This is a genomic window from Candidatus Methanoplasma termitum (assembly GCF_000800805.1).
Lineage (GTDB): Archaea > Thermoplasmatota > Thermoplasmata > Methanomassiliicoccales > Methanomethylophilaceae > Methanoplasma > Methanoplasma termitum.
This window is the reverse complement of the sequence record NZ_CP010070.1, coordinates 229,794-345,136: the sequence shown is the minus strand read 5'-3', so window position 1 is coordinate 345,136 and position 115,343 is coordinate 229,794. Positions and strand designations below refer to the sequence as shown.

Here is a 115,343-nt window from a genome sequence, read left to right as displayed (position 1 = left end):
CTTCATCGGACATATCTTTCTTTAAGTTCATGTAACACGACGAAAGTATCCCGCGCACGATCGGTAGGAGCTGAGGTACCATCGTCACTTTGACACCGCCCTTTGTGATGTCTCCGATCGTTTGCTCGATCTCCGGCGTGTGGCGGTGAGTTCCTACACTATATGGGATGAGCGACTCACCGCAGAACGGATGGTGAAGGCGTGCGGACGGCACCATTCCCGCGCCGGACGTTCCGCTCTTGGCATCGGCAATGATATCGGTTTCGACAACGCCCGCTTTTACCAGCGGTGTGCATGCAAGGATTATCGATGTTGCATAGCATCCAGGGTTTGCGACCAGGTCCGCATTCTTTATCTTACTGCGGAAGAACTCCGGGAGTCCGTAAACGGAACTCTTCAGATTCTTCGCGTCTGTCTGCTCATGTCCGTACCACTTAGCATATTCGGCCTTGTCGCGCAGACGGTAATCCCCCGACAGGTCGATCACCTTGACGCCTGATTCCATCAGCTGCGGGACTTCGTCCATCGCTACGCCGTGGGGAGTGGCGACAAACACGAGGTCGAGATCCTTGGTGTCGCTTATCTTCTCGGTAAAACGGATATCAGAATAACCCTTCAGGAATGTCTGAAGTTCGGACACCTTCTTTCCGGCATTCTGACGCGAAGTAAGTGCTGCCAGTTCTACTTCCGGATGTGTACAGAGCATGCGTGATAACTCACTCCCCGTATATCCTGTTCCCCCGATTATTCCTACCTTGTCCATTTTGTGAACTTCCTATGTCCAAAGTTAATAATGGTGCAGTATAAAACACTGATATATGTGATGTGTCTTAAACAAAACATGTGTTGTCCAAAAAGTTGCTGACGTAACAGAAATGGCGACATGATAACGCAATGTGGCCACAGTAACAACAGTGTCACTACACGTCCCGATCAATGAAACGACAACTCTTCAAAACAACTGTTTAAATAAAGAAGATTTTTATGGTTAATGGATACAATGGCTAGCAATGCAAAAAAGACCGATCCAAAAAGTAATGCAGAACGGGAAAAGGTTGTTTTGGCGTATTCCGGAGGATTGGACACATCTATCGCAATAAAATGGATCCAAGATAAGTACGATCTTGACGTTATCGCTGTGGCGATCGACGTCGGGCAGCCGCCGAGCAGTGATGATATCATCGCACGTGCCATAAGGAACGGTGCCGAGAAGGCACAGCTCATAGAGGCGAAGGACGAATTTGTCAACGAATATATCTGGCCGGCGCTGAAAGCGAACGCCATGTATCAGAACATCTACCCGCTCAGCACTTCCATCGCAAGACCGCTGATAGCAAAGAAATTGGTCGAGGTCGCAAAGAAAGAGGGTGCAAAATACGTTGCCCACGGATGCACCGGAAAGGGCAACGATCAGGTGAGGTTCGATGTGGGGATAGTTTCGATGGACCCGGACCTCAAGATCATAGCGCCCATCAGAGAATGGGTCATGACCCGTGAGGAAGAGATCGATTACGCTAACAAGAATAAGATCGAGATAATCGTCAAAAAGAACAGCATTTATTCAAGGGATGAGAACCTTTGGGGCGCATCATGCGAAGCGGGCGTGCTGGAGGACGCATGGACAGAGCCTCCCAAGGATGTTTGGGTACACACAGTTGACCCAAAGGACGCTCCGAACGAACCGGAGTATGTCGAGATAGATTTTGAAAAAGGCATACCTGTCGGACTGAACGGAAAACGCATGAAAGGTGTCGAGCTCATCGAATCACTTTACAAGATCGCCGGAAGGAACGGGGTCGGACGCATCGATCACATAGAGGACCGCCTGGTCGGAATAAAGAGCAGGGAGACATACGAATGCCCCGCTTCCATTGTCCTGATAACGGCGCACCGCGCCCTTGAGGCCATGACGCTCACAAAGGATGTCATAGAATACAAGAGAGGCATCGAACAAAAGCTCTCCCAGCTGATCTATGACGGGTTGTGGTTCGGCGGGCTCCGTGAGCCGATATGTGCGTTCGTTGACAAAACGCAAGAATTTGTCACCGGCAAGATAAGGGTCAGACTTCACAAGGGAAGCTGCATGGTCGTAGGCCGCAAGTCCCCATACTCGTTATACGATGTCGGATTGTCCACATACGGAAAGGGTGACAGCTTCGACCACAACGCAGCCGTCGGTTTCATTTACTGCTGGGGACTGCCGGACAGAACGGCCGCAAAGGCACGCAAAAAGAAGTGATGACATGGCAAAACAGGCTCTTTGGTCGGGAAGGTTCGAAAACGAGGCGGACGAGTCCACATTCAGATTCACTTCATCCCTGGATGTCGACTCGGCGCTTGCGTTCTATGATGTCATGGGTTCGCTTGCCCATGTCAGAATGCTGAAGAAACAGAAGATAATCCCCGCCAAAGATGCCGACGAGATCATAAACGGATTGATTAGGATAGTCAAAAAAATGGAAGACGGAGATTTCAACGTGGACGAATCTCTGGAAGATATCCACACCAACATCGAATTCAAGCTCACAGAGATGATAGGTCCGGTCGGAGGCAAACTGCATACCGGACGCAGCAGGAACGACCAGGTTGCCACAGATCTCAAAATGTATCTGAGAGATATCATCCTTGAGGCTGTGATCGACATAGATACGCTTGCAACGAGCTTGCTCAGGATAGCGGAGGAACACGGCGATACTATAATGCCCGGCTTCACCCACATGCAGCATGCCCAGCCCGTGACGCTTGCGCAGCATATGTTGGCGCACGTGTTCAGGCTGTCGAGGGATGCCGACAGATTCATTGACGCTTTCGACAGAATGAACAGGTGTCCGCTCGGTTCGGCGGCATTGGCGGGCACAACATACCCGATAGACAGAAAAATGACATCGGACGCACTTGCTTTCAAATCCCCCACACAGAACTCGATGGACTCGGTGGCTTCAAGGGACAATGTTTCGGAAACGCTGTTCTGCGCCTCCATGACAGCTTTGGACATGTCCTCGATATGCGAAGAATTGATCCTGTGGTCGTCCCAGGAATTCGGATTCATCGAGATGGCCGACGCATATACGACCGGTTCATCCATAATGCCTCAGAAGAAGAACCCCGATGTCGCAGAGCTGATAAGAGGAAGGACCGGTACGGTCGTAGGAAATCTTGTCTCGATGATGATGACCATGAAAGGGCTTCCGCTGTCCTATAACAGGGACCTTCAGGAAGATAAGGAACCTGTCATGAACTCGATGGTGATAATTTCAGACAGCGCAAATATGCTTTCAAAAGTTGTTTCGACGATGAAAGTCAACAAAGAGGCCATGCAAAAGGCAGCGGAAAAAGGTTTCATAAATGCCACGGACCTTGCCGACTATCTTGTTGTAAAAGGAATACCTTTCAGGGAAGCGCACAGCATCGTCGGTGAGAGCGTAAGATACTGCATCGAGAAAGGTAAAACACTGGAAGAACTGACCCTTGAAGAATACAAGAAGTTCTCCGGCTCAATAAAAAAAGATGTTTATGATGTCATATCGCCGAAGGCGTGCGTTGAAAGGCGCATATCATACGGAGGCACGTCTTCCGGGTCCACCGATATGCAGATCACCGAAGCTATAGGTGCGATAATGGAAAGGGACAGCAAGATAAGATTGGAGACCCAGCTGATAGAAAAATGCTGGGATGACCTGCTGAAAGATGTTTGATCAGACCTTTTTTAAGGCCTGCTCCAGATCTGCGATTATATCCTTTATGTTCTCGCATCCTATCGAGAGACGGATCGTATTGCGGTTGATCTTCTGCTCCTCGAGCTCTTTGTCGTTCAACTGACCGTGGGTCGTGGTAGCAGGGTGTATGACCAGCGATTTCATGTCTGCCACGTTTGCGACAAGGGAGAAAAGCTTCAGACTGTCAATGAACTTTATCGCCTCTTTCTCCCCTCCTTTTATGTCGAATGTGAAGATCGAACCTGCCCCGTTGGGGAAGTTCTTCATGTACAACTCATGGCTGGGTTGATCCTCGAGCGATGGGTGGTTGACCTTCATAACCTTGGGGTGGCCGTTCAGATAATTGACCACTTCCAACGCATTCTGCACATGCCTTTCGACACGCAGGGATAATGTCTCAAGCCCCTGGAGGAGAGAGAATGCCGCGATCGGCGATATCACCGCGCCGGTGTCCCTGAGCAGGATCGCCCTTATTCTTGCCGTAAAGGCAGCGGGTCCTGCGGATTCATAAAAGCTCAGCCCGTGGTAGCTTGGATCCGGATCCACGATGTCGGGATACCTTCCGCTGCCTGCCCAATCAAACTTACCGCTCTCGATTATCACTCCGCCGAGGACGACCCCATGCCCTCCGATGAATTTCGTCGCCGATTCCACCACGATGTCTGCACCATGTTCCAGAGGTCTGTAAAGATATGGCGTCGCAAAGGTATTGTCAACGACCAGGATGATCCCTTTTTTGTGGGCTATTTCCGCCACTTTCTCGACATCGATAAAATCCGAATTGGGATTTCCGAACGTCTCAATGAACACCGCTTTGGTGTTCTTTTTTATTGCCTTCTCAAAGTTCTTTAGGTCGATCGGATCGACAAAGGTTGTTTTCACACCTTGTTTCTCGAATGTATGTGCAAGGAAGTTGTAAGTTCCGCCATAAATGTTGTTGGCAGCCACTATGTGGTCTCCCGCGGACGCCACGTTCTGAAGAGTGTAGGTGATGGCTGCGGCCCCCGATGCTGTTGCCAGCGCTGCCGAACCTCCTTCAAGTGCGGCCATGCGGTCTTCCAGGACCGCTTGGGTATCGTTCGTAAGACGGCCGTATATGTTTCCGGGTTTTGAGAGTGCGAATCTTTCTGTTGCGTCCTTGCAATCTTTAAAGACATACGCCGATGTGAGATAGATCGGTGTCGCCCTCGCACCGGAGAGGGGGTCCGGTGTCTCCTGTCCTTTGTGCAGCTGCAGGGTCTCGAACCTTAACTTTTTCTTGTTTGTCGGGCCTGAAGGTATGTTTTCTTTATTCGATCCGCTCAGGGTAAAACCTCTGAATGAGCATTAATAACATTTTATATTAATATATCCAGCACCGGATACCGATCAATCGAAATCCGTTCTGTCATTCTGGACTATATCGAATTTGACGCCTGCGGATGTGAGAAGTCCTCTGATGGTCTCTGTCAGCCTTGACATATCGGTAGTTTTACTGTATGCCTTGAGATAGAATTCTTTGCGGTCCATCGGGAATATGAGCCTCATCTTTCCCTTTCTGTTGTACCCTTCGGGCTTACGGTTCCTCTCAAGATCGACCATGTTCATGTCGACGAACATTTGAAAGATCTCCTCTTCTTCGGGCATCTGTCCGATCTCCTCAAGCAGGGCCCTGAGGATATCCGGGAATACAGGTGCAAGGTTCTTGTAATCCGATTTTCCCTTTAGAACAAAATGAGTACTGAAGATCTTCATCGATCATGTTTAGGATGAAGTTTTATTTATTTTCTTGGTTAATCAAAAATGTCGCTGTTTTTTAGGATCAATACGTACTTTCGGTACTTTCGGTGACCCCCCGCTTAAGCTTATAAGCATAGCCAGACATGAAGTTCTGTCGTAAGGATGGGAAGCCCCGGTACCGGAGTCTTTCCAGGATACGGCACCGGGAACCATCTGGTAGAAGGTGATATTAATGACCGGAGATCAGAGCGGCACCTCAGTCCGCATTAGGATCGGGGACGTGATCATTACGATCCGTCAATGATCCAATGTGGCGTTTGATCCATGATACAAATCAAGTCCCTTCGGGGACTGCAAACCTCTTACCGCTCAGCTATTTGTGTACATGTTTAAATAATATTCATTCAAATAAAAATAGACGGATCCTTACATTCTTGTTGATCAAGACCGTTCCTGCTTTAAATATGATGATGCAATTTGCCAATCATGAAGACGGCACTTACCATCGCAGGATCCGACTCCGTTGGAGGAGCGGGGATTCAGGCCGACATAAAGGCAATGGCCTCGGTGGGGGTTCACGCCGCGACCGTCATAACAGCGGTCACGGTACAGAATACAAGAGAGGTTGGAAGCATCCTGCCCATTCCCGAAGAGATCATAAAAGAGCAGTTGGAAGCTGTTCTCAAAGACTGCAAGATCAATGCGATAAAGACAGGAATGTTGTACAGCGCAGATATAGTAGGTGTGGTCGCAGATGTGCTGGAAGACCATGAGATGCCTCTCATCATAGATCCGGTCATGGTGGCGACGGTCGGCAGTTCACTTTCCAAAGATGATCTGGTAAAGTCGCTGAAAAAGGATCTTCTTCCTATGTGCGAATTGGTCACCCCGAACAAGTTTGAGGCGGAGGCCTTGTCGGGGATGAAAATAAAGAACGAGGACGATGCCATGCTGGCCTGCGAACTTATCGGGAAGCAGGGTTCATCGGTACTCCTCAAAGGCGGGCATATGGACTCGAGAAATGTCGTCGATTACCTTTACCTTTCATCGGAGTTCACAAAGATGAGTAAGCCGCGCCTCAACAAAGCGGGTCACGGGAGCGGGTGCGTCCTTTCTTCATATATCACTGCCAACATGGCAATGGGGCTTGACCTTGTCAATTCGGTCTTGAGATCGAGAGAATTGATACAGCGCTCCATCGAGACGCAGTATGAAATAGGTAAGGGAGAATTGATCGTCAACCCGATGGCTTCATTTTCACCGTCTAACGAGAAGAGTTCGGCCAAATTCGATGTTCTGGATTCGATCGATGCGGCTGCGGAAAAACTTGTTAACGTGCTTCCGAGCAACCTTGTTCCAAAAAAAGGAGTTAACATCGCCTACGCTACAAAAGGAGCTGCGGGCCCCGAGGATGTTGCCGGAATAGATCAGAGAATAACACTTAAGAACGGCAGGCTTGTGAAGAACGGACCCGCGAAGTTCGGTGCCGCAGGACATCTGTCCTTTATTCTGCTCGAGATAATGAAAAAGGATCCTTCGATGAGATGCATCATAAGTATCGCCCCCGCCGGAGATACGTTGGACCTCCTTGAAGAAGTGGGGATGAATACTGTGCTTTCCGGAAGGAAGGGCAACCCGATGTGGGGTGCCGCTACGAAGGAACTCCTCGGAAAGACAAAGGTAGTTCCGGATGCGATCTACGACACGGACCAGAAGAACGGTAAGACCATCAAGATGCTGGGGAAGGATCCGCAGGAAGTATTGTCCAAGTTGAGTTCGATATTGAATTGAAAAATTTTAAAAGGGTTAAAACCGGGTTTACTTGGCCGAAACAAGTGTTATCTCGAAGTACAGATCCTGATTGTATCTCTCCGCAACGACCTGAGTTGTGAAGGATGAACCGCTCAGTGCTGTGATGTAGAACTTCGAGGTACCGAAGTCCACCAAGATCAACTGAATACCGGATCCGTTGGATATTGTGTTTGAGATGACATAGTTGAATGTTATTTGGCCGTTCTGCACGGAAGTAACCTTCAGGGCCACTTTTCCGAAGTCGCTGTCAACTGCCGTATACTCACTGCCAGGCTGAGGCATGTAGTTCATCGTTATCGAATTACCGTTGGTCGAATTGACCGTCGCGGTCGCCGGCCATCCGTAGACACTCTTGTCTAAGGTAGTGATGGTGGATGCGTTCGGTGTGAAGCCATAGAGGGCGCTGAACTGCGCCTGGGTCAGGTTCTCTGTTGTCGGCATTGTGTTGCCGTTCATCTGCACTGTCTGCGGCGTAGAGGGTGCTGTATACCCTTCGCCGGCCGGTATCACGATCCTTTTCGTCTCTCCGACCTTCATGCCTATTACCGCATTGTTGAACCCTGGAAGCAATGTGCCGTCGCCGATCTTGAAATTCAAGGTCGTATAGGCACTTTGGTCTCCCCTGCCGGTGAAGTCATTGCTCTTTGTCACGTTGTCGTCGTTTGCGACTGACCACTTGCTTGTGTCGAAGACAACAGCGTTGTTTTCACCGAACGGAGCATAGAATGTGCCGATGTAATCCACTGACACCGAGCTGCCGTTAACGGCTGCCGTGCTGTCCGTTCGGAAGTTGTCGTTGTAAATCATCGCACCCGTAACGGCGCATACAGCCAATATGAACACTATGAGACATGTCCAGAATATTGGGTCTCTGTCCTTTTTGACCTTTTTCTCATCGTCAGCCATTATACCGATTCTTGCAATGAATATTCCCTATAAAAACATATTTAACAGTTTTAACCTGACCTCAACGTTTCCTGCTTCAGATTCTGTACATTAAATCATTTGACACCTGAGCCATTGCGTGTTTTGCACTGTGCCATAAACGTGCATTCATCCTGAGGAAAATATTACCTCTGCACCTTGTAGAAATATGGTCCGGCATATGGCTCGTGGGTCTTTGAGTATGTCCATTCAAAATTGACGCTTGTCAAGGTTATATCTGTAAGCATATCCAAGTCCTCTGAGGTTATCATTGAAGCGTCATTAATTCGATATGCAGTGGCCTTTTTTGTATTATTATCCAGCAAAATTGCATCCATTTTGCACTGTTCGTCAAAAGCGTCTCTTGCACGATCCCCCTCAACATAGTCGATTATCCCAATTTCTTTATCGAAAGCATTCCAAAGGAATCCCTGCAAGTGCAGGCAAGCTGTATATAGGGAGTCTCCTTGTTTATCGGCAGGAACAAAATTTTTGAACCACTCATCCTTATGATTCCATGACTCATCTGACGAAAGGAAGGATACTTTGATGTCCTTTTTCTGAATTTGATTAATAAAATCAATTACTCTAATACTCATTTTCGAATCAAATACGTGTTGGTTTTATTAACATGTTTGTCGCAACTGCTCGGGGGGTCTTGTTAGACCCATGAAGTCTTTTATATATTACTCTCAACATGCGATAGAACAGAATCGGCTCTCTTTCTGTGGAGAAGCTGAAAAACAAAAAGGAACACTGGTCTCATGAGAGTACTGTACATTCACGCCGACTCAATGGAGTTCGAATCGAAAGAAAAAACGAAGGTTGCCGAGCAGATACCGAACGAGATGCACAACGGGAAGATGGAAGAGGTCCTCGTTGTATTCATCACGGTCGAAAGCGATGATGAGAATAAGATCCTGCAGGTCGCGACCGAAGCCGCCAAGGATATCATAGCAACAAAGGAGAAGGTCGGCGCGGAACGTGTCATGCTCTACCCGTACGCCCATCTGAGCAGCGACCTTGCAAAACCGAAAGCCAGCATCGAAATGCTCGACATGATGAAAAAAATGATCGCCGCTTCCGGAACTGAGGTCTCCCGTGCACCGTTCGGGTGGTACAAGGCGTTCGATATCAAATGCAAAGGCCACCCGCTCTCGGAACTCTCCAGAGATTTCAAAGGCAAGGAGGAGAAATCCGCTCCGAAAGGAAAGGATGTTTACTTCGTGCTGAAAGCCGATGGGAAGGAGATATCGATCGAGAATTACAAGAAAGGCTCCGATTGCATGATGAGCATGATCGACAAAGAAGCGCTTGGAAAAGAAGCGCCTTCCGCCGGAGAACCGGAGTACCTCAGACTCTGCAAGAAGTTCGGCATCCAGTGGGAATCAATGTCGGATGTGGGGCACATGTGCCTTTCCCCTCCCGCAGCCATGATGTTCGACCTGATATCCGATTACTCCACAATGATAGTCAACAACTCAGGTATAGATGTTTACAACGTCAAGGGAACGAACATGTTCTCTCTCAGCGAGCCGGCGGTCAAGGAGCACGCAGACCTTTTCGGCGACAGGCTTTACACAATAAACACCGAGAAAAGGAGCTTCATCATGAGATATGCGGCCTGCCACCAGCAGTTCGCAATGATCAGGAACTGGAACATAAGCCACAAACAGATGCCTTTCGGGGCATTCGAGGTGGCGGACGCGTACAGGCTGGAACAATCCGGAGAGACCATGCTTTGCTTCAGAACAAGGAGGCTCAATATGCCCGACTTCCACGTTATGTGTTCGGACATACCGGAAGCACAGGATTACTTCACCCTGCTCGACAACAAGATCTACGACGAGATAGAGAACATCGGAAGAGATTACGACATGCTTGCCAACTTCTCGTCCAGAAAGGCCTTCGAGGACAACAAGGAAATGATGATGAACCTCTGCAAGATCCACAAGAAGGATGCTTTGATCCATATCTACCCGGAAGGCATCAACTACTATTGGACAGTGAACATCGAATACCACATGCTGGATCAGATGAAGAGACCGAGAGAGATCGGTACCGTTCAGATCGACATAGGGAATGCGAAGAGGTTCGGAATAACATATGTTGACGAGAACGGCGAGAGGCAGCATCCGATAATACTTCACTGCGCTGTGATAGGATCGATAGAGAGATTCATGTATGCCATGCTGGACACCGCGGTGCAGATAGAGAAGACCGGCGTTCCGGGGTACCTCCCTACATGGGTCGTTCCGGAGCAGATACGTCTTATGCCCATGTCCGAGGAATACGTCCCGGCCGCCAAAGAGATGGCCAAGGACCTGAGATCGAAGAACCTCAGGGTATCGCTTGATGATACCGACGCAACCGTCGGAAAGAAGGTCAGAAGGGCAAAACAGGACTGGTGCGCATACAGTGCGGTCATAGGGGAGAACGAGCTTAAGAGCGGTAAACTGAAAGTTTACGTCAGGTCTGAGAACAAAGATGTCGACATGACCGCTGACGAGCTGGTCTCCAGAATAAAGAAAGAGACGGAAGGCTACCCCGTGCGCCAGATGTATCTTCCGACAGATCTCAGCAAGCGCTGCGAATTCTGATCAAAACAAGGTGGTGATCCCACCTTTTTCATATATCCTGCTTGAAGTAGCAAAATATACATGTTTCCGTGAACACACCTTCACGATTCACGTTCAGCTCGGAGAATATTATTAGTGTGTCGATGATTCGGTACCATGTTTGAACTCTGCGTGATAACAGACCGCACCCTGTCCAACGGCCTGTCGGAGGCCGAGGTCGCAAGACTTGCATACGCCGGAGGCGCCGATATAGTGCAGCTGAGGATGAAGAATTCTGATGGGAAAGAGATGCTCGAACAGGCGATAAAGATCAAAGCCATCGCCGATGAGTACGCAAAATTCTTCATTGTCAACGACAGAGTGGATATCGCTCTCTTATCTGACGCGGACGGTGTTCATCTCGGCCAGTCCGATATACCCATAGAGTACGCCAGGGAGCTTCTCGGGGACGATAAGATCATCGGCATATCTGCACATAACGTTAAAGAGGCAAAGGAGGCGGAGTCAAAAGGTGCGGATTATATCGGCGTCGGTTCCGTTTTCACAACATCCACAAAAAAGGATGCACACCAGGGTCAGGGCCTTGACATCGTATTCAAGATAAAACAGGCCGTGGATATCCCCATCATTGCGATAGGCGGGATTAACAGAGGCAACATACAAGATGTCATCAGGGCCGGCGCAGACGGCGTTGCGGTCATTTCCGCTGTGGTCGCACAGAAAGATGTCTCTGCCGCCGCTCACGAGCTCAGGGACATGATCCTGAAAGTAAGACCTAATATCTGAGAATCCTTAAGGTAATTGCATGAAGGTCAACGGAAAATATGTGGAACTGGTCGCACCGATGACGGTGACCGATCTTATTCTGAACACCGGATATAAGCAGGACAGGGTGGCCGTTGAACTTAACGGAAAGATCGTTCCGCGTTCGAAATATTCCGCCACCTTTTTGGAAAAAAGCGACTCCGTTGAGATCGTAGGGTTCGTCGGTGGTGGATGATGCCCCCGAACAAAGAAGAATTGGATAATGCTCTCTGCACCAGGCACTCACCAGACATCCACAATAAAATAAAAAAAGCGAAAATAGGGATCGCCGGACTAGGAGGCCTCGGGTCGAACATCGCCGCTATGCTCGTCAGAGCCGGGATATCCGATCTGACGGTCGCGGACTTCGATGTTGTTGACATTACGAACATAAACAGACAGAATTATTTCCTTGACCAGATAGGAAGACCAAAGGTCGATGCTACCGAAGAACTACTGAAAAGGATCAATCCATACATTTCCGTCGAGAAACACAACATTAAGTTGAGTGCTTCCGACATACCCGTCATCTTCGGCGGATGCGATGTCGTCTGTGAAGCTTTTGACGCTCCGTCTCAAAAAGCAATGCTGATCAACACGCTGATGGAAAAATGTCCAGGCGTTAAGGTGGTGTCGGGATCGGGGATGGCCGGATTCGGAAGATCCAATGAAATAAAAACAGAAAGATTATTCGCTGACCTGTATATCTCGGGTGACGGCGTCGATATGGAAGACGTTAAAGGCGGCATTATGGCGCCGAGGGTCAATATATGCGCCGCACATATGGCGAACACCGTGATATCTTTACTGATGAATGGAGAATTGTGAACAATGACAGATGAGCTCAGGATCGGCAACAAGAAGTTCAATTCCAGATTCATACTCGGTTCGGGAAAGTTCTCTCTCGAAATGACAAAAGCGGTCATGGAGAACGGCGGGGTGGAGATCGCCACGCTTGCTGTGAGAAGGGCGAACGCCGGAGGAGAAGAGAACATCCTCGATTATATCCCGAAGGGCCTTACGTTGCTGCCTAACACATCGGGTGCGAGGAATGCGGAAGAAGCTGTAAGGATAGCCATGCTGGCAAGAGAGCTCGGATGCGGCGATATGATAAAGATAGAGATAATCCGGGACTCGAGATACCTCCTTCCGGATAATTGCGAGACGATCAAGGCCACCGAGATACTTGCCGATGAAGGGTTCATCGTCATGCCGTACATGATGCCGGATCTTTCGGCGGCACGCTCGATGGCGGATGCGGGAGCGGCAGCGATAATGCCGCTGGGTGCGCCTATAGGGAGCAACAAAGGATTGCTTACAAAAGATTTCATTAAAATAATGATAGATGAGCTGGATCTTCCGATAATCGTGGACGCCGGCATCGGAAAGCCGTCCCAGGCGTGCGAGGCGATGGAATTGGGTTGTGCAGCCGTTATGGCGAACACTGCCATAGCCACTGCCGGGAACATACCGATGATGGCAACCGCCTTCAAACTGGCCATCGAAGCGGGACGCATGGCGTTCATTTCTAAACCCGGCAGGGTCCTCCACAAAGGAGGAGAGGCGTCGAGTCCGCTTACCGGATTCCTTGAGGATGTGAAATGACAAAAAAGTTCACCGACGCGGAAGAATACTTCAATCACATGGAAACGATAAGATCCGACATAATGGAGAACACCCTGTCAACTGTCTCCGAGGTCGATCTTTCGACCATCACGCAAAGAGATGTCAGGAATGCACTCAATTCAGAACGACTTGATATCAACGGGTTCGCATCTCTGATATCACCGGCCGCAGAGAGCTTCCTTGAAGAGATGGCTCAAAGAGCCAGACAAGAAAAAGAAAGATATTTTGGCAACTCAGTTAACATATTCACCCCGCTTTACACATCCAACCATTGCGATAACGGCTGCATGTACTGCGGTTTCAACAAGAACAACAAGATACATCGCGCCAGGCTCTCCCCGAAAGATATTGAAGCGGAGATGTCGAACATCGCCGGGTCCGGCCTTACTGAGATATTGATCCTTACCGGCGAGTCAAGGAAAATGTCTGACACAAAATTCATAAACGAATGTGTAAGGACCGCAACGAAATATTTCAGAAATGTGGGCGTTGAAGTATACCCCATGAATGTTCAGGAATACAAGGAATTGCACGAGTCGGGCGCAGACTACGTAACGGTCTTTCAGGAGACCTACGACCCGGTGAGGTACGCCGAGCTTCATCCTTTCGGCCCGAAAAGAGTATACTCATACAGATTCAACTCACAGGAAAGGGCGCTGATAGGAGGGATGAGAGGCGTTGCCTTCGGAGCCCTTCTCGGGCTCGGCGATCACAGAAAGGATGCTCTGGCATGCGGGACCCATGCATACCTTCTGCAGAGGAAATACCCTCACGCCGAGATATCTTTCTCCCTTCCCAGATTAAGGCCTTTCATTAACGGGAACTACTCCGCAGAATTGATATCGGAGAGACACCTTCTGCAGATAGCTCTGGCATATCGTATATTCATGCCGTTCTCCGGACAAACGATATCATCAAGAGAGAGTCCCAGATTCAGGGACAACATCGTCGGGCTGAGCGCAACGAAGATCTCCGCGGGAGTATCGGTCGGGATCGGCGGGCATGCAGAGGAAAAGAAGGGTGATGAGCAGTTCAATATCTCCGACCCGAGGAATGTCGAGGATATCAGAAAGGCGTTGACCGAAAGAGGTTTACAACCGGTATTCAATGATTACGTGAGAGTATGATAATCGCCGTCACGGACAGGAAAATAAGCGTCAGACGAGATTTCTTGGAACAGGTTGAGGAAATAGCCGGCGCATCACCGAACATGATCATACTAAGAGAAAAGGATCTCCCGGAACCGGATTATCGATATCTTGCGGTCGAATGCGCAAGGATATGCAGCTGCTATAATGTAGAGTTCTGCGTCAATACTTTTGTGAAGACCGCCGCTTTGATCGGCAACGGACGCATACAGATCTCGTTCGGGTCTCTTAAAGCCGAAAGGGACAGATTGAACGATTTTAAAGAGATCTGGGTCTCTGTGCATTCTCTTAAGGAAGCAGTCGACGCTGAACGCCTGGGGGCAACCCATCTGATATATGGGAACGTGTTCGAGACCTCATGCAAACCCGGTCTGAAAGGAAAGGGGCTTATGGAGCTCGCCGAGATAAGCGACACCGTGAACATCCCGGTCTTTGCGGTCGGCGGTATAGATATCATCAATTCAAGGAAAGTATTGGAAACGGGTTGCGACGGGTTGTGTGTGAGAAGCCTTCTTATGACGTCGGAGAATCCCAGAGAGAAGATCGGGTTTTTGAAAAGAGACCTCGAAGAAAGGAAAAGGTCAAAGAAATAAGAGAATGAAAATATGCCCGATCTTACTCGGGCTGTTTCGGTGTGTTCCTGTGCAGGATCTTCGGTCCTTTCCAGTTCAGGTCGCCGAGAAGGTGCATCGCCGCCGGTACGATGTACGTACGAACGAGCAGCGCATCGACCAATATCGCAAAACACAGCGCAAATCCGAACTGCTGAAGCATTGATGTGCTCGACAGCATCAGAGTACCGAATGCACCGCCCATGATCAGACCGCATATCGTTATCACCGATCCAGAATGGGTGACAGCGTATGTTATCGCCTCATCGTTGGTCTTTCCCTTGTACAGGCGGTTCTCCTTGATACGTGTGGTCAGCAGGATATCATAATCCATTCCCAGTCCCAGACACACCACGATCAGGATGATGGGGATTATCCACATCACGCCGTCTCCCAATATGGAGCCGAATATTATGTGCGTTATCGCCACTGTCCATACCACACTCATCAAAATAGTGAGTACCGAACGGAACGGCGTCACATAGGATTTCATAACAAAGAACAGCAGGATCAGGATCAGCACTACCGCAAGCACTTCTACCTTCAGGAACTCCTTGTTGACCTGTTCGGATATCTCATACATCACGGCGGCGCTTCCCGTAAGCCACTTCGCTTTGATCATGTCCTGGTGGCTGTTGACGAAACCGTTCAACTTGCCGTCCATGAATTTTATTGTATCCATCGAACGATCAGCCATCGCCTGATCTTTTGTTATCAGCGTGTATTTGACAAATGTTATCGGGGTTGATCCCGTAGCAGCATCCTGTGTTCCGCCGACGGATGACGTAAGCACGCTGTTCACTACATAGTCCATTATGCCTGTCAGGGTCGGATCGTTATAGGCTGCACCGGTCATGGCGGAGTACGTCGCAACTATGTTCTGCATAGGGTCTGTTGATGTCAGGACTATCATCACTTGCTTTCCGAGCGAGTTCGGCAAAATATGCGTCGCAACGAACGAGTATACCGCAATGGTATAGTCAAGGTTGGACATCGTTGCAGTGGGACTTCCGATCGCAGCGGCGGCATATGCAGCCAATTGTGACCATTGATATACTCCCCACACCTCTCCGACATTATCGTCGCCGTGGGTCAACTGAGAATAAAGACTGCCGTCTTCCGAATTAAGCGATGTCGGGCTCACAGTAAGACTATCAAGATAACCTTTCCCCGGCTCCGTATCGGCCCATTTGATCACGGGGAAACCGTTTGATTGTGTAACTTCGCCGATCGAGTCATTAAGCTCGAATACTCCATAGTTGGGGCTGATCGCCCCGCCGTTAGAGTATCCCTCCATCGTCTGCAGTCCATCAATGGCCTCTCCCGAAGACATTGCTCCGACCATGTCATAGGATGACTGGGATGTTGACATTATATACACTGCAGGCACCGTTATAAGCACTGCCGCGAGGATTATTATTTTTGCGCGTTTTATCGAGAACTTGACCGATCTCAGGAAATATCTGTGCCCTATGCGCGCCACCTTTCCGTGCCATCCCCGGTCTGCTTTTCCGCCCTCTCTGAGCGATTCCGATCTTGTCGGCCAGAAAAGCTTCTCTCCCGCCAAAGCGAGTATAGATGATATCAGCGTAAGTGCCGCAAGCAACGCTATTATAATGCCTATTGCAAGCACAACGCCCATTGAGCTCACCATTGAGAATGAGCAAATGGTCATTGCGCCGAAACCGATTATGACCGCTATTCCGGATGTGGTGATGGATTCTCCGGCCCATGTCACCGCACTCTTGAGTGCATGCTCATGGTCCGCTCCATGGCGTACACGCTCCTCTCTATATCTGGCTAAAATGAAGATGCAATAATCGCACCCCGCGCCCAGCATAGAGACGACCAGCATCATTTCGACCATGTACGGAATGTTCATCAGGAAACTTCCGATCAGGAACATCACACACATTGCTATACCGAATGCTGCGCCTATGGTTATCGGCGGCATGGCAGATGTTACGAAGGATCTGAAGAACAGCCCCACGAGTATCAATATCATCAGGATCGAAAATACGTCTATCTTCGAAATGTCTTTGGCCGCTCCTGTCGAAGTATCGAAGGTTATTGCCTGCGACCCGGTTACATATGTGGTCACTCCGGAGATGTTGTTTTCTGATAGTACGTTGCCGATGAAGTCCCTGAGGTTCTGAGTGTCATCACTCACTATCAGTCCGTTATCGATCGCCGTGCTGTTGTATACGATAGCATAAAGGGCGACTCCCTCGTGAGTGCTCGGATCGTCATTGAGATAATAAGTGCCGTATTGCTGGAATGCTATGATCTTGCCGACCGTCTGCTGTTCGCCGTTCTCATCTTTATATGTGTAAGTGAACTTGGAAAGCTCGGCTTTGACCAAATTGCCGATGGCCATCGCACCCATCTCTCCGTCTGTGGCACTGTTCCCCGCGGAGTTGAAACTCACGACCAAAATGGCGGCGGAATCGATACTGGTGCTTGAACTCCCGAAATACTGGTCCATCACATCCATGCCTTCGAGCGATTCAGCATGAGGTCCCGCCATGTTGTCGGTGCTGTAATCCAGTACCTCCCCTACTTTAAGAAGACCCGGAACTGCACAGATCAACAGTATGATCCATATCGCAATTATTAATTTAGAACGTTTCCAAATTATGTCCGCAAGTCTTTCGAATATCATTAAGCCGTGGTCAATACATACGTTATATTTAATCTTCTCAAATCGACCCTCCCATTATTTTTAATATTGTATTTTGATTGTAAGGGCGATAATAATGGTAGACGAAAAAGTGATCAAAGCGGCACAGGAAAAGTACGGCGAACTACTAAGACAGCAGCTCAAACGGGTCGAAGATCTCAAAAAAGAAGGGGATTGGATCGACTACTCCAAATTGGACAAACTCATAATCGGGGTTTGCGGAGGAGACGGTATAGGGCCGTACATTTGTGCATCGGCCCAAAAGGTCATGGAGTTCCTTCTTGCCGATAAGATCAAAGCAAAGAAGGCAGAGGTCAGGATCATTGACGGACTTACCATTGAGAGAAGAGCCGCGGTATTGAAAGCGATACCCGATGACACTCTTGCAGAGCTGAAAAAATGCCACGTTATATTGAAGGGCCCGACCACCACCCCGAGCAAAGGGGACGGATGGCCCAACATCGAGAGCGCTAACGTTGCGATGAGAAAGCAATTGGATCTCTTTGCGAACATCAGGCCTGTATCGGTTCCCGAATTGGGGATCAACTGGACCTTCTTCAGAGAGAACACAGAAGGAAGCTATGCTCTCGGAAGCAACGGGATCGAGGTCACGGACGATCTCGCGATGGACTTCTGCGTAGCAACAAAACAAGGTACCGACAGGATAATAACCGCCGCTTTCGAATTCGCAAAGAACAGCGGGCTGAATTACCTTTCGCTGGTCACAAAAGCCAATATTATCAAGACCACAGACGGAAAATTCCTTTCTACGATGGAAAGGATCGCCAAGGATTATCCGATGGTGAAATGGGACAGCTGGTTCATTGACATAATGACCGCAAAACTGATAGATCCGGCGAGAAGATCCGACTTCAAGGTGTTCGTTCTTCCCAACCTATACGGCGACATCCTTACGGACGAGGCCGCACAGATACAGGGCGGCGTAGGAACTGCGGGAAGCGCCAACGTCGGAAAGAGATATGCCATGTTCGAGGCCATCCACGGATCCGCTCCGAGGATGGTGGACGAGGGAAGAGCCCAGTACGCAGACCCGTGCAGCATGATCAAGGCCGTGGCATTGATGATGGACCACATAGGCGAGGCGGAGAAAGGAAAGAAGCTGAATATGGCACTTGATGTTTGTGTGCAGTTCGAAAGGAAGCTTGTGATGACCGGAAGGAACACCGGCGCCACCGGCGATGAGTTCGCTCAGTACATCATGGACACAATAAAGAGGCCGGATCTTGAGAAGGTCTGGAACGGGTACATCGAGAAAGCAAAAGCTTCCAAAAAGAATAATTAAATAATTCTGATGGGCACCGGCCCATCTTTCTTTTTGTTTATCCCGTTATGTACAGTCCCGCTGCTTCTTTGTCCTTGTATCGGAGCTTTTTGGGCGCAACATTCATGGATATCTTTTTTCCTCTCCACTCCGCCCCCGTCATTGCATTCAGAACGGTGTTGACGCTTCCATGGGACACTTCCACATATGACGAAGACTGCCCGAGCCCGACCCTTCCCAAAGAGTCGTCGTCGAGGGATGCGTTCTTTTTGATGAACATAGATAATTGCGAGCGGCTGAATTTATCCTCTTTCCCGAGATTGATCTGAAGGGGGACCATCTTATTCTGGGATCCGGCATCTGTCTGGGGTACCGCAACCGGTGCAGCTGCCGCCCTTTCAACGACTGTCCTCTCAATGGGCTTTGTTTCTTCTCTTTCACTGAGTACCAGATCATCCGGGACCATGGGAGATATTGTTTTTCCCATCTCGCGCTCGCATATTTTTATGAAGCGTTTCTCCGGCTTGGTCACAAAAGTTATCGCGATGCCTTTGTTCCCCGCCCTTCCCGTCCTGCCTATCCTGTGCAGATATGTTTCCGCATCGTTGGGGATGTCGTAATTGATCACGCAGTCGATGTTGTTCACATCTATTCCTCTGGCGGCGACATCGGTTGCGATGAGGATCGCGGTTTGATCATCTCTGAATTTCTTTATCGCACGTTCCCTTTTGTTCTGCTCGATGTCCCCGTGTATAATCCCCACTCTGAAATCATCTGAAAGATCATTGTACAGAACATCGACCATCCTTTTTGTCTGGCAAAAAACGATCGCTTTACATCCTTTCCTGAGTATCGCCTTCAGGGCGTGCTCCTTCTTGTCCCTCGGCATCTGGATGTAGTATTGTTCGGTAAGGTCCGAGCATATCTCATCCTTGGATACTGAGATATCCACTCTGTCTTTCATGTACTTGAGTGCAAGGTGTTTCACTTCTTCCGCCATCGTGGCGGATAACAGGAGCGTCTGCCTCTGTTTGGGAACCTCGTCCATTATGAAATTAAGTTCGTCGGCGAATCCCATATCAAGCATCCTGTCGGCTTCGTCGATCACCACAACTGATACCTGTGAAAGGTCCAGAACATCTCTGGTAATGAGGTCTTTAAGTCTTCCGGGAGTTCCGACAACGATGTCCCTTCCTTTGCGGATGTCCTTTATCTGAGCTTCGATGCTCGCTCCGCCGTACACGACCGTACTGCTGTGGCCGGAATATTTTGACAGTTTGTACATCTCATTCTCGATCTGACAGGCCAGTTCCCTCGTGGGCGCGAGTATGAGTGCCGACGGTCTGCGTGACTTTGCCGCCGTGCGCGTCAGAACCACCGAAGCGTAAGCGCCGGTCTTTCCGGTACCGGTCTGCGCTTGTGCTAAAATATCTTTTCCTTCGATACCTGCGGGTATTGCTTCAGTCTGTATCGGGGTCGGCTCGATCCAACCGATCTCCCTCATTGCCTTTACGACGTGTTTGTTTATGCCCAGATCTTCGAATTTTTCCATGTGATCCTTCCAGAAATATTAATCCAAAAACCAGAATGGAAGGATCTCTATGTTCTGACCCCTTGTATTCATTTCAGTATTTAAATGTGACCTTTACTTTAATAATATTTGAACGCTTATAACCTATTTGATTTGGTACAAATGACAGCGCCGACGAGTAAGGACATCCTGGGATTGATAGGCAACACGCCTCTAGTAAGAATAAACAATATGGTCGATAAAAAGGGCGTGGAGATCTGGGCAAAGCTGGAAGGCTTCAACCCCACGGGCAGCATAAAGGATCGGACCGCAATGTCCATGATCAATGCCGCGATACGCGACGGCAGATTGACCAAAGGCAAAACCATCATCGAAGCAACAAGCGGCAACACCGGCATCAGTCTTGCAATGATAGGTCGCGTCTTGGGGTTTGAGGTCGTTATCGTAATGAGCGAGGCCGTAAGCATCGAAAGGCAAAAAATGATAAAAGCTTTCGGCGGACAGATCATTCTCACTCCCGCCGCGGAAGGAACGGACGGTGCCATACGAAAAACGCGCCAGCTGGTCAAAGGTGATCCTGACAAGTATTTCAATCCCGACCAATTCAGCAACGATTTCAATCCCATTGCGCACTATGAAGGCACTGCGGAAGAGATCTGGCAGCAGACCAAGGGCAAGATAACACACATCGTCTGCGCTCTGGGAACAAGCGGCACCATTATGGGCGTCGGAGAGTCATTGAGGAGGAAGAATCCCAACATAAAGATCATCGAAGCACAGCCTATAAAGGGACATTATATTCAGGGTCTGAAGAATATGCAGGAAGCGATAGTGCCTGCCATCTATTACCCCGAGCTGATAGATGAGCATGTCATGATCGAAAGCGAGGAAGCATTCGAGATAAGCCGCCAGATAGCGTTGAAAGAGGGCATCTTGGTCGGGATGTCGGCAGGCGCAGCGATGCTGGCCGCTATGAAGGTAAGTGAAAAGATAGACAAGGGCCTTATCGTGGCAATATTCGCCGACAGGGGAGAGAAATACCTTTCAACGGACCTGTTCAAGGTTTGAGATTGTCCGATCAAAAGACCTGGTGTTCACAATGCATTGCTGCATTAACAGACCTTACGCTCTTCCACTTCTGCAACATACAGTGTCGTGTCGGACCCCCGGGCCTTTTCCCATGAATCGTGCGCATTATTGCCGCGCCGTCCGCTCCCGGATATGCTTTCGGCAACGGCCGGCATACTTTACGGAAGGATCAACTGACTTTTGTCGTCAGGAAGATCGGCAGGGTCATCTGTTCTATCTGATTCTGCAATTCCTCGATCTCGTCCATGTGGCGGTCCTCGTCGTTCAGAATGCAGACGAGAATGTCGCGCGTGGCGTAGTCCATAACTTCGCCCGCAAGCACAATAGCCTTGCTATAGGCCTTGATGGCACCTTGCTCCAACAAACGATCGTTCTCCACTTGGCTGGGAACATCGTGTCCGATCGAGGTCTTGTTCAGATTGGTCACGACCGGAGTGCCTTATAAGAAGAGGAACCTTCCTATCAGCTTCTCGGCGTGTTTCATTTCTTCTATTGCGCGTTTTTCAAAGTCTTTATGCAGCTTTCCGTAACCCCACCCAATCCTCACACATTTCCCCATGCACAATGTACTGGTTTATTGCGGTCAGCTCGTCTGCGAGCAATGAATTCAAAGCTTCTATTAGTTTGGGGGCTCCTTCTTGTAGCCGTATTTCAGTTTTTATAACCTTTCACTTAACAACGGCTCGACGTATCCTTTGCGCCCTTAAATCCTACATCTGAAAGAGTGGATCATGCCTTTGTGTGCTTCTTTAAGAATTTCACAAGGACTTCCTTTGCCTTTGCGCTTTCCTCGTTATGGTTGTAGAAGAAGTCGTGATCTGAATTTTTGGAGTCGAATACCTCCACATCGACGCCCGCCTCTTTGAGTTTAGCAGCATAGTCTATATACTGAGGATAGAGCGGATCCCGACCTGCCGCTATCAATAACATCGGCGGCTGTCCCCTCAACATCTCCTTCGGTGCTATCCTCGGGGACGCATACGGCTCTTTGCCGTACTTCGGTTCCGGCAGATAACAAAGATATATTGCCTCAAGGGTTTGACCGGTAAGGATCTTGTCGCTTCCCGGTTTATCATACGGATCCCCCGATATGTCCACTCCGGGAACGCATATCATATGATACTTTATTTTAAAGTCCCCTCTTTCTCTGGCTTTTATGGGTATGACGGTAGCGAAATTCCCTCCTGAGCTGTAACCTCCCGTGCCGATGTTCTCTTTGTCTATCTTATATTTCTTGGCATTGTCGGCATAGTGTTTGACGACCTGATAAGTCGCTTCCAGCCCTATCGGATATGGGTTTTCCGGAGCTTTCGGCCAATCGATGCTTATTATCTTTACATCGACCTTACTTTTGATGAAAAGGTTGATCTCTTCATCCATCTCGGGGAATCCGACACAGTATCCTCCACCGTGTATGTCCACATACAGCGGCTTTACTTTATCAGAGTCGAAACCGTATTCCAACACCCTGATCTTACCGTATGACGTGTCCACATACCGTTCCTTGGCAACAGTGCTTACAAATCGGGACTTGTTGAACTCGTCTCTCATCTTCTTCATTAACTGTGCTGCCTGCTCCTTGTCCATACAAATAGTATCTCATTCTGATAGATAAATGCCACTTTATTGAGTTTGGAATGAATCTATATTTCCGAATACCCTTCCACAACATTTATCTTAGTTTGTCTCTTTGATATATATGTTCGATAGGGATGACTCCTTGAACTGGATAAAGTGAAAAAATGGTTAAAGTCAAGATGGAAGTAAACCCGGGCGTATGCAGCCTGAAAACAACGATCGAAGCAGAGTCGGAGGACATGATGACCGTCGTGTTCAATATAAAAAGCGACTGCCCGCATGTGATGGAGCTTGCCGCGGCCTTATAGCAAAAAGAGACGACGGTGTTCGATGCGATCGCAAAGCCGATCACAGAGAATCCGCTGTTCGTGGATTGCGCAAAGTACCTCGAGCATGCTGCCTGCCCGATCCCGGTGGCACTCGTAAAAGTGTGCGAACCCTGCGGCGGGCTGGCCCTGAAGAGGAATGTAGAGTTCCGTTTCGTTTGAAACAGTTTCAAAAAATACTGGCGGCATCGAATATGCCGCCAGAAAAACACCACGTTATGATGGACCGCATAAGTGTCATTCAACAGAAAGACGATCTTTGAGTCGGCACACAAAACTTCTGAATTCTATTCGTTTCAAAGAAAACCCCGAATGGGGAAGATGTTTTGTTTTCGGCCGAACGAGCGGCAGATCGGGGATTATCTGCCGCCCGTCAGACCGGAAGAAGCTTCCCTATCATAGGGGGATACGGAAGCTTCTTCTTTTGTCCGCCGATTTACGGCAGACCCAGATCTTTGCGTTTTTGTAGGATTATCTTCTCGAACATGTCAGCCGTTTCGACGGCGTCATCGTTGATGAACACATATCCTCCCGTCAGGGTCTTCATGTCTTCGGTGAGTACCTTTACGATCAGATCACTGCCGGTGACGAACGGCGGGATCCCCAGGTGCAGAGGGAGACCGAGCGCTAGACCGAACGCACCGTCTGCCAGTGCCTGCTCCTCGAGCCACTGCGCCGCGGACAACACGAGCGGAAGCTGCGGAAGGTCCACACCGAGTGCTTCGGCTACCTCTGTGGCAACTATCTCCAAACGTCCGATGGCGAGACACGGGCCGAAGTTCAGCACAGGAGGTATTCCGAGCTGCTTACATACCGCTTTAAGATTCGGTCCGGCCAATTCCGCCGCTTCCGGCATCATCAGGCCGCAGTTCTCGATACCGCCGGACGAACATCCCGCGGTCAGGACCAATATGTCCTTTGCGATCAGTTGTTTGGTCAGTTCGACCGTCAACACGTCATGGCCGCCGCACTGAAGGTTGGAGCAGCCGACAACTCCGGCCAGTCCTTTTATCTTTCCCGCTGCGATCAGATCGATCAACGGCTTCCACGAGTCACCCAGGAAGGCCTTCAACGATACCTCGCTGACCCCGGTCAGAGAATTCTTGTTCCCGTGGTCCGGGAGCAGTTTCATCGGCACGACCTTGCGCCTTGCCTTGTAAGCGGCTATGACCTCGTCAATGATCTCATTGACGGCTTTCTCGCGTGTCTCATATGTGAATTCTTTCAGTTCGGCATTTGCTTTCTTTGCCACTGCGTCCACACATATCTGTTTTATCTTGAGCTCATCGCAGATCGGTTCGATGCCCGGAAGGGTGCAGTTGAATTCCGATATGACGGCATCTATGGCACCTGTGGCCAGGATCGGCTCGCTGGTGAAGTTGTTGCCTGCGTGTCCGTTGAATATCTTTGTGCAATGCGCACCGCGGAGCTGCATATCCTGACCTACGCAGGTGCAGCCGACGATCTTGAAGCCTTTCGCCCCGGCGGCCTTGGCCTTTTTTACAACGTCATCCTGGATCAGGCGGTCCTGTATGTATGAGAACCTCGAGTGCTGGTGCCCGGTGATCATTATGTTGATGTAATCCGGGTCGATCACATTGAGACCCACCGGCGCCATGCGGAGCTCGGGCTCGCCTATCACAACATCATTCAGCAGGTTGGTCAGTGTGAGACCGTATAGACCTGTCGAAATGCCGAGTCTGAGTGTATGGAACAGCATGTGTACGGGATCGGAGTTCAGGTTCGTCGATGTTTTCACGACGCCAGAGAACACCTCGGCCTTGGCCCCTCCGGGCATTATGCCGATCTCTTTCCAGCGTTTAACGCGCGGTGCGTACGCCATCTTTTCCGTCAGCACCATTTTTTCATAGTCGGGTTTATAGAGGTCGTTAAGGACCGCATCCGCTACTTTGAGGGCTTTTTCATGATCGTTCTTACCTTTTATGCCGAACTTGACACAAAGGCTGTTCAGTGCCTTTTTACCTCTCAGCTCGCCTTTGGCAAGAGCGATGCTTCTGAGATTCAGGGCCGCGTTCTCGACGATGTGTATGTAACATCCGGAACCTGCTGCTATAGCACGCAGGAAATTTCGAGCCGCGATCACATCGGCGGTCGCACCGCATACTCCTTTCGGAGCGTCCTGAGTTATGCGGCAGGGGCCGTTCGCGCAAAGTTTGCAGCAGATGCCGCGCAGACCGAACTCACATTTCATGTTCTGGGTATCTACGCGGTGGAAGGCGGTGTTCTGTGGCAGATTCACAATAAAGTTCTCAAGTGGCTTGTCCGCACTCTTGCATATTTTTTGATTAGACCATTTTGTCATTGTATATCATCTCTTTTTTTGTATTACTCTTAAAGTTTGACCGGCGTGATGTGCGCATCCAAGCCGAGGTTCTTTGCATTCATCCCCATTGCCAAGCCGTATAGCTGCGACAGATGGAGCACAGGGAATGAGTATCCGCTGTCTTTCTGGCCCGAATCGAATTGCAGGTGACAGAAGGGGCACACGTCGACTATCATTTCGGCACCGCCGTTCTTCATTATCTCCAAGTTCGTTCTGGTGAACTTCAATGCCGTGTCACCGAACTGCGATCTGAGACCTCCTCCGGCACCGCAGCATATGGGTTTGGCCTTCTGTTTTCTGAGCACGCTTTTAGCGCCTACCGCCTCGATAAGCTCGTCCAGGATGACGGGGTTCTCCGAATCATCTAGTTGTTTCAATTTACTCGGTTTCAGGAAGTGGCATCCGTAGAACGCCGCCACGTTGTAGTCGGCCGGCTTTTTCACCGCTTTTTTGATCTTCTCGATGCCGACATCCTTGTACAGAACTTCGGCGAAATGTCTCACTTTTGTTTCGCCGCTGTATTTCAATCCTATTTCAGCGAGGATCTTGTTCACTTCATCCAACATATCTTTGTCCTCGTGCAGCTCGTGTGCGGCGTCGAATAATGAACCGTAGCAGCCGTTGCACACGGTGATTATATCCAATCCTTCTTTCTCGGCGAGTGCGAGGTTCCTTGCGGCCGCGGCCAGCCACGTTGCCCTGCTGAACGATTTTATCACGCCTGGGGCAGGGCAGCAGTTCGCGCCCTTCATATCCACCAGTTCGACCCCGAGCGCCTTGAACACCTCTCGAGTCGACTTCTCGATGCCGGGGTATCTGAGAGGTGCGATGCATCCTAGGAAAAACGCATATTTTTTCATCAGTCCACCAACTTAGCGAATTTTGTTAATTTGATCACTTTGTCGAAGTCTGCTTTCGCCGCCTTGTCGTCCATCACCGTCTCCGGGTTCTCCGGGAGCCCGAGATTCTTCCTGAGCGCCCTGATCTTATCGTTGTTCTCGACAGTATGGCCGTTCTTTATCAGGCTCTGAGCAACTTTTTTGTGATTTTCGTACATGTCCCCATTGGCAACCACCATGTTCCTCAGCGCAGTGATGACATCGACTACCTGAACGTTACACGGGCACCACTCCACGCATGTGTAACACGTGGTGCACTGCCACAGAGCATCGCATATCGCTTCGTCTTTCAGTCCGAGCTGAGATGCTCTCATGATATTTCCGGGTCGTAACGGGGTCATCATCTTTGCAGACGGACATTTAAGTGTACACGTTCCGCACTGGAAGCACGACGTGACGCTAGATCCGCCATTGGCTGCTAGTTCCTCTGTGAATTCCGATACAATTTTTTTCATAAACAACACTTAACAATACAATATGGATAGTAGCTATATAACAGTATCTAAAAGATACTACGATGCTATGAACAAAATTTGCGCCGGAATTTGCAGAACACTCTGTGTTCTTCAAAAAAACCGATTGCGCCCCATATGATCTTTAGCTTTTCCTGTGATGACTCCGAAAGGGGCGACCGTGACAACATTTCGGACGATGTAAAAATTCCGGAAAACGGTTGACGGTTGTCAATATAGGTTTGAGTAAGCCTGCCGGATCTGAACCCGGTCGATTGTCTGCTGACCGATCATGCCTGCGAATGTTTCTTTATAAAGTTGGCTATGGCCTCGCGTGCTTTCATACTGTCCTCGGTCTGTCCGAAAAAGAAGTCGTGGTCGGCATTCTTGAAATCATGTATCTCCACTTCGACACCCGCATCTTTGAGCCTTGCGGCATAGTCGATATACTGTGGGTAGAGAGGGTCCAGACCCGCTGCTATCAAAAGTGCCGGAGGCTGTCCTATCAGCATTTCTTTCGGCGCGATCCTCGGTGAAGCATACGGTTCTTTGCCATACTTCGGTTCCGGCAGATAACAGAGATATATTGCCTCCAGGAACTCGCCGCTGAGTACCTTTGCGCTTCCGGGTTTACCGTAAGGGTTTCCCGATATGTCCACTCCGGGGACGCAGAGCATCTGGTACTTTATCCTGAAGTCCCCTCTTTCTCTGGCTTTGATGGGAATGACAGTAGCGAAATTCCCTCCTGAACTGTAACCCCCTGTGCCGATGTTATCTTTGTTGATCTTGTATTTCTTGGCGTTGTCCGAATAGTGCTTGATCACCTGATAAGTTGCTTCCTGCCCTATCGGATACGGGTTTTCCGGAGCTTTCGGCCAATCGATGCTGATGATCTTCACATCTGCCCTGCTTCTGATGAAAAGGTTCATCGCCTCATCCATCTCGGGGGAACCGATACAGTATCCTCCTCCGTGAATGTCCACATAAAGCGGCTTAACGGCGTCTGAGTCGAATCCGTATTCCAACACTCGGATCTTGCCGTAGGATGTATCCACAAACCGTACATTGGCCTTGGTTTCGAGTTTGTACTTTGAATATCCCTCTCGTGCCTTGATCATCATCTGTGCGGCTTGCGCTTTGTCCATGCTGCAAGTATTTCCTTCAGATAGATAAATGCCACTTCCATAATGACATGTCTAAATCGTCATTTGCCGTGCGGTACCACACTTTCAAACCATTACAGTTTGTAACGGTTTCATTCGCTTGGTTCAAAAGACACTCTATTTTCAGTTTCGAATTCTCAGAATATCAGAGACCCGAAAAAGATGGCGGGAATTATTCCTTTATAGTGTGTACGCATTCTGTGTACTCTGACTTCCCCTTCATACTTTTCATCTTTTGAAGGAAGAACCTCATAGACAAGTCTGTGTTCTGCATTTATTCTTCGAGAGAACTTTCCCTTCATGTCACCACTTAATTTTTTATATTTTGGAGGGTTTCTTAATGGTTCCTCTTCTAGAACTGTCAGCAACTCCCTTGCCTTCCGACCATACCCGCTTCTCTCAAGCTCACATAAGTCTTCAATCGCCGGAGGTGCCAGCCGGACATCATAGGCCACTGCCGTTCCACCTTGTCCACTCAGAATCCGGCATCTTATTGTTTCTTTCAATGTCCTCCAGAAGCCCCGGGACTCCCATCAGATAAAGGGTCTCAACAATGCTTTCCCACTCTTCCTCCGATACCATTACAACCGTGCCTCTTTTAGATGTTATTCTGACAGGTTCGGACAGAGCACTCTCGATTAAGTTGTAAAAATCTGCTCTTGCTTCGGTTGCATTTATCGTGGTCATAGTAACACATATGCTCAGAGATATATAAGCGTACGTTTTATCGTACAGTGAGTGGGCCCGCCCGGATTTGAACCGGAGTCAATAGCTCCCGAAGCTACAAGGATACCAAGCTACCCCACGGGCCCTTTTCGATGGATGATTTCCATCATTCTATTAAATGTTGTGTTAGGAAGAGATCATATTCCTCAGAACATACTGAAGTATCCCGCCGTTCGCGATGTACTCCGCTTCGATCGGTACGTCCACTCTGCAAATGGTATCGAACACCAGTTTCTTGCCGTCCCTGTATGCCGTCACTCTTACGGTGCCTTTGGGTTCGAGATCTTCGAGATCGATATCGAATATCTCCGAGCCGTTCAGTTTCAATGTGCCGGCATTCTGGCCTTCGAGGTACTGCAGCGGGACTATCCCCATTCCGACGAGGTTCGACCGGTGGATCCTTTCGAATGATTCGGCGATCACAGCTCTTATTCCAAGAAGGTTCGGACCCTTTGCCGCCCAGTCCCTTGAGCTTCCCGTTCCGTATTCTTTTCCCGCAAGAACAATCAGCGGCGTCATATCGTCGTAGTACAGCCGCGACACTTCGAAGATAGTATCGTCCTTCTTCTCGGGGAAATATCTGGACGAGCTTCCCTCGACGCCGGGCGTGAGCTGGTTCTTCAATCTTATGTTTGCGAACGTTCCCCTTACCATCACTTCATGGTTCGCCCTTCTCGATCCGTACGAGTTGAAGTCCTCTTCTTCGACCCCCAGTGATATCAGGTATCTTCCCGCATCCGATCCCGCATCGAATGAGCCGGCGGGCGAGATATGGTCGGTGGTGATGGAATCGCCGAGCATGGCGAGGCATCTTGCTCCTTTGATGCTCTTTATCTCCGGATCGTCGAACAATTCGTCAAAGAACGGAGGATTCCTGATATAAGTGGAGTCCTCTTTCCATTTGAATAACGGCGAATCCTTGCTCTCGATCCTGTCCCATCTCTTCGATCCTTTGAATATATCCTTGTATTGTGAAGTGAACGCTTTCGTCGTTACGTATTTGTCGTTGATCCTTTGGATCTCTTCGTCAGCCGGCCAGATGTCCTTGAGATAGACCTTCTTTCCTTTTATTTCGGCGAGAGGTTCTTTTTCGAGATCGATATCTACGCGGCCTGCGATGGCGAATGCCACAACTAACGGGGGGGATGCAAGATAATTTGCTTTTACGAGCGGGTGTATCCTTCCTTCGAAGTTCCTGTTGCTCGAGGCAATTGCCGCCGTGACAAGGTCCTTTGATATTATCTCCTTTGATACCTCATCGGAGAGCGGCCCGCTGTTGCCTATGCAGGTCATGCATCCGTATCCGCAGTTCTGGAATCCAAGCGCATCCAAATGCTCCTGCAGACCGGATCTCTCCAGATATTCTGTTACAACTTTGGAACCGGGGGCAAGGGATGTCTTAACGAATTCCTTTGGTCTCAGACCGAGCTCGTTCGCCTTCTTTGCAACGAGTCCCGCGGCGATCATCACAGATGGATTGGCAGTGTTCGTGCATGATGTTATTGATGCGATCACCAAAGAGCCGTCGCCCATTTTATCTCCCGAAGGCATCCTCTGCTTCTCGATCTTGAACGCTTTGAGGGCTTCCGAGAACTCTTTCTTCATATTGCCAAGGTCAATGCGGTCCTGAGGCCTCTTGTATCCTGCGAGGCACGGCCTGACAGTTGAAAGATCCAGTTCCAGAGTGTCTGTGTATTCCGGTTCTACGTTGTACCAAAGGCCCTGTTCTTTCGCATATTTTTCGACCGCATCGATATGCTTGGGGTCTCTTCCTGTGAGCTTCATGTATTCTATTGTTTTTTCATCTATCGGGCAATATCCCATCGTCGCTCCGTATTCTGGTGCCATGTTAGCAATTGTTGAACGGTCTGCAAGACAAAGGTTCTGATATCCCGGGCCGAAGAATTCCACGAACTTCCCGACGACATTCTTCTTCCTTAGCATCTGCACAACGGTAAGAACAAGATCTGTCGCATTCACTCCCGGAGAGAGCTTACCTGTAAGCCTGAATCCGATCACTTGGGGAATGTCCATATAGCTGGGCTGTCCGACCATGACCGCTTCGGCCTCGATGCCGCCGACCCCCCAGCCGACCACTCCCAGACCGTTGATCTGTGTGGTGTGTGAATCTGTTCCGAAACAAGAGTCTGGGTATGCGGTCAGGATCCCTTTTTCTTCTTTCACATGTACCAGCGGGGACAGATATTCCAAGTTCACTTGGTGACATATACCGTTCCCGGGAGGGACCGCCCTGAAGTTCCTGAACGCCTTCTGCGCCCATTTGAACAGAGCGTATCTTTCGCTGTTCCTCCTGAACTCCAGTTCTTCGTTCTTATCCTGAGCGTCGGCACAGCCTGCAAAGTCTGTCTGTATGGAGTGGTCGATAACAAGGTCCACCGGAACAAGAGGGTTGATGGACTCTGGATCCTTCCCCATGACGGAGACGGCTTCCCTCATGGAGGCGAGGTCGGTAACTGCCGCGCCGCCTGTGAGATCCTGCAGCAACACTCGGGCAGGCATCCACGGAATATCGTGCTCGACATTACTTTTTGGATCCCAGGACGCTATCGCTTTGACATCCTCGTCGGTGATTACCTCGCCATCCCTGTTCCTAAGCATCGATTCGACTATCACCCTGATCGAGTACGGCATCTTTCCGAGTTCCTTTATCACGCCTTTCTTTTCCAGTTCTTTCAAACTGTATATGGTGACCTCGCCTTGTTCCGTCCTGAGCTTCTTTGTGCAGCTTCCGATGTCCGTCATTATCTTTTCACTGCTCTTTGCTAATAAAAATTAGATATATCAATTTGACCAGCGAAAGCTATAAGCGGACATTCTCACAATACGATGAAAGTCGCATTTTTTAGTGAAGGAAATGGAAATAAAAGGTTTAAAGGAGATTTAATCTCCTTTTAAGTGACATCATGTTGTTTTTTCCTGCGCAGATAGAGCCATATCAGTGTGCCTGCGATGATAAGCAGAATTATTAATACGAGCAGCCACCACAAGATGCCGCTGCCGCCGGTCGCAGCGACATTACCATCGTTCGTATCGGCAGTTACACCATTATCTTGGTCGGTGATCTTATCTGTGTCATCATCAGCATCTTTATTTGTGTCATTGTTTGTGTCATTGTTTGTGTCTTTACTTCCGCCCCCGGCTTCCTGTGCGCTCTTCACTTCGATTGTATGATCCTTCACCACATTTACGAAAGTATATGTTCCTAGGTTGATCTGCTCCTGGGTAAGAGGCGTTCCGTCGACCGTTACGGATGAGATATAATATCCGCTTTTTGCTATGAAGATGAATGTTCTTTCACCTCCATTCTGCACTGCGGACACCCCGCCCGGTGCGAGGATCGTCTTGCCATCCGATATTGCCGTGATGTAATGTGGATCTGTTATAAGCGGGCCGGCTGTTTCAAATACCGCCTTCAGGTCATAGTCTTCCATCATCCAGATGGTCTGACCCGCTCCGCTTCCAAGGAAGAACCCCGCAGGCTCCGGGGATGCAATCCAGTACAGGAAGTCAGTGGCCGTTCCGGAGATCGACAAAGTTACATTATCGCCCCTATAGAAGTTACCTGAGTATGCTGTACCTTTGTCCACGGTAAAGGCAGAATACGGATCACCTTTTACAATGACCGTTATCTTCCCTTGTGATACCGCAGGACCTACTACTTCCAGATCCAAAGTCGTGCTTTCAGCGGGGTCAATGAAGTAGGCATAGATATTCTGGTTGCCTCCGGAAACGTCATATGTAGGCGAAGGATTGTATGTGACGGGGTGCGCCATTCCTGAGTTGTAGAACTGATAGAAAACATCGGATCCATTTGTCGGTGTTAACTTAAGCTCTGTGACATCGACAGCAAATGAGATTATGTTGGTACCTTCATGTGCTGTCTCGTTTATCGGACCGTATTTCGGACTGTTGCCGGTAACATTAACGGTTCCGTTCCCGACTATTTCAAGTGTCAGTATGTACCCTTCGAACTTCAAGGGAAGTGCTCCGTTCCATCCGTCATGAGCATCATACCCTGTATTTGATTTTACAGAGTATATTTCCGGACTTTCGTCTGCGAGTCTCACGAGGTTCTTCTTTGTTCCGGACTCGACCGCAACAAGTTTGTATGTCTTTGAAACAGCTGCATCGCTTGGAAGTTGGAATGCGAATCCGTAACAGCCCGCAGGAATGTCGATCGTTAATATCGGCGTCAGTCCTCCGTCCGCATATACTTCGACCGGACCCGAGAATTCTCTTCCGTATTCCATTATTGCATTCACATAGTATCCGGTGCTTCCGGTGCCTGCGCCTCTTATCGGGACCGCATTGTAATAATCGTTGTAAGCCGGTCTGCTGAAGGCCAGTATTTTTGCCGCGCTGGATATTGTAACATTTGTCGAAGTTCCGTATCCGCCCGAACCTATGCCGTCCCCGCCTGAAGTGCTTGTTGCGATTATATTGCCGCCCGTAATGATTATTGCGTCAATGTCGCCGTATAGTGTTCCTCCGATCCCTGCGCATCCCGTGCTGCCGGTCGCAGTCACGGTACCGCCGTTGATCGTTATTGTACCGCCGTTGTTGACATTACCGTTCAATGGTGCCGAGCTCCCGATCCCTGCGCCGTTGGCGCCTGTCGCAGTCACGGTACCGCCGTTGATCGTAATAACGCCGGGTGTGCCGTTCTTTGTGAAGTATCCGCCTCCGCCGCCTATTCCGGCACCGCCGGTACCGTATGCATTCACAACGGCAGTGCCTCCGATCGTTATGACTCCTCCGTTGCCGCCGCTCTGACCGTTTCCGTTGCCGCCTCCGCCGCCTATACCTGCGCCGTAACGGCCGCCTGTAGCATTCACTGTGCCGCCGACGATCGCAATGGTGCCTCCATCGGATGCACCGCCTGTGGTGAGACCACCGCCGCCTATACCTGCGCCGTAAAATCCGCCCGTAGCAGTGATCGTGCCGCCTTTAATGGTCGAGTTGCCGGTACTGCAGTTCGATGATCCGATGCCCGCAGCATAACTGTTCGCAGAGGTAACGGTCAATGAGCCGTCGGATGACCCGGGATTTGTACTGTCGATCAGTATCGATGAGCCTAATGGCACAAGGATGTTACCGTTTATCGTGTTTGTGCTGCCTGCCGATATCCAAAGAGCCAGTTCGGCACCGTTCAGATTGATCTCGCCGGCGATATTGATCCCGGCGAAGATCACTGCTGTGCTGACGCCGGAGTTAAAAACCATTGTTCTGCTCAGAGTTCCCACAGTTGTCTGTTCTATCTGATATGTGTGACCGTTCGCATTCGTGTCGAAGGCGATGATGGTGCCTGAGTATGTCCATCCTGTGCCCGATGCTGGAGAAGTCAGATCTATAGTATAATCCGGTGTTGTCGCTGCTGCCGAAGACCTGTCTGAAGAACCCGATAAAAACACTGATACTGCTATCATCAGTATCAACGCCACTGCCAAAAATCCGTATTTGAGTACTGTATTTTTTTTATTGATTTTCAATTTATAAGCCCCCACTCTTTAATTGACTTTACGGCATATCTTAAAACTTCTATATTAATACATCATATTCACAACAATTGACACTCAGGTATTCGTGCACGGCGCACGTACCGGCGGTGGTTAATTGATACCAAATTTAACGATACGATCGTGTGCAAGCGTCATAAATAAGAGTCTTTTTAATGATCTGACATAGATCCGTCATATCTCCCGCTTTAGGATGTTCCGAACATGTTCTTCGGGCTTCTGTCGGCAGGATGCATCAGTATTTTTTCATACGGAGTCGTAACTGTTCCGCATAGATTCTCAGAGAACCATAAAAATCAGATATATCAATTTGACCGGCGGAAACTGCCGGTCTTTTATAATGTTAAAGTGGGCTGTTCAGTCCCATTCTTTGAAAAGCCTTGTGATGCCATCCTTCGCGATGGACCAGCATGGGACCCCGCCGGTAAGCACCGCTACCTGGATAGCCTCCAGTATCTCCTCTTTGGTCGCCCCGTAGTTCTTGGCGACCTTCGCCTGCGCATATACGCAGTCCTCGCACATCCTCACCGCAATGCATGCAAGCGCCATCAGCCTCTTCGTCTTCTTGTCGAGCGCTCTGTCCTCCGTCATGAACTTGTCCATTGCGTGAAGCGTTTCCATGAAATCGGGGTTCAGTTCTTTTATGCTCTTAAGCGTCCTCGGCGAGTATCCGCCCATTTCATCGCACATCGCACAATAATGTTCTTCGGGATCTTTGCAAGACATGAACACCCCAATCGCTTTTTGAGTTAATAGAATGTCGCTGTTACAAGCTTTGGTATCTGTTTAATATTTTATTTGACGATGACCCCACATGCAAGCGCTCATACCGGACAGTCTCTTGAACGACCTCAACCAAATGCAGCAGAGGATGCTTGAAAAGGGGCTGCCTGTCCTGGTGGTCTTCGAAGGAAGCAGCGGAAGAGTGAACGGACGGGTGAACAGCGAGTTGATAAGATGCCTTGAACCGAGAGGCGTGCTGTACCGCCACTTCGATCCAACGACCATCGGCAGCCCCGCAGAGATACTGGACTTCGTTCAGCATACTCCTGCCAAAGGCCAGCTCGGCCTCTTCGACAGATCTTGGTACTCTGCTGCGATAGAGAGATACGGCGACGGCGATGACTGGAAAGGTCTCGATAATATGCTCAAAGTGAGCAACGACCTTGAAAGATATCTGACCTTGAACGGTATCCTTCTGATCAAGATCATCCTAAAGTCGAACGTTTCGATATTGAAGGAATATGGATCGCAATACGGCCCCAAGATGCCGAGAAGGTCATTCCTCTCTTTGGATAATATCGACCCTCAAAAGTTCAAAGGGAGCGTGCTGGACCACGTCTACGAAAGAACCGACACAGAGTACGCCCCGTGGAATCTGATAAAGATTGGCGATATCGGTAAGACCGTCATTGAAACGGCGGAGGTCATAATTAAGACAGTAAACAAAAGGCTGGACTCCGAACCCCCGCCGCTTGCTATGCCTGAGATAGAGCGCACATTTGAGAATCCGCGCAATTGTCTTGACCTGAACAAGAGATACAACATGCCGTATGACGAGATGATCAATGACCTTTCCGATGAGATCGGAGAGTTGCAGATGGAACTGTCCCTCAGCGACCGCTCGCTTGTTGTGTGTTTTGAAGGATGGGATGCGGCAGGCAAAGGATCGTGCATTAAACATCTGTGTCATGCGTTAAACCCGAGAGGTTATGACGTATATCAGACCAAAGCCCCTACCGAAGAGGAGCTCAAGCATACCTATCTGTGGAGGTTCCTGAAAGGCATTCCCGAGAAAGGCCATATAACGGTCTATGACCGGACATGGTACGGGAGGATGATGGTGGAACATATAGAGGGACTCTGCACGGAAGAAGAGTACAGAAGATCCCCATTCGAGATCAACGCCTTTGAGAAGATGATGAAGGACAGCGGCATCATCCTGTTGAAGTTCTGGCTGGATATAACTCCCGAAGAGCAGCTGTCGAGGTTTGAAAAACGGGCGGACGATCCGCTGAAGGCATGGAAGATAACGGACGAGGATTGGCGCAACCGCTCAAAGTGGGACGCATACAACGAACATGTCAATATCATGATTGAATCCACAAACACAAAACATGCTCCCTGGACGGTCGTCGGATCTAATGACAAGAAGTACGCCAGGGTCATGGTTCTGAAGTCGGTCGCGGATGCTATGAAAAAAGAACTGAGTTAACGGTCTTGTTCGTCAATTGACGTTATAGATATTCGACATGATTAAATAATACCAATCAATCGTCTAACAATGGCAGACGAGTTCAAGGAGAAGATCGCAGGGGAGATTACCCTGTCGTCCGACCCGGGAAAAACTATCCGCAAGTGGAGGGAAGAATTCAAATTGTCCCAGCACCAGCTTGCGGACGAGATGGGCGTGTCGCATTCTGTTATAAGTGATTACGAATCGGGGAGAAGGAAATCTCCCGGCGTTAACGTAATAAAAAAGATGGTGGACTCTTTCATCAAACTGGATGCGGAGAACGGTTCTCCGATCGCTTCGCGTTATCTGCCCAACATGAAGCTCGAATGCATCATCGCAATGGATGAATTCTCCGAAGGGATCGATGAGCAGAGGTTCATCGATGCTATCGGGGGAAAGAATCTTAACACAGATAAATTGCAGGCGAAGAGGTTATACGGATACACAATAGTGGATTCGGTCAAGACCATTCTCAGTCTCGGCTCCGAAGATTATCTGAAGATATACGGATGGAGCATAGAAAGGGCTCTTGTTTTCACAAATGTACGTTTCGGACGCTCGCCGATGATCGCAATAAGGGCGCACCCCCTGACGCCGGCGATGGTGGTCTACCAAAACCCCGAGAAGACCGACCCCCTTGCTATCAAATTAGCACAACTGGAGGGGATCCCGCTGGTCACAACGAAACTCAGCGTCGAGGATCTTGTGAAAAAAATGAACGAACTGAAAGAAGGGAAATGAATGGACATAGGAATAGTAAGCTACGGTGCGTACATCCCCCGCTACAGGATAAAACCTGAAGAGATAGGAAGGATCTGGGGGGTGGACGGAAAAGGAATGGGTAAGGGACTGATGGTCACTCAGAAGTCCGTACCGGGAGTGGACGAGGATGTGGTGACGATATCGGCCGAAGCAGCCAGATACATGATGGCTCGGGCCCCCGGTGTGGATCCGCACGATATCGGCGCATTATATGTAGGTTCCGAGTCCCACCCATATGCCGTAAAGCCCACAGCCACCATCGTTGCGGAGGCGATTGAGGCGACCCCAGTGATGACGGCGGCGGACCTCGAATTCGCATGCAAGGCCGGAACGGCAGGCATACAGGCCTGCATGGGACTGGTTGCATCGGGCATGATAAAGTACGGCGTAGCCATAGGTGCCGACACATCGCAGGGAGCACCGGGCGATGTGCTGGAATATTCCGCTTCCGCGGGAGGAGCTGCCTTCCTGATAGGAAGTAAGAACATCATCGCCAAGATCAACAAGACCCTCAGTTTCACAACCGACACGCCCGATTTCTGGAGAAGGGAAGGTCAGCCGTACCCCCTTCACGGCGGGAGATTCACCGGTGACCCCGCATATTTCAAACATGTGACATCCGCAGCGAAAATGATGCTCAAAGAAATGGGGACAGAACCGAAGGATTACAAATATGCGGTATTCCACCAACCGAACGGAAAATTCCCAACGAGGGTCGCCGGAATGCTCGGTTTCGAGGACGCTCAGATAAAGACGGGCCTGCTGACCCCGGTCATTGGCAACACGTACAGCGGTGCGGTGCCCATAGGCCTCTCGGCCGTTCTGGACAAAGCAGAACCCGATGACAGGATATTCGTCACATCATACGGTTCAGGTGCGGGAAGCGATTCTTTCGACCTGACCGTCACTGATGAAATAAAAAAATATCAAAAAAAGAACGCACCGACCGTAGAAAAAATGATCGAGAACCCCGTCTACATAGACTACGGCATGTACGTTAAATTCAAAAAAATGATCATAATGCCGGGTGGTTAAATGAGAGATGTAGCAATAATCGGTGTCGGAGCAACAAAGTTCGGAGATCTTTGGGAGAACTCATTCAGAAGCATCGGCATAGAAGCAGGAATGAAAGCGATCGCAGATGCCAACCTCTCCGGAAGAGAGATTGACGGCCTCTACATCGGGAACATGAGCGCGGGTCGTTTCATCAACCAAAAGCATATCGATGCATTGATCGCCGATTATTCCGGAATGGCAACAAACCACATTTCCGCAGTGAGGGTGGAGGCGGGCGGGGCATCCGGCGGGGTCGCATTCGGACAGGCAGTAATGGCGGTCGCGTCCGGATTGCACAACACAGTTCTTGTGGGAGGTGCGGAGAAGATGACCGATCAGGACGATGTCTCCATCAACACAGCGATGGATGAGACCGCTGATTCGGAGTGGGAAGCGGGGATGGGGCTCACTTTAGTATCCCTTTACGCAATGATCGCAAGAAGGATGATCTATGAAGGCACTGCGACCCGTGAAGAGATCGCATCGGTAGCGGTGAACAGCCATTTTCACGGAGCACTAAACGAGGGTGCACAGTTCAGGAAAGAGGTCCCGCTGGAGACCGTTCTGAGATCGGGTCCTGTTGCCGATCCGCTGGGAATGTTCGACTGCGCACCTATCTCGGACGGCGCGGCAGCTGTTGTGTTGTGCCCTCTGAAAGAGGCAAAGAAACACACCGACAGTTACGTAAAAGTGTCAGCGTTTGCACAGGGAAGCGACACACTTGCATTGTCCCAGCGGCCGGATATTACCAGATTCGGAGCGACCGTTGCAGCATCTAAGAGAGCATACGAGATGGCGGGGATCACACCTGCAGACATATCGGTCGCAGAGATACACGATGACTTCAGCGTCGCAGGCATAATGGCGCTTCAGGATCTTGGGTTCTGCAAAAAAGGAGAAGCGGGGAAAGTATTCCTCAGCGGCCAGACAAAGGTCGGAGCAGGTAAGCTTGCTGTCAACACATCCGGAGGCCTCAAAGCCAGAGGCTACCCCATCGGCGCGGCGGGTGTGGCACAGATCGTCGAGATCGCAACACAGCTCAGAGGAAAAGCCGACAAAAGACAAGTTGCAAACGCAAGATACGGTCTGGCGCAAAGCGTTGGCGGGACCGGTTCGGCCGTCACCGTGAGCATATTGGAGGCGGTCTGATGTCATCGGTAGCGAGAGCATGGAGGGAATTCCCGGGCAAGTACAATCTTGAAGGGACGAAATGCGGGAACTGCAACACAGTGTTCTTCCCAAGGCGCGACTTCTGTCCCAAATGCCGCAGAGAAGGTCTGGGAAAGATGCAGAAGTACAAGGTCCAGAGAGAAGGGGAAGTGTTCAGCTTCTCTGTCATCTATGATGCGCCCAGCTGCAACAGCGGGTCAAAGCCATACGCCGTTGCGATGGTCAGGACCAAGGACGGCGTCCTTGTCTCCGGACAACTGGTGGACGTTGAGCTGGATAAGATCGCGATCGGCATGCCTGTGCGCGCCGTACTCAGAAAACTCGAAGAAGACGGGGTGGCGGGCATCATACGTTACGGTTTCAAGTTCGTACCTGCCATTTGATCCGATAAAACTCTTACCCGCTTCGGCGGGCCCTCTTTTCCAATGTTACAGCTCCAATTTTCACTGTTTTAAAAGATCTGCCATCGCGACATGTTCCAACGCAGCGTCTTCGCTTGATATGCCGCCGAACATATCCGCACCCAATTTCTCTGCCTTGCTGTAAGAAGACTCCATGATCTCATCGCATCTCTTCATGCCGATCATATCCAGCTTCGGATCGTCTATGTCGAAAAGAACCGCGACCATTCCTTTATTTCCGTCCTTTGGCCTCATTTTTTCAATGGCACGGCCGATCTGCCTGTCACCGGCCGCATAAAGTATGGTCTCGGTCAGCAGTGTCTTCGATCTATTGGTACCTTCGATCATGGCCCTTTCAGCATGCATAACTGCGGAAAGAATATGGTCCCTGCCACACACCACGTCATGGTCGAAAAGGATAACATCTCCCCCAAGCCGGGTGAAGTGTTTTATGATATCATCAAACCCGAGTTCCCCTTTGATGCCGATGACCTGGACGTTCATTGCTCCGTAATCTCATCATCTCCTTTAATTCTAACTGAAAAATTGTCTGACAAACATTTATCTTATGGACGGTTGTACAGGCAGTGGGAACGCATAGTATGTCAGGTAATTGGGTAAAAATCGCTGCACCGGCCACCACGTCAAACATCGGTCCGGGATTCGACACATTCGGGCTCGCATTAAGCAACCCGTTCGATATTATTGAGGGAAGAAAGATAGATTCCGGCTTCAGGATAGTCAGCGTCTCCGGTCCGGGATCTGAGAACATACCCCTTGATCCTAAGATCAATTCCGTCAGTATCGCCGCTGAGCAGGTCTTAAAAAGATGCAATGCGGATTTTGGCATTGAATTGAAAATAACTAAGGGGATCAGACCATGCAGCGGTATGGGCTCTTCCGGTGCCAGCGCTGCAGGGGGAGCTTTTCTTGCGAACATACTTTGCGGAGAGAAACTCAGCACCACCGAAGTGATACTCTGCGCTGCGCATGCCGAGGATGTTACCTCCGGGGGGTTCCATGCCGATAACGTTTCCCCGTGCATCCTCGGAGGGTTCACCGTGATAAGGTCATACGAACCCTTTGAGGTCATCAGGATAGAACCTCCGAAAGACTTGGGCATGGTCGTGGCCCTCCCAGATATAATGGTGGCGACGTGCGATGCCAGGAAAGTACTTCCGAGAGAGGTCTCGATCAAAGATCTGGTCTTCCATGTAGGCAATGCATCCACGCTGGTATACGGCATGATGACGGGCGATCTCAAGATCATCGGCAGATCCGTAAAGGACGCTGTGTTCGAACCGGCGAGGACAAAACTCGTCCCATTCCTCAAAGAGGCCGAGAAAGAAGCGATGTCAAACGGTGCACTGGTCTCATTCCTGGGAGGGTCGGGGCCGTGCATCATGTCCTTTTACGACCTGAAACACGACATCGGCGACAGGATCGCCGAAAGCGTCAAAGCAGTATATACAAACAACAGGATCAAATGCGACACTTGGATCACAACGCCCGGTGCCGGCTGCAAGAGGGTTTAAAATGGCAGATCACAAGGTAGTATGCTGGGACTGCAGTTCGGTTGTTGATGATCCGTATGTGAACAACTGCCCGAAGTGCGGCGGTCTTCTGACGGTAAAGATGGATCTTAGACCGGTAAAAGAAATGAGACCGGAGGATCTTAGGAAGGAGAACATCGGAGTGTGGAGGTATGCTCCCTTCATGCCTGTGGACCCTTCGAATAAGGTCTCGATCCAAGAAGGCGGAACGCCGCTGTATAAGACAGACAGATTGTCAAAGGAACTAGGAGTTTCTCAGGCATATGTTAAATTCGAGGGACTGAACCCGACCGGCTCCTTTAAGGATAGGGGCATGACGATCGGCGTGTCCCATGCAAAGGAATTGGGAGCCAAGGTCGTCGGTTGCGCTTCCACCGGCAACACTTCAGCATCGTTGGCGGCATATGCGGCCAAAGCTGACATGAAATGCGCAGTATTCCTTCCTTCGGGGAAGGTCGCCGCGGGAAAGCTCGCACAGGCACTGTTCTACGGAGCAAAGGTACTCTCCATCGACGGCAACTTCGACGATGCGTTGGACCTCGCACTGAAGATGGCGGAAGAGAGGAAGATATACCTTCTGAACTCGATCAACCCATACAGACCCGAAGGTCAAAAATCCGTACTTTTCGAGATAATGGACCAACTCCGATACAATGTTCCGGACAGAATAATACTTCCGGTAGGGAATGCGGCAAATATCTGGGCCGTATACAAAGCGATACAGGAGCTGAAGGAGGTCGGATGGATCTCCAAAGTTCCGAAGCTCACCGGTATACAAGCGGAAGGATCCGCACCGGTCGCAAAAGCGTTCGCCGCAGGGAAGAAGGATTTCATTGCCGAGGAGCATCCGGAGACGATAGCCACCGCCATACGCATCGGAAATCCCGTAAGCGGAAGGAAGGCGCTCCATGCGATATATGATACCAAAGGATTCTCGACTACGGTGACCGATAAAGAGATCATCAGCGCACAGCAGCTTCTCGGAAAGAAGGAAGGAGTATGCGTCGAACCGGCATCGGCGGCATCCATCGCAGGCCTGAAGAAACTCTTGTCAATGGGAATAATCGACAAGAATGAAAAAGTGGTCTGTATATGCACAGGGAACGGATTGAAGGACCCGGATACCATAATGGATAACTCTCCGCCGGTGATACCGTGCAAGAACTCTGTGAAAGACGTTGAGAGGATCCTCAATCAATAATCGAACAGCTTCGATTGCTTTTGGGCATCCGACTGATCCGTCTTCCCGCCGGAGTATTCTTCCGCCATCTTGTCCAGCAAATACTCTTCCTCTTCGCTCGTCGGGGGCGGTTCGATCTTGTTCATTGTGCCTCCCGCCTGAGCTTTCATACTCTTTGCCAACGCGGGGCCGATCTTAGGCAATTTGGACAATCGGTCAATGTCGTACGAGATAACGTCGGATCTCGAGCGTATCCCGTTCTCGAAAAGCACCCTTGCCCTTGCTCTTCCCACCCCTCTGAATGACACAAGGGGGATCAACTCTTCCTTTACGCCGTAGCGGACGCGGGTAAGCAGCGGCCTGATCAGCTTTGTTGCTTCCGGTCTGAAGATATACGCGACCTCGTTCATCGAATAAAGAAGCCAATCTACCATATCCACTCTGGACCTGATATCTCCCGGCCCGATGCCCATCGAAAGCGTGATATCCTCTTCGGAGACCTCGTTTATCCAGTCCTCCAGCAGAGCGGCGACCTTGAGGTTGCTCATGAACTCCTCATACATGAACTCGTCATCATCGTCTTCCGGTTCAATCAGGAAATTATATTCCGCTTCGAGTCTGGCCAGCCTGTCCTGGTCCCCTTTCTTAGGATACAGGCCGAGCACGTCCGGAGTTGTCGCCGCTGCGTGCAGGATCACCAGATCCTCGGTGTTATCCTTCATTCTTCTTACAGCATTCCTTAATATGACGGCAGATTTGGGATCGATATACAGGTCGGATATCCTTTTTCCGAACGGAAGTATGCGGAGCAACCCTCCTTCCCTCTTGACCATCTCTTCTTTCTCAAGAAAATCGACCACGTTCTCGACCACACTTTCGATCCCGTACATTTGAGATGTATTACCAAAGAAAGTATCCTCCATGAAACCGACTATACCGTCCTCTGTGTCGGCGTCGCCTGTTGCTATAAGACCCAATATGTGGCTTCTCAGGGTCGTTTCGTTCCCGAGTTTGGATGTCAGCCTTTCAGTATCGTGCATTATGTAGTCTTCCATCAGGTGCTCATAGTCGCTGTAGCTCTTGCTTACGAGCACGGCTTCACCATACGGGTCGTAACCCGGCCTCCCGGCCCTTCCGCACATTTGTTTCACTTCCATAACTGAGATCGGAACATTTCCGGCATTCGACTCAAATCTGTATGTGTCCCTGACGATCACTCTTCTGGCAGGCAGATTGATCCCCGCCGCAAGCGTCGGTGTCGCAACGATACACTTGATCGAACCGTTGCGGAAGTTATCTTCGACGAATTTCCTTTGTTTGTACGTTAATCCCGCATTGTGAAAGGCCATGCCGCATTTGACGCAGGCGGACAACTTCTTCCCGACTGAGGTCGCCTCGGTGTCCCCCTCCAAAATATCCCTCTCTTTATCGGAAAGGTCGTTCCCTGCGAACGCTTTCATCTTGTCGGAATATTTCACGGCAAGGGATTCGGACGATCTTCTTGTGTTCACGAATACCATACATTGTCCGCCGCCCCTGACGGTCTGCTCCATCATGTCCCAGATGTTATCTTTTGATTGAGGCACTTCCACGGAAGAATTGTCATCGAAGGTTATCTCTCCATTGAAATAAACGCCTTCCCTGAGTGCGATCGGACGCCAATCGCTTGTGACGAGTTCTGCATCTAACCATCGTGCAAGGTCTTCAGCATTCGAGATCGTGGCCGACAGGGCGATTATCTGCATACCTTTGTTCTTACGCAGCATCTTCGTCAGGATGACCTCCAGCGTCGGTCCCCTGCCCGGATCGTGTATCAGATGTATCTCGTCCGCGATGACCAATCTCACTTCGTCCATCCACTTGCTTCCGTGCCGCATCATCGAATCGGCTTTCTCAGAGGTCGCAACGATTATGTCCGCATCGGCAAGCCTTCCGTCGTCCGAATCCAGATCCCCTGTGCTCATCATCACTTTTATCCCCAGCTCCGAGAATTTGTCCAGTTCTTCCTTTTTCTCGGATGCCAGAGCTTTCAGGGGGACGATGTAAAGCACCTTTCCTCCTTTCCTCATCACTGTGTTCACTGCCGGTATGAAACCTATTATCGACTTTCCGCTGGCCGTAGGCATTGCGGCTATGAGGTTCCTTCCCGAGAGAGCTGCCGGCAGGGCATCTGCCTGCGGCGGATAAAGATCTACAAAACCATTCCTGACCAGGATCTTTCCGACTTTTTCGTCGATATCCAACTCTGTGAACTTCATGGACGGTTCTTTAACGAGAATGGTTTATTTATTCATTCGTTGTCAATACACTCAGTTTAAATATGCAGGCATCATGGAGTAAATAGACTGATATGAAGGGATCAGTGAGATTGATGGGGGTTTTCCTGGTTTTCGCGGTTTTTGTTGTTCCAGCGATAGCGATTGCCACTGCCGCCCCATCCGATGGTGCGGTAGAGTTCACCTCGTATGAAGACCAGCTCAACATCAATGAGAGGGCGGCATATGACGCCATAAACTTGGCTAGACCCGATGTCAGGACCATCACCGTGGTCCTCCCGCTTGCACTGACTGTAACTTCAGATAATCTCGTCGCAGCTCATGATTATATGCTAAATGAGATCAGAACACTCCATAATAATGTATTTAGAGCTCTGCGGCTGAGCTCGCCGCTGGCGTATTGGGGGTGGGATGCTAATTCGATAAATAGAGACATTCCGGACGGACTGCCGGTCTCCGATCTCACACAGAATGGGAATCAATACACAGTCACCACATTGACATGGAAGATCGACCCCGCACCGCCCCCGGGAACTCAGAGTAAAGAGAATACCGATGTGGAGAAGATGATCGACGATCTGAAGGCAGCGGTGGATAAGTTCCATACCGACAGCACTACAACACGCGATAAAATATGGGACATTAACAACTACCTTGTGAACCTCATCACCTATGATCCGTACGGCGGCGTAAATGTTCCGGGCGCAGACGGGAAAACAGAGGGCGTATTCTCTCATGACGCCTACGGCGCCTTAGTGTCGCCGAACGTAGCTGTCTGCGACGGCTACTCAGAAGCGTTCCTGCTTCTTTGCCAGAAGGAAAATATCGAGTGCGTCATTGTGTACGGGTCCACTGTATCCGCCGTTTCCGGCTACACGAACCATGCGTGGAACTATGTTAAACTGGATAATGATAAATGGTATGCCATTGATGTTACATGGAACGATAACGGAAAGGGCGACAATCCATATTTCCTGAAGGGGGGAGATACCTTCTTTACCACACACAATCAGGGAGTGTTCCTCGGTGACGGTTTGAAGCCGTACCAGTTCAACAGCCCGGTGATAAGCACTGACGATTATGACAAAGCCTCTGTCGAACCGAATTACGACCTGTTCGGATGGATCGCCGCGGCAGTGATAGTCATTATTATTGCCGTCTCGCTATATGTATACTCAAAAGAAAACAAGTGAAAAAGGAAGTTCTATATACAAGAACAAACTAATGAAGGATAAGGGATTATAAGAAATGGAAGCTTTTGTAAACAAGAAACCGACACTTGTCCCCCTCGAGGATTGGATAGAACGGCAGACGTTCCGCTCGACCAGGGACATCAACGTCCCGGAAAAGATGTCGGATCGCGTCATAGGCCAAGATCAGGCCGTGGAAGTTATGAAAAAAGCGGCTTCCCAGAAAAGGCACGTGATGCTGATCGGGGAACCCGGTACGGGTAAGTCCATGCTTGCCAATTCCATGGTGGAGTATCTTCCAAAAGAAGAGCTTCAAGACATTGTCTCATATCACAATCCCGAGGATGTGAACGAGCCGAGGATCAGAGTATTCCCTGCCGGAAAAGGCAAAGAGATCGTAAGAGAGCAGAAAGCTCATGCGACAGCTATGAAGACGCAGAAGAACTCTTCCTACATCTACGCAAGCATCCTGATCGTCATGATCGGGTTCATCGCCGCCTTCATGTTCAACAACTGGATGTTGCTCTTTGTGGCCTTATTCGGAGTAATGATAATATTGATGTTCACAAGAACACCCATCCAAAAACAGGAAACGGCAATTGTCCCCAAAGTATTGGTTGGGCACGATCCGAACGATATGCCGCCCTTCATAGATGCGACCGGCTCACATGCGGGCTCGCTTCTTGGAGATGTGAGGCACGATCCGTTCCAGAGCGGCGGTCTGGAGACGCCCTCTCATGACAGACTGGAGTCGGGAGCTATACACAAAGCGAACAAAGGGGTCCTCTACATTGACGAGATCAACCTGCTCAGGATCGAATCGCAGCAGGCCATACTCACTGCGATGCAGGAAAAAAAGATGTCAATTACCGGACAATCCGAAAGATCGTCCGGTGCTTTGGTGAAATCAGAGCCTGTTCCGTGCGACTTCATATTGGTGTGCGCAGGAAACCTCGATGCCATAAACGGCATGCACCCGGCGCTCAGATCGAGGATAAGGGGTTACGGTTACGAAGTATACATGCGCAGCACCATGCCTGACACAGAAGAGAACCGCTATAACATAGCCAGATTCGTTGCGCAGGAAGTCAAGAAGGATGAGAAGATCCCCCACTTCGATAAGTACGCCGTGGGAGAGATTATCAAAGAAGCTCAGCGCCGTGCGGGAAGGAAGGGAGAGCTCACACTCAGAATGAGGGAGCTCGGAGGCCTCATCCGCGTATCAGGAGATGTAGCTGTCGGAAGAAGGTCGGATATTGTCACGGTTGACGATGTGCTTGCCGCAAAGGCCACCGCACGCAGCCTTGAGCAACAGATAGCCGATCGCCAGATAGAGCACATCAAAAAGTACTCTTTGATCGAGACAGACGGTGCCGAGGTCGGAATGGTCAACGGCCTTGCCGTATACGGAGCAGACTCCGGAATGTCGGAATTCTCGGGGATAGTGCTTCCGATCGTGGCAGAGATGACCCCTCCTCAGACTAAAAAAGGCGGGAAGCTGGTAACCACGGGAGGCCTCGGCGATATAGCAAAGGAAGCTGTCGACAACATATCTGCGATCATCAAGAAGTACACTTCAAGGTCGATATCCGAGTATGATATCCACTTACAATACGTAGGTACCCACGGAGTAGAAGGCGACAGCGCATCTATAGCGATGGCGACCGTGATATTGTCTGCGATGGAAGGGATACCGATAAGACAGGATCTCGCAATGACGGGAAGCCTCAGCGTCAGAGGCAGGGTCCTTCCGGTCGGCGGTGTCACCGCAAAACTGGAAGCCGCTGCGGCAACGGGGATGAAAATAGCACTGGTGCCGGCTGCCAATGCGAACGATGTGATGATGGAGAACAAGTATTACCGCAACATGGAGGTCTACAGCGTAGAGAACTTCTATGATGTGATCGAATACGCATTCGTCGACTGCACAAAGAAGAGGAATCTGATGGAAAAACTTCTGCCGATCACAGAGGGCGGTGTGTCCACCGCGAAGAAATTAGAGTCTCCGAAGGAGTATGTATCGGCCGAACCGAGGGAGAAAGGATCTCCGGCCTCGACCGAACAGTCCGTCATAAAAGAGACAGAGGACACGACCACCGTCACTGAAAAGAGCAAGACAAAGGGCGGCAAACCCTGTCCGCAATAAACGCCTTATTCTTCAACTTTCTTGTCCGAAAGAAAAGAATCTTTTATCTGTTAATGCCGATAGGGTATCATGGTCTCCAAACGCTATTTCGGCGAACATTCGTTGATGATCGGAAGATTCCAGCCCCTCCATAACGGTCACATGGAGGTCATACGTAAATGCGCGGCGGAATCCGAGAACCTTACGATAGGAATAGGCAGTGCCCAATATTCACATGAATGCAACAACCCCTTTACGGCGGGGGAAAGATACCTTATGATCAATGAGGTCCTGAAAGATGAGGGCATAAGGAATTACTGTATAGTTCCTATCGAAGACATCAACCGATATTCCCTATGGGTCGCACAGGTGGAATCTCTTTCTCCGCCTTTCTCGATCGTCTACAGCAACAATCCTTTGACAAGGCGTTTGTTCAGCGAGGCCGGATATAAGTTAAGGGCCTCCCCGCTATACAACCGCGAGGTATACTCCGGAACAGTTGTCAGAAAAAAGATGATAGAAGGAGACGAGTGGCGTCAACTTGTCCCCAAGAAGGTTGTGGATATCATCGATTCCATCGACGGAGTGAGAAGGCTGAGGGACATATCGGGAGGGGAACAAACTGGCCTCTGAGGAGGATCTTTCACAGTTGATCTCAAAGAAAAAGATAACAATATCAGTTGCTGAGTCATGTACGGGAGGATTGCTCGGTGCGGCAATAACATCTGTTCCGGGCTCGTCTGAATATTTTTTTGGGGGAGTGGTCACATACAGCAACGATTCGAAAGAGAATATCCTCAAAGTTCAGAAGTCCTCGATGATGATGAACGGAGCGGTCAGCAAAGAGACCGCCGAGAGTATGGCCTCCGGCGTGAGAGAACTTTTCGGAACTGACATCGCCATCTCGATCACCGGCATAGCCGGCCCCGGAGGGGGCACCGATGTCAAGCCTGTAGGGCTTGTGTGGATGGGAGTATCGACAAAGGATGGAAATTTTGCAAAGAAATTCAATTTTAAAGGCAACAGAGATAAGATCCGTTCAAGTGCCGTCGATTCTGCGTTGAGGCTGCTGATAGAAACAATAAACGACCTCGGCTGAACTTCATAACAACGTCACGAGTACAAGATCGCCGTATATCGGGCATTCTGCGCTTCCTTTTACATTGGTGATCTTATACTTTTTACCGTTCTCCAGAGCATATGGGTGGCATACTCTATAGTTCTTACAGTCCAGTTTCTTACACTCCGGCTCTTTCAAAGTTATTATCCCGCCTTCGATCGCTGACCTCTTGGGAACAGCGGACATCTGAACGGTTTTATTCACTTCTACCACCTTTACTTTGTCCTCATTCAGAACACAGTCGTGTGTCTGTTCTCTCACTGAGATTATCTCATACAAATGGCCCTGCTCAAGGTTGACGCACACCTTTTTAAGTTTACATTCATCGCACTCCGGCTGAGGTCCAAGGTAATAGAATCTGCCCCCCTCCTTTGCCTGAGGGATGCTTATCAAAGTGATGGAGACCATGTTTCAGATCACTCCGGTGCTTCTTGCCACCCTTTCGGCCGCAGCTTTCGTGAGTCCCCTATCCCCAAGTATGGTGAATCTTTCCTTACGCATTTCCCTCGCCATGACAAGTGCCCTGATTATCTCTTCGTCCGTGAATCCCAGTTGCTTCCCGGTCGTCGGAGCGCCTATTGTTTTTAACGTATCTCTTATTCTCTCCCAATTCCCGCCCTGGAGCTTCATCATCATTATCGCCCCGACGCCGCATTGCTCGCCATGGAGGGCCGTATCCGGTCTGATCACGTCCAAAGCGTGGGAGAACATGTGCTCAGAGCCGCTGGTAGGTCTTGAGCTGCCGGCGATCAGCATAGAAACTCCCGATGCGACGATCGTCTTTAAGACGAGCCATACACTCTCCTCGATCCCGGGTTTTATGTAGTTGCAGTTGGAGATTATCTCTTCCGCCGCATGTCTTGCTATTATCTCCGCCGAACTGCTTATCTTTTCATCCGATATTCTGCTTGAGAATTCCCAGTCGTTAAGTGCGGTGAGGTTGCAGAGAACATCTGCGCATCCTGCCGCAAGATATCTGTACGGCGCCTCATTTATCACTTTCGAGTCGGCTATTATTCCGATAGGGGAGACTGCGCTGACGGAGAATGATTCTTTTTCCGATTTTATCGATGCACGGTCAGAGGCTATCCCGTCGTGTGCGGCTGATGTGGGTATGCTAAGGAAAGGTATGTCGATCTTCTTCGCGACCATTTTAGCGATATCGATCTTGCTGCCTCCTCCGACAGCAAGCAGGAATGCCGCATTCTGTTCTCTCGCTGCTTTCTCCGCTTTTTCTATGTTATCGAATGTTGCGTTGGTCGTTTGGAAGGTGGAGATGCTGCGTCTCTCCGAGACCATGTCCTCGATCCTTTTTGCCGCCGCTCTGTATGTTTCTGTGCCGGTTATGATCATGCCGCTGTTCCCGAATTTAAGTTTATCACAGACGTCTGCGACATTCTCTATCGCATCATGCCCAATGTCTACTATCCTCGGGAATTCCATTGCTTTATTCTTGGTAAAATCCGACACGCTACCAACTCGACAAACATCTTAATCACTCAGAACATATAAAAAATAATACACGGCTACGGTTTAATGTATGAGGGCCTTGATCGTTTGCGGAAGCATGGACGGGGGATTCACATCAGAGATGTGCAGGTCTTTTTCAGAGGGCATTTCGACTTACGGAATAACTTCCGACATCATTTTCCCTATTGAAATGAGAATAGAACATTGCACAGGCTGCGACGAATGTTCGAAGGACGGAAAGTGCATCATCACAGACGACATGGAAAAGATATACAAGGCCTTCAGGGAGAGCGATCTGCTCGTTCTTTCCACCCCTATCCACTTCAGCGGGCCGTCCTCTGTCATTAAAGCTGTGATCGACAGATTCCAGCCGCTGTGGTTCGGAGTCGATGAACATCCCACATATGTTGCGGCATTGTTGTCCGGAGGAGGGCGATCGCCTAATTTCAAGAATGCGCAATCCATTTTCAAAGCATTCTCCATAACGGCCGGAATTAATTGGCTCGGACAGCTGGAAATACCCGATACCGACAGTAAAGAGATATCAGACGTGAAGAGAACATCCTTTGATTACGGGAAAGAGATCGGAAAGACCGTCACAGATAGTCGGAAATGATCATTTCGAATCCGATCTCTCTGATACCGGATTCCTTGCTCCTTACGAAAGGGATGATATTCCGGAACCGATCCTTCAAACTAACCCAGTCTTCATTCATCAATGACGAATCAGTATCGAATACCGCGATCTCCCGGAATCCTATTCTTGCGATCTCGTCGACGGATGTCCGGATATCTTTTGTGTTCCCGCCTCTGCAGGCGACCCTCCCCTTTACAACAAAAAGAACGGGGATGCAGTTCTCCGACACGTCGTGGATCTCTACCATCACATAGTCTGTACGGGTGGTATGATAGGGGACCATCGCCTTTGCGATATCTCCCATGAAACAATCGAAAACGTCCTCTACATTGTAAATATGCGTGAGGAACCAAACGTCGCTTCCGCGGAATTTTATCTTCGACAGAAGCTTATCGTCGAGATTCTCTTTTCCCAACCCTTTAACGTCAACGACCACGAGAGGCATCCTTTCGCTGAGCTCGTCGACAGAGTACTCGTGGACGACCGGCTCAGCCCTGAAGGAAATATCTGTTCCGTTGATCGTCACAGGTGCAGCCCTTACCTCGCCGCCTTTCAGTACCGAATAGATCGCCGATATCTCCACAACCGTAGATGTGCAAAGCAATATAAACCGTTTATAGTGGCAACGAATGCATAATATACTCTGAAAAGTGATTCGGTCGCGGTGATTAAACTGGCAAAAGTAGAGAAGAGAGCCATTTATATGTGCGACACATGCAAGAATGTGGTTGAGGGGATCTATTCCGCAGGAGGACCTATACCCGAATGCTGCGGCGATACCATGACGGAGCTGAAAGCCCAGACCGCAGACGTGACAAAAGAGAAACACGTCCCATACATCGAGAAAAAGAGCGGAGGCGTACTTGTAAAGGTCGGAAAAGAGACCGCTCACCCGATGACTGCTGAGCACTATATCGTTTTCATCGAGATCGAAGCCGACGGCATCCTGATGAGGAAGTACCTCAACCCCGGAGATGCGCCGGAAGCATTCTTCAAGACCGATGCAAAGCATATCGTCGCTTGGGAGTACTGCAACTTACACAAATACTGGAAGTCCCCGTGAACACCAAGGCCGTTGTGAAACGGCCGCAACCTATTTTATGTCCTGTCCTTTTCTTTCCATACAGGTCTTATGTTAGTTTTAAATCAGATGATGAAAATACCTGCATTCATTCAGCATTATCGATTGCGAGGATATGACTATGGCTTCTAACAAAAAAAATACTTCAGATGACACGAAAAAAGGATACGAACCAAAGGCAACGGCAAGACACGCAAAGATCACAAGGACCAGAAAGGATGAGATCGAGAACCTTAAAAGCAAGATAGAGACCGACAAATACCTCGCAAAGAAGTATGAATCCAACCGAAAAACTGAGATCAGAGCCCTTCCAAAAGAGGATCGTCCCGCCGCCAAAGCCGAACTGAAAGAATCCAGACAGAAGAGAAAAGAAGCCGAAAGAAAGGACAGAGAAAAACTCCAGACCTTGATGAACGAAGAGAAGGCGGAAAAAGGAAAGGTCGAGAAAGAATCGTTCGATGAAGAGAGTTGGATCAAAGGCGGAAGGAAGAAGGGAAAAGAGAAAGAAACACCTGCGGCACAGCCCGTAGCTGAACCTCCGGCGGAGGCAAAGCCGGCTGACGATGTGGCACAGGCCCAGCCGGAAGCCGTTCCGGAGATCAAACAGACCGAAGCGGCAAAGCCTCAACCTGATACCCCCGCCGGAGAACCGAAACCAGAGCAGAAGAAGGCTCAGAAAAAACAAAAGTGATATTCGGAGTAGCTTAGTTAGGGTTTTAAACCCAACCAGGTTATTGGTAGCCAGGAAGCGGGTGATGGGCCCCCTTCGACGCTCAAAAAACGTTAGGTGGGGAATACCATTAACAAGAAATCAACCGCCATTATCATAATCGTAGTCGCATCCGTTGCGGCGGTCGCAGTTTTAGGAGCATTTGTTCTTAACGGCGATGATGACAATAGCACGTACAAAGTAACATATTACAAGAACGGGAACAAGATCTCCGAACGAACAGTATCGGCCGGGACATTAGAAACAATATCCGAATTTGCGTCTGCCAAAGACGCCTCGGATAGATTCGTCGGATGGAACACGCAGGCAGACCTGTCCGGTGAGACATTGAAGCCCGGAACGCGGCTTACGGTGAACCGAGACATATCTCTTCACGCAATGGTCGTTAGTTCGGGAGTATATGCGATCATACTGCCGGCGGAACAGGAGGGTTATACCATTACAGCCGAGCCGTCGACGGTCGTCAGCGGCGGCGAATCGGTACTCACATACAGACTCATGCCGAGCCACATGGAAGAAGATCTTGTGATATCGGTGAACGACAACCCGATGAAACTGGATGCCATGGGGAAGATCTACCTGGAAAAAATAAACTCGGACCAGATAGTTACCGTCACCGGCGTTTACGACAAGACAGAACACAGCATCACCCTGCCGAAAGAGCAGACCGGATATGTCCTGACCGCTTCTGCGGAGAAGGTGCACGACAAGCAGTCGTACGCTCTTGAGTTCAGGCTGCTTAAGGGATACAAAGAAACATCTGATTTCGGGATCCACATCAACGGAGGAGATGCAAAGATACCGACAGACGGAGTGATCCTTATCGAAGACGTCAGAGACAACCACCTGATAACGGTAACGGGGGTCGAACCCATCTTATACAGCGTTTCATCCGGAAAGAACGTGACTGTCCTGGTCAACGGAACGGCCGCCTCCAAAGCCACTGTCGAAGACGATCTGACGGTTGTTCCTGCGGATGGATACACAATACCCGCAACGTTCGATTCACAGATCAGAGGTGAACACACCGTTTCCGGAGGAATATACCGCATAACTGACAATATTTCATTCCCGTCGTTACTGAAGATAACCGCGGGCGACAACGTAAAGATCGGGAATTCAACGTCGAAGACAGTGTTTGTTTGTCCGGGAGACCTGGTCAAGATCGGCCCCGCTTCGGGCTATTCCGCCCCCGATAACTATGCAAATAAAGTGGGAGGATTGAGCGGCGTCAGAAGTGCTTCTGGAGGATTCTATTTCAGTGAGGACGCGATCCTTCCCTCCATCTATAGGGTTGATTTCTATGGATATACAGGAGTGTTCGAGACATTCTGGGTCATCGGAGGGACAGCGGTTCCTTTCGTCGAGAGTGCCCCAAAAAGAGTTGCATATAACTTTGGCGGATGGGATGTGGAGTCGACTTCTATAGTTAACTCCAATCTATCTATTCATTCGATCTGGAATCCCATCACATATAATGTTTATTTTGGACCAAATTTGGTTGTATCTGTTGGAAAAATGACATACACATTTATTCAAGGCAGTAGCACGCCTCCAAGAACGATACAAATAAGATCTGATGAATCAGTTGTGATAAGAACTTGTTTTGACCTAAGTTTACCCGACGATTATTGTCCACAAGCGGGCATAGCAAATTACATGGGTGGACATTACGAGATAATTGGAGATTGTTCATTCCCCGGAGTGACATACGTTGGATACCTAATGTCAGATGGCAGCGATGGACCATCTTACTCAGTCACAATAGGTAGTTACTACACCCCGCTTTCTGAACCAGTTGACAAAAAAGAAGGATGTTATTTCCTTGGGTGGCTGTATGAGGGCAAACTTATAATTGGTCAAATAAAAATAGAAAATGAAGTCTACTTGCTTTCTGCCTCATGGAGATGATGTTGCTAACTTTTAAATACGCTTTATTCAATGGAGTTCCACCGTCAAGAGGTCTAAAAATGATCTTCAAGCTAACGACTGATGAACTTATTCTTCTTAAGTAATCAGTGGAAGCAATGACGGTTTGGTGATTTTATGAAAAAGCAACAAACCAGTGAAAGCGCTAAGAATTTGGAAAAAATGCTGGCAGTAAGTCCGTACAACCAGCTTGCGCTCTCTGGTGTGGGCCCTATTAAAGATGTGAAGATCTTTGATACCACTCTGAGGGACGGTGAGCAGGCCCCCGGCATCGCATTGAGTCGGGAGGATAAAGTACGCATAGCCATTGCCCTCGACGATCTCGGAGTGGACATACTGGAGGGCGGGTTTGCCGCTTCCGGAGAGGGCGAAAAGGAGATATTGACCAAACTGATGAAATCCGATCTGGATGCTAAAGTGTGCAGTCTGGCACGTTGCGTAATATCGGATATAGATGCGGTGCTGTCAACTGGTGTCGGAATGGTTCACACATTCATCGCCACTTCGGACCTGCACATGCAGTATAAGCTGAAAATGACGCCGGAACAAGTGAAGGAAAAGGCGGTAGAGATCGTCGAGTACGCAAAGGCTCACGGTCTGGAAGTGCAGTTCTCCTGCGAGGATGCGACCAGATCTGACCTGAACTTCATGAAGGATGTGCTGAAAGGAGTACAGGAAGCGGGCGTCGATTCCATCAACATCCCAGATACAGTGGGCGTGATCACGCCGCGTGCGATGGGTTACCTGATCGGCGAACTTAAGAAAACAGTGAAAGTGCCCCTGTCTGTGCATTGCCACAACGACATGGGCCTGGCGGTCGCCAACTCCATCGCAGCGATCGATGCGGGTGCGACCATCTGCCACGTCTGTATGAACGGGATCGGCGAAAGAACCGGTAACGCCGCTTTGGAAGAGGTGGCAGTGAACCTGTTCGCCAACTATGGGATACAGACCGTAGATATGAGCAAGATCGGCCCAACGTCGAAGCTGGTCGAGCGCATAACGGGGTTCAACCTGGCCGGGAACAAACCTATCGTCGGCAGGAACGCCTTCGCTCATGAATCCGGGATACACGTGCACGGTGTGATGGCTAACTCTCTGACGTACGAACCGTTCAAGCCCGAGATGGTGGGGGAGAACAGAGCGATCGTCATAGGAAAGCACTCGGGCGCACATTCCATCCAAGGAAGGCTGGATGCTCTGGGGATCGCATTCCCTGAAGAGCATCTGCCTGATCTGCTGTCCACGATCAAGAAGATCGCTATCGGCGGAAAGATGATCGATGACGCAGAACTGTTGGTCATAGTCGACAACCTGCTGTGGAAGAGGAACACTAAGGGCACGATGGTCACTCTGGACGAGCTGACCGTTCTGACCGGAAAGAACACCACATCCACGGCGGTCGTTACCGTTACCATCGCGGGAAGCGGCAAGAGAACAGCTGCCGAGACCGGCGTAGGGCCGGTCGATGCGGCGATCAACGCAATAAAGAAGGCCATAAACGACAAGCTGACCATGGAAGAATACAAACTGAGCGCAATAACGGGAAAGAGCGATTCGATATGTGAGGTAACAGTGATGGTCAAGAATGTGCAGAACGACGGTGCTTTGGCTGTCGGAAAAGCGGTTGGTTTAGATATAGTGGAAACATCCGTGGACGCAATGATGTGTGCGATAAACAGGGACTTCGCGAGACAGAGGAATGCCTAATGGGAAAAACAATAGCAGAAAAGATACTATCCGATAAATCCGGGACCGACGCAAAAGCAGGCCAGATCATCGTTGCGAATGTGGACTATGTGATGGTGAACGATGTTACCGGACCAATCGCATTCAGAGAATATGAGAAGATCGGCTCGACGAAGATATTCCGAGAGAAGATGGTGCTCATACCCGACCACTACGTTCCGAACAAAGATGTTGCCTCCGCGGAACAAGCGAAAGAGATGAGGGACTTCGCCAAGAAACACAAAGTGGAGAATTACTACGAAGTGGGTAAAGGCGGGGTCTGCCACCAGATCATGATCGAGGAGGGCTTTGCGGCGCCCGGAAGGCTCATCGTCGGAGCGGATTCGCACACATGCACATACGGAGGCATCAATGCGTTCTCGACCGGCATCGGTTCCACCGAGGCCGCAGTGGCATTCGCCACCGGAAAACTCTGGTTCAAAGTACCTGAGACCATAAAGGTGGAACTGACCGGCAAATTCAGGAAGAATATAGGCGGCAAAGACCTGATAATAAAGATCATAACCGATATCGGAGTGGACGGAGCCAACTACAAAGCGTTCGAGTTCCACGGCGACGGCGTGGGGAACATGCGTGTCTCCGACCGCCTGACCGTTTCCAACATGGCAATAGAAGCGGGAGGCAAAGCCGGAATATTCCCCTTTGACAACCTTACAAAAGATTACATCAAAGATACGGCGAAAGGGGAATACACCCCTGTATCGGCCGACCCAGACGCAAAGTACTGCCAGGTGCTGAAGTACGATCTGTCAAAGATAGATTCGATGGTAGCATTCCCGCACCTGCCCAGCAACGGCCGTGCCGTAAAGGGAACGAACGTCAAGATCGACCAGGCGTATTTGGGGTCATGCACCAACGGCCGCATAGAGGATATGCGCGCCGCGGCGGCTATAGTAAAGGGAAGGAAGGTCCACCCGGATGTCAGGTTCCTGGTCGTGCCCGCAACACAAAAAGTATACAGACAGATGTTGGATGAGGGTCTGATGGAGATCTTCCTGGATGCCGGAGCATTCATATCCGGCCCCACGTGCGGCGCATGTTTGGGCGGATACATGGGCATATTGGCAGCGGGAGAGAAGGCCGTCTCTTCAACGAACAGGAACTTCATCGGCAGAATGGGAGACAAGAACTCAGAGGTCTACTTGGCGGGGCCGGAGGTCACTGCCGCATCGGCCATCGCGGGAAAGATAGTCACCCCCGAACAATTGGAGGGATACAGATGACAAAGATACATGGAAAGGTCTGGAAATTCGGGGACAACGTAGATACCGATCAGATAATACCGGCGGAACGCCTGGTCTCCACCAATCTGACGCACCTGAATGATTTCATATTCGAAAAGGTCAGACCGGGGGTCGCGAAGGAGATCAAAAAGGGGGATATCCTAGTGGCCGGAAAGAACTTCGGCTGTGGCTCATCGAGGGAGCATGCCCCGCTGTCGTTGATACAAGCGGGATTCTCATGTGTCGTGGCCGAATCGTTCGCACGCATATTCTACCGCAACTCGATGAATATAGGCCTGTTACTGATAGAATGCAAGACCGATATCAAAGAGGGCGATAAGATAGAGGTTTGCACCGACAGCGGTAAAGTGAAGGATCTGAACAACGGAAAAGAGTTCTCATTCCCGAAGTACCCGCCGTTCATTAACCAGCTGATAGAATCCGGCGGACTGATCAATCTGATAAAGGAGGGTAAATTTTGAAGCATCTTGCGATAGTACCCGGGGACGGGATCGGAAAAGAGGTAATCGACGTAGGACTGAAAGTACTGGATGCGGTGAGCGAGGTCTCCTCGTTCGACTATGACGGCGAACTGTTCGATATCGGTTCCGATAGGTATCTTACGACCGGCGAGCTCCTAACACAGGAGGACATAGACAGCCTGAGAAAGAAAGACGCGATCTACTTCGGAGCGATAGGCGACCCGAGGGTCAAACCCGGCATTCTGGAACAAGGGGTACTCTTGAAAATGAGAGCTGTCTTCGACCAGTACATCAATCTCAGACCCGTAACCTCTTGGTTCCCCTTCGTCCCTCTCAAAAGAGAGGTGCCGTTCGATATCCACTTCCTGAGGGAGAACACCGAGGATTTCTACATGGGAGCCGGAGGGACCTTCAACGGAAGCAAAAAGGATGCTCATGTGAAAGTGAAGAGAGAGATGTACGAGCTCGAAATGGAACTCAGAACAAAGTCATCGAACAATGATGATTTCGCATTTGAGATCGGACTCCTTTCAAGGAAAGGCATCACAAGATTTGCAGAATACGCTTTCAACTATGCAAAAGCCAAAGGCCACAAGAAAGTAACACTGGTTGACAAAGCGAACGTCTGCACCCACATCTACGGCATGCAGAGAGAGATATTCGAAGCTAAAGCAAAAGAGCACGGGATGGGCCTCGACTACATGTTCGTCGACGCGATGGCGATGGCGATGATCGTCAGGCCCGAGACCTTCGGCACCGTAGCGGTCCCGAACCTGTTCGGCGACATCCTTACCGATTTGGGATCTCAGCTTCAAGGCGGTCTCGGCATGGGTGGGAGCGGCAACATCAACCCGAAAGGAGTTAGCATGTTCGAACCCATCCACGGATCCGCACCGGATATCGCAGGTCAAAAGAAAGCCAACCCTGTAGCGGCGATACTCGCAGGGGAGATGATGCTCAAGAATATCGGTTACCCAAAAGAAGGAGAGATGCTAAGGAAGGCTGTAAGATACTGTCTGGATAATCAGCTGACAACAGCCGATCTCGGCGGTAAACTGAACACTGACGCCGTCGGAGAAGCGGTCTGTAAATTCATACTCGGACAGAAGAAGTGAGCCGATGATAACCCTCGACCTTCGCATTCAGTACGATGACGAGAGGACGGCAAAGGCCATCTTCGATTCGATAGCTCCGGATAACGAAGGTTATATCACGACCGAGTTGAAAGGATGCTTGTTGGTGATGAAGATCGCTTCAAGCAGTGCGGGAACTCTTCGTAACACCGCAGATGACCTCATGGCCTGCATCAAAGCGGCGGAAGAGGCCTCAGGCCTCGTCTCCGGACCCGCTCCTGACCTTGACTGCGACACCTTTTTTGAATGACCTTATTTCTTCCGCCACCAGCAGAACGCGGCCGGTGGCGATCACTTTATCTTTTTGATCGGTCACGATGACCTCTTCCATAGGTCTGAGTTCATCGTCGCATTCCGTCACGAACTGACAGAATACGTTCCTTCCTTCCGAAACGAACGGTACCGCATCATCCATGACCTTCACCCTCATGAACGGGGCCGGGACGGCGGAAGCGATCCTGTCCGCACCTTCTTTTCTCAAAGTGTACAGCCCGTCACCCGCGCGCATTGACAGCACGTGCTCCCCATCGGAGATGACATTCCTTATCTTCCCGGTGTTCTTGCTTATGATCAGCTCGATCTTCCCTCTGAAGAGGGCTTCCGTTGCATCTTTGCCGAACTGATATCTAGACACCGCTTTGGCCCTGATGAGGTCCGGGTCGTATTCTTCGGTCCCTTCGTCAGAGACCTCTTCCCCATTTACCACTTCGTCGAACATTATCTGAAGGAATCTGACGGTGAATGCTTCGGAGTCGCGCATTGTATCGGAATCCATTATTTTCGGGAAAACGGACTGCGCTATGGGGTATACTTCATCCAACTCCGCCGGGACCGGGCCGAAAGGAGATACCACTACCGGCGTATAGCCTGCCCTTCTTGCCTTATCGAAATCCGACGGTCTTGCTTTACTGTAAGGTTTGCTCCCTTCGTCATAGAACAACGCCGCATTCTTCGTCGCCGGCACATATCTGCTGAACAATCTGTTGATGTATCTTGCAAATGCCGGCCTTGCCCTTGTTTCCGCTCCTGTATAGAACAGTGCGCCATCCCTGCTGATGGGATCGAACCTCTCAAGGAACATCTGATGCTCCGCGAGACGCCTGAGAGCGTCCAACATTGCGGGATGCGCCCTGCACCTTATCTCCGTCAGTTCCCAGAGGCGTCCCTCGCGAATGTACCTCTTCACAAGTGCCAGCTCTTCGGTTATCTGATACAGATTGTGTCTTGCGATCGTTTTTTCTCTTGTCTTCCTGTCCATTTTCCTCAAAGATTCCAATGTCTGGTTCCTGCATGCCGGACAGTTGCAGTCGAGGGACTGCATATCCTGAAGACGGAATGTTCCGTCGATGAACATCATCCTGTCATCCCTGGCGAATTTGGCATAAGATGCGGAGTCGAAGAGATCGCATCCCATTAACGTCGCAAGTGCCAGCACCATAGGGTGCCCCGCGCCGAACAAATGTACGGGCCTGTTCGGATTCAGCCCTTTCTTTGAGGATATCACAACATCCACGAGATCGACGTACCTGTACTGTTCCATCAACGGAACAACACCGCCTATCGGGTGGACGTCAATATCCATCGACGCCATCTTTCTGGCGCAATCCTCCCTGAGGTCCGGATATATCGATCCCTGACCGACCCCGTTTATCATCATGCCGCCTTTGATCTCGCATGCTTTCTTCGTTCTTTCAAGGGTGACCGCGATCGATTCTGTCGTCTTCTCTTTCGACCAGAAAGGTTCCGTGAAGATATCCAGAACCGTTCCGATATCCGTCCCTATGCTTTTCTGGAACTCCACCATTTCTTCATTGGTGACCTCGACCTCGCCGTACATGTGGCTTTGGAACGTGCCGGAATCGGTCATTATCACTCCCGGGAAGTCCAGCATCTTATGCAGTCCTATTTCCTGCGCCTTTCCTTTCAGTTCCGGGTTGTTCTTTATTATGTATGAGTTCGTTATTATAGCCCCGAAACCGAACTCTTCATAGAGTTCCTTAGGTGAAACGGTGCATATCTTCGGATTTACCACAGGAAGGAGCGCAGGTGTCTCCAGCACTCCCGAGTTTGTCTGGAACTTGCCTATCCTCGCAAGTCCGTCCCTCTTAACGACCTCGAACATCAAGTCAAGGATATTATCGCTTAATTAAAGGATTCTGTTCTTCAGAATGTCCCCGTAGACCTTTGATATGGCATTCTTGACAAGAACATCGGGAATGTCCTCGATAACATCCTTTCTCCATTGATTGACAGGGCGTCCGAAGCCGACGATATTCGTTTTTCCGTGATCGCAGCTTTCATCGACCTCAAGCGGTTTGATCTCCAATCCGTCCAGAATATCTTGTATCTTCCTCCCGTTTATGTAAAGGGAGTTGGGCCCTTCTTTTTCTACGCTTGTGAACTTCGAAGAGATATCTGCCACCTGCATATCGAAAACGAGACCTTTGAGGTACTTTTCCATCTCTTCAACGGACCATCTTCTAAGATCCTCATCATCCGGAGGCTCCGAAGAGTGCCTGTATTCAATGTCGATCATGGCCATGCCGCATCATCGGTATCATTTATTAAAAGCGTATTGCACCGACCAAGGGATTATGCTCATGTTCAAAACTTGAACAGATCGTCCAATCCGACCAGTGTCAATCTGTCATTGTTCTCTGCGTCCTTCATCATACCTGCCGTGAACCCGGATCTTGAGAAGAACAGAAATAGATCTTTTTCGGAGAACATAATCGCTTTTGTAACGTTCTTCGTGTGGTCTCATCTCATGTACCCTGCCGCCTCAAATAGTCTGGCACTGTTGTCCTGAATCGTGATTCACCAACTCGTGATTCACCAACTCATAAGCAGACAATAGTTTTCCATATTTGACACAGTCCCGCAAAAAGAAAATCATTAATAAAGACACTCTCATTTTCTACTGTGGCCGACGCCAATATATACGCAGAGAATTGGGATTATTGGAATGTACGTAGAATACTTGCTATTGCTTGTGGCGTTTTTTTTATCTTTGCATTATTGATGGGCGGTGTGGGCATAGAAAAAATCCTAGGCATTGTTGCATTATTGATCTTTTATGTCTTTCTTTTTTTATTGTTCCGTGAACGGTACACTGTGGAATTCGACCGCTTGATAATAAGACGTTATTTCAAAGACCGAGAGATCATGTACACATCGATAAGACGCATCGAGAAAATGTCTGACATCAACAAGGGTTATAAATACGATTTCTCTACATGGAAAAGCATCGAGATCACATATATTGACATTAACGGTAAAGAGAAGTTAGTGATTGTGTCACCCGGAAAGATCAAGGAATTTTATTCTGACCTTGAATCCAAACTTCCTGACCCGAGTGTGATTAAGAAAAAACAAGATGCGTGACCTCTTTGACTGACAACTTTATCATAGAGAAGCGTATTCGCCAAGTATGGCCTACTTTGACCTAAGAGCGGCGGATGAGTATAAGCTGGTTGTACTGGTAAGGGAAGATCTTAAAATGACAAGGGGTAAGATCGCCGCCCAGACGGGCCATGCGGTGGTGAACTGCCTGCTGAGTGTCATGAAGAAGGACTCAAAGTCTTTCGAAAGATGGACGCTGAACAACCAGCCGATAATAGTCCTCAGAGTGAATTCCGAAAAGGAGCTGTTCGAGTTCAAAGCGATATTGGATGCTCAGAGCATCAACAACTCCGTTGTATGTGATGCGGGAAGGACCGAGGTCGAACCGGGGACGATCACATGCATGGGGATAGGCCCTGCCGCGGCATCGGTTATTGACAAAATAACCGGCGAGCTCAAGATGCTTTAAATAGTTTATTTTATATTCCTGCATTTCCATACACTAAGTTGTGGGATTGCAATGAAGAAGGTCATTCTGGTATCAGTTGGGATCGTTTTGCTGTTTGGTATAGTCGGAACAGTGTCCTTTGTTACGGACGCCGATAATGAACAAAGCACTGCTTCTCCGCTGGGCGCGGATCAGTTCGATCTTGCGGCCGCTCTCGAAAATGCCGTCAGCGGAGACACAATAGAAATGCGAAGCGATGCCTCGATCTCTGATGATCTTACCATAAACCAAGGCGTCATATTGAAAGACATGGGCTTTTCATTGACCGTTCAGCGCAGCTCAGTACTTATTGTGAGCGGAGAGTTGATCTCAACCGGCGATCTAAGCATAAAAGGCATCGTTTCCGTTGTCGACGGCGGCTGCCTTACTATCGAGAATAACGGAAACTCAACTGACCTTAACAAAAAAACTGCTACTGTTACAGGTACGGTGAACATCTATGGCGGAGGGACCCTGAACGTTGGTCTGCAAAAAGAAAGTTATCTAATTTTCAGCGGAAACGGAAAACTGTGGGTCGGGGGAGCGATGAAAGTAGGCGATGTATCTATATTCAATTACTCTGCAGTAGATGTTGTCACCGCTTCGATCACCGGAACCCTTAATATCTCCACCGGAAGCGCTTTCAGAGTGGCCGATGTTTTGACCGTGGGGATCCGTGCTTCTTTCACTACCGATATGAGCAGCAGCACTGTTGTGTCCGGAGTGGTCACCCTGGATCCAACAGCATGTGTGATTGTCTATGGCGAAGCGGGTTTCAATAAATCGAACATCAAATACTCTGTTGTTCTCACCAAGTTCATATTTGACAATAAATATGCGTATGCGACCGAATACAAATCCATTACGGGCAACAGAACATTGGTATTTCCGCCGACAGATAATCTTATAGACTGCGTTGTTGAAAAATGGAAGGACGCGGGCGGCAATGTACTGTCCCCGGATTCCGCCATACAGATAGGGACCCCGGGATACACTTCGATATACGGCGAAGTATCCAACAAGATCTACAATGTAACTCTTTCGAAGGATGACAGCATAAAGTGGGTCAAGATAGGGAATAACGGTGTAACGACGGAGCTTCAGGGAGTGATCGCGGCACCTTACAACACATCCTTTACCATCAGCATGAAGGCTGTCGGGGACGCCCCCCTGCCGACTATGTACATGAACGGCACCCCGTGCGATGGTGCTTCTGTTTCTTTCAAAGTTGCCGGAAACGTAACCTTGACCACATCCAATGACTATAAAACAGAAAGCAGCGGCGGCTTGTCTTCGCTCATTATAGTACTGGTCATCATAATCGCCATAATGGCCATCGCCTTGGTCGTGCTTATCCTGAAATACAGAAAAAGGACTGGGGCTTGATCAGAGCATATGGAACTCTTTCATGGACATTACTGAGAATTTTTGATCCTTGGCTACGCTGATCGCTCCGACTGCGGCATCCGCACCCTGTATGGATGTCAGAAATGGGATCTCCAGCTCGACAGCCAGTCTTCTCATCCTATGTCCGTCTCTTATCGGTCCGGACTTCTGAGACGGCGTGTTTATGATAAGATTTATCTTGCCTTCCCTCATAAGGCCGATCGCGTTCGGTTTCATATTATCATCTAACTTGAAGACGGTCGTTGTCTCGACCCCATTCTCTCTCAGATATGTTGATGTCCCCTTAGTTGCATAAATGTGGAAACCCATGCTCAAAAGCTCTTTCGCCACGGGAAGGACCCTTTCCTTATCTGAGTTGTTTACTGTGATATACACTCCGCCGCCCGTCGGCAGTTTGTTCCCTGCCGCGACCAGGGCCTTATAGTAAGCGATATCGAAATCCTGATCGATACCCATGACCTCTCCGGTACTCTTCATCTCGGGAGTGAGTATCGAATCTACGCCCGGGAGTTTAAGGAAGGGGAAAACCGATGCTTTGATGGCAAAATGGTCTATCTCCTTGTACCCTGACAGCCCGAAATCCTTCAGTGTCTTTCCCAGCATAATCTTTGTACCTATCTTTGCCAGAGGTATGCCTGTGGCTTTTGATATGAACGGGATCGTACGCGATGCCCTTGGGTTCGCCTCGATCATGAATACTTGGTCGTCTTTGACGGCAAGCTGAAGGTTCATGAGCCCCTTTATCTGCAGTGCAAGCGCCACTTTGTTCGTTATTTCCACTACCTCATCGACCACTTTTTTTGAAAGTGTGAAAGGAGGCAGCACCATTGTTGCGTCGCCTGAGTGGCAGCCCGCATACTCGATGTGTTCCATTATCCCGCCGATGTAGACATCCTTGCCGTCCGAGGCAACATCTATATCCAGTTCGATCGCCTCTGTTAGATATTCATCGACCAATATCGGGTGGTTCCTGGACACTTTGACGGCCGTTTCAACGTATGTTTTCAGTTCTTCGACCGAATATATTATCTCCATCGCTCTTCCGCCGAGAACATACGACGGTCTGAGCAGCACCGGGTACCCGATCTTATCTGCGATCTCTTTTGCCTCTTCGAACGAGTAACCTGTTCCTGACTTAGGCTTCTTTATCCCGAGCTCGTCCATGAGTGTGGAGAACCTTCTTCTGTCCTCTGCCACATCCATCATGTCCGGGCTTGTTCCGAGTATCTTTGTCTTCGTTCCGGCAAGTGCCTTCTCGAGGTCGACCGCCAGGTTAACGCTCGTTTGGCCGCCGTATTGGACCACTACGCCGTCTATATCCTCGGCTTCGATGACATTCAGGACATCTTCCATAGTAATAGGGTCAAAGTACAGGCGGTCGGATATGTCGTAATCCGTGGATACGGTCTCGGGATTATTGTTTATTATGATGGCGCACACTCCCTCTTCCTGAAGGGCCATCACTCCGTGTACGCAGCAGTAATCGAACTCGATACCCTGCCCTATCCTTATCGGTCCGCTTCCGATTATCAGGACCTTCTTTCTTTTGTCATCCTTCTTCACTTCTGTGGACGATTCATATGTGGAATAGAAGTATGGCGTCCCCGCATTGAACTCTGCGGCGCATGTATCCACCATCTTGTAGACCGGGATGATGCCGTGCGATTTCCTTTCTTTCCTTATCTCCAACTCTTTTTTGTTGGTGAGTTCGGCTATCTTTTCATCGGAGAATCCCATGCGCTTTGCTTCTTTGAGGAGTTCCTTCGTAAGACGTTCGCTTTTGATCCTTTTCTCCATGTTGACGATGTTCTTCAGTTTGTTGACGAAGAATACGTCCCATTTTGTCATGTCTGCGATCTTTTCAGGTTCCCAGCCTTTTCTTAGCGCCTCTCCTATCGCGAATATGCGCTTGTCCGTTGCGTGAAGGAACTCTGTCTCGATCTCCTCGTCTGTCATGTTGATGCTGTCGAGACCGGTAACACCTATTTCCAGAGACCTTAATCCTTTCAGGATGGCCTCTTCGAATGTCCTTCCTATGGACATTATCTCGCCGGTGCTCTTCATCTGCGTTCCGAGGTGTCTGTCGACCGTCCTGAACTTATCGAACGGCCAGCGCGGTATCTTTACTACTACGTAATCTATCGCCGGTTCGAATGCGGCGAATGTTGTACCCGTTATCTTGTTGGGGATCTCATCCAATGTATAGCCGACCGCTATCTTTGTCGCCACTCTTGCGATGGGGTAGCCTGTCGCCTTGGATGCCAATGCCGACGATCTCGAAACACGGGGGTTCACTTCGATCAGCCTGTAGTCCCCGTTCGCGGGGTTGAAAGCAAACTGCACGTTGCATCCGCCGGCGATATTGAGCGCTCTGATTACTTTTATCGAGGCTGTCCTGAGTCTCTGGTGGTCCTTGTCGGATAATGTGAGACACGGGGCGCAAACGATGCTTTCCCCGGTGTGTATCCCCATTGCGTCGAGGTTCTCGATGTTGCAGATGATTATGCAGTTGTCGTTGGCATCTCTCATGACCTCATACTCGTATTCCTTCCACCCGAGGACGCTCTCCTCTATCAGTACCTGGTGGATACGCGAATACGCAAGGCCTCTGGCGGATATCTCGACAAGTTCCTGCTCGTTGTATGCTATTCCGCCGCCGGTCCCTCCCAGCGTGTATGCGGGCCTTATAAGGACGGGGTATTTCCCGATCATGTTCGCCGCTTCGATGGCTTCCTGGACCGTATGCACGCTTCTGCTAAGAGGTACGGGTTCCCCTATCCTCTCCATCGTCTCCTTGAAAAGCTCACGGTCCTCGGACATTGCGATGGCGTCTGGCTGTGTTCCCAGAAGTGAGCAGCCAAGTCTTTCCAGCGTCCCGTTCTCTGCGAGTTCCGAGCAGATGTTGAGGGCCGTCTGTCCTCCCATTCCCGAAAGTACGCCGTCAACTCCTTCTTTTTCGATTATCTTTGTGATAATGGGTACTTGGAGGGGCTCTATGTAGATGCTGTCTGCTGTGTCCGTATCTGTCTGAATGGTTGCGGGATTGGAGTTCACCAGAACGGTGGCGTATCCTTCTTCTTTAAGCGAGCGGCACGCCTGGGTACCTGAGAAGTCGAATTCCGCTGCCTGGCCGATAACGATGGGGCCCGAACCGATCACCATCAGTTTCTTGTATTCTTTTCTCATCTGTGCGCCTCCCTTGCGGCCTTGGCGAAATTATCGAACAAGAATGACGTATCCCACGGCCCGGGAGATGCCTCCGGGTGGTATTGCGAAGTGAATATCGGCAGTTTGGTGTGTTCCATTCCCTCCACCGTGCCGTCGTTGACATTTATTTGGTTCGCTATCAGATCTTTACCCTCAAGACTGCTTTCATCTATCGCAAAACCATGGTTCTGGGACGTTATGAATACTCTGCCCTCGTATTTCACGGGCTGATTGCTTCCGCGGTGTCCGAATTTCATCTTATATGTTTTGCCGCCCAACGCAACGCCGGTGATCTGGTTGCCGAGACATATCCCGAATATGGGTATCTGCGTGGAAAGGTCTGAGACCGTCCTTGCAGTGGTCTTCAATATCGCCGGATGCGACGGATCCCCGGGGCCGTTAGAAAGAAGGATCCCTTTCACCTTGTTGTCCATTATCACATCCGCAGGCGTATCGTATGGGAAGACCGTCACATTGAATCTGTGTGAAAGGTCTCTCAGGATGCCTCTCTTCTCTCCGAAATCCAGGAGTCCCACGCAAAGCTCCTTTCCGTAGTTGTATTTCTCTATTTTTTTAACCGAGACCTCTTCCACAAGGTTGCTCTCGGACGGTGCCGGCATACGTTTGAGCTCTTTGATCAGTCTCTCGATCCCGTCCTTGTCTTCGGTGATTGCACCTTTCAGCGTACCCATTGTCCTGATCTTGATCACAAGCGCCCTGGTGTCTATTCCGCATATCCCGGGCACTTTGTTCGCTTTGAGGAAATCATCGATTGTGCGTCCGCCGTACATGGGTGACGGCTCCTTGCAGTATTCCCTTACCACAAGGCCCCTTGTGTGGACGCAGTCCGATTGATAATAATCATCGTTTATTCCGTAGTTGCCTATCAGCGGATATGTCATAACAAGTATCTGGCCTCTGAAGGAGGGATCGGTAAGACTTTCCTGATAACCCGCCATCCCGGTTGAAAAAACGACCTCACCGACTGCAGACGCTTTGTATCCGAAGGGCTCCCCTTCGAACACGCTTCCATCCTCGAGAACCAAATAACTTTTCGCCATCGAGAATCAATCAGAGCTAAGAATTATATTTAATAGCTTGTGATGAGTGCTGACACTGCATATCCTTCGTTGTCCGATAGCAGACAAACCATCCGATATTGAACGAAATAGGGATAAAGAGAAAGGCCTTTAGGATGGTCATGCGGATTCTTGATAAGGATGCCAACAATGGGAACATTAGGATAATGCTGGAGGCAGATGAGGATGTCTGGCATCTCTTCAATGTTCTTACGGTGGGAGATCTGGTCACCGCCTCTACAACAAGAAGGGAAGAAAAGGCCGCAGACAAGCTCAGAGCAGAGAGATCGGAGAAAAAGCGTATGACCCTCGGGATAAGGGTGGAGAAGATGGAGTTCTCCGAGGACGATATCAGACTGAGGGTCCTGGGAGTCATCGAGACGGGACCGCAGGACATCGGCCAGCATCATACGCTTATCTTCGAGACCGGTGACGACATACTTATAACAAAGACCAAATGGAAGGATTCACAGCTTGAAAGACTGGACAGAGCGGTAAGGGACTCCAGAAAACCGAAGATATTGTTCGTTTCACTTGACCAGGATGACGCCACGATCGCTGTCCTGAGGCAGTTCGGGCTGAAAGAGATCGCCACCATCAGATCAATGCGATCCGGGAAACAATACGACGAGAGATCCAAAGAGGACAGATATCACAGCGAGATACTATCAAAAATAGAGCCTCTTGCGGCAGATAACATGCCGATAGTGCTGCTCGGCCCCGGGTTCGAAAAAGAATCCCTTGCAACGGAACTCAAATCTGCCGGATTCAAGGGGATACACGTACACCACACCGGACAATCGGGAATGGTGGGTGTCAACGAACTGATCAAGACCGGGATGGGGGCAAACATCCTGAGAGAATCCTCTGTCGGCGTGGAGATGGAGGCGGTCGAGAGACTGATGTGCGAGATCGGCAAGGACGGGCTTGCGACCTATGGTCCCAACGAGATAAGAAGCGCGGCAGATGCCGGAGCCGTAGATACTTTATTGATATTGGATTCAAAACTCAGAGAACAGGACCTTGACAACCTGATCCGAACGATCGAATCGCAGCAGGGAAAGGTCCTCGTCATATCTGGACAACACGATTCGGGAAAAGAGCTTTCGGCGCTCGGCGGGATGGGCGCTCTGCTTAGATATAAAAGGTAACCCTCCTTAGCAGAAAATCTCAATATACAAATAAAATGCTCAGAAAACTTTTAATTGTGAACAGACACTAAGGATTCTGTTATATAACCGGTAGATATTCTCTCTCAGATAGAGAAATAGGGGAATTAAAATGAAAACAGCAGATGAAGTTCGTGACATATTGAACAAGTACGACGTTTGCGTCTGCGATACCACGCTCAGAGACGGGGAGCAGGCGGCGGGAATCGTATTCTCTAACGTGGAGAAGTATAGGATCGCCCAACTTCTGGATGAAGCGGGAGTCCAGCAGATCGAGGCCGGGATACCCACTATGGGTGCCGACGAGAAGAAAGCGGTCAAACACATTGCGCGCATGAAACTCAACGCGTCAATACTGGGCTGGAACCGCGCGAACATTGACGATATCAACACCAGCCTCGACTGCGATGTCGATTCAGTAGCCATTTCTCTGTCCTCATCGGACATTCACATACAGCACAAACTCAAAAAGAGCAGAGAATGGGTCCTTCAGCAGATCGATGAATGCGTTTCGCACGCCAAATCCCACGGAGTATACATTTCATGCAACGCAGAGGATGCTTCCAGGGCAGATATGGACTTCCTTATAAAATTCGCAAAGACCGCCAAGAATGCCGGTGCAGACAGGCTTAGATATTGCGACACCATAGGTAGAGAGGACCCTTTCACATGCGCTGCGAGAGTTGAAAGGATAATCAAAGAGGTGGGCATCGAAGTGGAGATGCACACGCACAACGACTTCGGCATGGCGACCGCGAACTGCATGGCAGGCGTAAAGGCCGGCGCAAGATTCCTCAGCACGACAGTGATGGGCATCGGAGAAAGGGCTGGCAACACTCCGCTTGAAGAGGCAGTGATGGCATGCAAACACCTGTTCGGCAAAAGTACGGGAATAGATCCGCTCAAGCTGAGGCCGCTAGGAGAGTTCGTCTCGATCGCCGCAGGAAGGCCCATCTGGGTCTCCAAGCCGTTCCTCGGATCGAACTGCTTTGCGCACGAGGCCGGGATACACGCGGACGGAATAATAAAAGATGCAAAGAACTACGAGCCTTACGATCCTCATGAGGTCGGCCTCGAGAGAAGCATAGTGATCGGCAAACACTCCGGAAGGAACACGATCGTCACCGACCTGTCCCACAGGGGCATAAAGCTCTCCGATCAGGAAGCGATAGATCTTCTGGAAAGGGTCAGGAAGGGCTCTGTAAAGCTTCACAGAAGCATATCTTCCGATGAACTGCTCGTTATGTATAACGACATGATCAACGGCGAAGACCCGTTCGAGGATTGAAAACTTCTTTTTTTACCTTTTTCCGCCTGTGGGTGTTGTTATTTGCTTATAGGCGTAGAATATTCCGATCAATCCCATTCCGCCGAGCATTGCAAAAATGTGTTCTATGATCCCTGCGCCATTCGGCACCAAAACGATGATTATAAAAGTCACCACAAGGGCCAACGCCCAATTGTTCACTCTGATGAATGCTTTTTGGACCTTTAAGGTCGCGCGTTTCGGTTTGCTCAATACGCCCGCCTTTCTTTCTGCATCCAGAAGAACCTTTCCTACGAATTTGAGGTTCCTCACCACCTTGTACAGAATGACCGCGACAATGACAAAATTCACCATCAGTACGATGGTATAGCTTATATCCAACGTGATCATGCTGACAGTGTTCCTGTTGATGAACTCTGCCAGGTCGGTTGAGAAAAAGAAGAATATTGCTTCTATCACAGCTAACAAAAGTATAAAAGCATAGGCATAGACCACTTTTTCTTTGAATTTGGATGCTGTATGTTTTGAGGTCAGCGTCAACCTTGCATATTGATCGTTGCGGAATGTTTCCACCCTATTGGCAGCACTTAGAACGGATTTTGGGGCATGTGTGCCTGCATAATCGCATATTTTAGTTGCATTGTGCGACAATATCGGCAGAGCGACCATTGACACCAACGCCGCACTTACGACCGCGGTATAGAAATCGTTCGACAGGACGCCCGCTTCTAACCCGGCATAAGCTATTATGAATGCGAATTCTCCCATCGCGACCAGACTGACAGCAGATATGAATCCTACGCGAAGGGTCTTGTTGCCGACGAAGTATGCAAAGAACACGCTGCCTGTCTTTAAGATAGTATATATCGCGAATATCGTCACCACCATAACAATATTGTTTATTATGCCGCCCGGCGTTATTTGAAGGCCGACGGAAATGAAGAACATCGCCATGAATATGTCTTTCATCGGCGTTATATCGTGTTCGATTGTGGTCCTGGAACTGGACTGAGAGACCACCACACCCATTAGGAATGCGCCGATGGCCATCGACATCCCGATCACAACTGATAACAAGGCCATAGCAAAACATATCCCTAAAGCCGTCACCAACAGGACCTCGTCCGGCATCTTTGATGCGATCCATTCAAGCGCCCGAGGGACGGTTATTATCCCTATCACAACGGCTGCGCTCATGAACGTGAGGATTATTATGATCATCCACACAACGGAGTCAAGTTCCATCGAGCCCCCGATGAGCAAAGGCGTCGCCATTGAAAGGATGATGACCTGTGCAACATCCTCGATCACCGTTATAAGGACAATAGACTCTATATCCTCTTTCGAAAGTTTCCCCTGTTCTTTGAGCACGATCGTCACGACCGCCGTGCTCGATCCGGAAATGATGGCACCAAAAAGTATCGCATGGATCATGCCCCATCCCATAAGGATCCCAAAGAGATATCCGCCGGCGACCATCAGAGGGATCTGTATCAATGCTACCATTATGGCAAATGCACCCGATTTCTTCAGCTTCTTTAAATTGAGTTCCATGCCGACAACGAACATCAGCAGGACCAGTCCCATATTCGCGAGGAGTTTTACGTTTTCCTCCATATTAGCGATCTCTTTCTGGTCCTGAAAGATGTACCCGTTGAACAACAAATACCCGATTATTATTCCTGCCACGATGTATCCTATTATCGGCGGCATCTTCAATTTCTTGAATATAACTGAGCATGCCCCCGCTACAAGCAGAAGTATTGTCATGCTCAAAAGAAATGGAAATGTTGATTCCGCCTCCAATGACACACCCGCTGATTTGTGTATATTCTTATTTGTAATAAACTGTTTGTATTGTTAATCCTTATTACCCAGTTTGTGAGGGGTGAGATTGCTTTTTTACTAATTAATGTCAATATGTCGGATTGCAATCAGTTCATAGCATTATTTAAATAACGCAAAGTAAGTTGATATTGAGCATTGCGGAGGTCTTCCGGCAGGGGCATACCAGTCGGTACCGCACTCTGCTCGTCGCCATTGTTATATTACGTTCCCATCTTAGGTCCTTTTTCCGGCTCTTCCGGCGCAGATACTTTCTTCCTCTGACGACCGCCCGTCTTCTTGAGCTTCCCTTGATCCAGCGCCCATTGGAATCCGCCGATCTCGGCCGGAGTTATCAATACCTTGTCATTCTTGGCGTATTTCTTGTTTATTACCCAATTCGTGAAAGGTGCGATCACTTTGTACTCGTCGGCATCCATGACGACCTCTTTTGTATTCGGTCGGCCTCTCATTGCAGAGTATGTTCCATTGAACATGGTGATATGTTTGTCTTTTACTTCGATGACCTTCGTGCACACAGTGTCCAAGAAATATCTGTCATGGGTGATGGTGATAATTGTACCGTCATACTCATTGAGCGCTTCTTCGACGGCGTGCCTTGCTGGTATGTCCAAGTAGTTGGTCGGTTCGTCGAGAATAAGAACATTCGTTTCCTGCAGTAAGAGCATACAGAGCGCAACTCTCGCCCTCTGGCCGCCGGAAAGGGTCTTGATCGGCCTTTCCACGTCGTCCCCCATCAGAAGCATCCTTGATAGGATGCTCCTCGCGTCTCCTCTGCGTTCCTTTCCGATGACCGACATTATCTGCTCTTCGGCCGTAAGCATAAGGTTCAGGCCTTCGTGGTTCTGAGAATAGTATCCTATCTTCGCACCCGGAGCTACCCACAATTCACCTTTGCTGGGTATCTCTTCCAGCAATGCTTTGATGAGTGTGGATTTCCCTTCGCCGTTGGATCCGAATATTCCGATCTTGTCTCCCTTTTGAATATCCAGCTCTACGTTCTCGAGGATGGTCCTTCCTCCCAATTGCACGGAGAGGTCCTTGCATGTGATGACGTTCTTCCCTGATTTGTGTGCGGCTTGGATCCTTACTGTGATCTCCTTGTTCTCTTCCGGCTTTTCCTTCTCGTCCATCTTATCGATGAGCTTCTTCCTTGTTTTGTGGGTGGTGAGATACCATTGGTCCTTGTGAAGCTGCTCGGCGATCTCTTCCTGTCTCCTCTTGTTGTTTACGTATTTTTTGTATTCTTTCTCCATACGGTCGAGATCTAACATTTTCTTCGTTATGAAGTCGGTATAGTTGCCTTTGTACTCTCTTGTTTTACCGTTGGATATCTCGGTCATACGGGTTGCTATCTTGTCCAAAAAATAACGATCGTGGCTTATAACCAAGACAGAGCAGTGGGTCTTGAGGAGATAGTCCTCCAGCCACTCCACTGTTTCTACGTCAAGGTGAGACGTAGGTTCGTCCATTACGAGCATGTCGCAGTCGTCGGCTTGGACAAGTATCCTGGAGAGCATGACCTTGGTCCTCTCTCCCCCGGAGAGAGAGTCCATGGTCCGGCCCATTATATTCTCGGAAAGACCGACCTTTTTAAGAACTTTGATCAATTTGCTTTCGTCCTGAACATCTGAAGCTTTCAGGTCCCTTTCCAGTTTGGAATACTCGGCGGCGAGGGCGTTCCAATCCACATTGCCGCCGGATGCCATCGCTTCTTCGATCTCCCGCATCTTCTTCTTGATGTTCTCGATGTGACCGTATGGTCTTCCGAGAACATCATGTACGGTGAATTCGGATGATGATTCCGGGAATTGTTCGAGGTATCCGATATTATTTGTGTAGCGGGTCAGTTCGCCGGTATCGGGCTTGATCTCTCCCAGCAGGATCTTTAAAAATGTGCTCTTCCCGGCGCCGTTTATTCCTATCAGTCCGATGCTGTCGCCTTCGTTGATCTGAAGGCTGGCATCGGTAAGGACCTTGACGGGACCGAACGCTTTCGTAACGGCTTGGGCTTTGAGAAGCATGAGTTCAAAATCCGTTCAAGTTATTTTATTATATTTATTGGAGCCTGCGTTCACCAGACATAGGGTGTATCTTGACGAATATTGTGTATTACCTAACTCTATTGAATGATCTCTCATTAAAAGTGCGGTCTGGTATGCAAATTGTGAAAGCATATAGTATTCAGGAACAAATCTTTCCCCAGAGAGGGTTATATTTGGGGTTGACGAATTCGTGAAAAGTAACCGATCATTCCCAGAAAATCCATCAAAAACACTCGTTCTGAAAATGTTTTTTCGAGGGGCGAATTCGCGTTTTCGGTAAAGTAAATGAAAAAGGTTTTTTGTTTCATTAATCGATCGTGACTATCAGTCCTCCCCAATCCAGCGAGTTCGGATCGAAACCCGGTTCGTTTGTTATGGGATCGGTGCTTGTCAGACACAAATAGAACGTTCCCCCGTAACTGTAGGTCACATCTCCGAGTTTTGAATCCAACAGTTTCCATCTTTCATTGTCTTTGCCTATTTTTTCAACCCCCCATATCACCCACTTTTCACCTTCCCGGTCGGACGAGATGCCGTTGATTGAAATTATATCCCCGTTCGCACTGAACTCCGTATCGGTTACTTTTTTTAACGCATCGATCGGGCTGTCATGTTGCACGGTTGCGATGGTTGGTCTGGGTTTGACATGCTGCCCCGACGTTCCGCCATTCCCATAATCGATGTAGAAGTAAAGGTGAAAGTCGTCGATGGGCTCTTCACTTTTTTTGGTGTTCTCTTTTTCGATAATAAAAGCAGAGGCCACGCCTGCAATGACAACGATGAGTGCGGCAATGATTACCATAGTTAGTTTTACCTTCATTTTTTCACCGTTTTGTATCGGGCGATGAATGCGCTCCTCTCGGGAGATATCTTTCCCGGCCATTCTTGTCCCGCTGCGTTTTAATGTGAATGGTATTGAACTCCCTATAATGTTTTTTACGTAGCATACTTCCACACTCCATCTTCGAAATAGTAAGTGTCCGTTACACTATATCCTGTCGGCATATCGTCTAAATATCTTATCATAGTAGACACTCTGGAGAGGTGTTGCTTCGCAATAATAACGACAGCAATAGCATCATTGCTATTACTACAACATAATCGCGCATTTTAGTTAGAATAGAAAACCAACAGACAAAGATGTTTTCTTAACAGTCTGTTGGTTGTGTCGCTTCAATACCCCCATTGTTGGGATTCAGAGAAGGAATGTTCGTAACAGGATTGACCTGCGTTAATCCCAGATAATAGTCTGTTCCCATGCCGAATACGTATTGCGGCATCGCATCCATTTTTACCCACCGGTTACTGTAATCGTCATAATAGGCCATATGGTCATACTTCCATATGACCCACCTTTCACCTGCATTTTGATCGGGTGCGACTCCGTTGATAGAAATGATCCTTCCATCCGAATCCACAATAGCATTGGTCAATTCCTGCAATACAAAAAGTGGGTTTTTGACGTTGGTGCTTTTTCCTATCCACCCATTTTGCAATGTATCGGTCTCGTGATTCCCATAGTCAATGTAATATTCATAGTACGGGTCCCTGCTCCCTGGGAGCGGTTCGTTTGCCTTCTCATAGAGCACGACGGAGGATAAGATAATGATGCACGCAACGACGACAATTATTGCAATGTTCTTTTTCTTCATTTCATTTTCCCCTATTGTCTATTGAGATCGCCCCCCTTAGCTTTCTGTTTATGTAGACGCTTAAAAAGTATTTAAAATAAATCTATTCTGTATTAGTATAGAATTTATGTGTTCAGAGTAATCAGAAAACTTTGAACGAAAAAACACTGAAGAAACAGGGACATAAGAAAATCCGCCCTCATTAAAAGTTGGTCTGTGATATTAGTTTACCACAACAGAAAACCACAGACCGTATGTATGATGGGCGGCAAGGTTATAAAATAACCGATTTCCGGTGCGTACGGAAGCGGTCCTCTGTTTTGGAGGAGGAACGCATAGATGAAAATAGCGATCGGGATAGATGTGCATAAGGAAAAATGTGCGGCGTTTGCAGTGTACGCAGGCAAAGAAGAGCCGAGAAAGAAGAACCTGGATTTTTTGGAAAGATTCAACGCCGATTTCCGGAGGTTCCCTTCGGACGCTGCGGGAATGGTAGGACTGACGAACCGTCTTCACGGTCAGGATGCGTATATTCTGATAGAGAATTCGACCAAGTCTCACGACGTCTATTGGATGCTGACCAATCTCGGGTTCAGAGTGACGGTGGCCCATGCCGCCGACCTGTACAGGATAACCAGGTCCAAAACAAAGAACGATGATAACGACGCTGCTGAACTGGCGGGGTATATGCGCAGGCGGCTGATGGGGGAGATCGAGTTCGCCGTCGCCCATATGCCTTCGCGGGAGGTGCTGGTGCAGAGGGAATTGTGCAGGTTCGATATCAACGACAGGAACGATCTGACCGCTTTGAAAAAACAGATCAGATCCCATCTTCTGATAAGAGGAATGAAGCTGTCCCGCGATTACTCCGACATCACCTGTGTTCTTGCCCTCAGGGAGCTGAAGGCAACGGGGGACCACATTCTCATTCTGGATGCGGCGAAGGCCGAGAGTATCAAAGCGAGGAAGTCTCAGACGGAGAAGATGATCCGATACAGGATGGAAGGCAACAGGATGTTCGATATCGTTTGGTCGGTCCCCGGATTCGGTATCCTGTCTGCGGCGTATGTCACGTGCATGGCCGATGATATGACACGTTTCGTGGATGGGCGGGCATTCGCCGCATCTGCCGGTATAACTCCCAAACTTGACGAATCCGCCGACAGACCGAAGAACTGCGGGATCAGCCGCAGAGGGGACCCAGAACTCAGGAGGCTGTTGTGCCAGGCAACGTTCGTTCACATAAACCATGCGGACTCGTTCATATCCGAGAAATACAAACGTCTGAAGGCCAACGGCAAACATCACAACGAGGCGTTGGTGGCATGTGCGAATTCCATGGCCCGTATGATCTGGGCCATGGTGACCCGGGACAGGAAGTATTCCGCAGACCCGACAGTGATGGCTGTGACAAGATATCTCGCCGATTCCGACGAGATAGAGGATGAGATGGAGGCAGCGCAGACAGAATGATCATGAACGATCGGGATGCGGTGAAGCACAGCCGGACGGGAAAGGATGTCGGCTTCTTTTTGGCCTTCGTGGTCGCTTAGAAAATCGATACAGTATCGTCGGGCATATCGGGAACGCGGAAATGGCCTTCGGGGCCGGGCAATAAATCGATGATGCGGAACTGCGGGGGACCCGACCGCATGGGTTAATGGATATCACAGACCGATGCCTCCACGGTCGGCATCGGAACATGGGGACGACCTTAGGTTGTTTTTATGGGTAGGATCAGCGGATGCGGTAACAACCTTTATCAAAAACGAGTGGCTATAGTGGTGACAGACCAACTTTTAATGGAATAAAAAGATTAAGGCGGGGATTTCTCCCCTGTTTGTTTTTCTGTTTTGAGGATGATTCCTTTTACCTTCTACCAGATTAAGACCTCAGCAACTTCGCCGCAACCACAATTGCAATGATAGCGATGATGATGACGATGATGATCAGGAGGATCACCATCGGGTCAGACCAGCTGCTACCGCTCTTGCCATCCTTCTCGGGGGTGGTGACGGGCGGTTGGGTCGTAGACAGATTCTCCGCAGTGAAGAGTGCTTCTTCAGTAACCTTGAGTGTTCCTCCGTTAGTGAAGTTCACACCGTTCAACTTGACCTGAACAGTTGTGTCTCCGAAACCTGCGTTGGGGGCTGCACTTACGACGATCACCATGTTGTATGGGACGTAGAAGGTACCGGAACCGTTGGGGTTACCGTTACCTTGGTTGGCCGCAGTGTTGCTCCATCCTACCGGCTTCGAGTATGCTGTCCAGTTCACACCTGCGTAGTTAGCGAGGGTGATCGCGACTGTCTTCCAGTCCCATATGGCATATACTGTGTCATAGGTTCCTACAGGAAGTACATCGTTCCCGACCACATCCGTCTGTCCGTCTCTTACATCGCTCCATCCGAATATTATGATATCCTTAAGGGCGGTTGTAAAGTTGAGCGGCTTGACCATGAACGAGGGCAGGTTTCCGTTGTCTCCATATACGGTCGCATAGAGCACATCCGATGCCAGCTTCGGAATTCCCATTGACATGATGTCGTTAGGGACACTGGGGATGACATAGTCTGTGTATGCTAAGTCTGCGAATGCGGGTACTGAGAGGTCGCCGAATACGACTGCGATGTAGTCAACAAGGTATACGGATGTCGGTCCCTTCACAGATGCGGTGTTGGTGTACGGCTCGGACACCAAAGTAGGTGTCTTACCGATGATGAAAGCAAAGAATGCTTCAACCGTCGATCCTGCCGTGGCATCTACTGTGCCCGCGATCTGTATGATGTCTGCCGAAACAGAGGCACCCTTCACATTCATTGTTCCGTCAACTTTGATCGCTCCGACTCCGGCGGCTCCGATGATAGCGGTGGTGTCTCCGTCAACAAGGAGCACTCCGCCCTCTGAGACATTGATTCCGCCGTTCTGACCGAATGTTGCCTGAGCTCCATCTGTGAATTTAGACTGGTTGGCATCACTACCGGCGACTATTATCGTTCCGTCGATCGCCATGGGCTGTGTCGACTGTATCGATCCGTTCGCAAGGAGTACTACTCCTTCTGCCACCCAAAGTTCAGCGTTCTGGTCGTCCACAAGCTTTACACCGGCTTTCAGCGTTCCGTTCTGATCCAGAATGGCACCGCTGAAGTCAGGGAAGGTCACGGGGTTTCCATCCACTTCTCTGGGGAACACGAGCAAGTTGATCGTGTCACCGCTTACGGATATGTTGAGTGCTGTCCACAGGTCTGTATAGATGTATTTGGCACCCACAATAAGGACTTCTGCGAGAGGTGTGTTGATGTCGTACTCAGGCTTCACATCGTAGACAGCCTGTCCGAACTGGACGAGGTACTGCGATGATGTTGTTGTCTTCTCGACCACTGTGCCTTCCGGCAGGTTCACTACCGGGTTGTAGGACTGATCAGGTATGACGATTCCGCCGAACGGCCAAAGGGCCTTCCAGCCCATTACGGTCTTTCCGTTTACATTGTAAGCCTTCAGACCGATCTGGAGACCGGAGTTCACGGATATGTTGATCTTTGTGTTGTCTGCAAGCTGCAGCACACCTGCGCTGGTCTTTACATGACCCTGAAGTGTCTGATCCTCGAGGATGTATATCCATCCGACGACTGTTACTTCATTGCTGTTTGCGAGTGCGTTTTCGAGTGTTGTGTAGTAGTATGTTGTTTTGTCAGGTGCTGTGCCCACGTTCTCAACGTAGAATACCGCATTGAGGTTTGTTACGTCATACATGGGGTGGAAGACCAGATCCGGCTCTATTTGAGGTACGGCTCCGTATTCGATTGTACCTGTTCCCTCAAGGTTTATGTTGTAGACCGTACCGTTCGTGCCCGTAAGAGCTGCGGGCGGCACTATACCGACCAGCGGCAATGTTACATTGGCATAGTCTGACGGCTGAACGAATATTCCCTTTATTTCGGGAGCGCTGTCGTTCGTGAACATGAAGTTCATGTAACCTTTCACAGTGAACGTGTATCCGTCAGGTGCGAAGTAAGCGCCTGCGAACGTACTGTCATAGGCCTGTGTCGACAACTCAAATGTTGTTACCTTACTTTCAGGCAGGACCTCAACGTTTGTGAGTCTTCCCTGTGTAGGCATAGGCTGAGGGAAAGGAGCGACAAATCCGACACCAGAGGTGTTGGCTGTGACCAATCCGTCATTGGTTGTTGCGGGCGCTGTGTTCGGAGTCAGGTCTGTCATGAACATCCTTGTTACTCCGCCCTGGTTGAACAGTGCGAACAATGTCGCGCCGGCCTGTTTTGCGTCGTTAGCACCGACTATGAGTCCGGTAGTAGCGTCGTTCTTGGTTACTGTCAGGTTGCCTGTGTTTGTGCTCCAGGCTGCCGTACATGAACCCATTCCAGCAATGTTATAGGTCAGGTCGTTTCCTTTCAGGTCAAGACCTAAAGCGGGTAGGACTGTACCGTCTGTGACAATACCGTTTGCCCTGTTGGCTGTTACGTTTGCGCTATAGTTGGCGCCGGTTCCGTTCACAGTCATTGTGGACTGGTAAGGCAGACCGTTAACGATACCAACAAGGGTATACGGTGTGTTCAGCGCGACACCGAGGAACGTAAACCGGAATGTGCTGTTCGCAGGCGCAGCGGGACCCGCTACTGCCTGAACCGGCCCGAGCGCTGCCCCTGATGCAGGTATCAACCAGAGAATATCATCGGAAGTTGCCTGAACCGCAGAGGTTGGGTCTGCGGGTCTAACGAACTCGTTGATCGCTATGGTCACATCGCCTACTTGCGGCATGTTGTCACCGACAATTACGGTTGCTGCCGCTTCGACCACTCCGTTGATGTTCACAAGGCGGAGGTAGTTACCGTCCCGGGTTGCGAAACCTGTGGGCATTGCGACGCTCCAGCTACCTGAAACGAATTTTATGTTCCTCTCAGAGAAATCCTGAGCGGGTATGTACAGGCTTATTGCCTTGTTCGTTACCGGGTCCAAAGGAGCCACTGTTGTGCCGGGTGCCACTACAGGTATAGTGGGTGTTCCGAGCACATTATAAACCTGACTCTCATCAACAGCCGTCGTATTGATATTATTAACAGGGTACTTCACCGCTTTCCAGGGGAGGTTCGCTACATCTGCGACTACCTCTCCGAACACAGTTGCCTTGCCGTCTACGAGACCTACTCTCGCACCGTACGCATACGCTGTGGAGAGCTGGGAGTCGCCGGCTTTAACGGTTCCTGTGAAGGGTGCGACACCGCCGGGTATCACGGGTATGTTGATTACTGTCTTCCAGTCAGGAACATTGAATGTGACCAGGTTGGCAATCAATTTAGCACCGTATGTCGGGCTGGTTGTGTCTACCATGCCGAAGATCCTGCTGCCGACGTTACCGCCGATGTTATCTGTGGCTGTAGAACCTGCGAGTGCATCTTTCCACAAGGGTGCGAGAGCACCGATGACGCCTTCGCTTATGGGTCTGACTGCACCCAGTACCAACGCACCGTTTGTGAGCTCGATGGAACCAGTTGTGGTGGCGTAGTTGGTGATAACTTTGTCAGGGGTCGCAGCTGCCAGGTTGACATCTGCGGCGTCTCCGACCATGATTATTCCCATAAGTCCGCCTTTTCCATCGGGCGCCATCAACAGGTTGAATACCGCATTGCTGACTCCGGTAAGGGTCACGGATGCATACTCCTTATAGTTTGCACCGTTCACATTATCTGCTGTTCCTACTGTAATCGTACCGGAGAGTGTTACTCCGGGTGCGATTTTCACGTACTGCATGCCGCCGTCTGCAACCTGATTGGGCAGGATGAAGAAGCGGGCATTGAGACTGCTGTCGCTGCCGTCGAAGATCGTTAATCCGCCGTTCATCTGGTCAATCCTGTTGGCTGCGTCAGATTTCTCACTGACAGCAATGCCGGCAACAGAGACCATTGCAAGGGCTGCAACGACCACAAGCGCGAGAAGCATCTTGTTGTTTCTTTTCATTTCGTTTCTCATATTGGAATCATCCTCTTTGAGTATGTATTTCCTGCCTCTCGAACAACAAGGAGAACAAGTCGGGTCTGCCAAAAAATAACGGATGATCCGGCTCAGGTCGGCGGAATAACAATCATGCTACTCCCTTCCCATTCTGTCCTTCTTTTTCCATCCCTTACCTTTGGTTCCGCCCGACCGTACCACCCGCATGTTACGGGCGCGTTCTTCGCAGGTTGCGAAAGGCTGTCCACAATAGTACCTATGGCACCTTGTGTACGAGCTATGTAGTAGTTAGGAGTATATAATATTAAGCCAAAAACGCAAGATACCCACGCGCGAGTATACGCGCGCGACATTTTCCGGAGATGTCGGCGATGCCGCCTCATCTACTGCAGTTTCGGCTTCAACGGTTCAGATATCTTACTTCAGATTAGACCGAGTGCCTTGTTTCGGCAGCTTGGATATATTGTCGTTTCACTGTTAATAAACAAACATCTCTTGTTCCCTATGACATCTCATTGTGCATGTGAGGATCGGATCATCTCAGCATTAAACTCAGAACACCTCTGCTCTGTTTTATCGCCGGGATCAGTTCGGAAGGTATCTGCCCGTCGACCACGATTATCAGATGCGAATCAAATCTTACGCCGGGATCCTCCACCACCGCCTGCCTTACGGACAATCCTCTTCTGTAAATGACATCCATGACGCCTGCGAGTATTCCCGGCATGGTCGCATCGGTGGGGATTATCTCCAACGTTGTGCAGTCGATCTCCGGCGCGACCTCAGACAAAAGCAGCATGGACCTCAGCTTGGAGAATACTCTGTCCAGATCCGGGGTCGAGGATATCTTGTCTAGCGCGGACCTTACCACCCGCCTGTCCACTCCGGCGACCCTTGCGATAGCCGCGTCGGACTGCTCGATGTCGTTGCAGTAAGCCGTACCGTCAACGACCCTTATCCCATTTCTCAGAAGCAACATCGCTACCTTTTCCTGTGATGGAAACCCCACAAAGCCGTCTTTGATGCTGTCCATGCACGATGAATGTCAACAAAGAATAAAAACATACATCCAAAATGTTAATGACTCAAGCTTGCCGTTTGCTGTATGTCTGACTTATCTGCGCTTTATCTGCGCTTTATCTGCGCTTTATCTGCGCTTTATTTTCTTATCCGAAAGCAGCGGCGCTCGTACTCTTAATAAACATCCGGCATGATATGTGTGCAGGGGAAAAAACACTTGCCTAGCGTTGACGAACTCAGGAAACAGATAGAATCCATCGACAAGGATATAATCGATCTTATCGCCACCAGAATGGAGATCGCCGACGAGCTTGCCAAGGAAAAGAAACATTCTTCTCAGGGCTACTGGGACACGGGCGTGGAAAGAGCGGTCATCGACAGATATATGGAACTCTGCGAAGATGTCAGCCTCTCCGTGGGGGAGGCGAAGCTCATTGCCGAAGTCATTTTGAAGATCTCCAAAGAGAGACAGAAACTGCTCTACGACAGCGAGCCTTCCGTTCAGGAAAAACCCATTAAGAGGAAATGAACCGACTTTTGTTCAAGATCGCCACACGCTGTTCAGGTCCACTCCCGAACCGACGTTCTTCTTCACCGACTCTATTTTCTCTTTGTCTTTCGGATCTATGCGTGCTATCAGACGTTCCGTGGTCTCGGCCACGTGCAGAGTGTCCTCGTTTGTCATGAGTATGGGGACACCCAGATCGTCTGCCTTCGAAAGGACCATGTGCGACGGCATCAGCCCTCCGGTGACGATGATGCATGACGTATCCGTGGCCAGTGCGGCAAGCTGGATCTCCGTCCTGTCGCCGCCCGTTATGACGGCTTTGCGGCGCGACCTTCGCATATACCCGGTGGCGGCCTGATCGCTCATCGCACCGACCAACATGTTCTCTACGGATCTCTCCATCCCCTTTGCGCCGGCCAAGACCTTTGCGCCGATCTTCTGGGATATCTCCGACACCCTGAATGTCTTGAGTTCGGGCATGACCGGGACCTCTCCGAGCACATTTATCCCGCGGCCTTCGAAGAACTTCCTTTCCGGACATCCTGAACTTTTGTTGAGGATCACTCCGAGCATGTCCAATCCTCTCTTTTCGCAAAGCTCCCTGAACATGAACACCGTGTCGACGGACCGGCTTGACGGCGTAGCGACCAGTATCACAGGTGCGTCGAGAGCTTCGGCGATGTCCATAAAGGAAAGATTTTGCGCATAACCGTAAGTGAAATCCTTGCTGCCTTCGATTATCATGAAGTCCTTATCTTTCCGCAGGTCGTTGTAAACGGCGGCGATATCGCTCATACTTACCGGCTCTGACAGGTCGTACGTGAACGGCGAAAGCTTCTTTCCGTCCTTCAACTTCAGAACCTCGGCCATCAGCCAAGCGTCCTCGTCCATTGTGTTTCCGTCCACCTTTATAGGGCTCTCGCGGAAGGGCTTATAGAACCCCACCTTCCCCGGATAATTCAATGCCAGACCGAGCGATATCGCGGATTTCCCCGACCTAGCGCCTACAGATGCCAGATAGACATTCTTCATTTCATCACCTTATCGTTGTCAAAGCGTCCACCGCCCAGCTTCCTTCGTTCTTCTTCCCTACCATGATGGGATTGATTTCGAGTTCATATATCTCTGGGTTCTCCAGAGCGATCTTCATCATCCTTCTCATTATGTCCTTCAGCGAGTCTATGTCGGCAGGAGGTTTACCTCTCGCTCCCGAAAGCATGCGGTATGCTTTGGTGGACATTATCATTCTGTCAAGGTCATCGTCGGACATGGGTATCAGGGTCCTTGCGATCTCCCCGAATATCTCAACGTATATCCCTCCCAGACCGAACGCCAGCACGGGACCGAACTGATCGTCGCGTATCATCGACAGTATCACTTCTTGGCCTGACACCATCTTCTGCACCGAGACCCCGTCTATCTTGGCGTCCGGGACGGCGGTCCTGCATCTTACCATCAGCGACTCGAACGCCTCGCGGACGTCATCCGCTGTCTTTACGTTGACAATGACGCCGCCGATGTCTGTTTTGTGGTGGATGTCGGGCGACATTATCTTCATGACCACCGGGTAGCCAATGCTCTCGGCTGCGGTTACCGCATCATACGGACTTACCGCCAATGCCTCCTTCGGCACGGGGATGCCGTATGCCGAAAGTATGGATTTCCCCTCATCCTCGGAGAGGGATGATCTGAACTCCTTTTTCGCTATATCCAGTAATTCAATTACTCTCCATCTTCCCGATGTCTCCGGAAGGATGGTGTCCTCTTTTTTTGTATATCCGGTCTGCACCCTCCTCAGGAAGGAAAGGGCGCGTACCGCCCTGTCGGGCGACGGATACGAAGGTACACGATTCTCGCGCAATATCGATAAAGCGGACTCGCATGTCTTCCCGCCTGCGAAGGCGACCGTCACAGGGATGTTCAGCTTCTTTTTCATCTCCGAGACAGCGACCGCTATCGAGTTCAGATCGATGCTGTCGAGTGGCGATGACAGCACCGCTGCCCCGCCGATGTTCTCATCATCCGCTATTATCTTCAGGGCACCTGTGATCATGTCATTTGTCGCGTCTCCTCTTACATCGACAGGATTGTGCGTGCTTGCGACCGTAGGTATCGTTTTCCTCACTCTTTTTTCCGTCGCGGGGGAGAGCTGGGACATACGGACCGCCGGGTGGTCCGAGCATGCGTCGGCCGCCATTACGCCCAGGCCGCCGGCGTTTGTTATCACCGCAATGCCATCCTTCAGCATCGGCCTCGACGACGATATCACCGATAATGCATCGAACAGCTCTTCGATATCCTTCACACGTATGATATTCAGGCGGTCGAATACCGCCTCATAAACAGAGTCGGAGCCGGAAAGTGCGCCGGTGTGGGACGAGGCCGCCATCGATCCGGCTGCGGACCTCCCGGACTTCAGCATCACGATCGGTTTCTTTGACCGGGATACTGCTTCGATGAACCTTCTGCCGTCCGTTATCCCTTCGGAATATATTCCTATGACGCTCGTATCTTCATCATCACCGAGGTATTCGATAACATCCGCCTCGTCGACATCCATTTTATTACCCAAAGATATGAATTTTGAGATGCCGTTGTTGGTATGGATCGCCCAATCGAGCATCGTCGAACCTACTGCGCCGGACTGCGAGCTCAGAGAGATGCCTCCTGAGGGCGGGAACAGAGACGAGAACGTAGAGTTGAGCCTCCGATGAACATTCATCAACCCGAAACAGTTCGGGCCTATCACTCTCATACCATACATTTTGGAGATGTTGTTGAGCCTGTTCTCCAGATCTCGTCCTTGGGAGCTCTCTTCCTTGAAGCCGGCGGTTATGACGATCACCGCCTTAACTCCGATCCTGCCGAGCTTTTCCATCTCCCCCAAGACAAGCTCCGACGGAAGCGCCATCACCGCCAATTCCGGGAGTTCGTCCAAAAGATCTATCGATGCGTAAGCTTTCAGCCCCTGTATCGTCCCGCCTTTTATGTTTATGGGATAAATGCGGCCGCCGAACCCTGAGCCGATGATGTTCCTCAGTATCATTCCGCCTATCTTATTCAGATCGGAAGAAGCTCCCACCACCGCTATCGAATCCGGAGAGAAGAACTCCCTCATGACCGTACAAACGGTTTGTATCATTATAACTTTTCTTCGGTACTGGATAATTTTTGATGATCAAATGGGAAATTGGTGAAAACAATATGCTCAGCATTACTCAAAAAATATAATTACTAATCCTACCTGACCTTTGTTATAGGAAAGATGAACATGAGCAAGATCAGTGTTGCCGTCCTTGGAGCCACCGGACCTATAGGCCAGAGATTCGTACAGATGCTTGAGGATCACCCTTATTTCGAAATTGAAGGACTTTACGCCTCGGAGAGATCGGAAGGAAAAAAATTCAGAGACACAATCAAGATCAGGGACCACGAGTTCTCGGAAGAGGCGATGGAAACGAAGATCAAGACAATGGATCTGAAACACATTTCAAAGAACGTAAGGATCGCATTCTCCGGACTGCCTTCGGACCTTGCGGGGCCGACCGAGACGGAACTGGCAAAGAAAGGCGTCGCCGTCTTCTCCAATGCGGGCTCGCACCGCATGGATGCGCATGTCCCCATAATCATACCCGAGGTCAACCCCGACCACGCCGAGTCCGTGAAACAGCAGGACACCTACAAGGACGGAGGCTACATCGTAACGAACGCCAATTGTTCTTCGACTGGCATAGCCGTGCCTCTGTTCGCTCTCGACAAAAAGTTCGGTCTTGAGGAAGTATTCGTTTCCACATACCAGGCGCTTTCCGGCGCAGGATATCCCGGCGTAGCATCGCTTGACGCCGTGGGTAACGTGATCCCGTTCATAAACCAAGAAGAAGAGAAGATGGAGAAGGAGATCGGAAAGATCATCGGAAGTTACTCTCCGAAGGGCGGCTTCAAATATGCGGATTTCAAAGTAATGGCGAACTGCGCCAGGGTCCCCGTAATAGACGGCCACACCGAGGCCCTTGTCATAAAGATGAGGGATGCGCCCTCATTGGAGGATGTCTCTTCCGCACTGTCAAAGTTCAAAGGCGAACCCCAGAAGCTTAAACTGCCGTCGGCACCCAGGCAGCCGGTGATCGTCAGGACCGAAAAGGACAGGCCGCAGCCTGTGTACGACGTCCTCGCCGGAAGCCCGAACAGAGCGAAAGGCATGGTCTCCACTGTCGGAAGGATAAGAGTGAGCAACGGCTATTACAAGATGTTCGTGCTCTCCCACAACACGATAAGAGGCGGGGCCGGGGGCTCCATGCTCAATGCGGAGCTGTTCAAGGCCAAAGGAATCCTGTGAATATAATTGCCGTATCTCCGGCATCGGAGATACGGCATCTTTTCAATTTCCCTACAGAAGAGGGATTTTTTGCATCGTGCAAGGATCACTCCAAGAACATTGCCATGTAGAGTGGGATGGTCAGTTTTTTGTCGATCTCGCCGACATTCCCGGATATTAACTTCAAAGCATATGGTGGATCGAACCTCTTTATGAACTCATCTAAAGATATCGTCTTCCCTCTTCCGGCTTTTACTTCGACCGGGACAACAGCCCCTTTTTCTGTCAACAAGAACTCTATCTCCTGTTTATTCTCGCTTGGTTTGTAATAATTCAGAGGCAGATTCTTTTTCAGGAAGATGTCTGCGATAAGATTCTCATAGATGCCACCTTTGGCGGGGCCCTTCAGAGTATTATTGTAGAACTCTTCTTTCATTTTAAAACCGTACATGGATATCAACATCCCGATGTCTGTCGCATAGACCTTGTAATAATCCCGCATAATGTATGCGGGAAGTGGGAACTCTGGAGTTGATACATTATAACAGAACTTAATTAGTCCGGCGTCCCTCAGCCAATCCAAACTGTTATCGTACTTTCTGGCCTTGGCACCTTTTTCAACCGTTGAATATTGGAATTTCTTATTCTCTTTCGCTAGCTGTTGAGGTAATGAAAAATAACAGTCCATGACCTTTGTTCTTTCCGGCACAGACAGATACCTTGTGATGTCGTTGCGATAACTGGCGATTATCCTTTCTTGTTCTTTGTGTACCAGTCCGAAGTTGTTTGTTTCGATGTATATGTTAACGGCCGAGGGCATTCCGCCGACAATAGCATATTCTCTTATTTTCTTCAATAAAACATCATTGATAGATGGGGGGATCTTCTCCCTTTTTTCGTAATATTCCTTCATATACCCGATCCTGACATCGTCATAACCGGTTGCCCAAAGGAACTCTTCGAAGTCAAGAGAGAACATCTCTATTTGTCTCTCATAGCCGACCGGTATCGATCTTGTGGACTTATATGCGACACCGAGCATCGAACCGGATGCGATACAGTCGAATCTGCCATCCTCTGCGATGAATTTCAAAGCGGTCCTTGCGTCGCCGCATTCCTGGATCTCGTCAAGGAATAACAGGGTCTTGCCCTCTATGAATCTTATACTCTCGTCACGAAGGGACAGTTCTCTTATGATCGCATCCATTTTCAAACTGCCTTCGAATGCCTTCATGAATTTGGGCTCGGCGAGGAAGTTGATCTCCACGATGTTCTCATAATTCTGCTTTGCGAACTCTCTGATTATGAACGTCTTCCCTACCTGTCTTGCCCCCACTATCAGCAGACATTCTTTGCTCTTCTTTTCTTTCCATTCGATCAAAGTGTCCATCATCTTTCTTTTAAGCATGGCATTCCTCCTCATATTTCTGCAGATTCAAAATCATATTGAGATTCCAGTATACAAACATTCCCACAATATTTTCAAAAAATGCACCTTTTAGGAGTATTAAAAAAAATATTTTGCACTAAATAGGAGTTAATTATTTTAAAAAATGTACTTTTTTACCGTGTTAATGCGAGAAAGTGCTCATGTGTGGCTTTGTATATGTGCGATCATATCTATTTGCCATAAACCTGTCAATCGACAAATATATTTGTCCGACGCGACCATAAACTCGTGAAAACCTTATTTACTACCCCTTTAATATTGAAACAAACGGAGGTTTACCAGTGGTAATAAAATTGGCTGTCCCCAACAAAGGAAGGCTCAACGAGAGGGCCGTAGAGCTCCTGCTGAAATCAGGGATCGATCTCGGAGAGGAATGGGGAAGGAAACTGTATGTCATGGCAAAGGACCAGGATATCGAAGTTATGTTCGTCAGAGCGCAGGACATACCGGCATTCATCGCCACGGGCGCAATAGACATCGGAATAACCGGCGAGGACCTCGCCGCCGAGTCCGGATACAAAATAAAGAAGCTGATGGATCTCGAGTTCGGTTACTGCCGCCTTTCGATAGCGGCGCCGGAAGCCTCCGGGATAAGGACCGCGGATGACATCCCCAACGGATCGAAGGTCGCCACCTCCTTCCCCAACCTCACAAAAAAATATTTCAAGTCGATCGGCAAGGATGTCTCGATAATAGAAGTGTCCGGCGCAGCGGAGATAATGCCTTACCTCGGCATATCCGATCTGATCGCGGATCTGGTCGCCTCCGGATCGACCTTGAAGATGAACCGCCTTGTGGAAGTGTCCAAGATATTGGACTCCCAAGCCGCGATCTACTCATCCGATGCTTCGATGAAAAAGTACGGTGCGCAGATAACGGATGTCGTCGCTTCCCTGAAGAGCGTCATGGCCGCCGAGGAACGCAAATATCTAATGGCCAACGTTCCCAAGAAGAAGCTGAAAGAGGTACAAAAGGTCATCCCTGGAATTAACGGACCGACGATACTCAACATCGCCGGGAATGATGATATTGTGGCGGTACACGCTGTGATCCGCTCCAAAGATGTTTACAATGCTGTCAACGACCTCAAGAGGCTCGGTGCGAAAGGGATATTGACCCTTTCCATAGACAGGCTGGTGGAGTGATGGTCTCAAGGGACATAATGAGAAGTTCGACCAGAGGGTTCAAGAAATATTACAGCCCGGATCTTAAGGGAGAGCTGAGGCTCGATACCAATACGAACGCCCTCGGCGCAAATCCCGCGGCACAGAAGTTCATGAAAGAACAGAAGATCGACCTGAACGAATATCCAGGAACATATTCAAACAAACTCAGGATCGCACTTGCCGATTTTTATGAGCTGGATATGGAGAACTTCGTAGCAGGGTCCGGATCCGACGAGATGCTCGACATCCTGTTCAAAACATTCACGGAGTGGGAGGACGACTGCCTTATCCCTTATCCCTCATACAACGGAATGTACGACTACTTTGTGCAGATGAACGGCGGAAAGGTGCAGTACTCCGAGCTGACAGACAATTTCCAGCTGGACGTGGACAGCATCCTTTCATCAAAAGCGAAGATAGTTGTGCTGGCAACGCCGAACAACCCCACGGGGAATTCATTCAGACAAAAGGACATAGAAGAAATTCTTGAAGGATTCAAAGGCATCGTCGTCGTTGACGAAGCGTACGGCGAATACACGAAAAGCAGCATGATACCCAGGGTCAACGAGTTCGACAACCTTGTAGTCACCAGAACATTCTCGAAAGCTTATGCGATAGCCGGCCTGAGGATCGGATACGCAGTGGCAAACCTCGATCTGGCGGACATGATGAATGCCGTCAAGATCCCATACTCTCTTAACAGCATAAGCGAGGGGGCTGCGATAGCGGCGATCGGAGACCAGGATTTCATCAGGAGGAGCGTCGAGCTCGTAGATAAAGAGAGACCTAAGCTCGCTGCCGGTCTTAAAAAGCTAGGTTTTGGACCGTTCCCGTCGGACTCTAATTTCATACTCGCAAGGTGCCCCATCGACCACGATGTTTACACAAAAGCCCTCAAAGAGAAGAAGATACTCATAAGGGACTTCGGGAACAAGAGGAGAATGGAGAACTGCGTAAGATTCACAGTAGGCACGGACAAGATGAACAAAGAACTGCTGGACAAGACCAAAAAGATCTTGGAGGACTACAGTTGAAGGTCACCATGGCCGACTACGGCGTCGGCAACCTTCACTCTGTCAAAAAAGCATTCGAAAGGAACGGTGCGACGGTCATTGTGACCGCAAACATGAAAGATCTGCTTGACTCCGAATGCATAGTTTTCCCCGGAGTGGGTGCCTTCGACTCTACGATGGAGAGACTTCTCCCATACAGGAACGAGATAAGAAAAAGACTGCTTTCAGGGATACCAGCGCTGGGAATATGCATAGGAGTGCAGATCATGTTCGATTCGAGCGAAGAAGGCAGTTCTCCCGGCATCGGTGCGTTCGGTGGCAAAGTTATAAAATTGTCCTCGGAGCGTGTACCGCACATGGGATGGAACTCCGTCGAGTCATCGGATGCGTTGATGGATAAAATCGAGGAAAAACAATTCTACTTCGCGAACTCGTTCAGAGGCTCCCCAGACAATAAAAAAGAGATAGTCGGCACGACCGAATACGACGGCGAGGTGTTCCCGTCCTTCTTCAGGAAAGCGAACACATACGGCACACAGTTCCACCCCGAGAAAAGTTCTGACTCGGGACTCAGGCTAATAAAGAACTTCATCGATTTCGCGGAGGATAACATATGATCGTGATCCCCGCCGTCGACGTACTTGACCACAAAGTGGTCCAGCTGGTAGGAGGAGAACTCGGAAGCCAGAAGATAACCCTCCCCGATATCATAAGCACGGCTATGTCTTGGGTGGAAAGGGGCGCACCCTATCTTCACCTCGTGGACCTGGACGGCGCGTTCGGAAAGGGGAACAACATCAAAATTTTCAAAAAAGTGATCAAAGAGTGCGGCGTCCCCGTCGAGATAGGCGGAGGGATAAGATCCGAATCGTTGGTGGATGAACTCGTCTCTGCCGGTGCGGACCGTATCATTGTAGGCACAAAGGCGATAAAGGAGCCGGAATGGCTCTCGAAGATCTCCGATTCCCACCCCGGGAAGATCATGGCCGGGATGGATACAAAGAACGGCGCACTCGTGGTGAACGGATGGCAGGGTGCTTCCGAGTTGACTGTAGAGAATATGTTCGATATAATCAAGGATCTTCCGCTGGCCGGCGTACTGAACACGAATGTCAGCGTCGAAGGGCAAATGAAAGGCATTGATGAGGAACAATCAAAGAGATTCATTTCTAAATGCCCGCACATGGTCATATCTTCCGGCGGAGTGACCGCCGAGTCGGACTGCAGGATGCTGAGCCGGTTCGGAGCAGGAGGTGCCGTCGTCGGACTCGCATTGTACACCGAAAAGATCAGACCGTGGGAATGGGACCGCCCATGGTACGCCGACTGATCTTTTAGTATATTTATTATAGAATCGACCCTATTCAAATAGCATATGACAGGAAGGGCAGCTGAATTGGAACGCAGCACAAGGGAAACGAATGTGTCGATAAAATTGAACATCGACGGTGCCGGAAAATTCGATGTTAAATGCGACGTATCATTCTTGAAGCACATGATAGAGACATTTGCGAGATACGGTTCTTTCGACATCACTATGAAAGCAACCGGCGACGACGACCACCATTTGATAGAAGACGTTGCGATAACGCTGGGAAATGTGTTCAGAAAAGCTCTTGACGACAGATCGATCGAGAGAATATCAACCGTCACCATACCAATGGACGATGCGCTGGTGACTGTATCCGTGGACATCATCGACAGGTCGTTCGCAGACATCGATTGTCCGGACCAACTCTACCACCACTTCCTGAGGAGCTTCGCAATGTCAGCTGGCATAACGCTGCATGTTGTGAAGATCAGAGGGTTCGATGAGCACCACATCATCGAAGCATCATTCAAGGCGCTCGGGACCGCCCTGAGATACGCCGTCTATCCGAGAAAAACAGAACTCAGCACAAAAGACAGACCCAAGGTGAAATGAATGCTCAAAAAGAGGATCATCCCCTGTCTTGACGTGAAGAACGGCAAGGTCGTCAAAGGCATCAATTTCATGGGGATGAAGGACCTGGGCTCCCCTCCCGACATGGCGGAGGAATACAGCGAGCAGGGTGCTGACGAGGTCACGTTCCTGGATATAGCCGCATCTTTAGAGTACAGACAGACCACATTGGACCTTGTTTCCGTGACTGCGAAGAGAGTGTTCGTTCCTTTGACGGTCGGAGGCGGCATAAGGACCGCCAACGACATGCATGACGCCCTCAAAGCAGGCGCCGACAAAGTATCGGTCAACTCAGCGGCTATAAGCAACCCCAACGTGATCTCCGAATCCGCGGAAAGGTTCGGCAGACAGTGCGTGGTCGTAGCAATAGACGCAAAGAAAGTAGGCAGACACTGGGAGGTCTTCACCCACGGCGGTATGAAGCCTTCCGGCCTCGACGCCATAGATTGGGCAAAGAAAGCGGAAGACCTCGGCGCGGGAGAGATACTCTTAACCTCCATCGACGCGGACGGAGTGAAACAGGGCTACGACATACCTCTGACCGAAGTAATAGCGGACGAGGTTAGCATTCCGGTCATTGCATCCGGCGGCTGCGGTAAAATAGAGGATTTCTATGAGGTGTTCAGCCAAACGAACGTGTCCGCCGCATTGGCGGCGTCCGTATTCCACTACAAACAGGTCACTGTCCGAGAGGTCAAGGAATACCTGAAGGACAGAGGAGTCCCGGTCAGATGACCTCTCTGAAATACGATAAGGACGGGCTGATCCCCGCTGTCGTCCAGGATCATGTGACGAACGAGGTCCTGATGGTCGCTTGGGTCAATGAAGAAGCCTTCGAACTGATGAAGAGCACAGGCTACACCCACTTCTGGTCAAGGAGCAGAAAAAAGCTTTGGAAAAAGGGAGAAGAATCCGGCCATGTGCAGGAGATAATCTCGATACAGCTGGACTGCGATTCGGATACCATTCTCGTAAGGGTAAAACAGACGGGTCCGGCCTGCCACACGGGAAATCCGTCATGCTTCGAGGAAGTGATCTACGGTTCCGTTGAGGAAACAATGGATGTCCTCCCGGAACTGTGGAGGATACTGAAAGACAGGCTCGAGAATCCGAAACCCGGGAGCTACACCTGCCTTCTGTACTCGGATGAGAACAAGATGTGCAAGAAGGTCATCGAAGAAGCGGGTGAGTTCGTCCTTGCCCTTAAAGACGAGAAAGAAGAAGAAATGGCCTGGGAGCTTGCCGACCTGATCTATCACACAATGGTCGCGGTCACAAAAACCGGGCTTCCGATGGAAAAAGTATATGAAAAACTCAGGGAGAGAATGAAATGAGGATCGACCTTCATACCCACACTATATTCAGCGACGGGGATCTTACTCCGTCCGAACTGACGCGCCGCGCGATGGATCTTAGACACACAGCCATCGCGCTGACCGATCACGTTGACGTTACGAACATCGATTTCGTAGTTCCGGCCCTTGTAAAGGCAGCGGAACTGAGCAGAGATTACATTACAGTTGTGCCCGGAGTGGAGCTTACTTATGTTCCCCCGTCAAAGATAGATATGATGGCAAAGAAAGCTAAAGCACTCGGCGCGCAGATCGTAGTTGTGCACGGAGAGACCGTCGTCGAGCCGGTGCCTCCCGGTACGAACCTCAGATCGGTGATGAGCAAGAACGTGGACGTGCTGGCACATCCGGGGCTCATAACTTTGGAAGAGGCTGAGATCGCCGTAAAGAACGGTGTCGCTCTTGAGATCACAGGCCGTTCGGGCCACAACATCACGAACGGACACGTTGCCAACATCGCAAGGAAAGCAGGTGCCAAGATGGTCGTCAATTCCGACGCACACACGGTCGGCAATCTGATGGATGAGGCAAGGGCAACTGTCGTCGCAAAGGGCGCGGGGCTTACCGACGAAGAGATCAAACTGGCACTTAACGATACGCCGTACGATCTGATCAAACATCTGATCAAAAATTAAGATCGATCGGATTCCAGGTCCCTTCTGAGTTCTTCGAGGATCTCTTTGAGATAGCATTCTCTGCCCTCATCTTTACATTCCTCGTAATCTTTCAGGAGCATGGCGTACATCTCCCTTTTCGAGAAGGTCTCGAACCCTTTTTCTTCCGGCAACGATACACCTCGGACAGACATCATATGTCATTACAAACAAAATGATTACGCTCATCCATCATTCAGAGAAGCGAATTCTGTCGGCGGGGGGCCGCCAGCCTCCCCCTATGGCGGAATATTTCGCCGACAGACACATTTCACAGGAGGGCCGCCAGCCTCCCCCTATGGCGGAATATTTCATGAAATGCTGATCAATAATGTGTCATAAGAGAATATAAACATTCCTCTGCCTATCTCCGGCAGAGACTTTCCTAAAGTATTCAGTCCGTTTTTATCACGTTTTTATAGGGAATTATTCCAACATAAGAGTAAAGCCAGGAGTGTATGAAAGTGAAATTTGAACATTGTTCTTTTATATTCTTACAAGAATCCCTGAAATATGCCAAAGATAGCCATCATCGGAGGTACCGGCGTATACAATCCGGATTCCTTCAAAACGATCAAGACAGTTTTCCCCGATACGCCATACGGCAAACCTTCCGGCGAGATAATGATCGGTAAGATCTCGGGCGTTGAGGTTGCGTTCATTTTCAGACACGGACAATCCCACCATTACCCCCCGTCGACCGTTCCTTACAGAGCAAATATGTGGGCCCTCAAAAAACTCGGCTGCGAATACGTCATTTCGGCATGCGCGGTCGGATCCCTCCAGATGGGGCTTGCTCCCGGAGATCTTGTCATTCCGGATCAATTCATAGATTTCACAAAATACAGGGAATATTCGTACTTTGATAAAGAGATAGTCCACATCTCGATGCCCGATCCGTTCTGCGGCTATCTGAACAAGATATTCAACGACACCGCAAGGGAAATGAAGATCAGACACCACCTCGGCGGAACATACATCTGTATCGAAGGGCCGAGGTTCTCGACGAGAGCGGAAAGCAGGATGTTCAAACAATACGGTGATATAATCGGAATGACCCTTGTTCCGGAGTGCCAGCTCGCCCGTGAACTGGGTATGTGCTACTGCAGCCTTGCGATGGTGACGGACTATGACGTATGGCACGAAGAGGATGTCAGCACGGATATGGTCAGAAAAACAATGAAAGAATCCATTTCTAGGGTCTTGAAGCTGCTTGAGCTGGGTATCCCAAAGATCAAAACGTCAGATTGCAAATGTATTGAAGCGGCCGAGATAAGCGGCGCCCTCTCTGCAAAACTCCCATGAGAATAATATTCAAAGGAGTGGTCCAAGGGGTCGGTTTCAGACCCGCCGTTTACAGAACAGCTACAGATCTCGGGCTCTCCGGAAAAGTGTGGAATGACGGTTCGGATGTCGTCGTGGAAGTAGAGGACGGAGAGCGGTTCCTCGAACACTTCTTAGCCGACCTTCCTCCCCTGGCACGTCTGGAAGATGTTGTCAGGATCGAACAGCCTGTTGCGCACACGGGTGGGTTCAAAATTATCAGCTCTCGGACAGGTTCATCGGGGATGTCCATTCCCGCGGATACCGCTGTATGCGATGATTGCCTCAGCGATATGAAGGCCGGGAGAAGGATGGGGTACCCATTCACAACTTGCACAAAGTGCGGACCGAGATTCACACTTCTAAGCGGGCTCCCATACGATCGGTCTTCGACTGCAATGCGGGATTTCCCTTTGTGCAGAGATTGTCAGAAAGAATATGACGATCCTGCGGACAGAAGGTTCCATCATCAGACATCAAGCTGTCCGAAGTGCGGACCGTCGTACCGACTCATAGATAAAGAAGGCAAGGAAATTCGGGGGGATCCGATATCGAATTTTTCAAATATGCTGTCTGAGGGGAAGATCGGCATCATCAAGGGATGGGGCGGCATGCACATCTGCTGTACTTTAGATCACATCAAAAAGATGAGAGAATGGTACGGTAGGGATCAAAAACCCTTTGCAATCATGGTAAAGGACGTGAAAGCCGTCCGCAAATACGGCGATCCCACCGATAAAGAACTGGAGAACCTCACATCTCCCCACCGTCCGATCGTTCTGATCGAAAAGAAGCACTCCGCCGTGACCGAACTTATATCCCCAGGACTTGACAACATCGGGATATTTCTGCCGTACACAGGTGCCCAGCATCTCGTCTTCGAACATCTGGCACATGATGCGTTGATAATGACCTCCGCCAATGTTCCGGGTGAGCCGATGATCATAGAGGACAAAGAGATACTGGGGCTCGGCGCGGATATGTATTTGATTCACAATCAAAAAATATTGAATCGTGCAGATGACAGCGTACTGAGGTTGTTCGATGAAAGAACATTCTTCATAAGAAGGTCGAGAGGTCATGTACCCTCGTACATTCCTATACCTCTGAAAGGATCCGCTGTTGCGGTTGGGGCGCAGGAGAATCTTACCGGTTCGATAGCCGTTGACGGACGGATACATCCTACGCAGCACATCGGCGACGGCGAAGGCATCGGCGTTGTAGATTACCTTGAAGATGCCGTACGGGAGCAAATGAAGCTGCTCGGATGCAGACCGCAAGCGGTTGCTATGGATATCCACCCCGGATACACCAACAGAGGCTTCGCAAAGAGGCTTTCCGAGGAGTTTGATTCTCAGATAGTCGAGGTACAGCACCACTGGGCGCATGCGGCATCGCTGATGATCGACAATAACGTGGATAGCACGGTCGCATTGACGCTGGACGGCAGCGGCCACGGTACAGACGGCACCGTATGGGGCGGCGAGGTCCTCTCTGCGGACCTTTCTTCTTTCGAGAGGAACGCAAGTCTCGAAGGTATCCCTCTGCTCGGCTCGGAGAAGGCCCTGTACGATCTCCGAAGACTGAGATTTGCGGTCGATAAAATGAACGGTCGGGAGAACAGCTCATTTTCTGATAAAGAATCCGATATTCTGACAAAAATGATGCCGAAAAGTGTGAAATGCTCATCGATGGGACGGCTGATGGACGCTCTATCCTATTCTTTGGGCATTTGTTCAGTAAGGACCTACGACGGCGAACCGGCGATGAAGCTTGAGCCTCTCCTCGCTTCCGGAAGACTTATTCCGGGTTTCGAAACGGAAATAGTGAATGGAAAGGTCCTGACCGCCCATCTTTTCTCGAAAATAGACGGGTCCCGCAAACCGGCCGACACGGCATACTCGATCGTTTTCAATGTGATGAAATGCCTCACAGAGGCAGCGATAGAAACAGCGGATTCAAAGGGGATCGAGAGTGTCGGAATAACCGGCGGGGTGTCGTATAATTCCTCTGTCTGCAGGATGTTCTCCGAAATAGCGAAAGGTTCCGGACATGGGTTAATATTCCACAACACGATTCCCAACGGCGACGGGGGAGTGTCTGTCGGGCAGGCCGCGATCGCTTTAAAGATGATACAATGAACACACTATTCGTACTTCTTGACGGGATGGAAGACGATCCCAATCCCCTCCTCGGCGGGAAGAAACCGTATGAGGTCGCAAAAATGCCTTTCATGTATCGGAAAGCGAAGCATAAGTTCATGACCACCGGAAGAGGCTACACTCAGCTGTTCTTGAACGAATTCTTCACCGGACATCCTCCCGAGCTGCCGAGAGCGGTGCTGGAAGCCATCGCTTTGGGACTGGACATCTCGGAGAAAAGAACGGCATACCGGCTCAGCCCCGCCGAACTGAAGGACGGAATGATCCATTGGTCATATCATGCGCACCTGTTCTGTGATGAACTGATGAGAATAATGAACAATAATCTGTGCATTCTGCAGAAATACAACCCCCAGATCAAATTCTTCCTTAACGGGAGGGCCGTCCTCACAATGGAATGTGATGATATCCCCGATCTTCCCGCGCCGCCGGTCGATGCACCGTTCAAAGAGATTCCGGGAGATCTTGGGAAATTCATAATGAAAGTGGCGGATGATATGCATGGGATCACCGATTATCCCTGGGGATGCGGAAAATATACCAAACAATACCCTCCGTTCGACTGCATAAAGAACATGACGGCGATATCGGACAGCCCCACCGCACTCGGGGTCGCGGCTTCTTTGGGCCACAAGATCCATCTTATCGATGCGGTCGAGGACAGGTTCCCGGTAGCGAAAAAGGCCCTGAGAAAAGGAAATGTGTTCCTTCACATAGATGAAGTGGATGAGTACAGCCACCAAAAGGACGCATACAAAAAGATCGAGATACTGGAAAGGACGGACCGCCTGATGAAGGAATATTTCCATGATGCCGAACGCATCGTTTACTTCGTCGATCACGGAACATCGTGCGTCACGGGCGAACACATAATTATGGATGTGCCTTTCTGGACAAATATTGAGACGGATATGTCCGACGGAGAGCTGATACCTCTCGATAAGGTCATTCCGAATCTGATGAGATAAAGGTGAACCATGTCGAACTTCAAACTGCCGCCATCGCTCAGCATACACGGTAATGAAAAAATCGCTAAAGATATCCTTTCAAGGATCTGGGGAAAGAAGGGCGTCTTCACATGTACGGTCGCAAATACGCTGACCTCCACCATTCCGGGAATATCCGATGCCGGGGACACACCGGAACTGACCTTGTTCACTCCCGCCGCAGATGCGGAGCTCTTGGTCCTCGGGAAAACAGTTTGCATGAAGGGGATCCCGATCAATCCCGGAGGGATACCGACCCCGGCGACACTTACACAGGCCGCATTGGAGATATCGAATATGCCTTTCTTCATCGTGAACGGCGGGTGCAAGGTAAAACCGAACCTCCCGTGCATTGAGATGGGAGGGGAATACGGAAATTATGTCACATCCGGTAAGGCGGTATCGAATGTTAAGAAAGTATTTGAGAACGGGGTAATCCTCGGCAAGATGCTGGCTCATGGGCATGATTTTGTTGTGATAAGCGAAAGCTGCGCCGGCGGAACGACCACGGCACTCGCCGTCCTCATGGCTATGGGCATCATAAAAGAGAATCTTGTAAGCAGCAGTTCTCCGAACAATCCGCGCGAACTTAAAACAAAGACAGTAATGGAAGGACTCAAGGCCGCAGGCATCGGGATTGGGGACCTTGCGAATGATCCACTTAAAGCTATAGGGTGCGTCGGAGACCCGATGATGCCCGCAAATATCGGCATCATCATCGGTGCCGCCAAACATGTTCCGGTCATAGTGGGAGGAGGGACCCAGATGGCCGCGGTCATCGCGGCTGCGGTGAAGATCGACCCGAGCATCGTCGGAAATATCTTCCAAGGTACGACGAGATGGCTTATGGGGGATCCGAACTCCAACATGGCTAAGATAATGGATTCCATCTCGCCGGACATTCCGATCGTCTATGTGAACATGGATTACTCTTCAAGTCCTTATGAGGGGCTTCAAGCCTACGAATGGGGATATATCAAAGAAGGCGTCGGCTGCGGGGGATCGTCTGTTGCCGCAATAATACAAAGCTCGGGCAAGGTCACATGCGACGAACTTCTCGAAAAGGTACACGAGATATACAAGAAGATAATGAACTTCGATTGAAGTTATGCTTTTGTGCATCCCTTCCTATCGATTATCTTCCTCGCCTGTTCCAGCTCTTCCTGGGTATTAACATTTACGGCGAAATCCAAGCTGTCCGTCTCATAGAATGATTCCTGAAGATAAACACCGCGAAGGGTCTTCTCTCTGTCCATAATGGAAACACCGGAGACCACCCATTCCGAACCGTAGTAGTCTCTGGTGTAAGAAGGTTTTATATCAAGTTTGTCAAAAGCTTTTTTGTCGACGATCGCGATCATCGATTCCATCTTCCCGGGATCGAATTCCGAAATGAATTTATCCAATTCAATAGTGGAGATGAAGGGCAGGTCCGAAGGGCATGTGAGAACGAATTCTCCGTCGAGGGCCTCGAAGGATTCGTGCAGATCCTCCATGAAGTTCTCTCCGGATGTCCTTATCGTCCTCACGCCGATGCTCTTCAGATACTTCTCCGTTTCAAGAGTGTGTTCGCTTACCGATACCGCGATCTCATCGATGCTCGCGGAACCGGACAGCGCATCCACTACTCTTTTGATAACAGGTTTGCCCCCGATGGTCTGCATGGGTTTCTCTGTGCCGCATGCTCCCATCCGGGTGCCTTTCCCTCCCGCATTGATCAGTGCTTGCATTCGGCCTCAGACATTCAGTGTAGCGTGTAGAATCCCAAGACCATCAATGCGATGAAGAGGAACATGACCTTCGATATTTCGTTGGCAGCGCCAAGTCCGTCCCCGTTCAGGAAGCCGAACTTCCTGTTCGATAGATAAGCTATAAGCCATCCGATGACGAACGAAGATACCACGCCTCCGACGATCATAAGCAGAGCCGTGATCATCACTCTTGCAGACCATATTCCCTGGAAGCTGGCCCAGAAGCCACCGGTTATGACGGCCATCAACAGATATCCTACGAAAGCCGAACAGACCGCTATGAGTGTTGCGAACAGCATCGTCTGGGTATTTGTGTTCCTTACCTGTTCCGAGGCCATGCCGTTCCCGGGTTCTCCGAACGCCGCTGCGACCACCATCGTATTCTTTGCGAACGCTTCCATTATGACTATCGCCATTGCGAACAGGAAGAATCCGGGGATCCACGTCGTGAAGACCACTGCGACCCCGCTGATCCCTGCATATATCGCCAGGATGACTATCAGTACGATCCCGAGACCGCCTGCGCCTATTCCCGTGTCTTTCAGGGCCTTGATGCTCCTTTCCCTGTCGCCGCTGCATATCATCCCATCGCCGAAGTCGGCGAGTCCGTCCAAATGGAGGAACTTGGAGATAATGTATGAAGTAGCCAAAATTGCGATCCCCGCCATTGCTCCGGCATCTACTCTGGCAAAGATTATTCCCATTATCGATGCGATCATACCTATGAATGCTCCCACGATCGGGATAACATACATGTTTTTGGTCATCGCATTGATCTCTTCTCCGCTTGCCTTTATAGGAAGGATCGTGAAGAAGGAGAACGCCGCTTTCAATGCACCCAATATTCCGCCTGGACTTGTGCCTTTCGGCTCGGACGCCGGCGGTTCTTCTTCCTTGCGCTTGGACTCTTTGACCGGTTCGCTGCGCTCGTACTTGGGCTCTTTAGCAGGCTCACTGTACTCGTATTTGGGTTGTTCATAAACCGGTTCGCGGTACACAGGCGCCGGCTCCGGTGCCGGTGCGGCCTTTGGATGCTCCTTCATTGGTGTCGCTTCGACTGGCTTCTGAACTGGCTTCTCCTGAGCCGTTCCAGCCGGTCTTGACGAGGGGATCCCCGAGCTTGGCTGTACCGGTTTCGTCTCTTTGTGTGGTGCTGGTGGTTGTACCGGCTCCTTGACCTCCGGTCTCGGTTCCGGTCTCGGTTCGGGTTTTGGTTCTGATTTGACCTTGAAATCCGCTGCGCTCATTTTCCTAATGGGCCTTTGTTCCGACCTGTTCGAATCTATCGATTCGTCCTCAGGCGGTGTAGCTGCTCCTGCATTCGATTTGTTATTCGCATCTGCACCCGTCGAAACACTCCCATCCTTCTGTCGATCGGAGGATCTGTTCAGAGCCTCCTCTTTTCCGACTCGGTCATTAGTTTCGTTTGGCATATTACCAGCGCTTGTACCAGCAATAGAAAATATAATACCTCTTATCGGAGCTGTTCGTCAAAGAGGTCAGTATATATCGATGACATCACCCCTCCGATGAGTCCGCACAGCATATCGTCCATGAACGGACCCAACTTAGAGATTATCCCGGGCTTGTGTCTGTCGAACCTGTGAAACTCGAATATCCCTCTTGTGCCGGCAATATACTGCGCTATCTGCATCCCTATTATCTCATCTGCGATCAGGTGGATGGGGTCCTTTGCGAACATCCCTCTGGGCATCGCACAGATGCAGTCCTTGTTCCCTATCTCCTCCAAAGCGACGGCGCCTTGCACCAATGAGGAGATGTTGATATCATCGGACAGGACCCTGAGCTTGGTCTCGAACCTTCTTTTTATGTCATTGGTGTCCCACTCGGGTGCGGGAAGGTACAGTTCGAAGGCGGCATCCCACATATCCTTTTCCGTTATCCCTTTCCCTTTCAGAACATCAATGATCGTTCCCATGTTAGGAAGGTCCCCTCTTTTTACGAGGTTGCTTATGACCGCCGCTTTGACCGATCTCGCCATCGATATACCCAGCGCCGTTCCTGTTCCCGAATAATCTGTTCTGTCCTCCCCTATTGGGGAAACTATAGCCAATGCATCTGAGGTGGTCCCGGTCTCCCTGTACCCGAGTATGCTCAAAGCGGCGGACTTCGCTTCGATGATCGGCATCATTATGTTGACCTTAGCTGCATCTGTCAGCGGTACCGAAGATACTCCGATTATGTTTATCGTCCCTCCGACGAGCATCCTATACCTTTCCATGGAGATCTTGTGCCTCTCTTCCCAATTCTCCAACAGTTCCCCTGCGACAACATGGTTGCTGAGCCCCGCTGTTACGGCGGCGATGGTGTTCATCCCCTCATAGTCTGTTTCCACCGTCGAGAAAACGTACTTTACTTCGGCCGCGGTCATGAATCCTACCGCGTGCCCGGGGATCCTATGCTTTTCCATTGTTCTCTCCATGTCGCAGTATGGGTCCTCCATGCTGCAGTCGTGGGGGACCTGCATTATGAAAAGTACATCGGATATCGTGTGCCCGCCGTTCTTCATCGCACTGCTGAGGACCTCCATCTTTTCGCTGAGATAGATGACCGCTGTTGCCATCTCCCCGTCCTCCATTATCTTGATGTCCCTGATATATCTCACATTATCATCCCCAGGAGGTCGAATATCCTATCCTCGATGAACACTTGTATATGAATTCCGATAAAAATGAAGAGCGGCAGTGTTATCAGAATTACGAATATCAACGATGTTCGCTCTACCAATTTGTAACACCTTGTCACATCATCGATGGAGGGCATCTCGCCCTTTCCCATGACGTATACGCCTATCTTCTCCATCCTTATCCTCATCGCCCTCGCAACGGCTGTCATAGGCCATCCGCTGTTCGGACTGGGGGTCTTTCTGTGCTCCTCTTTCGCCGCGGCGATCACCCCTTTATGTTCATAACCGAAGATCCACGCAGTCAATGCAACAAAGACCGGCGATATCCTTGATGTTACGAATCCCAGCACATCGTCGAATTTTGCAACGAAGAATCCCAGATTCCCATATTTTTCGTTAAGGTATCCCCACATAGCATCCATAAGATTGGCACACCTGAACATTATCGCACCTGTCATACCCAGCCATCCGAAATAGAATGTCGGGGAGACCACGCTGTCCACCAGATTCTCGGATATCGTCTCGCAGCATGCCGAGGTTATGTGCTCCTCGTCGAGGCTGCTCGTATCTCTGCTGACTATCATTTGCACCTTTTTTCTTGCTTCCGCAACATTGCCGTTCCTCAGATCATCCTGTATCGGATTGCAGTGGTGGCGGAAGGAGAATATCGCGTAGGTGAGCTTGAACATGAATGCGGTCACGATTATCCATATTATCTCGCCGAGCGTCACGGACATGCCTGCGATGTCCCAGTGATACCCGTCAAGGCCGTTGCGTATAAGGCTGCATATCAGCATCATCAGGAACCAGAACACCAAGAGAACGAACATGTAAGATAAGAATCCCAAGACTTTTGTCTTCTTTGACGATCTGTTCTCTATTTTTTTATCGAGGAAACCTACGATGTTGCCTATCCACCTCAGAAGGTGATATTTGTTGGGTAGTTCGCCGATGAACCTGTCTATGAGCAGCGCGACGATAACGATCAGGATTGCGTCGATCCAAAGCTCCACTTTATCACCCCAGCCGTTCCATTGTTCTCTCGACCGCTTTAACGAACATTTCGTTCCTCTCCCTGTCCTTCACGCTGAATCTGACGAATGAATCGAATCTTTCGCCGAAGGACGAACAGTCCCTGACCATTATCTTCTCTTTTAACATGAGTTTTTGGAATTCGGCGCACTTGATGCCTATCTCTTTCAAAGAGCAGAAATAGAAGAAGGAATCGGTCACGTTCCCTATCGGGAACCCCAACGCCTTCAGTTGAGAATGCATCGTCTTTGACTCCTTTGCCATGACGGCGGCCGCTTTGTGAACATAATCCATATGCTCAGACATCAGTATCCTGGCAACATTCTGCTCTATCTGCCCGACGTTCCATGTCATCCTCACTTTGTCCATCTCCTCGATGAGATGCTGCGAGGCCATACCGTATCCTATCCTTATGCCGGGTATCGCAAAGGATTTTGTCAGGGATCCGGCGATTACCAGATTGTCATATTTCTTTACGAATCCGGCACATGATATCTCTTCGTGGTTTGGAACAAGTTCCAAAAGGGTCTCGTCCAAGAATACCAATATTCCCTTATCCTGACACTCTTTCACGATTTCGAGTATCTTGCTCCGGTGTTCTATCCTGCCGGTGGGATTGTTGGGGTTGCAGATGTATAACGCTTTGACGTCCTTTTTCAAAGCGGAAGAAAGACCTTTCGGATCGATCCTGAAGTCGCCTTCCTCAGACAGCTCGTTGTACTCTATCTTCGCTCCGACCAGTCTGCACTGCTGGGAGTATTCGGCGAAAGAAGGTCTGTTGATGACCGCTTTCTCGCCGCTCTCTATGAAAGCGTTGGGGAAATTCCTTATTATCTCCGAAGAGCCGGAACCGATGGCGATGTTCTCTTCTTTAAGAGAGAAAATCTTCGAAAGAGTTGCTTTGAGCTCCGTACAGTTGTCATCGGGGTAGTGGCCGACATCCTCCATGGCGGTCGAGACTATTTCATGAAGGAACTCCGGAGGTCCGAAGGGATTCAGATTGTGGCTGTAATCTTCTATGCCTTTCATTTTCCAAGCCTGTCCGCCGTGGACGGTCTTTGGGATCCCTGTCAAGACCTTTCTTCCGTACTTCATCCGATCTCACTTTTACAACATGGATGGATTATTAATCCATATGATGTAATATTGTGAAACATAATAAACCCAACGCCTCAAAAAAGTACCAAAATCATATTTGGGACATTATCTCTCCGATCTTACCGTGAATGACCAATGCGGCCCGGCTTTCCTGAGGGAGCTCTGTCTTGTTTATCAGTATCAGTTTGTTCCCCAAGTAATACTGCAGCAGACCGGCAGCGGGATAAACGACCAGCGATGTGCCTCCGATGATCAGGACATCGGCCTCCTGTATCGCCTGTATCGACTTCCTTAGCACAAGCTGGTCCAGAACCTCCTCGTAAAGGACCACGTCCGGTTTGATCGTCCCTCCGCAATCGCATCTCGGGATTCCGGCGCTTTGCATTATGTATTCGGCAGTGTAGAATTTCCCGCATCTTGTGCAATAGTTACGGAAAACAGAACCGTGAAGCTCGTGGACGCATTTGCTCCCCGCCAGCTGGTGCAGGTTGTCTATGTTCTGCGTGACAACCGCCCTCAGCTTGCCTTTTGATTCCAATTCCGCCAGTTTGAAATGCGCGGCATTGGGCTTTGCGTCCAAACAGACCATCTTGTTCCGGTAGAACCGATAGAACTCTTCCGGGTCCCTCATGAAGAATGAATGTGAGATTATCTCTTCTGGCGGATACTTGTACTCTTGATTGTACAGTCCGGATGTGCTTCTGAAGTCGGGGATCCCGCTTTCCGTCGAGACACCGGCGCCGCCGAAGAACACGATGTTATCTGAACCGTCGATCATTGACCTCAGCGTGTCGATCTTTTCTTTCATTTTTTTTCTCCGATCTATCAGAGATGGTAGTTCCCCGTATATCTCTTCGGAAGCACGAAGAGCTCCCCGTCCTTATCGAACCCTACCGACGCACTCACTTCATACACGTCTTGTATGAGCTGTTCCGTGATCACTTCTTTCGGATCGCCTATGGCATATATCTCGCCGCGTTTCATGATTATGCATTTCTTGCAGTATCTTGCCATAAGAGAGATGTCGTGTTCCGCGACAAGTATGGACATGTCCTTTTTGACCATTGCGTTGAGGTATTCCATCACTTCCAGCTTGTATTTCATATCCAGATGTGCGGTCGGCTCATCAACAAGCATGAGTCTCGGCTCCTGAACATATGCTTTTGCGATCAGCGCACGCTGCCTCTCTCCGGACGAGAGCATGTTCAGCGGCCTGTCCCTGAGCTCATACACTCCGAATTTCTTCATAACATCCTCGACCAGGTCCTCATCCTCATCTGTTTCCCACCATACATTCTGCAGATACGGATAACGGCCGAGCATGACCGTCTCATAAACGGTGAGGCCGAAGCTCGCTTTCAATTCGGCGGGGACATTGGAGACCTTCCTCGCTATGTCCGCGGGGGTCTTTCCGAGGACCGATTCCCCGTCGATGAGGACATCCCCGGATGATATCTTGTGCATCTGATTTATGCATCTCATCATTGACGTCTTACCGCATCCGTTCGGCCCTATCAGGCCGACGAGCAGACCGGACTCGATCGTGAATGAAACATTTTTCACTGCATGGAATCCGTTCTCGTAGATCTTGTTCAATCCCGATAGTTCCAAAAGCGGCGGTTCATCCGTCATACATCTTCCCCCTTCTTATCAACAGATATGCGAACACAGGCACACCGATTATTGTTGTTATCGCCCCGACGGGCAGTTCCAGTCCGAGATACAGCGTCCTTGACGCCAGATCCGCGAACATCATAAGGGCCCCTCCGAAAGCGATAGATGCGGGGAGCACAAGCCTGTGGTCCCCGCCCAACATCATACGGCACAGGTGCGGGATCACAAGACCCACAAATCCGATTATTCCCACGAACGCGACGCAGAGAGACGTTAAGACCGATGCCAGGATCAGGATCAGCCTGTTGAACCTGCGGACGTTCAGACCCATTTGTTGGGCCTGATCCTCTCCCAGTAGAACTAGATTAAGTTCTTTGGCCCATAACAGCGGGACCAACGACATCGCAAGACCGGGCAACAATATGATCCAGACCTGGTTCCATGATATGTTGGCAAACGAGCCGAACAGCCAGGACAAAGCATTGCTGACCTCGTGCCCTGCCATTGACATCATCAGAGTTTGTATCGAACTGAACGCCAGACCGACCACCACTCCCGCGAGAACAAAATTGATGGATGTTCCGCCTGCCTTTTCGGCAATGAACATCGTTACCGCAAATGCAATCAGACCTCCGATCATTGCCACGATGGCCGTGGTGAATATCGAGTTCGCCGCAAATAATCCGAAGAATGTGAAGTGGAACGCTATTACAGCTACCGCCGCCGTACCCGCCCCTGAAGATACTCCCATTATATACGGATCGACGAGGGGGTTCCTTATCACGGCCTGATACATTGAACCTGCGACGGACAATCCGATACCTACTCCGAGAGCGGCGAGCGCTCTCGGCAGCCTCGATTCGAACACACGTATCTGATCTAAATTAGATGGGTCCGCACCGCCGTTGGAAATTGCGCCGAAGAGCGCATGTAACATATCCCCGAAAGACATTGTAGCGTGATATCCGATACAAAGCGACGCGAAGAATACCACAACAGACAGGATTATCCCTATTGCCAGCACTACCCAGAGGCGATGTTTGCTGCGCTTGTTATGTCTGAGGTCCTCTCCACCCAAATAATGCTTTATTCTCCGAGATATATAATTGAACGGTTTATCCTCTTTCTTAACGTACTTAAGGACAACATACACCGCAATGAGTATCAGAATTATCGCTGCGAGTATCGCTGCGACGATGTATATCAGCGGGAGCCCCGAGGATCCGTTTTGACCCTGATATACTTGGAATGTTCCGTATGCCGCATTGACCCCGGAGTCATTGCCTAAGAACACCCATCCGTCCATTGAAAGGGCCGGAGCCATGCTGAAGTTCGCCGCGCCTTCCTTGGGTGCTACGAATGTGCTTCGGATCGTGCCGTCAAGCGACAACACATACAACGGTTCGTTTATGGAATAGCCTTGGACATATATCGAATCCCCGTTGACAAGTACCATCGGCGCTCTTATCGTTGTGATCTTATCATTCAGCAATACATAGTTACCGTCCAGGTCAACGCTGAATATGCCGTTCGAAGCTGAAACATAAATTCCTTCGAAACTTTCTGTCGTCACAGGCAATACATAATTCGCGACCACTCCGAATGCGCTTGTGTTGAGGGATCTCTTAGAAAGTTTACTGCCGTCGAAAGTGTATATTGCAACACCCCCTACCAATACATTCAATCCCCTTCCGTCCGACACCCCGAATGCCAGAGTGTATATTCCGTTATTCTCGAATGCCGCCACCGCTAACACCGAACCGTAATCCTTTCCGTTCACTGTCCTGGTGTAAACGATCGTTTGATCGACTATCGAGCCGTTCTTCTTGTCGATAGCATAAAGCCCCCCGTTCAGCGCCCCTGCGAAAACATACTTGTCGGTGACGGTCTGAGATATGAAATATGCGGAACCGCCCATTTGACTTGACCATATAAGATTCAAGCTCACGTCAAAACAGTACATCATGCCGTTGGTCGAACTGAAATATATCGCACCCGAATCGAATACCAAGGAGCCAGGGCCGTTGTTGTATACTGTTCCGGTAAGCGTTGCGCCTGTCGAAGAGGATATCGCCCCCTGTTGACTCCCGATGTCCAAACTCGCATATGTTTTGCCGCCGAATGTTGTAACATTCTCGTTATTATCGCCCGGCCCCGTCAGAGGGACCTTGAATATGTAACCGTAAGAGGTCGGAATGTAGATGTTGTTCCCAACGATCAACGGTGTGGACAGATCGTAAACAGGCATGGTGGGGTATGAGAACTCCCATTGTTCCTTACCATCCATTGTATAACACACCAAATATCCTATGGCGGATGTTGCGGGAGGTATCAGTTTTGACGGATTGTACTTCACAAAAATGCAGCCGTTCGCCGATAGGACCGATGCCTGGACCCCGGAACTCGGCCTTGTGTCAGTCCATTTGAATTCGGCCTGCCGATCCGACTCGGTCGTATCTTGTGCTCCGGTTTGCAAAGAATCGCCTCTGATCATGGTCCATGCCGACGGATTATCGGGGGTCTCAACGGGTGTCTGACCGTTTGGGTAGAATCCGAGCGCCAGATATCCGCCTGTGTAAGGTGCCGAGATGTCAGAAATGACATTCCATGCTTTCGCACTGCCGTCCCATTGATAAGCTATCCATTTTGATGTTACCGTTACGCCTGTGGTTCCGGATCGGATCATGCTTCCGCCTGTTGATTTCGAACCGATAGTTGTTTCCGTCACTCCGTTTATGGTTATTGCTTTTGAAGAGGAACTGTAACTGTATGAAAATCCCGCGTCCGATGCGGTTTTGTATAAAACATCGTTGATACTCCCGCCGGAATTGATATCTGACCACTTTGTGTCTCCGTTCCCCATGTCAAAAAGGACCCCCTCTCCCCCGGAACCGTCTGCGCTTGCGTTGTGCGCGAATACCAGCAGCGGCGTTATCACAAGCAGCGCCGAAACGGCGAACAACACGGCTTTTCGAATGTTATTTCTAATGTTCATCCCTCAGTTTTTGAAATCAAGGTCTTTTGTGAATGAGAGGAAATCTTCGTAGTTGTCCCCGATATATTTTGGCATTTTGATGTCATTGAAGATGTCGGGGTTCAATATACGGGCTGTCAGCTCCATCAGCTGTATGAACCTCGGTCCCGGAAGCGTTGACATATTCCCTGCCGCTCCGGTCACCAGATATATGTTCCCGTTCTTGTACGCATCTGTTGTCCTCCACTCCGCAGAGAGCGAGTTGATCATAGAATCATAGTCGCTCTGATTCGACATGTAGTTGGTCGTCAGAAGTATTATGACAGACGGGTTTTGTGAGATCACCTGCTCCGAGTTGACCTGCGACCATCCCGACAGAAATGAGAATACGTTATCTCCGTTCACGATCGACGTAAGATCGCTGACATACGTGTCGGAACCTGATACCCACGGAGATTTGTCGGGTGTCAATGCGAGCATCACTCTGACGCTCTGTGCGTTCACGTGTTCGGATATCGCGCCTGTGACCCCATCCATAGCATGCTCGATCGTGCTTATCACTTCGAGTGCGCGCATCCCATACCCGATCGCCACTCCCACGATGTATATGTTGTCCATTATTTCCTGAACGTCAGCCCCCCAATACAACAAAACCGTGTTTATTCCCACATTCCTGAGCTTATCGGTTGCGATGTGGTGTGTGTATATCGAACCGTCGCAGAACACCATATCCGGTGCCGCCGCAACGATCTGCTCGAAACTCGGGTTCAGGTAATCACCGAGTATCTTTATGGTGCCGTTATTCTGCCCGGCGACCACGGAGGCGGGATAAGTGCTGTACATGTCGGTGCCCACCAGGGTCTCTACCGCCCTGAGAGCCGCTATCATTTCCGTGATGGCGGGAGCAAGGGTCACCGTTCTCTGAGCCTGGGGGTAACCATATATTGATCTTCCTGAGTTATCGACAGCCACGGTCGGGGTGCCGCTTCCGTCTGTATAAGCCCATGCCGCAATCGTATATTTCGAAAGATCAATGTTTTGAGGGCTCGATTCCTTCACCCAGGTCAGGCTGTTCTTGGATATCGTCCACAAGTTCCAGCTGTATGTGCCATCCGAGGATACTCCGTTGATCTCTTTCACTGTTCCGTCCTCTATCGATGATGTGAAATTGTTTTCTTTGCACGCTGTGCTCAACGCATCGAAAGGGTTTTGATTGGTCTGCATGTCCATTTCGGTCCAAGTTACATTCCAATCCCCAAAGTCGATAAGGAACCCGGATGCCTGAGGTTGCGCTGTGTTCGTATCAGAAATAAAAAATGGGACGGATACCGCACCAAACACTATCAAAACAAGAGAAAGTGCCAGTTTCAGTTTTTGAGCTTTCAATATCTGTCCTCCGAATTAAAGAAAAAGGCCGCAGGAGCGGCCGTAGTGTTTATGCTGCGAAGGGCCCTCCGACCAGACTGTCCGAGATTAAGTTTGGTGTGAATGTGGGTGGGATCGCATCAATGGTTGTTACCCCCAGGTAGAATATTGTTGCACCTGGCTCTTCGAGTCCCAATTCACCTTCTCCTAGTGTCCACTCCGAACCTGTTTCGTCCCAAACCCATGTATACCAGCTTTTGCTATCCACGTCAAAGCTCGGTTCGACACCGTTGATTGATGTTATCCATGCACCGCTAATGCTGTTTTCGATTCCACTAGCATCCAATGTATGAATGAGTGCTTCTGAAGCATTGTTTCCGGTTCCGGTGAACCAGTTACCGGTGCTTGTTGCATCATCACTATAGTTAATGTAATACCAATAAGTTGTTGTGTTTTCATTTTTGTTATCTTTGTCCTTGTTGAGAACAATAATTCCGGCCGCTATACAAATGATCACAATGATCACGATAGCTACGATGGCAATCAATAGTTTTTTTCCTAACGCCATTTTAATCACCTCAGGCGACCTGCATTGTGCTAACAAGAGTGCAGTGTCTGGTATATAAGTTGTCTTATACATCCAACTCAATCTATTTTATATACTTGTATATAGGCATTCGACTGCTTTTCCATGAAACATTATAAACAATATGATGTATGCAACACCATGGCTATACTTTCAGACAAAGACATCTTGGAAGGAATGAGAACCGGCTACATAGGAATAACAAATTATCATGAGAGGGGACTGACCCCGAACGGTTACGACCTCAGGATCTCCGAGATATCGATCAGAGGCGATCCGGAACTCAAAAAAGAAGGTGTTGTCAAAATACCTCCGAGAACCATGTTCTACGTCTCAACGATAGAAAGAGTACGCATGCCGAAAGATGTCTGTGCCCAGCTGTGGATGAGGACAACCTGGATCAGAAAGGGGTGCATCGGCGCATTCGGGAAAATAGATGCGGGATTCGAAGGCACGCTCACGCTCGGAGCATACAACGCAACCGACGATTTCGTTGAGATACCGATCGGCGAAAGATTCTGCCAGATGATTTTCGAGACCCTTACGACCGCATCGGACAAGGACTATGCACAGAGAAGCGGCAACTATCAGGGACAGACGGGAGTTACGTTGGAACCCAAGAAGAAGTGATTCACTTCACTTTTCTTATATCGAAGACATAAACGCTCATTGTGGGCGAATATGTTTTCAATTCTGTGATATTGTCTATCGATATTTCATACCCCAAAGAAACGGCGTCTTTCATCATTTTTTCTTCGAAGTGATCGAGCTCGGACCTTTCAATGACCTTATGAAGATGTATCATGCCGTTTATCTTCGTTCCGGATAACGCATCGGTCAGGAATTCGTCTGCAATCTGAGGCAGATTCATTATGACCCTATCTGCTT

101 protein-coding genes, 1 tRNA gene and 2 pseudogenes (2 of these 104 cut by a window edge) are annotated in these 115,343 nt (G+C 49.8%); 54 read left to right on the top strand and 50 right to left on the bottom strand.

The features are described from left to right. Positions 1 to 763, bottom strand: partial view of an N-acetyl-gamma-glutamyl-phosphate reductase gene (gene argC / locus Mpt1_RS01585; RefSeq protein ID WP_048111560.1) — the 5' portion only. It extends 254 nt beyond the left edge of the window; the window shows 763 of its 1,017 coding nt (coding positions 1-763); its start codon is at positions 761 to 763; the stop codon falls past the left edge of the window. 237 nt (positions 764 to 1,000) lie between these two features. Between argC and Mpt1_RS01580 the strand changes: the two genes are divergently transcribed. Together Mpt1_RS01580 and argH are read left to right on the top strand one after the other, a co-directional pair. After that, the gene (locus Mpt1_RS01580; protein ID WP_048113621.1) at positions 1,001 to 2,239 is read left to right on the top strand and encodes an argininosuccinate synthase; all 1,239 of its coding nucleotides are present in this window, start codon (positions 1,001 to 1,003) and stop codon (positions 2,237 to 2,239) included. 4 nt (positions 2,240 to 2,243) lie between these two features. Continuing rightward, positions 2,244 to 3,695 carry an argininosuccinate lyase gene (gene argH, locus Mpt1_RS01575; protein WP_048111559.1) on the top strand — a complete coding sequence of 484 codons (1,452 nt, stop codon included), beginning with the start codon at positions 2,244 to 2,246 and terminating at the stop codon, positions 3,693 to 3,695. Here argH and Mpt1_RS01570 read toward each other — a convergent pair whose 3' ends face one another. After that, a complete protein-coding gene (locus Mpt1_RS01570; protein ID WP_048111558.1) occupies positions 3,696 to 4,997 on the bottom strand; it encodes an O-acetylhomoserine aminocarboxypropyltransferase/cysteine synthase family protein in 1,302 nt (433 codons plus the stop codon). 87 nt (positions 4,998 to 5,084) lie between these two features. Further along, a complete protein-coding gene (locus tag Mpt1_RS01565) occupies positions 5,085 to 5,450 on the bottom strand; it encodes a hypothetical protein (RefSeq protein WP_048111557.1) in 366 nt (121 codons plus the stop codon). Between the two features lie 471 nt (positions 5,451 to 5,921). Here Mpt1_RS01565 and thiD point away from each other — a divergent pair, with 471 nt between their 5' ends. Next, positions 5,922 to 7,226, top strand: a complete 1,305-nt coding sequence (thiD, locus tag Mpt1_RS01560; protein ID WP_048111556.1) for a bifunctional hydroxymethylpyrimidine kinase/phosphomethylpyrimidine kinase — start codon at positions 5,922 to 5,924, stop codon at positions 7,224 to 7,226. A gap of 27 nt (positions 7,227 to 7,253) precedes the next feature. On the opposite strand, the gene Mpt1_RS07220 is transcribed toward thiD, so the two are convergent. Continuing rightward, the gene (locus tag Mpt1_RS07220; protein ID WP_052399223.1) at positions 7,254 to 8,153 is read right to left on the bottom strand and encodes an FKBP-type peptidyl-prolyl cis-trans isomerase; all 900 of its coding nucleotides are present in this window, start codon (positions 8,151 to 8,153) and stop codon (positions 7,254 to 7,256) included. Positions 8,154 to 8,317: 164 nt separating this feature from the next. Next, positions 8,318 to 8,770 carry a DUF4275 family protein gene (locus Mpt1_RS01550; protein ID WP_048111555.1) on the bottom strand — a complete coding sequence of 151 codons (453 nt, stop codon included), beginning with the start codon at positions 8,768 to 8,770 and terminating at the stop codon, positions 8,318 to 8,320. A 165-nt stretch (positions 8,771 to 8,935) separates the two neighbouring features. Between Mpt1_RS01550 and Mpt1_RS01545 the strand changes: the two genes are divergently transcribed. From Mpt1_RS01545 to Mpt1_RS01515, 7 genes are all read left to right on the top strand, one after another. Further along, positions 8,936 to 10,771: a threonine--tRNA ligase gene (locus Mpt1_RS01545; protein WP_048111554.1), complete on the top strand. Its 1,836-nt coding sequence runs from the start codon at positions 8,936 to 8,938 to the stop codon at positions 10,769 to 10,771. A 135-nt stretch (positions 10,772 to 10,906) separates the two neighbouring features. After that, entirely contained in the window at positions 10,907 to 11,536 is a 630-nt protein-coding gene (gene thiE / locus Mpt1_RS01540) for a thiamine phosphate synthase (RefSeq protein ID WP_048111553.1), read from the top strand. Positions 11,537 to 11,555: 19 nt separating this feature from the next. Then, positions 11,556 to 11,750 (top strand): sulfur carrier protein ThiS, encoded by a 195-nt coding sequence (gene thiS / locus Mpt1_RS01535; RefSeq protein WP_048111552.1) that lies wholly within the window; start codon positions 11,556 to 11,558, stop codon positions 11,748 to 11,750. Then, positions 11,750 to 12,382: a sulfur carrier protein ThiS adenylyltransferase ThiF gene (thiF, locus tag Mpt1_RS07540; RefSeq protein ID WP_202965155.1), complete on the top strand. Its 633-nt coding sequence runs from the start codon at positions 11,750 to 11,752 to the stop codon at positions 12,380 to 12,382. Before thiS ends, thiF begins: the two co-directional genes overlap by 1 nt. 3 nt (positions 12,383 to 12,385) lie before the next feature. Further along, positions 12,386 to 13,159, top strand: coding sequence for a thiazole synthase (locus Mpt1_RS07535; protein WP_048111550.1), 774 nt, complete (start codon positions 12,386 to 12,388; stop codon positions 13,157 to 13,159). Beyond that, positions 13,156 to 14,307, top strand: coding sequence for a 2-iminoacetate synthase ThiH (gene thiH, locus Mpt1_RS01520; RefSeq protein WP_048111549.1), 1,152 nt, complete (start codon positions 13,156 to 13,158; stop codon positions 14,305 to 14,307). Before Mpt1_RS07535 ends, thiH begins: the two co-directional genes overlap by 4 nt. Further along, positions 14,304 to 14,921 carry a thiamine phosphate synthase gene (locus Mpt1_RS01515; RefSeq protein ID WP_048111548.1) on the top strand — a complete coding sequence of 206 codons (618 nt, stop codon included), beginning with the start codon at positions 14,304 to 14,306 and terminating at the stop codon, positions 14,919 to 14,921. Before thiH ends, Mpt1_RS01515 begins: the two co-directional genes overlap by 4 nt. A gap of 22 nt (positions 14,922 to 14,943) precedes the next feature. On the opposite strand, the gene Mpt1_RS01510 is transcribed toward Mpt1_RS01515, so the two are convergent. Further along, complete coding sequence (locus Mpt1_RS01510) at positions 14,944 to 17,601, bottom strand: MMPL family transporter (RefSeq protein WP_048111547.1); 2,658 nt, start codon at positions 17,599 to 17,601, stop codon at positions 14,944 to 14,946. 94 nt (positions 17,602 to 17,695) lie between these two features. Here Mpt1_RS01510 and Mpt1_RS01505 point away from each other — a divergent pair, with 94 nt between their 5' ends. Continuing rightward, on the top strand, positions 17,696 to 18,922 hold the full coding sequence (locus tag Mpt1_RS01505; protein ID WP_048111546.1) for an isocitrate/isopropylmalate family dehydrogenase: 1,227 nt from the start codon (positions 17,696 to 17,698) through the stop codon (positions 18,920 to 18,922). 37 nt (positions 18,923 to 18,959) lie between these two features. On the opposite strand, the gene Mpt1_RS01500 is transcribed toward Mpt1_RS01505, so the two are convergent. Continuing rightward, positions 18,960 to 20,453: a DEAD/DEAH box helicase gene (locus tag Mpt1_RS01500; RefSeq protein WP_048111545.1), complete on the bottom strand. Its 1,494-nt coding sequence runs from the start codon at positions 20,451 to 20,453 to the stop codon at positions 18,960 to 18,962. 141 nt (positions 20,454 to 20,594) lie between these two features. Here Mpt1_RS01500 and Mpt1_RS01495 point away from each other — a divergent pair, with 141 nt between their 5' ends. Continuing rightward, positions 20,595 to 21,500, top strand: coding sequence for a PLP-dependent cysteine synthase family protein (locus Mpt1_RS01495; protein ID WP_048111544.1), 906 nt, complete (start codon positions 20,595 to 20,597; stop codon positions 21,498 to 21,500). A gap of 190 nt (positions 21,501 to 21,690) precedes the next feature. On the opposite strand, the pseudogene bfr reads toward Mpt1_RS01495, so the two are convergent. Together bfr and Mpt1_RS01485 are read right to left on the bottom strand one after the other, a co-directional pair. After that, positions 21,691 to 22,171 (bottom strand): annotated as a pseudogene (bfr, locus tag Mpt1_RS01490) (bacterioferritin). A 79-nt stretch (positions 22,172 to 22,250) separates the two neighbouring features. Then, positions 22,251 to 23,108: an alpha/beta hydrolase gene (locus tag Mpt1_RS01485; RefSeq protein WP_048111543.1), complete on the bottom strand. Its 858-nt coding sequence runs from the start codon at positions 23,106 to 23,108 to the stop codon at positions 22,251 to 22,253. Positions 23,109 to 23,263: 155 nt separating this feature from the next. On the opposite strand from Mpt1_RS01485, the pseudogene Mpt1_RS07880 reads away from it, so the two are divergent. Further along, positions 23,264 to 23,587: pseudogene (locus Mpt1_RS07880) on the top strand (DUF6951 family protein). A gap of 274 nt (positions 23,588 to 23,861) precedes the next feature. Here the strand turns inward: Mpt1_RS07880 and cooS are convergent. The 10 genes from cooS to Mpt1_RS01435 all read right to left on the bottom strand — a co-directional run bounded on the left by cooS (position 23,862) and on the right by Mpt1_RS01435 (position 35,272). Continuing rightward, the gene (gene cooS / locus Mpt1_RS01480; protein WP_048111542.1) at positions 23,862 to 25,748 is read right to left on the bottom strand and encodes an anaerobic carbon-monoxide dehydrogenase catalytic subunit; all 1,887 of its coding nucleotides are present in this window, start codon (positions 25,746 to 25,748) and stop codon (positions 23,862 to 23,864) included. Positions 25,749 to 25,777: 29 nt separating this feature from the next. After that, positions 25,778 to 26,629, bottom strand: a complete 852-nt coding sequence (gene hdrB, locus Mpt1_RS01475; protein WP_048111541.1) for a CoB--CoM heterodisulfide reductase subunit B — start codon at positions 26,627 to 26,629, stop codon at positions 25,778 to 25,780. Continuing rightward, the gene (locus Mpt1_RS01470) at positions 26,629 to 27,123 is read right to left on the bottom strand and encodes a 4Fe-4S dicluster domain-containing protein (RefSeq protein WP_048111540.1); all 495 of its coding nucleotides are present in this window, start codon (positions 27,121 to 27,123) and stop codon (positions 26,629 to 26,631) included. The genes hdrB and Mpt1_RS01470 overlap by 1 nt, the downstream gene beginning before the upstream one ends. A 287-nt stretch (positions 27,124 to 27,410) precedes the next feature. Further along, positions 27,411 to 28,265, bottom strand: a complete 855-nt coding sequence (locus Mpt1_RS01465; protein WP_048111539.1) for an alpha/beta hydrolase — start codon at positions 28,263 to 28,265, stop codon at positions 27,411 to 27,413. 155 nt (positions 28,266 to 28,420) lie between these two features. Beyond that, on the bottom strand, positions 28,421 to 28,738 hold the full coding sequence (locus Mpt1_RS07390; RefSeq protein WP_048111538.1) for a Txe/YoeB family addiction module toxin: 318 nt from the start codon (positions 28,736 to 28,738) through the stop codon (positions 28,421 to 28,423). Then, the gene (locus tag Mpt1_RS01455; protein ID WP_048111537.1) at positions 28,728 to 28,970 is read right to left on the bottom strand and encodes a type II toxin-antitoxin system Phd/YefM family antitoxin; all 243 of its coding nucleotides are present in this window, start codon (positions 28,968 to 28,970) and stop codon (positions 28,728 to 28,730) included. Before Mpt1_RS01455 ends, Mpt1_RS07390 begins: the two co-directional genes overlap by 11 nt. A gap of 52 nt (positions 28,971 to 29,022) precedes the next feature. Beyond that, positions 29,023 to 29,095: transfer RNA gene (locus tag Mpt1_RS01450), tRNA-Pro, on the bottom strand. A gap of 40 nt (positions 29,096 to 29,135) precedes the next feature. Continuing rightward, the gene (acnA, locus tag Mpt1_RS01445; RefSeq protein WP_048111536.1) at positions 29,136 to 31,772 is read right to left on the bottom strand and encodes an aconitate hydratase AcnA; all 2,637 of its coding nucleotides are present in this window, start codon (positions 31,770 to 31,772) and stop codon (positions 29,136 to 29,138) included. Between the two features lie 149 nt (positions 31,773 to 31,921). After that, positions 31,922 to 34,471: a hypothetical protein gene (locus tag Mpt1_RS01440; RefSeq protein WP_238603154.1), complete on the bottom strand. Its 2,550-nt coding sequence runs from the start codon at positions 34,469 to 34,471 to the stop codon at positions 31,922 to 31,924. 432 nt (positions 34,472 to 34,903) lie between these two features. Then, positions 34,904 to 35,272 (bottom strand): carboxymuconolactone decarboxylase family protein, encoded by a 369-nt coding sequence (locus Mpt1_RS01435; protein ID WP_048111534.1) that lies wholly within the window; start codon positions 35,270 to 35,272, stop codon positions 34,904 to 34,906. An 88-nt stretch (positions 35,273 to 35,360) separates the two neighbouring features. Here Mpt1_RS01435 and Mpt1_RS01430 point away from each other — a divergent pair, with 88 nt between their 5' ends. From Mpt1_RS01430 to Mpt1_RS01410, 5 genes are all read left to right on the top strand, one after another. Further along, positions 35,361 to 36,761, top strand: a complete 1,401-nt coding sequence (locus Mpt1_RS01430; RefSeq protein WP_048111533.1) for a hypothetical protein — start codon at positions 35,361 to 35,363, stop codon at positions 36,759 to 36,761. 69 nt (positions 36,762 to 36,830) lie between these two features. Next, complete coding sequence (locus tag Mpt1_RS01425) at positions 36,831 to 37,523, top strand: helix-turn-helix domain-containing protein (protein ID WP_048111532.1); 693 nt, start codon at positions 36,831 to 36,833, stop codon at positions 37,521 to 37,523. Then, complete coding sequence (locus Mpt1_RS01420) at positions 37,524 to 38,579, top strand: hydroxymethylglutaryl-CoA synthase (protein WP_048111531.1); 1,056 nt, start codon at positions 37,524 to 37,526, stop codon at positions 38,577 to 38,579. Further along, positions 38,580 to 39,749 (top strand): thiolase domain-containing protein, encoded by a 1,170-nt coding sequence (locus Mpt1_RS01415; RefSeq protein ID WP_048111530.1) that lies wholly within the window; start codon positions 38,580 to 38,582, stop codon positions 39,747 to 39,749. Next, complete coding sequence (locus Mpt1_RS01410) at positions 39,749 to 40,153, top strand: Zn-ribbon domain-containing OB-fold protein (RefSeq protein WP_048111529.1); 405 nt, start codon at positions 39,749 to 39,751, stop codon at positions 40,151 to 40,153. The genes Mpt1_RS01415 and Mpt1_RS01410 overlap by 1 nt, the downstream gene beginning before the upstream one ends. Before the next feature lie 60 nt (positions 40,154 to 40,213). Here Mpt1_RS01410 and cgi121 read toward each other — a convergent pair whose 3' ends face one another. Next, positions 40,214 to 40,675: a KEOPS complex subunit Cgi121 gene (gene cgi121, locus Mpt1_RS01405; RefSeq protein WP_048111528.1), complete on the bottom strand. Its 462-nt coding sequence runs from the start codon at positions 40,673 to 40,675 to the stop codon at positions 40,214 to 40,216. A gap of 98 nt (positions 40,676 to 40,773) precedes the next feature. Here cgi121 and Mpt1_RS01400 point away from each other — a divergent pair, with 98 nt between their 5' ends. After that, positions 40,774 to 41,706: a homoserine kinase gene (locus Mpt1_RS01400; RefSeq protein ID WP_048111527.1), complete on the top strand. Its 933-nt coding sequence runs from the start codon at positions 40,774 to 40,776 to the stop codon at positions 41,704 to 41,706. A 1-nt stretch (position 41,707) separates the two neighbouring features. After that, positions 41,708 to 42,925, top strand: coding sequence for a threonine synthase (gene thrC, locus Mpt1_RS01395; RefSeq protein ID WP_082007214.1), 1,218 nt, complete (start codon positions 41,708 to 41,710; stop codon positions 42,923 to 42,925). Here thrC and Mpt1_RS01390 read toward each other — a convergent pair. After that, entirely contained in the window at positions 42,919 to 45,162 is a 2,244-nt protein-coding gene (locus Mpt1_RS01390) for a DEAD/DEAH box helicase (protein WP_048111526.1), read from the bottom strand. The genes thrC and Mpt1_RS01390 overlap by 7 nt on opposite strands. A 92-nt stretch (positions 45,163 to 45,254) precedes the next feature. Here Mpt1_RS01390 and Mpt1_RS01385 point away from each other — a divergent pair, with 92 nt between their 5' ends. The 4 genes from Mpt1_RS01385 to Mpt1_RS01370 all read left to right on the top strand — a co-directional run bounded on the left by Mpt1_RS01385 (position 45,255) and on the right by Mpt1_RS01370 (position 49,594). After that, positions 45,255 to 46,373, top strand: a complete 1,119-nt coding sequence (locus Mpt1_RS01385) for a transglutaminase domain-containing protein (protein WP_048111525.1) — start codon at positions 45,255 to 45,257, stop codon at positions 46,371 to 46,373. A 55-nt stretch (positions 46,374 to 46,428) separates the two neighbouring features. Further along, on the top strand, positions 46,429 to 48,516 hold the full coding sequence (lonB, locus tag Mpt1_RS01380; RefSeq protein WP_082007213.1) for an ATP-dependent protease LonB: 2,088 nt from the start codon (positions 46,429 to 46,431) through the stop codon (positions 48,514 to 48,516). Between the two features lie 69 nt (positions 48,517 to 48,585). Continuing rightward, positions 48,586 to 49,128, top strand: coding sequence for a nicotinamide-nucleotide adenylyltransferase (locus tag Mpt1_RS01375; RefSeq protein WP_048111524.1), 543 nt, complete (start codon positions 48,586 to 48,588; stop codon positions 49,126 to 49,128). Then, positions 49,118 to 49,594 carry a CinA family protein gene (locus Mpt1_RS01370; protein WP_048111523.1) on the top strand — a complete coding sequence of 159 codons (477 nt, stop codon included), beginning with the start codon at positions 49,118 to 49,120 and terminating at the stop codon, positions 49,592 to 49,594. Before Mpt1_RS01375 ends, Mpt1_RS01370 begins: the two co-directional genes overlap by 11 nt. Before the next feature lie 3 nt (positions 49,595 to 49,597). On the opposite strand, the gene Mpt1_RS01365 is transcribed toward Mpt1_RS01370, so the two are convergent. Together Mpt1_RS01365 and Mpt1_RS01360 are read right to left on the bottom strand one after the other, a co-directional pair. Further along, entirely contained in the window at positions 49,598 to 50,023 is a 426-nt protein-coding gene (locus Mpt1_RS01365) for a UPF0179 family protein (RefSeq protein ID WP_048111522.1), read from the bottom strand. A 3-nt stretch (positions 50,024 to 50,026) separates the two neighbouring features. Then, positions 50,027 to 51,085 (bottom strand): NAD(P)-dependent glycerol-1-phosphate dehydrogenase, encoded by a 1,059-nt coding sequence (locus Mpt1_RS01360; RefSeq protein ID WP_148305793.1) that lies wholly within the window; start codon positions 51,083 to 51,085, stop codon positions 50,027 to 50,029. Between the two features lie 70 nt (positions 51,086 to 51,155). Between Mpt1_RS01360 and Mpt1_RS01355 the strand changes: the two genes are divergently transcribed. Next, on the top strand, positions 51,156 to 51,701 hold the full coding sequence (locus Mpt1_RS01355) for a flavodoxin family protein (RefSeq protein WP_048111521.1): 546 nt from the start codon (positions 51,156 to 51,158) through the stop codon (positions 51,699 to 51,701). Here the strand turns inward: Mpt1_RS01355 and Mpt1_RS01350 are convergent. Beyond that, positions 51,682 to 52,305, bottom strand: a complete 624-nt coding sequence (locus Mpt1_RS01350) for a hypothetical protein (protein WP_048111520.1) — start codon at positions 52,303 to 52,305, stop codon at positions 51,682 to 51,684. The genes Mpt1_RS01355 and Mpt1_RS01350 overlap by 20 nt on opposite strands. An 81-nt stretch (positions 52,306 to 52,386) precedes the next feature. Here Mpt1_RS01350 and Mpt1_RS01345 point away from each other — a divergent pair, with 81 nt between their 5' ends. From Mpt1_RS01345 to Mpt1_RS07385, 8 genes are all read left to right on the top strand, one after another. Next, entirely contained in the window at positions 52,387 to 52,785 is a 399-nt protein-coding gene (locus Mpt1_RS01345; RefSeq protein ID WP_238603134.1) for a desulfoferrodoxin family protein, read from the top strand. Between the two features lie 139 nt (positions 52,786 to 52,924). Continuing rightward, entirely contained in the window at positions 52,925 to 53,494 is a 570-nt protein-coding gene (locus tag Mpt1_RS01340) for a hypothetical protein (protein ID WP_048111519.1), read from the top strand. 96 nt (positions 53,495 to 53,590) lie between these two features. Then, entirely contained in the window at positions 53,591 to 55,444 is a 1,854-nt protein-coding gene (locus Mpt1_RS01335) for an InlB B-repeat-containing protein (protein WP_048111518.1), read from the top strand. A 135-nt stretch (positions 55,445 to 55,579) separates the two neighbouring features. Beyond that, positions 55,580 to 57,172, top strand: a complete 1,593-nt coding sequence (locus Mpt1_RS01330; protein ID WP_052399222.1) for a 2-isopropylmalate synthase — start codon at positions 55,580 to 55,582, stop codon at positions 57,170 to 57,172. Further along, complete coding sequence (locus tag Mpt1_RS01325) at positions 57,172 to 58,434, top strand: 3-isopropylmalate dehydratase large subunit (protein WP_048111517.1); 1,263 nt, start codon at positions 57,172 to 57,174, stop codon at positions 58,432 to 58,434. Before Mpt1_RS01330 ends, Mpt1_RS01325 begins: the two co-directional genes overlap by 1 nt. Then, entirely contained in the window at positions 58,431 to 58,916 is a 486-nt protein-coding gene (locus Mpt1_RS01320; RefSeq protein WP_048111516.1) for a LeuD/DmdB family oxidoreductase small subunit, read from the top strand. The genes Mpt1_RS01325 and Mpt1_RS01320 overlap by 4 nt, the downstream gene beginning before the upstream one ends. Then, entirely contained in the window at positions 58,913 to 60,031 is a 1,119-nt protein-coding gene (locus Mpt1_RS01315) for an isocitrate/isopropylmalate dehydrogenase family protein (RefSeq protein WP_048111515.1), read from the top strand. The genes Mpt1_RS01320 and Mpt1_RS01315 overlap by 4 nt, the downstream gene beginning before the upstream one ends. 4 nt (positions 60,032 to 60,035) lie before the next feature. Then, complete coding sequence (locus tag Mpt1_RS07385) at positions 60,036 to 60,299, top strand: KEOPS complex subunit Pcc1 (protein ID WP_082007211.1); 264 nt, start codon at positions 60,036 to 60,038, stop codon at positions 60,297 to 60,299. Here the strand turns inward: Mpt1_RS07385 and tgtA are convergent. The 3 genes from tgtA to Mpt1_RS07840 form a co-directional block, all read right to left on the bottom strand. Beyond that, positions 60,243 to 62,171, bottom strand: coding sequence for a tRNA guanosine(15) transglycosylase TgtA (gene tgtA, locus Mpt1_RS01310; RefSeq protein ID WP_048111514.1), 1,929 nt, complete (start codon positions 62,169 to 62,171; stop codon positions 60,243 to 60,245). The two genes, Mpt1_RS07385 and tgtA, sit on opposite strands and share 57 nt — an antisense overlap. A gap of 24 nt (positions 62,172 to 62,195) precedes the next feature. Next, the gene (locus tag Mpt1_RS01305; RefSeq protein WP_048111513.1) at positions 62,196 to 62,591 is read right to left on the bottom strand and encodes a hypothetical protein; all 396 of its coding nucleotides are present in this window, start codon (positions 62,589 to 62,591) and stop codon (positions 62,196 to 62,198) included. Between the two features lie 62 nt (positions 62,592 to 62,653). Continuing rightward, positions 62,654 to 62,779: a hypothetical protein gene (locus Mpt1_RS07840; protein WP_274518176.1), complete on the bottom strand. Its 126-nt coding sequence runs from the start codon at positions 62,777 to 62,779 to the stop codon at positions 62,654 to 62,656. A 384-nt stretch (positions 62,780 to 63,163) separates the two neighbouring features. On the opposite strand from Mpt1_RS07840, the gene Mpt1_RS07655 reads away from it, so the two are divergent. The 3 genes from Mpt1_RS07655 to Mpt1_RS01290 are packed head-to-tail and all read left to right on the top strand — an operon-like array spanning position 63,164 to position 65,264. After that, positions 63,164 to 63,433, top strand: a complete 270-nt coding sequence (locus Mpt1_RS07655; RefSeq protein WP_158386716.1) for a PH domain-containing protein — start codon at positions 63,164 to 63,166, stop codon at positions 63,431 to 63,433. Positions 63,434 to 63,479: 46 nt separating this feature from the next. After that, positions 63,480 to 63,860, top strand: a complete 381-nt coding sequence (gene pth2, locus Mpt1_RS01295) for a peptidyl-tRNA hydrolase Pth2 (protein ID WP_048111511.1) — start codon at positions 63,480 to 63,482, stop codon at positions 63,858 to 63,860. 51 nt (positions 63,861 to 63,911) lie between these two features. Next, entirely contained in the window at positions 63,912 to 65,264 is a 1,353-nt protein-coding gene (locus tag Mpt1_RS01290; RefSeq protein WP_048111510.1) for a hypothetical protein, read from the top strand. Here the strand turns inward: Mpt1_RS01290 and carB are convergent, their stop codons facing one another. Together carB and carA are read right to left on the bottom strand one after the other, a co-directional pair. Further along, complete coding sequence (carB, locus tag Mpt1_RS01285) at positions 65,265 to 68,471, bottom strand: carbamoyl-phosphate synthase large subunit (RefSeq protein ID WP_048111509.1); 3,207 nt, start codon at positions 68,469 to 68,471, stop codon at positions 65,265 to 65,267. Beyond that, a complete protein-coding gene (gene carA / locus Mpt1_RS01280) occupies positions 68,468 to 69,553 on the bottom strand; it encodes a glutamine-hydrolyzing carbamoyl-phosphate synthase small subunit (protein WP_048111508.1) in 1,086 nt (361 codons plus the stop codon). The genes carB and carA overlap by 4 nt, the downstream gene beginning before the upstream one ends. 140 nt (positions 69,554 to 69,693) lie before the next feature. Here carA and Mpt1_RS01275 point away from each other — a divergent pair, with 140 nt between their 5' ends. Together Mpt1_RS01275 and nifV are read left to right on the top strand one after the other, a co-directional pair. Next, positions 69,694 to 70,722, top strand: coding sequence for an mRNA surveillance protein pelota (locus Mpt1_RS01275; RefSeq protein ID WP_048113606.1), 1,029 nt, complete (start codon positions 69,694 to 69,696; stop codon positions 70,720 to 70,722). A gap of 130 nt (positions 70,723 to 70,852) precedes the next feature. After that, positions 70,853 to 72,028, top strand: coding sequence for a homocitrate synthase (nifV, locus tag Mpt1_RS01270; protein WP_048111507.1), 1,176 nt, complete (start codon positions 70,853 to 70,855; stop codon positions 72,026 to 72,028). A 12-nt stretch (positions 72,029 to 72,040) separates the two neighbouring features. Here nifV and Mpt1_RS01265 read toward each other — a convergent pair whose 3' ends face one another. The 4 genes from Mpt1_RS01265 to Mpt1_RS01250 all read right to left on the bottom strand — a co-directional run bounded on the left by Mpt1_RS01265 (position 72,041) and on the right by Mpt1_RS01250 (position 77,549). Then, complete coding sequence (locus Mpt1_RS01265) at positions 72,041 to 73,777, bottom strand: cation:proton antiporter (protein ID WP_048111506.1); 1,737 nt, start codon at positions 73,775 to 73,777, stop codon at positions 72,041 to 72,043. A 278-nt stretch (positions 73,778 to 74,055) separates the two neighbouring features. Then, complete coding sequence (locus tag Mpt1_RS01260; RefSeq protein WP_048111505.1) at positions 74,056 to 75,876, bottom strand: ABC-F family ATP-binding cassette domain-containing protein; 1,821 nt, start codon at positions 75,874 to 75,876, stop codon at positions 74,056 to 74,058. 328 nt (positions 75,877 to 76,204) lie between these two features. After that, complete coding sequence (locus Mpt1_RS01255) at positions 76,205 to 76,717, bottom strand: hypothetical protein (RefSeq protein WP_148305790.1); 513 nt, start codon at positions 76,715 to 76,717, stop codon at positions 76,205 to 76,207. A gap of 328 nt (positions 76,718 to 77,045) precedes the next feature. Continuing rightward, the gene (locus Mpt1_RS01250) at positions 77,046 to 77,549 is read right to left on the bottom strand and encodes a hypothetical protein (protein ID WP_048111503.1); all 504 of its coding nucleotides are present in this window, start codon (positions 77,547 to 77,549) and stop codon (positions 77,046 to 77,048) included. Positions 77,550 to 77,867: 318 nt separating this feature from the next. Here Mpt1_RS01250 and Mpt1_RS01245 point away from each other — a divergent pair, with 318 nt between their 5' ends. Next, on the top strand, positions 77,868 to 79,001 hold the full coding sequence (locus Mpt1_RS01245; protein WP_048111096.1) for an IS110 family RNA-guided transposase: 1,134 nt from the start codon (positions 77,868 to 77,870) through the stop codon (positions 78,999 to 79,001). A 411-nt stretch (positions 79,002 to 79,412) separates the two neighbouring features. On the opposite strand, the gene Mpt1_RS01240 is transcribed toward Mpt1_RS01245, so the two are convergent. Together Mpt1_RS01240 and Mpt1_RS01235 are read right to left on the bottom strand one after the other, a co-directional pair. Beyond that, positions 79,413 to 83,504, bottom strand: a complete 4,092-nt coding sequence (locus Mpt1_RS01240; RefSeq protein ID WP_148305789.1) for a hypothetical protein — start codon at positions 83,502 to 83,504, stop codon at positions 79,413 to 79,415. Positions 83,505 to 84,033: 529 nt separating this feature from the next. Further along, positions 84,034 to 84,531, bottom strand: a complete 498-nt coding sequence (locus Mpt1_RS01235; RefSeq protein WP_048111501.1) for a regulator of amino acid metabolism, contains ACT domain protein — start codon at positions 84,529 to 84,531, stop codon at positions 84,034 to 84,036. Positions 84,532 to 84,735: 204 nt separating this feature from the next. Between Mpt1_RS01235 and Mpt1_RS01230 the strand changes: the two genes are divergently transcribed. Then, positions 84,736 to 85,047 (top strand): chorismate mutase, encoded by a 312-nt coding sequence (locus Mpt1_RS01230; RefSeq protein WP_238603133.1) that lies wholly within the window; start codon positions 84,736 to 84,738, stop codon positions 85,045 to 85,047. Between the two features lie 12 nt (positions 85,048 to 85,059). Here Mpt1_RS01230 and Mpt1_RS01225 read toward each other — a convergent pair whose 3' ends face one another. Together Mpt1_RS01225 and Mpt1_RS01220 are read right to left on the bottom strand one after the other, a co-directional pair. Then, entirely contained in the window at positions 85,060 to 86,058 is a 999-nt protein-coding gene (locus tag Mpt1_RS01225; RefSeq protein ID WP_048111499.1) for a phosphotransacetylase family protein, read from the bottom strand. A gap of 4 nt (positions 86,059 to 86,062) precedes the next feature. After that, on the bottom strand, positions 86,063 to 88,168 hold the full coding sequence (locus Mpt1_RS01220) for an acetate--CoA ligase family protein (protein WP_048111498.1): 2,106 nt from the start codon (positions 88,166 to 88,168) through the stop codon (positions 86,063 to 86,065). Positions 88,169 to 88,297: 129 nt separating this feature from the next. Here Mpt1_RS01220 and asd point away from each other — a divergent pair, with 129 nt between their 5' ends. Beyond that, complete coding sequence (gene asd, locus Mpt1_RS01215; RefSeq protein WP_048113599.1) at positions 88,298 to 89,362, top strand: aspartate-semialdehyde dehydrogenase; 1,065 nt, start codon at positions 88,298 to 88,300, stop codon at positions 89,360 to 89,362. 85 nt (positions 89,363 to 89,447) lie between these two features. Here the strand turns inward: asd and Mpt1_RS01210 are convergent, their stop codons facing one another. Further along, positions 89,448 to 90,749, bottom strand: coding sequence for an ATP-binding protein (locus tag Mpt1_RS01210; RefSeq protein WP_048113596.1), 1,302 nt, complete (start codon positions 90,747 to 90,749; stop codon positions 89,448 to 89,450). A 323-nt stretch (positions 90,750 to 91,072) separates the two neighbouring features. Here Mpt1_RS01210 and hisG point away from each other — a divergent pair, with 323 nt between their 5' ends. From hisG to Mpt1_RS01170, 8 genes are read left to right on the top strand one after another with little or no spacing between them, the layout of a single operon-like run. Continuing rightward, entirely contained in the window at positions 91,073 to 91,936 is an 864-nt protein-coding gene (gene hisG, locus Mpt1_RS01205) for an ATP phosphoribosyltransferase (protein ID WP_048111497.1), read from the top strand. After that, positions 91,936 to 92,991, top strand: a complete 1,056-nt coding sequence (gene hisC / locus Mpt1_RS01200) for a histidinol-phosphate transaminase (RefSeq protein ID WP_048111496.1) — start codon at positions 91,936 to 91,938, stop codon at positions 92,989 to 92,991. The genes hisG and hisC overlap by 1 nt, the downstream gene beginning before the upstream one ends. Further along, positions 92,988 to 93,587 (top strand): imidazole glycerol phosphate synthase subunit HisH, encoded by a 600-nt coding sequence (hisH, locus tag Mpt1_RS01195; RefSeq protein WP_048111495.1) that lies wholly within the window; start codon positions 92,988 to 92,990, stop codon positions 93,585 to 93,587. Before hisC ends, hisH begins: the two co-directional genes overlap by 4 nt. Continuing rightward, positions 93,584 to 94,300, top strand: a complete 717-nt coding sequence (locus tag Mpt1_RS01190; RefSeq protein WP_048111494.1) for a 1-(5-phosphoribosyl)-5-[(5-phosphoribosylamino)methylideneamino]imidazole-4-carboxamide isomerase — start codon at positions 93,584 to 93,586, stop codon at positions 94,298 to 94,300. Before hisH ends, Mpt1_RS01190 begins: the two co-directional genes overlap by 4 nt. A 45-nt stretch (positions 94,301 to 94,345) precedes the next feature. After that, a complete protein-coding gene (locus Mpt1_RS01185) occupies positions 94,346 to 94,894 on the top strand; it encodes an imidazoleglycerol-phosphate dehydratase (RefSeq protein WP_048111493.1) in 549 nt (182 codons plus the stop codon). After that, positions 94,895 to 95,647, top strand: coding sequence for an imidazole glycerol phosphate synthase subunit HisF (gene hisF, locus Mpt1_RS01180; protein ID WP_048111492.1), 753 nt, complete (start codon positions 94,895 to 94,897; stop codon positions 95,645 to 95,647). It begins immediately after the preceding gene. Further along, the gene (gene hisIE, locus Mpt1_RS01175; protein WP_048111491.1) at positions 95,644 to 96,246 is read left to right on the top strand and encodes a bifunctional phosphoribosyl-AMP cyclohydrolase/phosphoribosyl-ATP diphosphatase HisIE; all 603 of its coding nucleotides are present in this window, start codon (positions 95,644 to 95,646) and stop codon (positions 96,244 to 96,246) included. Before hisF ends, hisIE begins: the two co-directional genes overlap by 4 nt. Beyond that, positions 96,243 to 96,899 carry a histidinol phosphate phosphatase domain-containing protein gene (locus Mpt1_RS01170; RefSeq protein ID WP_048111490.1) on the top strand — a complete coding sequence of 219 codons (657 nt, stop codon included), beginning with the start codon at positions 96,243 to 96,245 and terminating at the stop codon, positions 96,897 to 96,899. The genes hisIE and Mpt1_RS01170 overlap by 4 nt, the downstream gene beginning before the upstream one ends. Here the strand turns inward: Mpt1_RS01170 and Mpt1_RS07650 are convergent. Beyond that, on the bottom strand, positions 96,896 to 97,051 hold the full coding sequence (locus tag Mpt1_RS07650) for a hypothetical protein (protein WP_158386714.1): 156 nt from the start codon (positions 97,049 to 97,051) through the stop codon (positions 96,896 to 96,898). The two genes, Mpt1_RS01170 and Mpt1_RS07650, sit on opposite strands and share 4 nt — an antisense overlap. A gap of 379 nt (positions 97,052 to 97,430) precedes the next feature. Between Mpt1_RS07650 and mtnP the strand changes: the two genes are divergently transcribed. The 4 genes from mtnP to cobT are packed head-to-tail and all read left to right on the top strand — an operon-like array spanning position 97,431 to position 102,492. Further along, complete coding sequence (mtnP, locus tag Mpt1_RS01160; protein WP_048111488.1) at positions 97,431 to 98,222, top strand: S-methyl-5'-thioadenosine phosphorylase; 792 nt, start codon at positions 97,431 to 97,433, stop codon at positions 98,220 to 98,222. Then, a complete protein-coding gene (gene hypF, locus Mpt1_RS01155; protein WP_048111487.1) occupies positions 98,219 to 100,381 on the top strand; it encodes a carbamoyltransferase HypF in 2,163 nt (720 codons plus the stop codon). Before mtnP ends, hypF begins: the two co-directional genes overlap by 4 nt. Continuing rightward, positions 100,378 to 101,370 carry an alkaline phosphatase family protein gene (locus Mpt1_RS01150; protein WP_048111486.1) on the top strand — a complete coding sequence of 331 codons (993 nt, stop codon included), beginning with the start codon at positions 100,378 to 100,380 and terminating at the stop codon, positions 101,368 to 101,370. The genes hypF and Mpt1_RS01150 overlap by 4 nt, the downstream gene beginning before the upstream one ends. 9 nt (positions 101,371 to 101,379) lie before the next feature. Further along, a complete protein-coding gene (gene cobT, locus Mpt1_RS01145; RefSeq protein ID WP_052399221.1) occupies positions 101,380 to 102,492 on the top strand; it encodes a nicotinate mononucleotide-dependent phosphoribosyltransferase CobT in 1,113 nt (370 codons plus the stop codon). A gap of 2 nt (positions 102,493 to 102,494) precedes the next feature. Here cobT and Mpt1_RS01140 read toward each other — a convergent pair whose 3' ends face one another. From Mpt1_RS01140 to Mpt1_RS01095, 10 genes are all read right to left on the bottom strand, one after another. Further along, on the bottom strand, positions 102,495 to 103,118 hold the full coding sequence (locus tag Mpt1_RS01140) for a GTP--adenosylcobinamide-phosphate guanylyltransferase (RefSeq protein ID WP_048111485.1): 624 nt from the start codon (positions 103,116 to 103,118) through the stop codon (positions 102,495 to 102,497). A 14-nt stretch (positions 103,119 to 103,132) separates the two neighbouring features. Next, positions 103,133 to 104,572 carry an adenosylcobinamide-GDP ribazoletransferase gene (gene cobS / locus Mpt1_RS01135; RefSeq protein ID WP_048111484.1) on the bottom strand — a complete coding sequence of 480 codons (1,440 nt, stop codon included), beginning with the start codon at positions 104,570 to 104,572 and terminating at the stop codon, positions 103,133 to 103,135. A 41-nt stretch (positions 104,573 to 104,613) separates the two neighbouring features. Then, on the bottom strand, positions 104,614 to 105,765 hold the full coding sequence (gene cbiS, locus Mpt1_RS07215; protein WP_052399220.1) for a bifunctional adenosylcobinamide hydrolase/alpha-ribazole phosphatase CbiS: 1,152 nt from the start codon (positions 105,763 to 105,765) through the stop codon (positions 104,614 to 104,616). Further along, positions 105,762 to 106,799, bottom strand: coding sequence for an adenosylcobinamide-phosphate synthase CbiB (gene cbiB / locus Mpt1_RS01125; protein ID WP_048111483.1), 1,038 nt, complete (start codon positions 106,797 to 106,799; stop codon positions 105,762 to 105,764). The genes cbiS and cbiB overlap by 4 nt, the downstream gene beginning before the upstream one ends. Before the next feature lie 4 nt (positions 106,800 to 106,803). Then, positions 106,804 to 107,913 carry a pyridoxal phosphate-dependent aminotransferase gene (locus Mpt1_RS01120; RefSeq protein WP_048111482.1) on the bottom strand — a complete coding sequence of 370 codons (1,110 nt, stop codon included), beginning with the start codon at positions 107,911 to 107,913 and terminating at the stop codon, positions 106,804 to 106,806. A gap of 94 nt (positions 107,914 to 108,007) precedes the next feature. Then, a complete protein-coding gene (locus tag Mpt1_RS01115; protein ID WP_048111481.1) occupies positions 108,008 to 108,724 on the bottom strand; it encodes an NAD-dependent protein deacylase in 717 nt (238 codons plus the stop codon). A 17-nt stretch (positions 108,725 to 108,741) separates the two neighbouring features. Then, positions 108,742 to 109,548, bottom strand: a complete 807-nt coding sequence (locus tag Mpt1_RS01110) for an ABC transporter ATP-binding protein (RefSeq protein ID WP_048111480.1) — start codon at positions 109,546 to 109,548, stop codon at positions 108,742 to 108,744. Further along, the gene (locus Mpt1_RS07380) at positions 109,538 to 112,525 is read right to left on the bottom strand and encodes an iron chelate uptake ABC transporter family permease subunit (RefSeq protein ID WP_082007210.1); all 2,988 of its coding nucleotides are present in this window, start codon (positions 112,523 to 112,525) and stop codon (positions 109,538 to 109,540) included. Before Mpt1_RS07380 ends, Mpt1_RS01110 begins: the two co-directional genes overlap by 11 nt. 3 nt (positions 112,526 to 112,528) lie before the next feature. After that, positions 112,529 to 113,890: an ABC transporter substrate-binding protein gene (locus Mpt1_RS01100; protein WP_148305788.1), complete on the bottom strand. Its 1,362-nt coding sequence runs from the start codon at positions 113,888 to 113,890 to the stop codon at positions 112,529 to 112,531. Positions 113,891 to 113,939: 49 nt separating this feature from the next. Next, positions 113,940 to 114,437, bottom strand: a complete 498-nt coding sequence (locus Mpt1_RS01095) for a hypothetical protein (RefSeq protein ID WP_148305787.1) — start codon at positions 114,435 to 114,437, stop codon at positions 113,940 to 113,942. Between the two features lie 159 nt (positions 114,438 to 114,596). On the opposite strand from Mpt1_RS01095, the gene dcd reads away from it, so the two are divergent. Next, entirely contained in the window at positions 114,597 to 115,085 is a 489-nt protein-coding gene (dcd, locus tag Mpt1_RS01090) for a dCTP deaminase (RefSeq protein WP_048113585.1), read from the top strand. Position 115,086: 1 nt separating this feature from the next. Here dcd and Mpt1_RS01085 read toward each other — a convergent pair whose 3' ends face one another. Beyond that, positions 115,087 to 115,343, bottom strand: partial view of a class I SAM-dependent methyltransferase gene (locus tag Mpt1_RS01085; protein WP_048111471.1) — the 3' portion only. It continues 751 nt past the right edge of the window; 257 of the gene's 1,008 nt are visible here — the last part of the coding sequence; the start codon falls outside the window, past its right edge; the stop codon is at positions 115,087 to 115,089.

Bases quoted from the DNA above. Each gene is read 5' to 3' on its own strand.
- Mpt1_RS01580 (WP_048113621.1), top strand. From the start codon at position 1,001: ATGGCTAGCAATGCAAAAAAGACCGATCCAAAAAGTAATGCAGAACGG.
- argH (WP_048111559.1), top strand. From the start codon at position 2,244: ATGGCAAAACAGGCTCTTTGGTCGGGAAGGTTCGAAAACGAGGCGGAC.
- Mpt1_RS01565 (WP_048111557.1), bottom strand. From the start codon at position 5,450: ATGAAGATCTTCAGTACTCATTTTGTTCTAAAGGGAAAATCGGATTAC.
- thiD (WP_048111556.1), top strand. From the start codon at position 5,922: ATGAAGACGGCACTTACCATCGCAGGATCCGACTCCGTTGGAGGAGCG.
- Mpt1_RS07220 (WP_052399223.1), bottom strand. From the start codon at position 8,153: ATGGCTGACGATGAGAAAAAGGTCAAAAAGGACAGAGACCCAATATTC.
- Mpt1_RS01550 (WP_048111555.1), bottom strand. From the start codon at position 8,770: ATGAGTATTAGAGTAATTGATTTTATTAATCAAATTCAGAAAAAGGAC.
- Mpt1_RS01545 (WP_048111554.1), top strand. From the start codon at position 8,936: ATGAGAGTACTGTACATTCACGCCGACTCAATGGAGTTCGAATCGAAA.
- thiE (WP_048111553.1), top strand. From the start codon at position 10,907: ATGTTTGAACTCTGCGTGATAACAGACCGCACCCTGTCCAACGGCCTG.
- thiS (WP_048111552.1), top strand. From the start codon at position 11,556: ATGAAGGTCAACGGAAAATATGTGGAACTGGTCGCACCGATGACGGTG.
- thiF (WP_202965155.1), top strand. From the start codon at position 11,750: ATGCCCCCGAACAAAGAAGAATTGGATAATGCTCTCTGCACCAGGCAC.
- Mpt1_RS07535 (WP_048111550.1), top strand. From the start codon at position 12,386: ATGACAGATGAGCTCAGGATCGGCAACAAGAAGTTCAATTCCAGATTC.
- thiH (WP_048111549.1), top strand. From the start codon at position 13,156: ATGACAAAAAAGTTCACCGACGCGGAAGAATACTTCAATCACATGGAA.
- Mpt1_RS01515 (WP_048111548.1), top strand. From the start codon at position 14,304: ATGATAATCGCCGTCACGGACAGGAAAATAAGCGTCAGACGAGATTTC.
- Mpt1_RS01510 (WP_048111547.1), bottom strand. From the start codon at position 17,601: ATGATATTCGAAAGACTTGCGGACATAATTTGGAAACGTTCTAAATTA.
- Mpt1_RS01505 (WP_048111546.1), top strand. From the start codon at position 17,696: ATGGTAGACGAAAAAGTGATCAAAGCGGCACAGGAAAAGTACGGCGAA.
- Mpt1_RS01500 (WP_048111545.1), bottom strand. From the start codon at position 20,453: ATGGAAAAATTCGAAGATCTGGGCATAAACAAACACGTCGTAAAGGCA.
- Mpt1_RS01495 (WP_048111544.1), top strand. From the start codon at position 20,595: ATGACAGCGCCGACGAGTAAGGACATCCTGGGATTGATAGGCAACACG.
- Mpt1_RS01485 (WP_048111543.1), bottom strand. From the start codon at position 23,108: ATGGACAAGGAGCAGGCAGCACAGTTAATGAAGAAGATGAGAGACGAG.
- cooS (WP_048111542.1), bottom strand. From the start codon at position 25,748: ATGACAAAATGGTCTAATCAAAAAATATGCAAGAGTGCGGACAAGCCA.
- hdrB (WP_048111541.1), bottom strand. From the start codon at position 26,629: ATGAAAAAATATGCGTTTTTCCTAGGATGCATCGCACCTCTCAGATAC.
- Mpt1_RS01470 (WP_048111540.1), bottom strand. From the start codon at position 27,123: ATGAAAAAAATTGTATCGGAATTCACAGAGGAACTAGCAGCCAATGGC.
- Mpt1_RS01465 (WP_048111539.1), bottom strand. From the start codon at position 28,265: ATGGACAAAGCGCAAGCCGCACAGATGATGATCAAGGCACGAGAGGGA.
- Mpt1_RS01455 (WP_048111537.1), bottom strand. From the start codon at position 28,970: ATGACCACGATAAATGCAACCGAAGCAAGAGCAGATTTTTACAACTTA.
- acnA (WP_048111536.1), bottom strand. From the start codon at position 31,772: ATGACGGACATCGGAAGCTGCACAAAGAAGCTCAGGACGGAACAAGGC.
- Mpt1_RS01435 (WP_048111534.1), bottom strand. From the start codon at position 35,272: ATGTCTTGCAAAGATCCCGAAGAACATTATTGTGCGATGTGCGATGAA.
- Mpt1_RS01430 (WP_048111533.1), top strand. From the start codon at position 35,361: ATGCAAGCGCTCATACCGGACAGTCTCTTGAACGACCTCAACCAAATG.
- Mpt1_RS01425 (WP_048111532.1), top strand. From the start codon at position 36,831: ATGGCAGACGAGTTCAAGGAGAAGATCGCAGGGGAGATTACCCTGTCG.
- Mpt1_RS01420 (WP_048111531.1), top strand. From the start codon at position 37,524: ATGGACATAGGAATAGTAAGCTACGGTGCGTACATCCCCCGCTACAGG.
- Mpt1_RS01415 (WP_048111530.1), top strand. From the start codon at position 38,580: ATGAGAGATGTAGCAATAATCGGTGTCGGAGCAACAAAGTTCGGAGAT.
- Mpt1_RS01410 (WP_048111529.1), top strand. From the start codon at position 39,749: ATGTCATCGGTAGCGAGAGCATGGAGGGAATTCCCGGGCAAGTACAAT.
- cgi121 (WP_048111528.1), bottom strand. From the start codon at position 40,675: ATGAACGTCCAGGTCATCGGCATCAAAGGGGAACTCGGGTTTGATGAT.
- Mpt1_RS01400 (WP_048111527.1), top strand. From the start codon at position 40,774: ATGTCAGGTAATTGGGTAAAAATCGCTGCACCGGCCACCACGTCAAAC.
- thrC (WP_082007214.1), top strand. From the start codon at position 41,708: ATGGCAGATCACAAGGTAGTATGCTGGGACTGCAGTTCGGTTGTTGAT.
- Mpt1_RS01390 (WP_048111526.1), bottom strand. From the start codon at position 45,162: ATGAAGTTCACAGAGTTGGATATCGACGAAAAAGTCGGAAAGATCCTG.
- Mpt1_RS01385 (WP_048111525.1), top strand. From the start codon at position 45,255: ATGAAGGGATCAGTGAGATTGATGGGGGTTTTCCTGGTTTTCGCGGTT.
- lonB (WP_082007213.1), top strand. From the start codon at position 46,429: ATGGAAGCTTTTGTAAACAAGAAACCGACACTTGTCCCCCTCGAGGAT.
- Mpt1_RS01375 (WP_048111524.1), top strand. From the start codon at position 48,586: ATGGTCTCCAAACGCTATTTCGGCGAACATTCGTTGATGATCGGAAGA.
- Mpt1_RS01365 (WP_048111522.1), bottom strand. From the start codon at position 50,023: ATGGTCTCCATCACTTTGATAAGCATCCCTCAGGCAAAGGAGGGGGGC.
- Mpt1_RS01355 (WP_048111521.1), top strand. From the start codon at position 51,156: ATGAGGGCCTTGATCGTTTGCGGAAGCATGGACGGGGGATTCACATCA.
- Mpt1_RS01340 (WP_048111519.1), top strand. From the start codon at position 52,925: ATGGCTTCTAACAAAAAAAATACTTCAGATGACACGAAAAAAGGATAC.
- Mpt1_RS01330 (WP_052399222.1), top strand. From the start codon at position 55,580: ATGAAAAAGCAACAAACCAGTGAAAGCGCTAAGAATTTGGAAAAAATG.
- Mpt1_RS01325 (WP_048111517.1), top strand. From the start codon at position 57,172: ATGGGAAAAACAATAGCAGAAAAGATACTATCCGATAAATCCGGGACC.
- Mpt1_RS01320 (WP_048111516.1), top strand. From the start codon at position 58,431: ATGACAAAGATACATGGAAAGGTCTGGAAATTCGGGGACAACGTAGAT.
- Mpt1_RS07385 (WP_082007211.1), top strand. From the start codon at position 60,036: ATGATAACCCTCGACCTTCGCATTCAGTACGATGACGAGAGGACGGCA.
- tgtA (WP_048111514.1), bottom strand. From the start codon at position 62,171: ATGTTCGAGGTCGTTAAGAGGGACGGACTTGCGAGGATAGGCAAGTTC.
- Mpt1_RS01305 (WP_048111513.1), bottom strand. From the start codon at position 62,591: ATGGCCATGATCGACATTGAATACAGGCACTCTTCGGAGCCTCCGGAT.
- Mpt1_RS07840 (WP_274518176.1), bottom strand. From the start codon at position 62,779: ATGTTCTCCGAAAAAGATCTATTTCTGTTCTTCTCAAGATCCGGGTTC.
- pth2 (WP_048111511.1), top strand. From the start codon at position 63,480: ATGGCCTACTTTGACCTAAGAGCGGCGGATGAGTATAAGCTGGTTGTA.
- Mpt1_RS01290 (WP_048111510.1), top strand. From the start codon at position 63,912: ATGAAGAAGGTCATTCTGGTATCAGTTGGGATCGTTTTGCTGTTTGGT.
- carB (WP_048111509.1), bottom strand. From the start codon at position 68,471: ATGAGAAAAGAATACAAGAAACTGATGGTGATCGGTTCGGGCCCCATC.
- carA (WP_048111508.1), bottom strand. From the start codon at position 69,553: ATGGCGAAAAGTTATTTGGTTCTCGAGGATGGAAGCGTGTTCGAAGGG.
- Mpt1_RS01275 (WP_048113606.1), top strand. From the start codon at position 69,694: ATGCGGATTCTTGATAAGGATGCCAACAATGGGAACATTAGGATAATG.
- nifV (WP_048111507.1), top strand. From the start codon at position 70,853: ATGAAAACAGCAGATGAAGTTCGTGACATATTGAACAAGTACGACGTT.
- Mpt1_RS01265 (WP_048111506.1), bottom strand. From the start codon at position 73,777: ATGACAATACTTCTGCTTGTAGCGGGGGCATGCTCAGTTATATTCAAG.
- Mpt1_RS01260 (WP_048111505.1), bottom strand. From the start codon at position 75,876: ATGCTTCTCAAAGCCCAAGCCGTTACGAAAGCGTTCGGTCCCGTCAAG.
- Mpt1_RS01255 (WP_148305790.1), bottom strand. From the start codon at position 76,717: ATGAAGGTAAAACTAACTATGGTAATCATTGCCGCACTCATCGTTGTC.
- Mpt1_RS01250 (WP_048111503.1), bottom strand. From the start codon at position 77,549: ATGAAGAAAAAGAACATTGCAATAATTGTCGTCGTTGCGTGCATCATT.
- Mpt1_RS01245 (WP_048111096.1), top strand. From the start codon at position 77,868: ATGAAAATAGCGATCGGGATAGATGTGCATAAGGAAAAATGTGCGGCG.
- Mpt1_RS01240 (WP_148305789.1), bottom strand. From the start codon at position 83,504: ATGAAAAGAAACAACAAGATGCTTCTCGCGCTTGTGGTCGTTGCAGCC.
- Mpt1_RS01235 (WP_048111501.1), bottom strand. From the start codon at position 84,531: ATGGACAGCATCAAAGACGGCTTTGTGGGGTTTCCATCACAGGAAAAG.
- Mpt1_RS01225 (WP_048111499.1), bottom strand. From the start codon at position 86,058: ATGAAGAATGTCTATCTGGCATCTGTAGGCGCTAGGTCGGGGAAATCC.
- Mpt1_RS01220 (WP_048111498.1), bottom strand. From the start codon at position 88,168: ATGATACAAACCGTTTGTACGGTCATGAGGGAGTTCTTCTCTCCGGAT.
- asd (WP_048113599.1), top strand. From the start codon at position 88,298: ATGAGCAAGATCAGTGTTGCCGTCCTTGGAGCCACCGGACCTATAGGC.
- Mpt1_RS01210 (WP_048113596.1), bottom strand. From the start codon at position 90,749: ATGCTTAAAAGAAAGATGATGGACACTTTGATCGAATGGAAAGAAAAG.
- hisC (WP_048111496.1), top strand. From the start codon at position 91,936: ATGGTCTCAAGGGACATAATGAGAAGTTCGACCAGAGGGTTCAAGAAA.
- Mpt1_RS01190 (WP_048111494.1), top strand. From the start codon at position 93,584: ATGATCGTGATCCCCGCCGTCGACGTACTTGACCACAAAGTGGTCCAG.
- Mpt1_RS01185 (WP_048111493.1), top strand. From the start codon at position 94,346: ATGACAGGAAGGGCAGCTGAATTGGAACGCAGCACAAGGGAAACGAAT.
- hisF (WP_048111492.1), top strand. From the start codon at position 94,895: ATGCTCAAAAAGAGGATCATCCCCTGTCTTGACGTGAAGAACGGCAAG.
- hisIE (WP_048111491.1), top strand. From the start codon at position 95,644: ATGACCTCTCTGAAATACGATAAGGACGGGCTGATCCCCGCTGTCGTC.
- Mpt1_RS01170 (WP_048111490.1), top strand. From the start codon at position 96,243: ATGAGGATCGACCTTCATACCCACACTATATTCAGCGACGGGGATCTT.
- mtnP (WP_048111488.1), top strand. From the start codon at position 97,431: ATGCCAAAGATAGCCATCATCGGAGGTACCGGCGTATACAATCCGGAT.
- hypF (WP_048111487.1), top strand. From the start codon at position 98,219: ATGAGAATAATATTCAAAGGAGTGGTCCAAGGGGTCGGTTTCAGACCC.
- Mpt1_RS01150 (WP_048111486.1), top strand. From the start codon at position 100,378: ATGAACACACTATTCGTACTTCTTGACGGGATGGAAGACGATCCCAAT.
- cobT (WP_052399221.1), top strand. From the start codon at position 101,380: ATGTCGAACTTCAAACTGCCGCCATCGCTCAGCATACACGGTAATGAA.
- Mpt1_RS01140 (WP_048111485.1), bottom strand. From the start codon at position 103,118: ATGCAAGCACTGATCAATGCGGGAGGGAAAGGCACCCGGATGGGAGCA.
- cobS (WP_048111484.1), bottom strand. From the start codon at position 104,572: ATGCCAAACGAAACTAATGACCGAGTCGGAAAAGAGGAGGCTCTGAAC.
- Mpt1_RS01120 (WP_048111482.1), bottom strand. From the start codon at position 107,913: ATGAAGTACGGAAGAAAGGTCTTGACAGGGATCCCAAAGACCGTCCAC.
- Mpt1_RS01115 (WP_048111481.1), bottom strand. From the start codon at position 108,724: ATGAAAGAAAAGATCGACACGCTGAGGTCAATGATCGACGGTTCAGAT.
- Mpt1_RS01110 (WP_048111480.1), bottom strand. From the start codon at position 109,548: ATGACGGATGAACCGCCGCTTTTGGAACTATCGGGATTGAACAAGATC.
- Mpt1_RS07380 (WP_082007210.1), bottom strand. From the start codon at position 112,525: ATGAACATTAGAAATAACATTCGAAAAGCCGTGTTGTTCGCCGTTTCG.
- Mpt1_RS01095 (WP_148305787.1), bottom strand. From the start codon at position 114,437: ATGGCGTTAGGAAAAAAACTATTGATTGCCATCGTAGCTATCGTGATC.
- dcd (WP_048113585.1), top strand. From the start codon at position 114,597: ATGGCTATACTTTCAGACAAAGACATCTTGGAAGGAATGAGAACCGGC.